General features: G+C 59.0%; 102 protein-coding genes and 2 pseudogenes (2 of these 104 only partly in view). 40 read left to right on the forward strand and 64 right to left on the reverse strand.

What is annotated here, in order from left to right; all coding sequences use genetic code 11:
• A protein-coding gene (locus KVG95_RS14925) for a His/Gly/Thr/Pro-type tRNA ligase C-terminal domain-containing protein (protein WP_217856969.1) crosses the window boundary here: on the forward strand, positions 1-749 show its 3' portion. It extends 154 nt beyond the left edge of the window; only the last 749 of its 903 coding nucleotides appear in the window; its start codon lies off the left edge, out of view; the stop codon is at positions 747-749.
• Positions 750-827: 78 nt separating this feature from the next.
• Here the strand turns inward: KVG95_RS14925 and KVG95_RS14930 are convergent, their stop codons facing one another.
• The gene (locus KVG95_RS14930; protein WP_030132514.1) at positions 828-1349 is read right to left on the reverse strand and encodes a DUF3617 domain-containing protein; all 522 of its coding nucleotides are present in this window, start codon (positions 1347-1349) and stop codon (positions 828-830) included.
• Positions 1350-1481: 132 nt separating this feature from the next.
• On the opposite strand from KVG95_RS14930, the gene cls reads away from it, so the two are divergent.
• A complete protein-coding gene (gene cls, locus KVG95_RS14940) occupies positions 1482-2921 on the forward strand; it encodes a cardiolipin synthase (protein WP_052966051.1) in 1440 nt (479 codons plus the stop codon).
• Here the strand turns inward: cls and cfaB are convergent.
• The 5 genes from cfaB to hflK (KVG95_RS14965) all read right to left on the reverse strand — a co-directional run bounded on the left by cfaB (position 2918) and on the right by hflK (KVG95_RS14965) (position 10277).
• Positions 2918-4105: a C17 cyclopropane fatty acid synthase CfaB gene (gene cfaB, locus KVG95_RS14945; protein WP_217856970.1), complete on the reverse strand. Its 1188-nt coding sequence runs from the start codon at positions 4103-4105 to the stop codon at positions 2918-2920. The two genes, cls and cfaB, sit on opposite strands and share 4 nt — an antisense overlap.
• 199 nt (positions 4106-4304) lie before the next feature.
• Entirely contained in the window at positions 4305-6215 is a 1911-nt protein-coding gene (locus KVG95_RS14950; RefSeq protein WP_217856971.1) for a cation-translocating P-type ATPase, read from the reverse strand.
• Positions 6212-7270 carry a protease modulator HflK gene (hflK, locus tag KVG95_RS14955; RefSeq protein ID WP_217856972.1) on the reverse strand — a complete coding sequence of 353 codons (1059 nt, stop codon included), beginning with the start codon at positions 7268-7270 and terminating at the stop codon, positions 6212-6214. Before hflK (KVG95_RS14955) ends, KVG95_RS14950 begins: the two co-directional genes overlap by 4 nt.
• Complete coding sequence (gene hflC / locus KVG95_RS14960) at positions 7267-8316, reverse strand: protease modulator HflC (RefSeq protein ID WP_217856973.1); 1050 nt, start codon at positions 8314-8316, stop codon at positions 7267-7269. Before hflC ends, hflK (KVG95_RS14955) begins: the two co-directional genes overlap by 4 nt.
• On the reverse strand, positions 8313-10277 hold the full coding sequence (gene hflK, locus KVG95_RS14965; RefSeq protein ID WP_217857064.1) for a protease modulator HflK: 1965 nt from the start codon (positions 10275-10277) through the stop codon (positions 8313-8315). The genes hflC and hflK (KVG95_RS14965) overlap by 4 nt, the downstream gene beginning before the upstream one ends.
• A gap of 208 nt (positions 10278-10485) precedes the next feature.
• On the opposite strand from hflK (KVG95_RS14965), the gene lpdA reads away from it, so the two are divergent.
• Positions 10486-11886 carry a dihydrolipoyl dehydrogenase gene (lpdA, locus tag KVG95_RS14970; protein WP_217856974.1) on the forward strand — a complete coding sequence of 467 codons (1401 nt, stop codon included), beginning with the start codon at positions 10486-10488 and terminating at the stop codon, positions 11884-11886.
• A 58-nt stretch (positions 11887-11944) separates the two neighbouring features.
• Here lpdA and KVG95_RS14975 read toward each other — a convergent pair whose 3' ends face one another.
• Entirely contained in the window at positions 11945-12418 is a 474-nt protein-coding gene (locus KVG95_RS14975; protein WP_052966045.1) for an Lrp/AsnC family transcriptional regulator, read from the reverse strand.
• A 145-nt stretch (positions 12419-12563) separates the two neighbouring features.
• Here KVG95_RS14975 and KVG95_RS14980 point away from each other — a divergent pair, with 145 nt between their 5' ends.
• Positions 12564-13193, forward strand: coding sequence for a LysE family translocator (locus KVG95_RS14980; protein WP_217856975.1), 630 nt, complete (start codon positions 12564-12566; stop codon positions 13191-13193).
• Here KVG95_RS14980 and KVG95_RS14985 read toward each other — a convergent pair whose 3' ends face one another.
• From KVG95_RS14985 to KVG95_RS15005, 6 genes and pseudogenes are all read right to left on the reverse strand, one after another.
• Positions 13194-15329: a hypothetical protein gene (locus KVG95_RS14985; protein WP_217856976.1), complete on the reverse strand. Its 2136-nt coding sequence runs from the start codon at positions 15327-15329 to the stop codon at positions 13194-13196. It lies immediately after the preceding gene.
• On the reverse strand, positions 15316-16509 hold the full coding sequence (locus KVG95_RS14990) for a DUF3142 domain-containing protein (protein ID WP_217856977.1): 1194 nt from the start codon (positions 16507-16509) through the stop codon (positions 15316-15318). Before KVG95_RS14990 ends, KVG95_RS14985 begins: the two co-directional genes overlap by 14 nt.
• Before the next feature lie 305 nt (positions 16510-16814).
• A pseudogene (locus tag KVG95_RS30405) lies at positions 16815-16913 on the reverse strand (DUF6124 family protein); the annotation flags it as partial.
• 450 nt (positions 16914-17363) lie between these two features.
• A complete protein-coding gene (locus KVG95_RS14995) occupies positions 17364-19394 on the reverse strand; it encodes a pyridoxamine 5'-phosphate oxidase family protein (RefSeq protein WP_217856978.1) in 2031 nt (676 codons plus the stop codon).
• Between the two features lie 63 nt (positions 19395-19457).
• Positions 19458-20084, reverse strand: a complete 627-nt coding sequence (locus KVG95_RS15000) for a glutathione S-transferase family protein (RefSeq protein ID WP_217856979.1) — start codon at positions 20082-20084, stop codon at positions 19458-19460.
• 130 nt (positions 20085-20214) lie between these two features.
• Positions 20215-21117, reverse strand: coding sequence for a LysR family transcriptional regulator (locus tag KVG95_RS15005; RefSeq protein ID WP_217856980.1), 903 nt, complete (start codon positions 21115-21117; stop codon positions 20215-20217).
• Between the two features lie 159 nt (positions 21118-21276).
• Between KVG95_RS15005 and KVG95_RS15010 the strand changes: the two genes are divergently transcribed.
• The 6 genes from KVG95_RS15010 to KVG95_RS15035 are packed head-to-tail and all read left to right on the forward strand — an operon-like array spanning position 21277 to position 27015.
• A complete protein-coding gene (locus KVG95_RS15010; protein WP_123720110.1) occupies positions 21277-21900 on the forward strand; it encodes a CDP-alcohol phosphatidyltransferase family protein in 624 nt (207 codons plus the stop codon).
• A 39-nt stretch (positions 21901-21939) separates the two neighbouring features.
• A complete protein-coding gene (locus KVG95_RS15015; RefSeq protein WP_217856981.1) occupies positions 21940-23697 on the forward strand; it encodes a bifunctional alpha/beta hydrolase/class I SAM-dependent methyltransferase in 1758 nt (585 codons plus the stop codon).
• Entirely contained in the window at positions 23694-25004 is a 1311-nt protein-coding gene (locus tag KVG95_RS15020) for a phosphatase PAP2/dual specificity phosphatase family protein (RefSeq protein WP_217856982.1), read from the forward strand. Before KVG95_RS15015 ends, KVG95_RS15020 begins: the two co-directional genes overlap by 4 nt.
• Entirely contained in the window at positions 24994-25449 is a 456-nt protein-coding gene (locus tag KVG95_RS15025; protein WP_217856983.1) for a hypothetical protein, read from the forward strand. Before KVG95_RS15020 ends, KVG95_RS15025 begins: the two co-directional genes overlap by 11 nt.
• Positions 25450-25460: 11 nt before the next feature.
• Positions 25461-26081, forward strand: a complete 621-nt coding sequence (locus tag KVG95_RS15030) for a lysophospholipid acyltransferase family protein (protein ID WP_217856984.1) — start codon at positions 25461-25463, stop codon at positions 26079-26081.
• 1 nt (position 26082) lies between these two features.
• Positions 26083-27015: a phosphatidate cytidylyltransferase gene (locus KVG95_RS15035; protein WP_201061092.1), complete on the forward strand. Its 933-nt coding sequence runs from the start codon at positions 26083-26085 to the stop codon at positions 27013-27015.
• Between the two features lie 80 nt (positions 27016-27095).
• Here the strand turns inward: KVG95_RS15035 and glmS are convergent, their stop codons facing one another.
• The 21 genes from glmS to rpmH all read right to left on the reverse strand — a co-directional run bounded on the left by glmS (position 27096) and on the right by rpmH (position 47390).
• Entirely contained in the window at positions 27096-28928 is a 1833-nt protein-coding gene (gene glmS, locus KVG95_RS15040; protein WP_217856985.1) for a glutamine--fructose-6-phosphate transaminase (isomerizing), read from the reverse strand.
• Between the two features lies 1 nt (position 28929).
• Complete coding sequence (locus KVG95_RS15045; RefSeq protein ID WP_217856986.1) at positions 28930-29706, reverse strand: DeoR/GlpR family DNA-binding transcription regulator; 777 nt, start codon at positions 29704-29706, stop codon at positions 28930-28932.
• 219 nt (positions 29707-29925) lie between these two features.
• The gene (glmU, locus tag KVG95_RS15050) at positions 29926-31293 is read right to left on the reverse strand and encodes a bifunctional UDP-N-acetylglucosamine diphosphorylase/glucosamine-1-phosphate N-acetyltransferase GlmU (protein WP_217856987.1); all 1368 of its coding nucleotides are present in this window, start codon (positions 31291-31293) and stop codon (positions 29926-29928) included.
• 118 nt (positions 31294-31411) lie between these two features.
• Positions 31412-31837, reverse strand: coding sequence for a F0F1 ATP synthase subunit epsilon (locus KVG95_RS15055; protein ID WP_010465460.1), 426 nt, complete (start codon positions 31835-31837; stop codon positions 31412-31414).
• 45 nt (positions 31838-31882) lie between these two features.
• Entirely contained in the window at positions 31883-33262 is a 1380-nt protein-coding gene (gene atpD / locus KVG95_RS15060; protein WP_038980433.1) for a F0F1 ATP synthase subunit beta, read from the reverse strand.
• 27 nt (positions 33263-33289) lie between these two features.
• A complete protein-coding gene (gene atpG / locus KVG95_RS15065) occupies positions 33290-34150 on the reverse strand; it encodes a F0F1 ATP synthase subunit gamma (protein ID WP_052966018.1) in 861 nt (286 codons plus the stop codon).
• A 50-nt stretch (positions 34151-34200) separates the two neighbouring features.
• The gene (gene atpA / locus KVG95_RS15070; protein ID WP_052966017.1) at positions 34201-35745 is read right to left on the reverse strand and encodes a F0F1 ATP synthase subunit alpha; all 1545 of its coding nucleotides are present in this window, start codon (positions 35743-35745) and stop codon (positions 34201-34203) included.
• Between the two features lie 21 nt (positions 35746-35766).
• Positions 35767-36303 (reverse strand): F0F1 ATP synthase subunit delta, encoded by a 537-nt coding sequence (locus KVG95_RS15075; RefSeq protein WP_027926211.1) that lies wholly within the window; start codon positions 36301-36303, stop codon positions 35767-35769.
• A gap of 12 nt (positions 36304-36315) precedes the next feature.
• Entirely contained in the window at positions 36316-36786 is a 471-nt protein-coding gene (locus tag KVG95_RS15080) for a F0F1 ATP synthase subunit B (RefSeq protein WP_052966016.1), read from the reverse strand.
• A 56-nt stretch (positions 36787-36842) separates the two neighbouring features.
• Positions 36843-37100: a F0F1 ATP synthase subunit C gene (gene atpE, locus KVG95_RS15085; RefSeq protein WP_002555987.1), complete on the reverse strand. Its 258-nt coding sequence runs from the start codon at positions 37098-37100 to the stop codon at positions 36843-36845.
• A gap of 133 nt (positions 37101-37233) precedes the next feature.
• Positions 37234-38103 (reverse strand): F0F1 ATP synthase subunit A, encoded by an 870-nt coding sequence (atpB, locus tag KVG95_RS15090; RefSeq protein ID WP_052966015.1) that lies wholly within the window; start codon positions 38101-38103, stop codon positions 37234-37236.
• A 16-nt stretch (positions 38104-38119) separates the two neighbouring features.
• Positions 38120-38527: a F0F1 ATP synthase subunit I gene (locus KVG95_RS15095; protein WP_007903021.1), complete on the reverse strand. Its 408-nt coding sequence runs from the start codon at positions 38525-38527 to the stop codon at positions 38120-38122.
• A 148-nt stretch (positions 38528-38675) separates the two neighbouring features.
• A complete protein-coding gene (locus KVG95_RS15100; protein WP_008007888.1) occupies positions 38676-39548 on the reverse strand; it encodes a ParB/RepB/Spo0J family partition protein in 873 nt (290 codons plus the stop codon).
• Between the two features lie 9 nt (positions 39549-39557).
• Positions 39558-40355, reverse strand: coding sequence for a ParA family protein (locus tag KVG95_RS15105; protein WP_007934331.1), 798 nt, complete (start codon positions 40353-40355; stop codon positions 39558-39560).
• Positions 40356-40373: 18 nt separating this feature from the next.
• Complete coding sequence (gene rsmG, locus KVG95_RS15110) at positions 40374-41018, reverse strand: 16S rRNA (guanine(527)-N(7))-methyltransferase RsmG (RefSeq protein ID WP_038980416.1); 645 nt, start codon at positions 41016-41018, stop codon at positions 40374-40376.
• Positions 41015-42907 carry a tRNA uridine-5-carboxymethylaminomethyl(34) synthesis enzyme MnmG gene (gene mnmG, locus KVG95_RS15115; RefSeq protein ID WP_008007892.1) on the reverse strand — a complete coding sequence of 631 codons (1893 nt, stop codon included), beginning with the start codon at positions 42905-42907 and terminating at the stop codon, positions 41015-41017. The genes rsmG and mnmG overlap by 4 nt, the downstream gene beginning before the upstream one ends.
• Positions 42908-43458: 551 nt before the next feature.
• Positions 43459-44829, reverse strand: coding sequence for a tRNA uridine-5-carboxymethylaminomethyl(34) synthesis GTPase MnmE (mnmE, locus tag KVG95_RS15120; protein WP_217856988.1), 1371 nt, complete (start codon positions 44827-44829; stop codon positions 43459-43461).
• A 79-nt stretch (positions 44830-44908) separates the two neighbouring features.
• A complete protein-coding gene (gene yidC, locus KVG95_RS15125) occupies positions 44909-46597 on the reverse strand; it encodes a membrane protein insertase YidC (RefSeq protein WP_052966012.1) in 1689 nt (562 codons plus the stop codon).
• Positions 46598-46599: 2 nt separating this feature from the next.
• The gene (yidD, locus tag KVG95_RS15130; protein ID WP_052966011.1) at positions 46600-46845 is read right to left on the reverse strand and encodes a membrane protein insertion efficiency factor YidD; all 246 of its coding nucleotides are present in this window, start codon (positions 46843-46845) and stop codon (positions 46600-46602) included.
• Positions 46838-47239, reverse strand: coding sequence for a ribonuclease P protein component (gene rnpA / locus KVG95_RS15135; protein ID WP_038983561.1), 402 nt, complete (start codon positions 47237-47239; stop codon positions 46838-46840). The genes yidD and rnpA overlap by 8 nt, the downstream gene beginning before the upstream one ends.
• Before the next feature lie 16 nt (positions 47240-47255).
• On the reverse strand, positions 47256-47390 hold the full coding sequence (rpmH, locus tag KVG95_RS15140; protein WP_003213577.1) for a 50S ribosomal protein L34: 135 nt from the start codon (positions 47388-47390) through the stop codon (positions 47256-47258).
• A gap of 567 nt (positions 47391-47957) precedes the next feature.
• Here rpmH and dnaA point away from each other — a divergent pair.
• Genes dnaA through gyrB form a run of 4 tightly spaced genes read left to right on the forward strand, consistent with a single transcriptional unit; the run spans position 47958 to position 54168 of the window.
• Complete coding sequence (dnaA, locus tag KVG95_RS15145; RefSeq protein WP_217856989.1) at positions 47958-49478, forward strand: chromosomal replication initiator protein DnaA; 1521 nt, start codon at positions 47958-47960, stop codon at positions 49476-49478.
• Positions 49479-49517: 39 nt separating this feature from the next.
• On the forward strand, positions 49518-50621 hold the full coding sequence (dnaN, locus tag KVG95_RS15150) for a DNA polymerase III subunit beta (RefSeq protein WP_007903001.1): 1104 nt from the start codon (positions 49518-49520) through the stop codon (positions 50619-50621).
• A 20-nt stretch (positions 50622-50641) separates the two neighbouring features.
• Positions 50642-51745 (forward strand): DNA replication/repair protein RecF, encoded by a 1104-nt coding sequence (recF, locus tag KVG95_RS15155; protein WP_008007898.1) that lies wholly within the window; start codon positions 50642-50644, stop codon positions 51743-51745.
• 5 nt (positions 51746-51750) lie between these two features.
• A complete protein-coding gene (gene gyrB / locus KVG95_RS15160) occupies positions 51751-54168 on the forward strand; it encodes a DNA topoisomerase (ATP-hydrolyzing) subunit B (protein WP_217856990.1) in 2418 nt (805 codons plus the stop codon).
• A 72-nt stretch (positions 54169-54240) separates the two neighbouring features.
• Here the strand turns inward: gyrB and KVG95_RS15165 are convergent, their stop codons facing one another.
• Positions 54241-54960: a response regulator transcription factor gene (locus tag KVG95_RS15165; protein ID WP_217856991.1), complete on the reverse strand. Its 720-nt coding sequence runs from the start codon at positions 54958-54960 to the stop codon at positions 54241-54243.
• Positions 54961-55445: 485 nt separating this feature from the next.
• On the opposite strand from KVG95_RS15165, the gene KVG95_RS15170 reads away from it, so the two are divergent.
• Entirely contained in the window at positions 55446-56432 is a 987-nt protein-coding gene (locus KVG95_RS15170) for a FecR family protein (protein WP_437180796.1), read from the forward strand.
• Between the two features lie 18 nt (positions 56433-56450).
• Positions 56451-58763 carry a CHASE2 domain-containing protein gene (locus KVG95_RS15175; protein WP_217856993.1) on the forward strand — a complete coding sequence of 771 codons (2313 nt, stop codon included), beginning with the start codon at positions 56451-56453 and terminating at the stop codon, positions 58761-58763.
• A 182-nt stretch (positions 58764-58945) separates the two neighbouring features.
• Here the strand turns inward: KVG95_RS15175 and KVG95_RS15180 are convergent, their stop codons facing one another.
• From KVG95_RS15180 to glyQ, 4 genes are all read right to left on the reverse strand, one after another.
• A complete protein-coding gene (locus KVG95_RS15180; protein ID WP_217856994.1) occupies positions 58946-59725 on the reverse strand; it encodes a lysophospholipid acyltransferase family protein in 780 nt (259 codons plus the stop codon).
• A gap of 82 nt (positions 59726-59807) precedes the next feature.
• Positions 59808-60347, reverse strand: a complete 540-nt coding sequence (gmhB, locus tag KVG95_RS15185; RefSeq protein WP_177409434.1) for a D-glycero-beta-D-manno-heptose 1,7-bisphosphate 7-phosphatase — start codon at positions 60345-60347, stop codon at positions 59808-59810.
• Between the two features lie 5 nt (positions 60348-60352).
• Positions 60353-62407, reverse strand: coding sequence for a glycine--tRNA ligase subunit beta (gene glyS / locus KVG95_RS15190; protein ID WP_217856995.1), 2055 nt, complete (start codon positions 62405-62407; stop codon positions 60353-60355).
• The gene (glyQ, locus tag KVG95_RS15195; protein WP_003213601.1) at positions 62404-63357 is read right to left on the reverse strand and encodes a glycine--tRNA ligase subunit alpha; all 954 of its coding nucleotides are present in this window, start codon (positions 63355-63357) and stop codon (positions 62404-62406) included. The genes glyS and glyQ overlap by 4 nt, the downstream gene beginning before the upstream one ends.
• Positions 63358-63438: 81 nt before the next feature.
• Here glyQ and tag point away from each other — a divergent pair, with 81 nt between their 5' ends.
• Positions 63439-63996 (forward strand): DNA-3-methyladenine glycosylase I, encoded by a 558-nt coding sequence (gene tag, locus KVG95_RS15200; RefSeq protein ID WP_052966004.1) that lies wholly within the window; start codon positions 63439-63441, stop codon positions 63994-63996.
• 40 nt (positions 63997-64036) lie between these two features.
• Complete coding sequence (locus tag KVG95_RS15205; protein ID WP_007902957.1) at positions 64037-64924, forward strand: lysophospholipid acyltransferase; 888 nt, start codon at positions 64037-64039, stop codon at positions 64922-64924.
• A 130-nt stretch (positions 64925-65054) separates the two neighbouring features.
• Here KVG95_RS15205 and KVG95_RS15210 read toward each other — a convergent pair whose 3' ends face one another.
• From KVG95_RS15210 to def, 5 genes are all read right to left on the reverse strand, one after another.
• Positions 65055-65369 (reverse strand): tetratricopeptide repeat protein, encoded by a 315-nt coding sequence (locus KVG95_RS15210; protein ID WP_008007911.1) that lies wholly within the window; start codon positions 65367-65369, stop codon positions 65055-65057.
• 131 nt (positions 65370-65500) lie between these two features.
• Positions 65501-66874: a Trk system potassium transporter TrkA gene (gene trkA, locus KVG95_RS15215; protein ID WP_217856996.1), complete on the reverse strand. Its 1374-nt coding sequence runs from the start codon at positions 66872-66874 to the stop codon at positions 65501-65503.
• Between the two features lie 22 nt (positions 66875-66896).
• Positions 66897-68207: a 16S rRNA (cytosine(967)-C(5))-methyltransferase RsmB gene (rsmB, locus tag KVG95_RS15220; RefSeq protein WP_217856997.1), complete on the reverse strand. Its 1311-nt coding sequence runs from the start codon at positions 68205-68207 to the stop codon at positions 66897-66899.
• A complete protein-coding gene (gene fmt / locus KVG95_RS15225; RefSeq protein ID WP_217856998.1) occupies positions 68204-69163 on the reverse strand; it encodes a methionyl-tRNA formyltransferase in 960 nt (319 codons plus the stop codon). Before fmt ends, rsmB begins: the two co-directional genes overlap by 4 nt.
• 70 nt (positions 69164-69233) lie before the next feature.
• Complete coding sequence (gene def, locus KVG95_RS15230; protein WP_008007919.1) at positions 69234-69740, reverse strand: peptide deformylase; 507 nt, start codon at positions 69738-69740, stop codon at positions 69234-69236.
• 169 nt (positions 69741-69909) lie between these two features.
• Here def and KVG95_RS15235 point away from each other — a divergent pair, with 169 nt between their 5' ends.
• From KVG95_RS15235 to tsaC, 3 genes are all read left to right on the forward strand, one after another.
• Entirely contained in the window at positions 69910-70935 is a 1026-nt protein-coding gene (locus KVG95_RS15235) for a LysM peptidoglycan-binding domain-containing protein (protein WP_217856999.1), read from the forward strand.
• 80 nt (positions 70936-71015) lie between these two features.
• Complete coding sequence (gene dprA, locus KVG95_RS15240; RefSeq protein WP_217857000.1) at positions 71016-72122, forward strand: DNA-processing protein DprA; 1107 nt, start codon at positions 71016-71018, stop codon at positions 72120-72122.
• Between the two features lie 54 nt (positions 72123-72176).
• Entirely contained in the window at positions 72177-72734 is a 558-nt protein-coding gene (gene tsaC / locus KVG95_RS15245) for an L-threonylcarbamoyladenylate synthase type 1 TsaC (RefSeq protein ID WP_052963530.1), read from the forward strand.
• Between the two features lie 134 nt (positions 72735-72868).
• On the opposite strand, the gene KVG95_RS15250 is transcribed toward tsaC, so the two are convergent.
• Entirely contained in the window at positions 72869-73846 is a 978-nt protein-coding gene (locus KVG95_RS15250; RefSeq protein ID WP_217857001.1) for an NADPH:quinone reductase, read from the reverse strand.
• A 174-nt stretch (positions 73847-74020) separates the two neighbouring features.
• Between KVG95_RS15250 and hemF the strand changes: the two genes are divergently transcribed.
• Both hemF and aroE read left to right on the forward strand, forming a co-directional pair.
• Positions 74021-74935: an oxygen-dependent coproporphyrinogen oxidase gene (gene hemF / locus KVG95_RS15255; RefSeq protein WP_007902928.1), complete on the forward strand. Its 915-nt coding sequence runs from the start codon at positions 74021-74023 to the stop codon at positions 74933-74935.
• Between the two features lie 13 nt (positions 74936-74948).
• Positions 74949-75770 carry a shikimate dehydrogenase gene (aroE, locus tag KVG95_RS15260; RefSeq protein WP_217857002.1) on the forward strand — a complete coding sequence of 274 codons (822 nt, stop codon included), beginning with the start codon at positions 74949-74951 and terminating at the stop codon, positions 75768-75770.
• A 129-nt stretch (positions 75771-75899) separates the two neighbouring features.
• Here the strand turns inward: aroE and KVG95_RS15265 are convergent, their stop codons facing one another.
• The 3 genes from KVG95_RS15265 to betC form a co-directional block, all read right to left on the reverse strand.
• A complete protein-coding gene (locus tag KVG95_RS15265) occupies positions 75900-77468 on the reverse strand; it encodes a SulP family inorganic anion transporter (protein WP_217857003.1) in 1569 nt (522 codons plus the stop codon).
• Between the two features lie 139 nt (positions 77469-77607).
• Positions 77608-78528, reverse strand: coding sequence for a choline ABC transporter substrate-binding protein (gene choX / locus KVG95_RS15270; protein WP_217857004.1), 921 nt, complete (start codon positions 78526-78528; stop codon positions 77608-77610).
• Positions 78529-78544: 16 nt separating this feature from the next.
• Positions 78545-80059, reverse strand: a complete 1515-nt coding sequence (gene betC / locus KVG95_RS15275) for a choline-sulfatase (protein ID WP_217857005.1) — start codon at positions 80057-80059, stop codon at positions 78545-78547.
• A 114-nt stretch (positions 80060-80173) separates the two neighbouring features.
• On the opposite strand from betC, the gene KVG95_RS15280 reads away from it, so the two are divergent.
• Positions 80174-81124: a choline sulfate utilization transcriptional regulator gene (locus KVG95_RS15280; RefSeq protein WP_217857006.1), complete on the forward strand. Its 951-nt coding sequence runs from the start codon at positions 80174-80176 to the stop codon at positions 81122-81124.
• 21 nt (positions 81125-81145) lie between these two features.
• Here KVG95_RS15280 and KVG95_RS15285 read toward each other — a convergent pair whose 3' ends face one another.
• A complete protein-coding gene (locus KVG95_RS15285) occupies positions 81146-81808 on the reverse strand; it encodes an NAD(P)-dependent oxidoreductase (protein WP_217857007.1) in 663 nt (220 codons plus the stop codon).
• 84 nt (positions 81809-81892) lie between these two features.
• Here KVG95_RS15285 and KVG95_RS15290 point away from each other — a divergent pair.
• Positions 81893-82217, forward strand: a pseudogene (locus tag KVG95_RS15290) (DOPA 4,5-dioxygenase family protein).
• On the opposite strand, the gene KVG95_RS15295 reads toward KVG95_RS15290, so the two are convergent.
• The gene (locus tag KVG95_RS15295) at positions 82218-82619 is read right to left on the reverse strand and encodes a GFA family protein (protein WP_217857008.1); all 402 of its coding nucleotides are present in this window, start codon (positions 82617-82619) and stop codon (positions 82218-82220) included.
• Positions 82620-82939: 320 nt separating this feature from the next.
• On the opposite strand from KVG95_RS15295, the gene KVG95_RS15300 reads away from it, so the two are divergent.
• The 9 genes from KVG95_RS15300 to KVG95_RS15340 all read left to right on the forward strand — a co-directional run bounded on the left by KVG95_RS15300 (position 82940) and on the right by KVG95_RS15340 (position 93223).
• Positions 82940-84247, forward strand: a complete 1308-nt coding sequence (locus KVG95_RS15300) for a CitMHS family transporter (RefSeq protein WP_052963541.1) — start codon at positions 82940-82942, stop codon at positions 84245-84247.
• Between the two features lie 85 nt (positions 84248-84332).
• Positions 84333-85100, forward strand: coding sequence for a TerC family protein (locus tag KVG95_RS15305; RefSeq protein WP_217857009.1), 768 nt, complete (start codon positions 84333-84335; stop codon positions 85098-85100).
• A gap of 211 nt (positions 85101-85311) precedes the next feature.
• The gene (locus KVG95_RS15310) at positions 85312-86970 is read left to right on the forward strand and encodes a Na/Pi cotransporter family protein (RefSeq protein ID WP_123720076.1); all 1659 of its coding nucleotides are present in this window, start codon (positions 85312-85314) and stop codon (positions 86968-86970) included.
• 56 nt (positions 86971-87026) lie between these two features.
• On the forward strand, positions 87027-88403 hold the full coding sequence (locus tag KVG95_RS15315; RefSeq protein WP_217857010.1) for a M16 family metallopeptidase: 1377 nt from the start codon (positions 87027-87029) through the stop codon (positions 88401-88403).
• Positions 88404-88628: 225 nt separating this feature from the next.
• Positions 88629-89657: a DUF5924 family protein gene (locus KVG95_RS15320; protein ID WP_217857011.1), complete on the forward strand. Its 1029-nt coding sequence runs from the start codon at positions 88629-88631 to the stop codon at positions 89655-89657.
• 54 nt (positions 89658-89711) lie between these two features.
• The gene (locus tag KVG95_RS15325; protein WP_217857012.1) at positions 89712-90860 is read left to right on the forward strand and encodes an ABC transporter permease; all 1149 of its coding nucleotides are present in this window, start codon (positions 89712-89714) and stop codon (positions 90858-90860) included.
• Positions 90857-91660 carry an ABC transporter ATP-binding protein gene (locus tag KVG95_RS15330; protein WP_217857013.1) on the forward strand — a complete coding sequence of 268 codons (804 nt, stop codon included), beginning with the start codon at positions 90857-90859 and terminating at the stop codon, positions 91658-91660. Before KVG95_RS15325 ends, KVG95_RS15330 begins: the two co-directional genes overlap by 4 nt.
• A 1-nt stretch (position 91661) precedes the next feature.
• On the forward strand, positions 91662-92600 hold the full coding sequence (locus KVG95_RS15335; RefSeq protein ID WP_217857014.1) for an MlaD family protein: 939 nt from the start codon (positions 91662-91664) through the stop codon (positions 92598-92600).
• Complete coding sequence (locus tag KVG95_RS15340; RefSeq protein WP_217857015.1) at positions 92597-93223, forward strand: ABC-type transport auxiliary lipoprotein family protein; 627 nt, start codon at positions 92597-92599, stop codon at positions 93221-93223. Before KVG95_RS15335 ends, KVG95_RS15340 begins: the two co-directional genes overlap by 4 nt.
• 135 nt (positions 93224-93358) lie before the next feature.
• Here the strand turns inward: KVG95_RS15340 and KVG95_RS15345 are convergent, their stop codons facing one another.
• The 5 genes from KVG95_RS15345 to KVG95_RS15365 form a co-directional block, all read right to left on the reverse strand.
• Complete coding sequence (locus KVG95_RS15345; RefSeq protein WP_217857016.1) at positions 93359-94588, reverse strand: nucleoside recognition domain-containing protein; 1230 nt, start codon at positions 94586-94588, stop codon at positions 93359-93361.
• Positions 94589-94702: 114 nt separating this feature from the next.
• Positions 94703-96034, reverse strand: coding sequence for a glutamate/aspartate:proton symporter GltP (gene gltP, locus KVG95_RS15350; protein WP_052963551.1), 1332 nt, complete (start codon positions 96032-96034; stop codon positions 94703-94705).
• 683 nt (positions 96035-96717) lie between these two features.
• The gene (locus tag KVG95_RS15355; protein ID WP_217857017.1) at positions 96718-97182 is read right to left on the reverse strand and encodes an inhibitor of vertebrate lysozyme family protein; all 465 of its coding nucleotides are present in this window, start codon (positions 97180-97182) and stop codon (positions 96718-96720) included.
• A 2-nt stretch (positions 97183-97184) separates the two neighbouring features.
• On the reverse strand, positions 97185-97349 hold the full coding sequence (locus KVG95_RS15360; RefSeq protein WP_003177151.1) for a DUF1328 domain-containing protein: 165 nt from the start codon (positions 97347-97349) through the stop codon (positions 97185-97187).
• Positions 97350-97431: 82 nt separating this feature from the next.
• Positions 97432-97716: a hypothetical protein gene (locus tag KVG95_RS15365; protein WP_052963553.1), complete on the reverse strand. Its 285-nt coding sequence runs from the start codon at positions 97714-97716 to the stop codon at positions 97432-97434.
• Between the two features lie 441 nt (positions 97717-98157).
• On the opposite strand from KVG95_RS15365, the gene algB reads away from it, so the two are divergent.
• Both algB and KVG95_RS15375 read left to right on the forward strand, forming a co-directional pair.
• Complete coding sequence (gene algB, locus KVG95_RS15370; protein ID WP_052963554.1) at positions 98158-99504, forward strand: sigma-54-dependent response regulator transcription factor AlgB; 1347 nt, start codon at positions 98158-98160, stop codon at positions 99502-99504.
• Between the two features lie 10 nt (positions 99505-99514).
• A complete protein-coding gene (locus tag KVG95_RS15375) occupies positions 99515-101305 on the forward strand; it encodes an ATP-binding protein (RefSeq protein ID WP_217857018.1) in 1791 nt (596 codons plus the stop codon).
• 12 nt (positions 101306-101317) lie between these two features.
• On the opposite strand, the gene KVG95_RS15380 is transcribed toward KVG95_RS15375, so the two are convergent.
• From KVG95_RS15380 to KVG95_RS15410, 7 genes are all read right to left on the reverse strand, one after another.
• Positions 101318-102934: an EAL domain-containing protein gene (locus KVG95_RS15380; protein WP_217857019.1), complete on the reverse strand. Its 1617-nt coding sequence runs from the start codon at positions 102932-102934 to the stop codon at positions 101318-101320.
• A 73-nt stretch (positions 102935-103007) separates the two neighbouring features.
• Entirely contained in the window at positions 103008-103787 is a 780-nt protein-coding gene (locus KVG95_RS15385) for an N-acetylmuramoyl-L-alanine amidase (protein WP_052963557.1), read from the reverse strand.
• A 104-nt stretch (positions 103788-103891) separates the two neighbouring features.
• Positions 103892-105922, reverse strand: a complete 2031-nt coding sequence (locus tag KVG95_RS15390) for a GGDEF domain-containing protein (RefSeq protein WP_217857020.1) — start codon at positions 105920-105922, stop codon at positions 103892-103894.
• Positions 105923-106783: an endonuclease/exonuclease/phosphatase family protein gene (locus KVG95_RS15395; RefSeq protein WP_217857021.1), complete on the reverse strand. Its 861-nt coding sequence runs from the start codon at positions 106781-106783 to the stop codon at positions 105923-105925.
• Positions 106784-106797: 14 nt separating this feature from the next.
• The gene (locus KVG95_RS15400) at positions 106798-107439 is read right to left on the reverse strand and encodes a thiol:disulfide interchange protein DsbA/DsbL (protein WP_217857022.1); all 642 of its coding nucleotides are present in this window, start codon (positions 107437-107439) and stop codon (positions 106798-106800) included.
• Positions 107440-107636: 197 nt separating this feature from the next.
• Positions 107637-108248, reverse strand: coding sequence for a c-type cytochrome (locus KVG95_RS15405; protein ID WP_007902879.1), 612 nt, complete (start codon positions 108246-108248; stop codon positions 107637-107639).
• A gap of 46 nt (positions 108249-108294) precedes the next feature.
• Positions 108295-108585, reverse strand: a complete 291-nt coding sequence (locus tag KVG95_RS15410) for a c-type cytochrome (protein ID WP_038980343.1) — start codon at positions 108583-108585, stop codon at positions 108295-108297.
• A gap of 191 nt (positions 108586-108776) precedes the next feature.
• On the opposite strand from KVG95_RS15410, the gene yihA reads away from it, so the two are divergent.
• Entirely contained in the window at positions 108777-109418 is a 642-nt protein-coding gene (gene yihA, locus KVG95_RS15415) for a ribosome biogenesis GTP-binding protein YihA/YsxC (RefSeq protein ID WP_217857023.1), read from the forward strand.
• A 299-nt stretch (positions 109419-109717) separates the two neighbouring features.
• Here yihA and polA read toward each other — a convergent pair whose 3' ends face one another.
• Positions 109718-112486, reverse strand: a complete 2769-nt coding sequence (gene polA / locus KVG95_RS15420) for a DNA polymerase I (protein ID WP_052963562.1) — start codon at positions 112484-112486, stop codon at positions 109718-109720.
• Positions 112487-112560: 74 nt separating this feature from the next.
• Here polA and KVG95_RS15425 point away from each other — a divergent pair, with 74 nt between their 5' ends.
• Both KVG95_RS15425 and KVG95_RS15430 read left to right on the forward strand, forming a co-directional pair.
• The gene (locus KVG95_RS15425; protein ID WP_008076254.1) at positions 112561-112848 is read left to right on the forward strand and encodes a DUF2782 domain-containing protein; all 288 of its coding nucleotides are present in this window, start codon (positions 112561-112563) and stop codon (positions 112846-112848) included.
• Between the two features lie 59 nt (positions 112849-112907).
• Positions 112908-113858, forward strand: a complete 951-nt coding sequence (locus KVG95_RS15430; RefSeq protein ID WP_217857024.1) for a homoserine kinase — start codon at positions 112908-112910, stop codon at positions 113856-113858.
• 120 nt (positions 113859-113978) lie between these two features.
• Here KVG95_RS15430 and znuA read toward each other — a convergent pair whose 3' ends face one another.
• The gene (gene znuA, locus KVG95_RS15435; RefSeq protein ID WP_217857025.1) at positions 113979-114899 is read right to left on the reverse strand and encodes a zinc ABC transporter substrate-binding protein ZnuA; all 921 of its coding nucleotides are present in this window, start codon (positions 114897-114899) and stop codon (positions 113979-113981) included.
• 65 nt (positions 114900-114964) lie between these two features.
• On the opposite strand from znuA, the gene zur reads away from it, so the two are divergent.
• A protein-coding gene (zur, locus tag KVG95_RS15440; protein ID WP_007902861.1) for a zinc uptake transcriptional repressor Zur crosses the window boundary here: on the forward strand, positions 114965-115343 show its 5' portion. Its footprint extends 104 nt past the window's final position; 379 of the gene's 483 nt are visible here — the first part of the coding sequence; the start codon lies at positions 114965-114967; the stop codon falls past the right edge of the window.

Below are 115343 nucleotides of genomic sequence, written 5' to 3' on the forward strand. Positions count from 1 at the left end.
AGGGCGATGCCCGGGTCAGTATCGTCACGCCCCAGGAACCCGATGGCCTGGAGATCCTTCGGCGTTCCTGCGCGCTGATGCTGGCCATGGCCGTCAAGCAGCTCCATCCGCGTGCACAGTTGCGAGCCGGATCGTCGCTGGGTGATGGTTTCTTTTATGAGTTTGCTTTCCAGCGCTCTTTAACTCTGGCCGAGCTGCCAGTTATCGAAGCGCGCATGCGTGCACTGGCGGCGACCAACCATTCGATCCGCCGGGAAACAGCTCCCCGGGCGACGCCAGTCGAACGGTTAACGCTGTATCGCTTGGGGGATTTTGAAAGTTTTGCCGCAGGCCCGCATGTTCCCACCACCAAGGTGTTGCAGGCCTTCGCCCTGGATCATATTGGCGGCACCTCTGAGCAACGGATCTACGGCACATGCTGGTCCAGCCAACAGCAGCTGGACACTTGGCGAGCGCCGCCGCAGGTGATGGTCATGAACATCGATGAACGTCATAGCGCTTATGCGCACTCAGTAACCGAGACGCTGCGCCGCCGCGGACTGCGGGCCAACTCGGACCTGCGTAACGAGAAAATCAGCCACAAGATTCGCCAGCACAGCCAGAAAGTGCCATATCTGTTGGTAGTGGGAGAGAAGGAAAAGGAAGGCGGATTTGTCAGCATGCGCAGCGGCAGCGGAGAGAACTTCGGGGAGAAAGGGATTGAGGCGGTGTGTGAATTGTTGAATTTGCCGAAGACTGGAGGTGCCTGAGCGAATGCCTTCGCGAGCAGGCTCGCTCCCACAGGGATCGCGTATGACCTTGTGGGAGCGAGCCTGCTCGCGATGCTTTTAGGCCCTTGGCTTCACTGTGCCGCAATCCTGTCCCAGCCACACAGCGCGAGTATCGAGGCTACCCTTCTGCTGAATGCCGGTGGCGTTGAAGGTGCCGTTAACCTTGGTGGTGAACTCACGATCGCTGAGGAATGTGGCGACACCCGCACCTTGCGCTTTCGGACAGCTGAAACGGAATTTCCACTGGTTGCCGGTACGCTCGGTGATTTCCTGCTTGCAGCCCGATTGTGGGTCCGTCAGTGGAATGTTGTCGGTCTTCACCTGCTCAGGCGTCAGGCACGCCCGAATCCCTTTGCCGCCCATGGTGATACCCTGCTTCTCCAGCTGCGCGCGCTGTTCAGGGGTCATCTGACTCTGTATCTGGCCGAGAATCAGTTGCAGATCGGGCAGGTTCTGGTCATCGACCTTCATGTTGCTTGAAGTCATTTCCCACAAACCCGGTTGCAACATCTGCGCCTGAGCAGCCACAGGAAGTGCCAAACCAAACGCAATGGCCAAACCCAGCAGACGAACGTTCATCGAGTAACTCCTGATCATTAGTGGCCGTTAGACGTCAGTCACGGGCTTCGGTTCATGGGCCAATTAAATAGCGACATTCTGCCCGGAACATGGTCTGTTAAGCATTGAATTCTTCAGGAGCAAGGCTGCCCCATGGATTATTTTGGACCGCATGTTTTCGGTTATCTGATCGCTCTGCTGCACACGCTGGGCTCGATTGCCGCCATCCATGCCGTATTGACCGTTCGGACCGCTCAAGGCTCGATCGCCTGGGCTCTGTCACTGCTGTTCATTCCCTACCTCACGCTTATCCCTTATCTGGTCTTCGGCCGCAGCACCTTCGATGGCTATATCAAGGCCCGGCGGCAAGCCAACGAGGAAATGCGCAAGGCAATCTCCGAGTTGAACTGGCGTCCCTGGGTAGAAGAGGCACTGGCTGCTCGTGCCTCCAGCGCCTACGCGTCCTTGAGGGCCATGCCGAAACTGGGACGCATGCCGTGCCTGGCAAATAACGAAGTGCGCTTGCTGATCGATGGCCAAGCCACCTTCGATGCGATTTTCGACGCCATCAGCAACGCCCGGCAAGCGGTGTTGATCCAGTTCTTCATCATCCACGATGACCGCCTCGGCCAACGCCTGCACGCCTTGCTGACGAAGAAAGCTGCCGAAGGCGTGGCGATTTACCTGCTCTACGACCGTATCGGCAGCCACTCCCTGCCCCATGGTTATGTGCAACCGTTGCGCGATGCCGGTATCGAGGTCAAAGTCTTCGCCACCCGCAGTGGCTGGCTCAACCGCTTTCAGGTCAACTTCCGCAACCACCGCAAGATCGTCGTGGTCGACGGGATTGTCGGTTTTGTCGGCGGGCTCAACGTCGGCGACGAATACATGGGCGAGAAACCACCCCTGGCACCCTGGCGCGACACCCACGTTAAAGTGCGCGGGCCGGTGGTGGCCTGCATGCAGGAATCCTTCGCCGAAGACTGGTTCTGGGCGGCCCGTTCGCTGCCGCCACTGATCCTGCCGGAGGTTTATCCGGATGATGGCGTGCTCTGCCAATTGCTAGCCACCGGCCCGGCGGATTCCTACGAAACCTGTTCGCTGTTCTTCGTCGAAGCCATCCATGCGGCGGCAGAGCGGGTGTGGATCACCACCCCTTACTTCATCCCCGACGAAGCGGTGTTCGCCGCGTTGCGATTGGCAGTGTTGCGTGGTGTGGATGTACGAATTTTGTTGCCGTCGCGGGCGGATCACCGGGTCGTCTACGCCGCTTCCAGCCTTTACGCCTTCGAAGCGGTACGTGCCGGTGTGCGCTTGTTCCGTTACCAGCCGGGGTTCATGCATCAGAAAGTGGTGCTGATCGACAGCGAAATCAGCGCCATTGGCAGCGCCAACCTGGACAACCGTTCGTTCCGGCTGAATTTCGAAGTGATGTTGCTGACGGTCGACAGTGCGTTTGCTGCCGAAGTGGAACAGATGCTCAACGATGACTTCGCCCAGGCTCACGAAATCGCCAAAGAAGAAAGCCGGGAGACCCACCGCCTGCAACAGATCGGCATGCGGATCGCCCGGCTTATTTCACCAATTCTTTAAGGGTTGTAAATGTCATCGCGGGTCCAGGGCAGTTCATGGCTGCCATCGGGATGGGCTTTCACCGCGAGGATTTGATGCAGGTTGATCCAGCCTCTGGCGAAGGCATAGGCGCACCCCGCCAGGTACAACCGCCAGATCCGTAAAGCCTGATCCGGCACCAGTTTGCCGGCAGCTTCCAGATTGTCTTCCAGGCGTTCGCTCCAGTGGTCCAGGGTTCGCGCGTAATGCAGGCGCAGACTTTCGACATCGACGATCTCCAGCCCCGCGTCGCTGATCTCGGCCGATATCATCGACAGATGCGGCAGCTCGCCGTTGGGGAACACATACTTCTCAATGAATTCACCAGCGCCGCGCCCAACCGGCCGGCCGTCGGTGTGCTTGGCGGTGATCCCGTGGTTCATCACCAGCCCGCCCTCTTTCACCGCACCGAACAGGATTTTGCAGTACTCGGCCAGATTGGCGTGGCCGACGTGTTCGAACATGCCGACACTGACCACCTTGTCGAAGCGCCCGTCCTGAGGCAGATCGCGGTAGTCGAGCAGTTGCAATTCGATCTGATCTTCCAGGCCTTCGGCTTTCACCCGTTCACGGGCCAGCGCCAATTGCTCTTTACTCAGCGTGATCCCGAATACCTTCGCACCGAACTCACGAGCCGCATACCGCGCCAACCCGCCCCAGCCGCAACCGACATCCAGCAGATATTCGCCTGGCTGCAACCGCAGCTTGCGGCACAGATGGCGAAACTTGGCTTGTTGGGCTTGCTCGAGGGTTTCACTGCCGGTCTCGAAGTAGGCGCAGGAATACGCCATGTCGCTGTCGAGCCACAGTTGGTAGAACGCGTTGGAAAGGTCGTAGTGGTAGGAGATGGCTTTGGCGTCGGTTTCCTTGTCATGAGCCGCGCGCACCGGTTGCGCATCTTCGTCTTCGTTGAGCAGCGCCTGACTCCATTCATCGCAGACACGAATCACATCGCTGATGGAGCCTTCCAGCTCCAGCTTGCCTTCGACAAACGCCGCCCCCAACGCGTCCAGACTGGGATGGGTGAACTGGGTGACCATGTGGGGGTCCTTGACCACAATGGTGACGCTGGGCGTCGGCCCCAGATTGAACTCATGGCCGTCCCAGAGTCGCAAGCGAAGCGGCAATTGCAAATTCTGTAAGGCCGGTGGAAGTTGCGCGAGCATGAAAAGTCCCCCTTGTTTCAGACGTCAAATCTGAGGGTAGACCATCCTTGAAAAATAGCAGGCTATCGAATTAATAGCCTTTTTCTATTCCCGGTGTTGCCTGCAACACTGAAACCATCCAACGGGCGATCGTTGAAAATGATCGCCTTACCCTAGATGACTACAAATCCGGCACACAGTTCTGAAAAGTTGTAGACGCTCACACCTCATCCTTAAGCTTGAGTAGGGGTTCCTGAAAGCGTAGCAAACGCCCGGCATTCCCGAGCACTAATAACGTGCTCAAGTTATGCAACAGCGCGGCAATCATCGCCCCTGCCGCGCCGAGCCAGCCGAATGCGGCGAACGCGACTATGGCCAGGGTCCAGCCCAACCCGATGATCACGTTGACCTGCAAGGTCTGCCGACATTGGCGACTCAAGCGTACACAGGTTCCGAGTCGGCGCAGGTCGCTGCCGATCAGGACGATATCGGCCGAGGCCAGCGCGATGTCCGCACCGCCTGCGCCCATCGCCACGCCGACCACACCGGCCTTGAGCGCCAGGGAATCGTTGATGCCGTCTCCCACCACCATTGGCCGAAATCCGCTGCCGATTTCTTTCAGCACACGATTGAGTTTGTCCTCGGGCAAGGCTTGGGCTTCGACATCGCTGATGCCCACATCCCGGGCCAGCGTGTGCGCAACGCTCTGCCGGTCCCCAGTGAGCAACAGCTGACGACCCAAGCCCAGTTCACGCAACTCGCTCAGGGCAAACCGCGCCTCGGGTTTGACGCTGTCGGCGAGCAACAACCAGGCGAGAAATTCACCGTTGAGTGCCAGCCCGGCAATCGGGCCGTCGTGGTCGGGCACAGCTGAAGTGTCGATACCCAATTGCGCGAACAGCTCCGGACGACCGAGGGCCGCTTCGCCCTGCTCGGTCATCGCCACTACACCCAGCCCCTGACGCTCGTGAATATCAGAGAGCAGCAGAAAGTGTTCCTGAGTGACCAACCCGGCCAAGGCGCGGCTGACCGGATGACTGCTGGCGGAACCGAGGCTGGCGGCGAGCTTCAGTACGTGACTGCGATCCTCCAGCGGACTGTCGATGGATTGCAGGCGCAAGGTGCCGAACGTCAGCGTCCCGGTTTTGTCGACCACCAACGACGTCAGGTCAGCCAACTCTTCAAGGAACGCCGAACTGCGAATCAGAATCCCGTGTCGAGCCGCCACCGCCACCCCGGCAATGGCCGTGGCCGGGGCCGACAACACCAGCGCGCAAGGGCAAGCCGCTACCAATACTGCGAGCATTGCTTGCGCATCATTGGTAACGAACCAGGTCACGGCGGCCAGCAGCAACACCAACACCATGTAGCTGCCGGCATAGCGTTCGAGCAATCGCGTGATTGGCGGCTTGGAACGTTCCGCGCTTTGCATCAACGCGATGACTTTGCCCAGGGTCGATTCGTTACCGGTGCGGGTCACTTCAATGCGCAGCAGGCCATCAAGATTGATCGCCCCTCCGAACACCGGCATGCCCACGCCGGCTTCTATCGGCACCGACTCACCGGTAATCGAGGCGGTGTCGAGGCTTGCCTGACCGGACAACACCCGGCCATCCGCCGGCACTCGATCACCGGCACGCACCTCCACGAGGTCACCGGCCTTGAGTGTGCCGTTGTCGACTTCAACAATAGAGCCGTCAGCCTGAATCTTGCGCGCATGGCTGCGAGTCAGTTTGCCGAGAGCACGAATCGCTTCCTGGGAACCGATTACGCTGCGCTCTTCCAGCACGTGACCGAAGATCATGATGATCGGCAGCAACGCCGCAGTGAGCAGATCACCTGTAGCCCAGGCGCCGAGCATGGCCAAGGCGATCAGCTGATCGGTGATCCCGTGCAGGCTCGGATACCGCAAGCTGTACCACGCCGAGCGCATGACCGGCACGGCCACCAGCAAGGAGGCAGAACCCAGCAGCAATTGGCTGACACCGGTCTGGTCCGGCGACAACCAGCGCCAGACCAGGCCCAGCACAAGCAACCCAAGCGCAAGCATGGCCAGGGTCAACTGGCGCGCGGCGCTACGTTGTTCAGCCGAGGACAACATGCTCGGCGCGGCGGCGGTTTGGGCAGTCATTGCGCAGCTCCCTGAATGATCAGGCGGGAATCGTCTTTCGGATCAACCGTGGTCACCGAGCCGGCCTGCCCGAGAATTTTCGGCATCCGTTCACGGTAAATACGCAGCAGCATTTGCGGGTCAGTGCCCTGCTGTTGCGCCTTGGCCAAACTCAGCACCGTGGCGGTGTCGGCAGAGGCTTTGGCCAGGCGTTCGCTGGCTTGGGCGTGAGCCACTTGCAGCGTGCGGTCGGCTTGTTCGTTGGCGGACTGAGTCAGCTTCTCGGCTTCAGTGCGCGCGTTGGCCACAGCTTTGTCGGCCTGTTGGCTGGCGGTTAATACTGCGTTGAACGCGTTCACCGCCGGGCCGGGCAGACTCGATTGCACATCGACCCGCGCCACTTCAATGCCCAACCCCTGCCCAGTCGCCGTCAGTTCGGCCAAGCGCTGATTGATGCCCCGCACCAGATCGCCGCGTAGACGTTCGCGGCGCTCAGCGGCCTGATTGTCGGCACCGATCAGTTCCGGTCGAGCCACCAGAATGGTGTCCAGATCTCGTGCGGCGGTGAGCGCCACGGCACTGCGCGTCACCAGCCGATCCAGCGCTGGCAGCACATGCTCACCCTGAAGAACGAAGGCATACGGTTCGGTGACTTTATAGAACACCCGCACATCCAGCTGCACGACGCCTGCATCACCGGTCAGCAGATAACCGGAGCCGGCGAGCGCATCGCTGATGGGCGTGGCGAAACTCGCGACTCGATCCGCCTGCAACGCGGCATCCGTGCGCAGCAGATTTTCCACCCGGCGCTCGATCACCCGATCCGCCGCAGGCAACAAGATTACCTGCTCAAACGGACGCGGCCATGCCAACAACAAACCGGCATTTTGAATACGATCCAGTGCGCCGAAGTGCAGCACCACGGCACGATTTTGCGGGTCGATTTGCCGCACATTGGAGAAGGCCCACGCCAACGCAGCCAGCACGGTCACGGCGTAAAGCGCCAAAAAAGCCAAGCGTCCGGCCTGAATCCAGGGGCTGCTCAACTCATGTGTTCCACGTGGAACTAAACTCATGGCTGCGACCCGGACTTGTTATCGAGCGTCGGTGGACCGTCAACCAACACCCGAAACGGTGCGGCATCAGTACGCAAAATCAGTTTGGTGCCCGGCGTGACGATGGTGCCCAAGGTGTCGAGAGAGCGCAGCAAGTTGTAGAGTTGCGGCGAACCGGCGTAGGCACGGCCGTAAATCTGCGCGGCTTCGACGCGGGATTGGGCTTCAATGTCCGCAGCTTTCACCGTCGCATCGGCTTGCACAATTCGCGCATCACGCTCGGCCGCAGAGCGAATTTGCGCGGCTTCGCGCTTGCCGATGGCGGTGCGTTCAGTGGCGATGGTTTCACGCTCGGCGCGCATACGATCGACAGTCGCGGTGAGCGTCACCGACGGCAGGGTTAAACGCTCGATGCCGACTTGCAGCACGCGCACGCCATAAGTGGTGAGCAACTGCTGATCGATCTGCTGACGCAGCTGCGCTTCAAAATCGGCGATGCGTACTTGGTTGGCATCGGTGTTCACCAGGTTGGCCAGATCGAAACTGCTGGCAGTGATTTCCAGCGCCGAGCCGACAAAGGTTCGGATCTGCCGCGCCGCTTCATCCGGCTGGTTCTGTACGGCGCGCATAAAACGTTGCACGTTGTCCGGATCACCCTGCACCTGCCAAGCCACGTAGGCTTGCACGATGATGCGCAGGCCATCGCGTGTGCCCACATCCTGTAAACCACTGGAGGTCGTACGCAGCCGCAGATCCACCGGGATCGCCGCCTCGAACGGTGCCGGCCAACGCCAGCCAAGACCCGGTTCCAGCAATACCCGCGATGGATTACCGAAGCGAGTGATGACCGTGGCTTCTCCCGAACGCACTTGCACCAGGCTCGCCGCTGCAATGGCAAACGCCACCAGCAACGCCGCCCAACCCATTCGCCGCCACGGGAAAGGGCCAGCTTCGTGTGGATCGCCGTGGTGATGATGGTGATGACCGTGGTGATGTCCGCCATGGCCGTGATCGTGGCCGGCGTGGTCATCGTGATCGCGATTGTGTGTAGGCGTCGGCTGGCTCAATGGACGGCTCCTGGCTGAACGGTATTACGCGACGACGCAGGATCAGCCGGCAGCGTGAATGTACGTAGATCGATGGTCGGCGCATTGCTACTGCCGCCCAGACGATGATCGAGAACCAGCAGCTTGGCGTTGGCCAAACCTTGGGTCAGTTGACTGAGGTATTGCTCCAACACAAAGGCCTGGCCGGCGCTGGAAAAAGCCTTTCGCTCGGCGGCAAATTTCAGGTCGGCGGCCTGGGCGGTGGAGTTGATTTCATGAGCACTGGCCGTGGCTTGATCGTGAGCGATGCTGGCTTGCAACTGTGCTTGGTTGGTCGCCTCCGCCGCTGCACCGCGCTCACGGGAAATCAATGCCTGAGCACCAATCTGCGCAGCTTGCACGCCGTGATAAGCATTGGCCGCCCCCGCTGGCGGGTGGATGGCCTCGACCACCGTGGCAAGAATTTCCACGCCGCTATCGAGTTTTTGCAAGTCAGCCTGCACGGCGCGACCGATCTCTTCGGCGAGCCCTACCCTGTCCTCGCCGAGCAAACCATCGAGGGTTCGCGAGGCGAAATCGTGAACCAGAATCCGGCTGGCGGTGCTGCGGATTAGCGTTGGCACATCGGCGCTGTTGTACGTTGCTGCCAGCGCCGCCTGATCGCTCAGGCCGATGCGATAGACGAAGCGCACGTCCATATTGACGATCTGGAAGCTCTGCTTGTCGGCGCGGCTGCTGGCGATGACTTGGGATTTGTCGTTCACATGGCTGGCGTCCCACAAGCGATTGGCAATCGCCGGTGCCGGGCCTTCGGCTGGTTCGGCCTCGACCGGTGCTGACGTTTCGCCCACGCTGGTGGCCAATTCGTGGACCACACCGTTTTCGACGCTCAGCACGCGGCCCAGCGGCCACGGCAAACCGGCGTGCAAACCAGGACCGAAAACTTCCACCGGTTTGCCGAAACGCTCATAGATACCGCGCCCTTGCAGCGCAATTTCGTGAATGCCGGTGAGCGACCAACCGACGATAGCCACCACCGCCAGCACCGGCAAAAACGCCCGACGCATGTAGGTGAAGGCCCAGATTTGCCGCAGATCGATACCGAAGCGGTTGTGCAGTTCGTGCTGCAATGCGAGCAGAGGTTGCGGCGGCCAGCGCAGCATGTCGGCAACGAAGCTTCGTGCCAGCAAGGCCGGTTCCAGCTGTTCACGACGGGGACTGAACAGCGACAACACGGCCCGCAGCAGCAACTCGACGGCGACCAGCCCCGGCAGCAAGCCGATCAGCACCACTAGACGCACCGGCCAGACCGATGTTTCGCTGCCGAACAACAAACACAGGGCGCTGAGCACCAGGCCAATAATCGCCACCCGCGTCAGCTGCGCCAACGGCCCCGCTTCGGGCCACTGGGCGACGTTTTCCTGCGCCAGTTGCCGCTCCAGCACCAGCAAACCGAAAGCCAGCAGCAACGACAGCGCGGCGCCGACACTGGCCGACAACCCCAGCGCAGCGGGCGGCAAGGTCAGATTCCAGACTTGCTCGATGCTGTACAACGTCAACAACGCCCAGCCGCCAAGCCAAAGCGTCGGTGCACCGATCTGCCCCAGCAAGCGCAACCAACGCTGACTGATCCGGTCCAGCAACCGCTCGTACCAGCCTTCACCGGCAACGACTTCCTCAGCGACAACCACCGGCACTAACACAGCCGGATTCATCGCTCTTGCGCGCCATTGCGTCACCCACCATGCCGATTGCAGGCCGGCGACCAGCACCAGCAAACTGGCGCTCTGATTGACCAGCAGCGCCGCCCACAACGACTGCGGCGTAAACAGACCGACAAAAAACGCCAGCATCAGCCCTGCTGCAGCCAAAGCACCCAAACCGATTGCGACCTGCCGCAATCGACGTCCTTGAACGACCGCCTGCTGAAAGCGCGGCAGTGCTGCTATTTGTGCCCCATCGCCATCGAGATCGACTTGCATACCACCCCAGCCATCGCTCACATCACAATTCGTTACGATATAACGAAAGTGGTGAAATATTCGTCGTAAATCGCTCTATCTAAAAGCGCTGACCCTGTCGCCAAGCTGAAGCCTTGACCGAAATGGCTCGAAACGCACATATTACGTTCGTAATTTTTATCGAAGGCTACTTTTATCGATCCTGCACCCTTTCATCAGGAGTACCACTATGAGCACCTATGACGTCGTGATTCTGGGCGCAGGCCCCGGCGGTTATAACGCAGCGATCCGCGCCGGCCAGCTGGGTCTGAAAGCGGCGTGCGTGGAAGGCCGCGCCACCCTGGGAGGGACCTGCCTGAATGTCGGCTGCATGCCGTCCAAAGCCCTGCTGCATGCCTCCGAACTCTACGACGCGGCCATGGGGGCGGAATTCGCCAACTTGGGGATTGAGGTCAAACCCGTCCTCAACCTTGCTCAAATGATGAAACAGAAAGATGAAAGCGTTACCGGGCTGACCAAAGGCATCGAGTTTCTGTTTCGCAAAAACAAAGTCGACTGGATCAAGGGCTGGGGCCACATCGACGGGCCGGGCAAAGTCACGGTGACCGACAGCCAGGGCGTCAAGACCGAGCTGAGCGCCAAGGACATCGTTATCGCCACCGGCTCCGAACCCACTCCCCTGCCCGGTGTGGACATCGATAACAAACGCATCCTCGACTCCACGGGCGCGCTGTCGCTGGGCGAAGTGCCCAAGCACCTGGTGGTGATCGGTGCCGGGGTGATCGGTCTGGAGCTGGGCTCGGTATGGCGGCGCCTGGGCGCTCAGGTGACGGTGGTCGAATTTCTCGACCGGATCTGCCCCGGTGTAGATGGCGAAGCGGGCAAGACCCTTCAGCGTTCATTGAGCAAGCAAGGCATCAGCTTCAAGTTGAGTTCGAAAGTCACCAGCGCCACGACGTCGGCGAGCGGTGTTCAGCTCAGCATCGAACCGGCCACGGGTGGCACCGCCGAGTTGCTTGAAGCCGATTACGTGTTGGTGGCCATTGGTCGACGCCCTTATACCCAAGGCCTGGGGTTGGAAAACGTCGGTCTCGCCACGGACAAACGCGGCATGCTCGCCAATAAGGGCCACCGCACCGAGGCTGCTGGCGTCTGGGTGATCGGTGATGTCACGTCGGGGCCGATGCTCGCCCACAAGGCCGAAGACGAAGCCATGGCCTGCATCGAGCAGATCGTCGGCAAGGCCGGCGAGGTCAATTACGACTTGATCCCCAGCGTGATCTACACCAAACCGGAGTTGGCCAGCGTCGGCAAGACCGAAGAACAGCTGAAGGCCGAAGGTCGTGCCTATAAGGTCGGCAAATTCCCCTTCACCGCCAACAGCCGAGCGAAGATCAACCATGAAACCGAAGGCTTCGCCAAAGTATTGGCCGATGAGCGCACCGACGAAGTCCTCGGCGTGCACCTTGTGGGCCCCAGCGTCAGTGAAATGATTGGCGAATATTGCGTGGCCATGGAATTCAGCTCCTCGGCCGAAGACATCGCCCTGACCTGTCATCCACACCCGACCCGCTCCGAAGCCTTGCGCCAGGCGGCAATGGATGTGGAGGGCATGGCGACGCAGATGTAGAAAGATCAAAAGATCGCAGCCTGCGGCAGCTCCTACGCAGGTTGCGATCTTTCACTTTTCAGCTGGGCAAATGCTCCAACGGCAGTGCCCCCGGCGTCTTCACCGTGTGAATCGCAAAGTTACTGCGGATGTCGCTCACACCCGGCAATTTCAGCAGTCGCCCGGTGAGAAAACGGTCATAGGCGCGTAAATCCGGCACCACCACTTGCAGCAGAAAATCTGATTCCCCTGACACCAGGAACGCCGAAATCACCTCAGGCAATGCCGTCACGGCCAGGCGAAAGGCTTCGGCCTGTTCATCGTTGTGTCGTTCGACCTTGACCCCGACAAACACTGTCAGCCCAAGGCCCACTTCATCTCGATCCAGATTGGCCTGATAGCCGCGAATCACTCCCGCTTCTTCCAGCATCCGTACCCGACGCAAACAGGGCGAGGCGGACAAACCGATTTCGTCAGCCAATTGCACGTTGCTCAGGCGACCGTCCCGTTGCAGCGCCGCGAGAATCTTGCGGTCGTAAGCGTCCAGTTTCATGGTTTGGCAGATCCCGATGGTTCGATCATCACAAAATGGCAGGTTATGCCAAATATCGAAGCTTTAGAAGCTGACTACGCAACCACCTGCCCTGCTCTTCAGCCATAGACTGATCCCACCAAATCGACAACGAATGGGGTGCAACATGGCAGGACTCTGGCTGTTTTTCATGGCACTGGCGGTGGTGTACCTGTTGCCCGGCCCGGACATGATTCTGCTGTTGCAGACCGGCGCGCGTCAGGGCAAAGGCGCGGCGTTGGCCACGGCGTTGGGGCTGGGCATAGCGCGTGGTTGTCATGTGGCCTTGGCCGCGTTGGGTTTGGCGGCGCTGTTCAAGACGGCGCCCTGGACTTTTGATGTGGTACGCCTGGTCGGGGCCGCGTACCTGCTGTGGATCGGCATTCAGTGCCTGCGCGCCACGATGCTGCCGAGCTTGAACGGTACAGACGCAACGACCGAAAAACCGCATTGGCGCGAGGCGATCCAACGCGGCTTGCTGACTAACCTGCTCAACCCCAAGGCGCTGCTGTTCTGCTCGGTGCTGTTGCCGCAGTTCATCGAACCTCACGCCGGGCCAGTGCTCGCGCAATTTGCAACGCTGGGCGTGATGCTGGTCGGTGTCGGGTTGTTGTTCGACAGCGCCTACGCGCTGGTCGGCGCAGCACTGGGCCGCTGGCTGCAACGCAGTCCATCGGCCCAGCGGGTGCAGCAGTGGTTGTTCGGCAGCCTGTTGATTGGCTTCGCGGTGCGGCTGACCTTTGTGCAGCAGGCGTGATTACTGTCGCACCTTGCGCTGGCGTCGGTTGATCAGCAATAGCGCCACCGCTGTAAACGCTACTACACCCCCCACTTGCAGCCATTTTTTGTAAGGCCGTAATACCAACCGGATGGGAGCCACGGCTTGGGTTACGTAACGTTTATCTGCATTCGGGAAATCCGGATAAGGACATCGTTCACCGAACAATATTGCCCAATCTACATAGGGGCCTTCTTTGATGTAGCGTTGATAGAAGGCGCTTGCTTCCTCAGGACTGGTATCCCAACTTGCCGCCTCACATAGCACTGCTGCAAAGGCGTGGCTGGTGTGGGGCAAGTTGTCGGCCGCGCGACTGGCTAAAGCTGTGGCGACATAACGGTAGTGGTAGCGCTGATCGGGCTTGGCTGCGCTGGATTGCTGGCGCTGGACTTCACCTTCAGCCACCAGCGGGCCGACCTTGAGTTCGCTGCTCTCGAGACTGTAATTGCCGCCGAAAGTCGCGTAATCCGGCGCCATTTCGTAGCCCAACAACTCCATTCCGTAAAAACGGGCCAGTGTCGCTGCATGGTAGTAAGCGAATGCCCGTTTGGTCGGCCACCACTTTGATTCGGCGTCGTTGCGCAACTCCCCGTACCACTTGGCCCTGGCCTGCAAGACAGCATTATCGAAATACCTTGGTGCTTCGTCATAACGCCCTTCACGCAGCAGGCGCCGCCCGAGCAAATTGCGCAGGTTCGCAGCTACCGACAACGGCACATAATTGTCGCGATCCTGCTGGGTGAGCGGCGGCGGTGCGGGCACCTGAGTGTCGACGTACTGCTTGAGTTCATCGAGGGTCAGCACCCGCTCGGCAACGGTGGCCGCGTCGTACCAGTAAATGTTTTGGCTGCGATAGAGCTGATCAAAGGCTTGCAGATAATCCCCGCGTTGCAGGGCCAGGATCGCGCTTTCGCCGTCGACCCGGCACTTGGGCTGCACCGTTTCGTAATCCCAGTCCGGGGTCCGTCGTTCGCCCCAGGACTCGTTCTGCGGGAAGGCCTGGGCTGCCTTGGCATACGCCGCGGCGGCAGCGCTTTTGTCGCCATCACGCAACGCGAGTTTCGCCCGCAGCCACCATGCGAGACCACCGTCACCGGCCTGTTCGAGGAAGGCTTTGGCACTGGCGTAATCGCCCTGTTGATAATTCATCGCCGCCAGGCGATCCGCGTTATCCAGGCTGCCGCGGGTGCTGTTTTGCAGCAACTTGATCAGTTTCTGTTCGCTTGGCGGCTGATCACCGAATGACCAGCCCAATCGACTGATCAACGACGCCGTCACCAGTTGCTGCACCGCTTTGCCCTTGAGCAACACGGCCAGTTGATCGTCGGGCATTGCCATCAGATCAGCCATCAACAACTTCAACGAGCTGTAGCCCACCGCCGAACCGTGGAGGTTCTGCGTGGCGTAGAGTTCGATGGCGCTGTCCCAATTGCCAGCGGTGCGGGCCACTCGCGCTTCTTCGCCGAGACTGGCAATACCCAGTTCCAGCGGGTCGCTGAAGCCGTCGATGCTCAATTGACGAGTCTGCTCGAAGGCCTTTCGAGATTGAGCCAACAGGTCGGGTCCCGCGCCCGCCTCTGAGCTCATGGCAAACAGTGCCCGCCCCAGTGAGTAAGCCGCCCAGGTACTGCGCAACGCACGTTGATCCGCCGGCAGCGCCAACACCTTCTGAAAGTATTCGGCGGCCAAACCATGGTCACCGGCATTGAACGCCACAGCGCCCGCCAGATAGAACATGTGCTCGGTCGGCAGGCTCGTGCCTTGCTCTTCAACCTGACGGGCATCTGTCAGGCTGCGCAGCTGTTTAACCAGCGCTTGCTGCTCAGGCGTCAGACCGGCCTGTTCGGCGGTGCTCCGCTGACCCGTGTAATCCGGCGCATCGCCGTAACCGTCCCCCGGAATGTTGGTGGCTGCGGTTGCATTTTTCAGTCCCGCGATGGCATGCCCGAGGCGGCTGATCTCAAAGTTGAAGTTGCCTTCCGGCAGTTCCGCCAGCGACTGGCCACGGTTGTCCAGCAGCCGCATGGGGAAGTCCGGCCCGCAGGCCAGCGCCGAACCCAATGGCAGGCTGAGGCTCAGGCAAAGCACATGGCGGGGCCAGTTACGGGTGAACATTCGAACCTCCTTGATCAATAGTTGCGCAGCGTGCCCAACCGATGGCGCGCTGCCCGCCGGCGGGGATTCGACCCTCGCGCAGGCGGGTGAAGGTAAGCAGATCCGGGCGTTGTTGCAACGCATAACCGGCCAATGCATCGGCGCCATCGCAGCCCTGCACCGCCAGTGTCAGGCGTTCGGGCCAGGCGCTGTCGAGGTTGCCTTGGTTGCTGACGCTGATGTCGTAGAGGCCGTCCTGCGCCGAGAGCTTCAGCCCCACGCGGCTGTCGAGCATATCGCCACGCGCCACAGCGATTAGCGTCGTCAGGCTCCAGGCCCTGCGATCATTGGCCAGCGGCAGGCGAAACCAGATCAGCCCGGCCAGATGAGCCGGTGGATCGGCGCGCAACTCGGCGCCGAGTTTGCTCAGTTGCAACGGGTCCGCCAGTAACTCCCGGCGTTTGCCGCCCCGCTCGATGGGCACTTCACTTTCCACGACCGGCGCACCACCGGCCCCCGGCAACAGCGCCACGCCATAAGCCGGCAGCGCCAGATAAAACGGTTTCGAGGTAATACGGCTCCAGGCCTTGGCCCACTTCCGGGCCTGATCCGGGTCGAACAACCCACGCCGTGGATCGCTCACTGCATGCACCTGCAAGACGCTGCTGTCGACTGTCGCCAGCAGCGCCGGCAATTCAGGGCTGTCGAGCCAGGCCGGCAACGCGGTGATGCTCAGTGGCAAGGAGGCCGGCAGAAGAGCGCGTAGATGCGTGAGGAATTCGCGGTAGGCCGGTAGCCGGGCATTACCTGCATCGTGGTCGATTTCTACGCCGGAGAGGATCAGCCCCTGCCCTTGCCAATCGCTGAGCACCTGCTGGATTTGCGCCGTGACCTCGTCCTGATCCAGCCCCTTGAGCTGGCCATCCAGACGAATCACTGCAATCAGCGGCCTGCCATCACGCTTGAGCAGCGCCGGATCAATCCGCGCCCGGCTCCAGCCAGCCTGCGGAAACGCCTGCAAGGCCAGCACGCGCAAGGTCGAGAAGTCCGCACGGCTGTCGCGCAGCGCGGCCTCATGGGCGGGCGTCCATTGCCGTTGCCACACATAGAGTTGCTGATCGAGCGGCGGCGCGTCCGGTCGCTCGCAACCGTTGAGCAACACCGCTGCCAACAAAACGATCAAGCGTGTGAAAAAAACCATGAAAAACCTTATCCCTGAAATACAAAAAGGGCCTCTCAAGGCCCTTTGTCGCTCTGCTCGTTACCCTACTCAGCCATTGGCTTGCGGGCAATGATCACCTGAATTTTCGCTACCACGCGCTACTGGAAGAGAAATCCCTGTCCTACACCTAAACCTGCGGCACCGGACTTTTGTGGCGAGCGAGCTTGCTCGCGCTGGGCTGCGTAGCGGCCCCAGGATTCTGGCAATCTATTGCAGAATTTGTGAGTGCTGCGCACTCAAGCGGGAGCAAGCTCCCTCGCCACAAAAGCCATTCCCACATTGGGTCAGCTGTGTGGCGCAGGTTTTGGTATGGCAACGTTATCCAGCATCCGGTTCACCGCCAGTTCAGCCAGCATGACGATCTGTTGAATCGCCATCGCCGTTGCTTTGAACATGGTGAAACTCCATTCGAGGATTGGAGTTCGCCAACACTGCGACCAAGCAGAAGGGTGGCGAACCGTACGCGGGTTGGTCAACCAGGGAATGGAACCCGGCAGGGCCTAAGCCCTCCCACGCACAGCTCGCCATGAAGCAAGCATAAAAGTGCGCCATTCTAAAGTTGGGCGACCAAACCCGATCACTGAATTTGCAGCGACCCCCAAAGCCTATCCCCCCGACTTCTGACACGACAACCGCTAGAACTTGTCGGAATCGTCCTTCAGAACAGCCAAATCTGTAGGATATTCGCAAATGTTTTCAGGCCAGCCGAGATCAAATGTGGGAGCGGGCTTGCTCGCGAAGGCTGTTTAACATTCAACATGGAAGTTGTCTGACACACCGCTTTCGCGAGCAAGCCCGCTCCCACAGGGGATTTTCTGTGTTGTCTGGTTCAGTTACAGATCCAACACCAAAGGCCGCGAACCCTGCGCCGGCACCGCACAACAAATCAGCACCTCTCCAGCGTCCGGAACCTCCGCAGGGGGCTGTGGATAATTCACCTCTCCGCTGATCAGGCGGGTCTTGCAGGTCCCGCACGAACCGCCGCGGCAACTGAATTCCGGGCGCAGGCCACGACTCTCCGCCAGCTCCAGCAAACTGCCGCCGTCCGGCTGCCAACGCGCCTCTTTGGCCGAGCGCTGGAACACGACTGGTACCGAAACGGTGGCGGCCGGTGGTTGCTCGATGACCACGGCGTCCGGATCAGGCTTGCGACGCAGCGTCGACGGCCCAAAGGTTTCGGCATGAATCCTTGAGTCGCGGATGTCCAGATCCCGCAGACGGTCGTACAGCCCCTGGGTAAAACTTCCCGGGCCACACAGGACAAAATCCACTTGGTCGTAGTCTTCCACCTCGAGAATCGTCTTGAGCAAATCGGCGTCTATGCGCCCTGTCAGGTCGTAATCTTCACCCTCGCGGGCGTCGGGTTCCGGCTGGCTGAGCAAACGCAGCACGCGCACCGCGTCACCGAGGCCGTCGAGCAAGCGATCCAGCTCAGGACGAAACGGCTGATCCGCCAAAGTCCGCGAACTCTGAAAGAACCACGTAGGACGGATGCGCCGCGTGCGCAGGCCTTGATAAACAACCTCACGCACCATCGACAGCAGCGGCGTGATGCCGACGCCGGCGGCCAATAGCACCAGCGGCCGACGCTCATTGGGGGCCACGGTGAAATGCCCCTGAGGCGCACGGGCTTCCAGCAGATCTCCCACCTGGATCTGTTCATGCAGATGCGATGACACCACCCCGTCACGCTTAACGCTAATGCGGAAAAAATCGTCGGACGGTGCACTCGACAGGCTGTAAGTCCGGATATGTATTTCGCCGCCAAGATTGAACCGCAAAGGCAAATGTTGCCCGGCCTGAAACACCGGTAACCCGGCGCCATCGGCAGGCTCCAGATAAATCGAACGAATGTTGTGGCTTTCCTGTTCGATGCGCGTCACGCGCAGCGGCCGCCAGCGATCCCCCAGGGCCTGGGCTTGCAGGCGTGCGTTCGCCTGCGCCCAGGTGCCGGTCAGCAAACTGGTGGGTGACACGCCGTCAAAGCGCCAGCGCAAGGCCAGTGCCGCGGGCCGCCGCACCACGCGCTCCACTTCGAATGTCCACAGCCGCTCGGCCCCTTGAAAGGCTTCGACCTGCGGGCCTTCGAGGATGATTTGCGTGCGACCGCTGAGCTGCAGCAGATCGCCCGAATCGAAATCGATGAACAGCAAACCGGCTCGAGGATTGATCAGCAGGTTGCCCAGGGTGTTGAAGAACAGATTGCCGGCGAAGTCCGGAATGGTCAGGCGATTGCCCTCTACATGGACGAAACCGGCCTGACCACCCCGGTGAGAAACGTCCACCGAGCGCTGGCCATCGACGTCCACATAACTGGCGACAAAGAAGGTATCGGCGCCGGTGATCATGGCTTTGGCCGCGTCATCCAGCCCATTGAGGTGCTGCGCAATACGGGTCGCCGGATCCGCCAATGGCACCGAGCGAAACTGGCGCAATTGAATGTATTGCGGGCAATTGCCGAAAGACTGCTCCACCTTCACCTCGAAGCCGCTCGCCGTCACAGCGCCGACTCGACCATTGAGGCGGTTGCGACGTCGGGTGTGCAGTTCGATACCGAGCAGACCGATCGCCGCTCCCTCTTGCAATTGCGCAGGGTCGTCGCTGCCAGGCAGGCTGCCGAACTGCAACAGCGTGGGCTCTGGAGAATGGGCAAAGCCCGGCGCTCCTTCAAGAATGCTGGCCCAAGGGTTGCCGTCAGCATCCACCGCGCCGTACAGCATGAACGGCAGTTGCTGATAGAACGCGCGGTGCTGATCCGGCATCTCGCTGCGAATCACCCTACGACCTAATGCGTCCATTCGCTCGACGACACCCACGTGAGCCTGCAACTGTTTCTCGCCTGCGTGCCAAGGTGAACGTTCCATAACGGCTTCTCCCCTGCGCTCCTCGCGCAATAAGAACGGCCCGACTGAATCGGGCCGTGAGCATCAGGCAGTTTTTTGCAAACCGGCGACGGTGCGCGGCATGCCGACAAATCCTGGCAAGGCTTCAATCCGCGCCAGCCAGGCACGGATGTTGGCGTAGTCGTCCAGCGACACATTGCCTTCGGGTGCATGGGCGATGTAGCTGTACGCGGCAATGTCGGCGATGGTCGGCTCGCTACCGACCAGATAGGGCGTTGCGCCCAATTCCTGATCAATCACTTTGAGCCAGGTGTGGGAGTAAGCGATCACCTCTTGCGCGTTGTAAGGCGCACCAAACACGGTAATTAGTCTTGCCCTGCCAGGGCCAAAGGCAATCGGCCCGGCGGCGACCGACAACCAACGCTGAACCTTGGCTGCCCCGACCGGATCGGTTGGCAGCCAGTGGCCGTTGCCGTATTTCAACGCCAGGTAGACCAGGATCGCGTTGGAGTCGGCCAGCACCACGCCTTGATCATCAATCACCGGAACCTGACCGAACGGGTTGAGCGCCAGAAAATCCGCTTGCTTGTGCGCGCCCTTGGCCAAATCGACGAAGATCAGCTCGGTCGGCAGTTGCAACAGCGACAGCATCAGCTCCACACGGTGAGCATGGCCAGAGCGGGGGAAATTGTAGAGTTTGATGGCTTGCATGGTCGACTCCGCTGGGTAGTGGCGCCATTCAGGAAAGATCAGCGCCGATAGGGGGCTATCTTCCATCCGCAACCAAAACAACAGAATAACCAGCAAACGCAATCAATTATTTCACCCAGTGCAATAACCCTCAGTCGTGCAGGGCTGGGTGTTCGCGCAGTACCTTCACCGCGAAGTCCACAAAACTACGGACCCGCACCGGGGCTTTGCGCCCACCCTGGTAGACCACATGAATGGGCAATGGCGGCAGTTCGAAGTCAGCCAGAACGATTTCCAGCTCACCGGCGGCGACTTTGCTCGCCACTTGATACGACAGCACTCGGGTCAGTCCCAGTCCCATGGCGGCGGCAGTAATAGCCGCCTGATTGGCGGTGACCACCAGACGCGGTTCCGGACGAACGCTGATCGGCTCTCCCCCGTCAAGGAACGGCCAGCTTCTGTGCTGACCGATGGACGAGGTGGCGATGATCGGGGCTGCGCTCAAATCTGCAGGATGCCTAGGCCGACCACGGTCAGTCAGGAAGCCAGGGGAAGCGCAGATCACCCGCCGCACTTCGCCCACACGAATTGCATGCTGATTGCTGTCCGGCAACTCACCGATGCGCACAGCCACATCGATGCCCTCCTCGACCATGCTCACCACCCGGTCGACCAGTAGAGCGTTGATGCTGACTTCAGGGAATTGAGTCAGGTAACCGACCATGACCGGCGTGACGAACAAATCGCCGAACAATACCGGCGCCGTGATCGTCAGTTGCCCACGAGGTTGGGCGTGGCTCCCGGCTGCCGAATCCTCGGCTTCCTGCACCTCGCTGAGAATTCTCCGACAGTCCTCCAGATAACGCTGACCCACCTCGCTCAAATGCACGCTGCGGGTGGTACGTGTCAGCAACTGAGTGCCAATGCGCCGTTCAAGCGCCGCCACTGCCCGGGTGACGCTAGCCGCCGACATCCCCAACCGCCGCGCCGCTGCCGAGAAGCCTTGCTCCTGGGCGACGGTGGCGAAGACCTGCATTTCCTGGAAGCGGTCCATGGGTTAACTCCTGAGCACTGAAAAACGCGAGGCCGACAGTTCCCGATTGGACCTGGATATCGCTGGAAGAGGATGAGCCGTGCAGTTTTACTGGCATTCTGATTATTGTGACGTATAACCCTGAACGTTCACGCTTTCAATTGCTGAGACCGTATCCAGATGCCCTCCATCTACCAACTTAAACCCGCCTTCCAGAATCTGTTGCGACCGCTGGTTCAGCGCCTGTTCGATAACGGCACCACCGCCAATCAAATCACCGTGCTGGCCGGCGTCATTTCGGTCGTGACGGGCGTCGGGATTGCCTGTTTCGCCAATCACCTGTGGGTATTTCTGCTGATTCCCGTGTGGATGATCCTGCGGATGGCGCTGAACGCTATCGACGGCATGCTGGCCCGGGAATTCGGCCAGCAATCGCGCCTCGGCGCCTACCTTAATGAACTGTGCGATATCGTTGCCGACAGCGCGCTGATCCTGCCTTTTGCCCTGATTCCCGACGTGAGTGTGTTGATTGTGCTGTTGGTCACGCTGCTGGCATTGTTCAGCGAGTACAGTGGCGTCCTCGGGCCGATGGTCGGCGCATCGCGGCGTTATGACGGCCCGATGGGCAAGAGCGATCGCGCGTTTGTACTCGGCGTCTTGGCCACCGGCATTGCCATCGGCTGGATCAGCGCGTTGTGGATTAACGTTGTGTTTGCGGTGGTCGCCGTCCTGCTGGCTTACACCTTGGTCAACCGGGTCCGTCTGGGCCTGAAAGAAGTGCAGGAAAACGCTCCCTCGGCATAAGGCCTCAGCGTAAGGCTCCCCAAGCATAAGGAAAGTGCAATGCGTGAAACTCAGAATCAGACCTTCACTACCCACGACGGCGTTGAATTGTTCTACCGCCATTGGCCGGCCACGGCGGGTAATCCGGGCGAACCGCGCAAGGCTGTACTGCTGTTTCATCGCGGCCATGAACACTCGGGGCGCATCGCCCATCTGGTGGATGAACTGGACCTGCCAGCGTTCGACTTCTTTGCCTGGGACGCGCGCGGCCATGGTCAGTCGCCGGGCGCTCGCGGCGACAGCCCGAGTTTCGCCACCAGCGTGCGTGACGTGCAGACGTTTTGCGATCATCTGAACGCGACCCACCAGATCGACGAAGAGAACATGGCCGTGATCGCCCAGAGTGTCGGCGCGGTGATTGCCTCGACCTGGGTCCACGACTATGCACCGCGTATCCGCTCGCTGGTGCTCGCGTCGCCCGCATTCAAGGTCAAGCTCTACGTACCTTTCGCCCGTCCGGGCCTGGCGCTGATGCGCACGTTTCGCGGCAACTTTTTCGTCAACAGCTACGTCAAGGCCAAGTTCCTCAGCCACGACCCGGAACGCGTCGCCTCCTACGACAGCGATCCGCTGATCACCAAGGCGATTTCGGTGAATGTGCTGCTCGGCTTGTATGAAGCCGCCGACCGTGTGGTGGCCAATGCGCAGGCGATTCAAGTGCCGACCCAGCTGCTGATTTCCGGCTCGGATTTTGTGGTCCACCGCAAACCCCAGGAACAGTTTTTCGAACGTCTGGGCAGCCTGAAAAAGGAAAAACACATTCTCCCGGGCTTCTTCCACGACACACTTGGGGAACGTGATCGCGCCGTGGCCGTAGCCAGCGCCAAACGCTTTATCCTGCAAAACTTTGAATACCCGCTGGACCGGGCCTCGTTGCTTGATGCCGACAAGATCGGCCTGACCTGCGCCGAATCCGAATCCCTCGCCGCCCCGCTGCCGCACAACTCGTTGCGCGACCTGTATTGGCGCATGACCCGCGCCAGCATGCGCCTGGGCAGCCGGCTGTCTGACGGGGTGAAGCTGGGCTTCGACACTGGTTTCGACTCCGGCAGCACCCTGGACTACGTGTACCGCAACCAGCCCACCGGCAAGGGCGGGCTCGGGCGGATGATTGATCAGAACTACCTGAACTCCATCGGCTGGCGCGGCATTCGCCAGCGCAAACTCAATGTCGAAGAGTTGCTGCGCCTGACCATGGCCAAGCTGCGCGAAGAAGGCCGACCGGTGCGCATCGTCGACATCGCCGCCGGTCACGGCCGCTATATTCTCGAAGCCTTGCAAGGCGTCAGCCCGCTACCGGAATCGATACTGTTGCGCGATTACAGCGACATCAATGTACGTGACGGTGGTGCGCTGATTCGCGATAAGGGCCTTGGAGACATCGCGCAGTTCGTGAAAGGCGACGCGTTCGACCGCGCCGACCTGGCGGCACTGGACCCAAAGCCGACGCTGGCGGTGGTATCCGGGTTGTATGAACTGTTTGCCGACAATGCACTGGTCGGCGGCTCTCTGGCGGGCCTGGCCGAGGCCGTGGAGCCCGGTGGCTATCTGGTCTACACCGGTCAGCCCTGGCACCCGCAACTGGAACTGATCGCCCGCGCCCTCACCAGTCACCGTCAAGGCCAGGCTTGGGTGATGCGTCGGCGCAGCCAGGCGGAAATGGATCAACTGGTGGAAGCAGCGGGTTTTCGTAAAATCACCCAGCGAGTGGATGAATGGGGGATCTTCACCGTGTCCCTCGCGCAACGGGTGCAATGATGGGGGCTGCCCCGAGAGAGCCGGGTTTGCTGAAACCCGCCGTGCTCTGGTTGCTGGTGCTGGCACCGCTGTTTTTTGCCAGCTACGGCTTTGCCACGTGGGTCACGGCCCAGCGCAGCGATGTCGACACCTTCGTTTTCGATTGGGAAACCGCCATGCCCTTCTGGGCCTGGACCATCGTCCCCTACTGGACGATTGATCTGCTGTACGGTTTTTCGCTGGTGCTGCCCGACAGTCGCCATGAACTCAAGCGCCACGCCTTGCGCCTGCTGAGTGCTCAAGTGATCTCAGTCAGTTGTTTCCTGTTATGGCCGCTGCGCTTCACCTTCGAACGGCCTGAACTGGACGGAGTGTTCGGCTGGCTGTTCGCGGTGCTGGCCGGGTTCGACAAGCCGTTCAATCAGGCACCGTCGCTGCACATCGCCCTGCTGGTGATTTTGTGGGTGATGTACCAACGGCACACGCAAGGCCTGTGGCGCTGGCTGGTGCACGGCTGGTTCGCATTGATCGGGATTTCGGTGCTGACCACTTATCAACATCACTTTATCGACTTACCCACAGGCGCCCTCGCCGGCTGGCTGTGCGTGTGGTTGTGGCCGCTGGACCGGCCCAGCCCCTTGAGTAGTCTGCGGTTGGCCAAGGACCCGAAACGCTGGCGCCTGGCCCTGCGTTATGGCATCGGTGCGGCGATATTCGCCATTCCAGCCTTTGGCCTGGGCGGCGGATGGCTGTGGCTGATCTGGCCCGCCGTGGCGTTGCTGTTGGTGGCGCTCAACTACACGCTGCTGGACGCCGCCGGTTTTCAGAAACGTGCCGACGGCCGCCTTAGCCCGGCCGCCCGTTGGTTATTTGCGCCTTACGTGGCAGCGGCGTGGATCAACTCACGGCTTTGGACTCGCAAGCATCCACAGCCCAATGAGGTTGTGGATAACGTTTGGCTCGGCAGGCTTCCCGACGCTGAGCAGTTGGCGCCGTTCAAAGCGGTGGTTGATCTATGCGCTGAGCTGCCGCTCAACCCGAGAGGCCGCGCCTATCAAAGCGTTCCGATACTCGACCTGACCGCGCCCAGCGCTGAGCAATGCCTCGCTGCCGCTCAGGCCATTGAACATCTGCGCCAGCAAGGTCCATTGCTGGTCTGCTGCGCTTTGGGCTATTCACGCAGCGCCACTGCTATCGCGGCCTGGTTGCTGCACAGCGGTCGAGCGACCACCGTCGATGCCGCCGTGGCGATGATCCAGGCCGCACGCCCGCAAGTGGTGCTGCATCCGGCCCATCGCCAAGCCCTGGAGAGTGCCTATGCCGGTTGATATGGAACTGCACGTGGTCGCCAGCCTGCTGCGCCGGGGCCGCACCCTCGATCAGTTATCCACAGGGCTGACCTTGCTGGGTGTGTTGTTCGGCCTGCTGCAACTGCTGCTGATCACCCCGACTGCGCCGTTCTTGATCCTCAGCGCCTGGCTGATCATCCTCGGGCTATGGCAAAAATACTGGGCGCTGCGGGTGGCCTTCGACGCTGACCTGTTTACCCTGATGGCCCGCGACGCTGACACTTTGTCAGACCGCACTCAAGCCCTCGATCAGGCCCTGCAAAACCTCGGCCTGCAACCGGCCAACCGTGCCGGCCGGCCCTGGATCGAACGTCAGCGTGGGGGGCTTAAACTGCTGCGTAAACAGGCTGTCCTGCTGGTCGCCCAAGTGCTGCCACCATTGGCTGTCATTCTGGCCAGCCCTTGGCTGCCCTTCGCTGGATAAGGAAATCGTTAATGTTCGAACCTGTGGTCGCCTTCCTCATCACCTCCATGGCCCGAACCGTTACTGGCGCCCGCAGCCTGTGGATGGGTTGCGCGCCGGAACCCGTGCAGCGCATTTATTTTGCCAACCACAGCAGCCACGGCGACTTCGTGCTGCTCTGGGCCTCGCTCCCTTCCACCCTGCGCAAACTTACGCGACCGGTGGCCGGCAGCGACTATTGGAACAAGAGCGCGTTACGCCGTTACATCATCAGCCGGGTGTTCAACGGCGTGCTGATCGACCGCGAGCGCAAGGACCCTGTGGATAACCCATTGCAGCCCATGCTCGACGCCCTGGAGAAGGGTGATTCATTAATCATCTTTCCCGAAGGCACGCGCAATCTGGAAGAGGGTTTGCTGCCGTTCAAAAGCGGCCTGTACCACTTGGCAAAAAGTTACCCACAGGTCCAGGTGATTCCGGTGTGGATCGCCAACCTCAACCGGGTCATGCCCAAGGGCCGAGTGCTGCCACTGCCGCTGTTGTGTACCACCAGTTTCGGCGCGCCCCTGCAACTGACTGAAGACGAGAGCAAGGAGCAGTTCCTTTCACGCAGCCGCGACGCACTGCTGGCCCTCGCCCCGGAGCATTCCTGACATGGATAGACAAACCCTGATGCTGTTCGGCGGGATCGGCATGATCCTGGTGCTGGCCTCACTGATTGGCCTGATCCTCAAACTGCGCACCCGGGGCACGCCCAATGCAGTCATCGAAAACCTCAACGCCCGCATCAATGCCTGGTGGGTAATGGTGGTGGTGATCGGCGTCGCCTTTTGGCTAGGCACCGGCGCGGTGATTCTGTTGTTCTACGCGGTATCGTTCTATGCGCTACGCGAATTCCTCACCCTCATGCCCACCCGACGCAGCGACTACCCGGCGCTGGTGGCAGCGTTTTACCTGGCATTGCCGCTGCAATATCTGCTGATCTATTCTGATTGGTACGGACTGTTCTCGATCTTTATTCCGGTGTACGTGTTTTTGCTGCTGCCGATCCTTGCGTCTCTCGGCGGCGACAGCACGCACTTCCTCGAGCGGGCGTCGAAAGTGCAATGGGGTTTGATGATCGCGGTGTTCTGCGTGTCGTTCGTGCCCGCCCTGCTGACCCTGGACATCGTCGGTTATGAAGGCCGCAACCTGCTGCTGATCGCGTATCTGGTGATCGTGGTGCAGCTGTCGGACGTGCTGCAGTACGTATGCGGCAAATTGTTCGGCAAACACAAAATCGCGCCCAGTCTGTCACCGTCGAAAACCGTTGAAGGCTTTGTCGGCGGCGTTTTGCTGTCCTCGCTGATTGGCGCGGCCTTGTGGTGGACCACCCCGTTCAGCCCGTGGCAGTCGTTCTTGATTGCGCTGCTGATCAACCTGCTGGGGTTTGCCGGCGGCATCGTGATGTCGGCAATCAAGCGTGATCGCGGCGTGAAGGATTGGGGGCACATGATCGAAGGCCACGGCGGGATGCTGGATCGACTGGATTCAGTGTGTTTTGCGGCACCGATCTTCTTTCATCTTGTGCGGTATTGGTGGACTTGAAATAGCTGGCCTTTTTCAAACAAAAAAAGACCGCAGCCAAAGCTGCGGTCTTTTCATTCATTTCATTGCTTGTGGATAACTTATTCCACAGTCACCGACTTCGCCAAGTTACGCGGCTGGTCAACGTCAGTGCCTTTCAGCACGGCGACGTAGTACGAGAGCAGCTGCAGCGGGATGGTGTAGAGGATCGGCGACAGGATGTCGTGGATGTGCGGCATCTGGACGACATGAGTGCCTTCGCCATTGGTCATGCCAGCCTGCTCGTCGGCGAAGACGATCAGCTCACCACCACGAGCGCGGACTTCCTGGAGGTTGGACTTCAGCTTCTCCAGCAACTCGTTGTTCGGCGCCACGGTGACCACCGGCATGTCGTTATCCACAAGCGCCAACGGGCCATGTTTCAGTTCGCCCGCCGGATAGGCTTCCGCGTGGATATAGGAGATTTCCTTGAGCTTGAGTGCTCCTTCCATTGCCACCGGGAATTGCGCGCCGCGACCGAGGAACAGCGTGTGGTTCTTCTCGGCGAACAGCTCGGCGATTTTCTCCACGGTGCTGTCCATGGCTAGGGCTTCGCCCAAACGGGTCGGCAGGCGACGCAGTTCTTCAACCAGTGTGGCTTCGACACCTTCAGCCAACGTACCGCGAACCTGACCCAGAGACAGGGTCAGCAACAGCAGGCCAACCAGTTGAGTGGTGAAGGCTTTGGTCGAGGCTACACCGATTTCGCGACCGGCCTGGGTCAGCAGCGTCAAGTCCGATTCACGTACCAGAGAGCTGATGCCGACGTTGCAGATCGCCAGGCTGGCGAGGAATCCCAGCTCCTTGGCATTGCGCAGCGCGGCCAGAGTGTCGGCGGTTTCACCTGACTGGGAGATGCTCACAAACAGGGTATTCGGCTGCACCACTACCTTGCGATAACGGAATTCGCTGGCGACTTCGACCTGACATGGGATGCCAGCCAGTTCTTCGAGCCAGTAACGGGCAACCATGCCGGCGTGATAGCTGGTGCCGCAGGCGACGATCTGTACATTGCGCACCTTGGCGAACAGCTCGGCAGCTCCTGGGCCGAACGCCTCGACCAGCACCTGGTTCTGGCTCAGGCGACCTTCAAGGGTGCGCTGCACCACGGCCGGTTGCTCGTGAATTTCCTTGAGCATGTAATGGCGGAATTCGCCCTTGTCAGCCGCTTCGGCCCCGTCACGGTACTGAACGCTTTCACGCTCGACGAGTGCGCCGTTGATGTCCCAGATCTGCACGCTGTCGCGGCGAATTTCGGCGATATCGCCTTCTTCCAGGTACATGAAGCGGTCAGTGACCTGGCGCAGAGCCAATTGATCGGAGGCCAGGAAGTTTTCACCCAGGCCCAAACCGATCACCAGTGGGCTGCCACTGCGGGCCGCCACCAGGCGATCCGGTTGCCGGGCACTGATCACCGCCAAGCCGTAAGCACCGTGCAGTTCTTTGACGGTCGCTTTCAGGGCCGCAGCCAGGTCAGGCTGCTCATTGAGTTTTTCGTGCAGCAAATGCGCGATGACTTCAGTGTCAGTGTCCGACGTGAACACGTGACCCAGAGCCTTGAGTTGCTCGCGCAGGGCTTCATGGTTCTCGATGATGCCGTTGTGCACCACCGCCAGATCGCCCGAAAAATGCGGGTGGGCGTTGCGTTCGCAGGGCGCGCCGTGAGTCGCCCAGCGGGTGTGGGCAATGCCCAGACGGCCGACCAGAGGCTCTTCGATCAGCGCCTGTTCCAGTTCGCTGACCTTGCCCGGACGACGCGTGCGCAAGAGTTTCTCGTCGTTGGTGTACACCGCCACACCGGCGCTGTCATAACCACGGTATTCCAGCCGCTTGAGGCCTTCGAGCAGGATGGCGGTAATGTTACGTTCTGCGACTGCACCGACAATTCCACACATGCTAGTTCTCCTGACTGACGGCGGCGCAAATCAAATTAATGCCGCGGGCCTGAATCTGATCGCGTGCCTCCAGTGGCAGGCGATCATCGGTGATGAGGGTATGGACGCTGCTCCACGGCAGCTCCAGATTGGGAATTTTGCGACCGATCTTGTCGGCCTCGACCATCACAATCACTTCGCGGGCAACCTCGGCCATGACACGGCTCAAGCCCAGCAATTCATTGAAGGTGGTGGTCCCGCGTACCAGATCAATGCCATCGGCACCGATAAATAGCTGATCAAAGTCATATGAGCGTAGTACTTGCTCGGCCACCTGACCCTGGAAGGACTCGGAATGCGGATCCCAGGTACCCCCGGTCATGAGCAGCACCGGCTCATGCTCGAGTTCGCTCAAAGCGTTGGCGACATACAGGGAGTTAGTCATCACCACCAGACCCGGTTGCTGACCGAGTTCCGGGATCATCGCGGCGGTGGTACTGCCGCTGTCGATGATGATTCGCGCATGCTCGCGGATTCGCGTGACGGCGGCGCGGGCAATGGCCTGCTTGTATTTGGAAACCGGTTGGCCGAGGTCGGCGACCAGCTCCTGAGGCATGGTGACCGCCCCCCCATAGCGACGCAGCAATAGGCCGTTGCTTTCAAGCGCCGCCAAGTCCTTGCGAATCGTAACTTCCGAGGTTTCGAAGCGCTTGGCCAGCTCATCCACACTGACTTCCCCCTGCTCATTGAGCAAGGCGAGGATGTTGTGGCGGCGTTGGGGCGTATTGCGCTTCGACATGGCTTGGTAAGTTTCGATTCGAAAGATAACGTAAGCAATCAAAACCTATTAACGAAACTTCGTCAAGCGGGACACAATAAAAATGATCTGTGGATAAAAAGCATCGCGGGCAAGCCTCGCTCCTACGGACGGTGATATTCCGTAGGAGCGAGAGGTGCGGCGATCCGACTTGCCCGCGAAAGCGATCTCATGAGCGCCACATCATGCGCTGTGGATAACTCAGCTCTTCTTGATCTTATCCGGCCGTTTCCAGCCATCGATGTTCTTCTGCCGAGCCCGACCCACAGCCAACTGAGCCTTATCCACATTCTGGGTAATGGTCGAACCGGCCGCTGTGGTCGCACCCGCTGAGATATCCACAGGCGCCACCAACGAGTTGTTGGAACCGATGAATACATCTTCGCCCAACACGGTTTTCCACTTGTTCGCGCCATCGTAGTTGCAGGTGATGGTGCCTGCGCCGATGTTGGTGCGCGCACCGATCTCGGCGTCGCCCAGATACGTCAGATGACCGGCCTTGGCGCCTTCGCCCAGATGAGCGTTCTTCAGTTCAACGAAGTTACCCACATGCGCGCGAGCTTCCAGCACCGTGCCGGGACGCAAACGAGCGAACGGGCCGGCATCGCTGCCTTCACCGAGTATTGCGCCTTCGATATGGCTGTTGGCTTTGATCACTACGCCTTTGCGCAGGGTGCTGTCCTTGATCACGCAGTTCGGACCGATCACCACGTCGTCCTCGATGACAACTTTGCCTTCAAGGATCACGTTGATGTCGATCAACACATCGCGACCAACGGTGACCTCACCCCGCACATCGAAACGCGCCGGGTCACGCAGGGTCACGCCTTGAGCCATCAAATGACGAGCCGTGCGCAACTGATAGTGACGCTCAAGCTCAGCCAGTTGTTTGCGATCGTTGGCGCCCTGCACTTCCATGGTGTCATGGGGGTGTTCGGTAGCCACCACCAGACCATCACTGACCGCCATGGCGATCACGTCGGTCAGGTAGTACTCGCCTTGGGAATTGTTATTGGAGAGACGACTCACCCAATCGCCCAGACGTTCGAAAGGTAGCGCCAGAATGCCGGTATTGCCCTCAGTGATCGCACGCTCGACGTCGTTGGTGTCTTTATGCTCGACGATGGCGGTAACTTTGCCGGCGGCATCGCGGACGATGCGGCCATAACCAGTCGGGTCATCCAGCTCAACGGTCAACAGGCCCAGTTGCTGCGGTGCAGCCAGCTTGAGCAAGCGTTGCAGGGTTTCGACTTCGATCAACGGTACGTCGCCGTACAGAATCAGCACGGTGTCGGACTTAATGAACGGCACAGCCTGGGCCACCGCATGTCCGGTACCCAGCTGTTGATCCTGCAGGACGAAATTCAGGTCATCGGCCGCCAGACGCTCGCGCACCGCTTCGGCACCATGGCCGATCACCACATGGATACGTTGCGGATCAAGTTGCCGCGCCGTGTGGATAACATGGCCAAGCATTGAATTACCGGCAACCGGGTGCAGAACTTTCGGCAAAGCCGAACGCATGCGCGTGCCTTGGCCGGCAGCGAGGATAACGATTTCAAGAGACATGACAGGCTACTAATCCTGGGAGGTCAGCGGCTGCGACCGGGTGATGAAAGTCAGAAAAGAAAAAAGGGTAGCCGAGGCTACCCTTTTTAATCAATCACACAATAAGTCGACGGCCGAATTAATGGCCGAACTTCTTGCGGATCTGCTGGACGGTGCGCAGCTGAGCTGCAGCCTCGGCCAGACGTGCGGCAGCAGAACCGTAATCGAATTCCGCGCCTCGCTCATGCAAGGCCTTCTCGGCAGCCTTAACGGCTTCCTGAGCGGAGGCTTCGTCCAGGTCGGCAGCACGTTGCACAGTGTCGGCAAGAACCTTGACCATGTTCGGCTGAACCTCGAGGAAACCGCCGGAGATGTAATACACCTCCTCTTCCCCGCCCTGCTTGATCAAGCGGATAGGACCCGGCTTGAGATTAGTGATCAGCGGCGCGTGACCCAAGGCGATACCAAGATCACCCAGTGCACCGTGCGCAACCACCATCTCGACCAGGCCGGAAAAGATTTCCCCTTCCGCGCTGACGATATCGCAATGGACTGTCATAGCCATCTGATTGCCTCAACCTAAATTAGCGCCCGTTGCCGGGCGCCGGGATTACAGTTTCTTGGCTTTCTCGATCGCTTCTTCGATGCCGCCGACCATGTAGAACGCTTGTTCTGGCAGGTGGTCGTAGTCACCGTTGAGGATGCCTTTGAAGCCAGCAATGGTGTCTTTCAGGGAAACGTATTTACCCGAAGCACCGGTGAAGACTTCAGCCACGAAGAACGGCTGCGACAAGAAACGCTGGATCTTACGAGCACGGTTTACCAACTGCTTGTCGGCTTCCGACAGCTCGTCCATACCCAGGATCGCAATGATGTCCTTCAGTTCTTTGTAACGCTGCAGAACATACTGTACGCCGCGAGCGGTGTCGTAGTGGTCCTGGCCGATTACGTTCGGGTCCAGCTGGCGCGAAGTCGAGTCGAGTGGATCGACCGCCGGGTAGATACCCAGGGAAGCGATGTCACGGGACAGAACGACGGTGGCGTCCAAGTGGGCGAAGGTGGTCGCTGGCGACGGGTCAGTCAAGTCATCCGCAGGTACGTATACCGCTTGGATCGAAGTGATCGAACCTTCCTTGGTCGAAGTGATACGTTCTTGCAGAACGCCCATCTCTTCAGCCAGGGTCGGCTGGTAACCTACTGCCGAAGGCATACGGCCCAGCAGTGCGGATACTTCAGTACCGGCCAGGGTGTAACGATAGATGTTGTCGACGAACAGCAGAACGTCGTTACCTTCGTCACGGAACTTCTCGGCCATGGTCAGACCGGTCAGTGCTACGCGCAGACGGTTACCCGGCGGCTCGTTCATCTGACCGTAAACCAGTGCCACTTTGTCCAGAACGTTGGAATCCTTCATCTCGTGGTAGAAGTCGTTACCCTCACGAGTACGCTCACCCACACCGGCGAACACGGAATAACCGCTGTGCTCGATGGCGATGTTACGGATCAGTTCCATCATGTTTACGGTTTTGCCTACACCGGCACCACCGAACAGACCGACTTTACCACCCTTGGCGAACGGGCAAACCAGGTCGATAACCTTGATGCCGGTTTCCAGCAGGTCGTTGCCGCCCGCTTGTTCAGCGAAGGATGGCGCAGGACGGTGAATGCCCCAGCGCTCTTCGGTGTCGATCGGGCCAGCTTCGTCAATCGGGTTACCCAGAACGTCCATGATCCGGCCCAAGGTCGCTTTACCGACTGGTACGGAGATGGCTGCGCCGGAGTCGATGACGTCCAGACCGCGCTTCAAGCCTTCGGTGGAACCCATCGCAATGGTACGAACCACGCCGTCGCCCAGCTGCTGCTGAACTTCCAGGGTGGTCCCGGCCGCGCTTTGAACTGTCAGCGCGTTGTAGATGCTCGGTACGCTGTCGCGTGGAAATTCCACGTCGATAACGGCGCCGATGATTTGAACGATACGTCCGCTACTCATAGCTGGATCCTCTGAATATTTGAACCGTTAAACCGCGGCAGCGCCGCCGACGATTTCCGAGATCTCTTGGGTGATCGCAGCCTGACGCGCCTTGTTGTAGACCAGCTGCAAATCGCTGATCAAATCACCGGCGTTGTCGGTAGCGTTCTTCATCGCGATCATCCGCGCAGCTTGTTCAGCCGCGTTGTTCTCGACCACCGCCTGGTAGACCTGCGACTCCACGTAGCGGACCATCAAGCCGTCAAGCAGCTCTTTGGCGTCCGGTTCGTACAGATAATCCCAGTGGTGCTTGAGTTCTTGATCTGCGGTTGCCACCAGTGGAATCAACTGCTCCACGGTAGGCTGTTGCGTCATGGTGTTGATGAACTTGTTGGACACCACGGACAAGCGGTCAATACGGCCGTCCAGGTAGGCATCCAGCATCACCTTGACGCTGCCGATCAAATCATTGATCGACGGCTCTTCACCCAGGTGGCTGATAGCTGCAACGACGTTACCGCCGAAGTTGCGGAAGAAAGCCGCACCCTTGCTACCCACTACACACAGATCAATCTCGACGCCGTTTTCGCGGTTTACCGCCATGTCCTTGACCAGGGCCTTGAACAGGTTGGTGTTCAAGCCACCACACAGACCACGGTCACTGCTCACCACAACGTAACCGACGCGCTTTACTTCACGGTCGATCATGAATGGGTGGCGATATTCCGGGTTGGCGTTGGCCAGATGGCCAATAACCTGGCGGATGCGCTCCGCGTAAGGACGGCTAGCAGCCATGCGCATTTGTGCCTTGCGCATTTTGCTGACCGCCACTTTTTCCATGGCGCTGGTAATCTTTTGCGTGCTTTTGATGCTCGCAATCTTACTGCGAATCTCTTTTGCGCCTGCCATGTAACACCTATCAGGTTAGCAAGCGGGAGCCTTGCGGCTCCCGCTGCGGCTTACCAGGTTTGGGTGGCCTTGAACTTCTCGATACCGGCTTTCATGCCAGCGTCGATTTCGTCATTGAAGTCACCCTTCACGTTGATCTTCGCCATCAAATCGGCGTGATCGCGGTTGAAGAAAGCAATCAGCGCTTGTTCAAAGCTACCGATCTTGGCGATTTCGACGTCAGTCAGGAACCCACGCTCAGCGGCATACAGCGACAGCGCCATGTCAGCGATCGACATTGGTGCGTATTGCTTCTGCTTCATCAGCTCGGTAACGCGCTGACCATGCTCAAGTTGCTTACGGGTCGCTTCGTCCAGGTCAGAAGCGAACTGGGCGAATGCCGCCAGTTCACGGTACTGAGCCAGAGCGGTACGGATACCACCGGAGAGCTTCTTGATGATCTTGGTCTGAGCGGCACCACCCACACGGGATACCGAAACACCGGCGTTCACAGCAGGACGGATCCCGGAGTTGAACATGGCCGATTCCAGGAAGATCTGACCGTCGGTGATGGAAATCACGTTGGTCGGAACGAACGCGGAAACGTCGCCAGCCTGGGTTTCGATGATCGGCAGTGCGGTCAGGGAACCGGTTTTGCCGGTTACTGCGCCGTTGGTGAACTTCTCTACGTATTCTTCCGAAACGCGGGATGCGCGCTCCAGCAGACGGGAGTGGAGATAGAACACGTCGCCTGGGTAAGCTTCACGGCCTGGTGGACGGCGCAGCAGCAGGGAAATCTGGCGGTAAGCCACTGCTTGCTTGGACAGATCGTCATAAACGATCAGCGCGTCTTCACCGCGGTCGCGGAAGAATTCACCCATGGTGCAACCGGAGTACGGTGCCAGGAATTGCAGCGCAGGAGATTCCGAAGCACTGGCAGCCACGATGATCGTGTTGGCCAGAGCGCCGTTTTCTTCCAGCTTGCGAACCACGTTGGCGATGGTCGATTGCTTCTGACCGATCGCTACGTAGACGCAGAAAATACCGCTGTCTTTCTGGTTGATGATCGCGTCGATCGCCAGAGCGGTTTTACCGATCTGACGGTCACCGATGATCAGCTCACGCTGGCCACGGCCGACCGGGATCATGGCATCGACAGCCTTGTAGCCAGTCTGTACAGGCTGGTCTACCGACTTACGCCAGATCACGCCTGGAGCAACTTTCTCGACCGCGTCGGTCTGTGTGTTGCCCAGTGGACCTTTGCCGTCAACAGGGTTACCCAGTGCGTCGACTACGCGACCCAGCAGTTCCTTACCAACCGGAACTTCGAGGATGCGGCCAGTGCACTTGGCGCTCATGCCTTCAGCCAGAGACTGGTAAGCGCCCAATACAACGGCACCTACAGAGTCTTGCTCCAGGTTGAGAGCCATACCGAAGACGCCGCCCGGAAACTCGATCATCTCGCCGTACATTACGTCGGCCAGACCGTGAATCCGCACGATACCGTCAGATACGCTGACGACAGTGCCTTCGTTACGGGCTTGGGAGGTCACATCGAGCTTGTCGATGCGGCCCTTGATAATTTCACTTATTTCGGAAGGATTGAGTTGCTGCATTGCTCTGCTGCCCCTTCAAACTCAAGATTTCAATGCTTCGGCAAGATTCGCGAGTTTGCCGCGAATCGAGCCATCGATTACCAGGTCGCCGGCGCGAATGATGACACCACCAATCAGGGCGGCATCCTCCGCAACTTGCAGGCGCACTTCCCGGTTGAGTCGTGCACTGAGAACCTTGGCGAGTTTGTCTTGCTGTTCTTGGTTCAATGCAAAAGCACTGGTCACTTCAACGTCTACCGACTTCTCTTGTTCAGCCTTGTACAGGTCGAACAGAGCGGCGATCTCCGGCAACAGCGGGAGACGGTCGTTTTCGGCAACGACGTTAATGAAGTTCTGTGCCTTGGCATCAAACTTGTCGCCGCACACGTCAATAAACGTGGCGGCCTTGTTTGCGCTCGTCAGTCGCGGGGCCTTGAGCACGCGCTGCATGGTGTCGTCTTGCGACACTGCTGCAGCCAGGCCGAGCATGGCTGACCAAGAGGCCAGTTGCTGGTGGGCCTGGGCGTGCTCGAAGGCTGCCTTAGCGTAAGGTCGGGCCAACGTGGTCAATTCTGCCATGATCGCCCTCGCTTAAATTTCAGCAGCCAGTTTGTTTACCAGCTCCGCGTGCGCGTTTTGATCGATTGTGGCACCCAGGATCTTCTCGGCGCCGCCGACAGCCAGTGCACCCAGTTGGGCACGCAGCACGTCTTTGACACTGTTCAGTTCCTGCTCGATCTCGGCCTGAGCCTGAACCTTCACACGGTCAGCGTCGATACGGGCTTTTTCAACAGCCTCTTCAACGATCTGGTTACCGCGTTTCTTGGCTTGCTCAATGATTTCGGCTGCCTGAGCTTTCGCTTCGCGCAGTTGCTGACCCACTTTCTCATGGGCCAACTCCAGGTCGCGAGCTGCTCGGCTGGCAGCGTCCAGTCCATCCGCGATCTTCTTCTGACGTTCATGCAAAGCCGCGATGACCGGAGGCCATACGAACTTCATGCAAAAAAGTACAAAAATTAAGAACGCAACGGACTGGCCAATCAGGGTTGCATTAATGTTCACGCCAACACCTCGCTCGTTCGTTGCACAACACACTAATCACTCGACGATTCGAGTGATTAGCCAGCGAGTTGACCAACAAATGGGTTCGCGAAGGTGAAGAACAGAGCGATACCAACACCGATCATGGTTACGGCGTCGAGCAGACCGGCAACGATGAACATTTTAACTTGCAGCATTGGAACCATTTCTGGCTGACGCGCGGCGCCTTCCAGGAACTTGCCGCCCAACAGGCCGAAACCAATTGCGGTACCCAGTGCGCCCAGGCCGATCAACAGTGCAACAGCGATAGCGGTTAGACCAACTACAGTTTCCATCTTTCCTCCCGACTTTTACGTCGTATGGTTTAGGTTTTTTAGATTTTAAAGCGGTAAAACAAATCGTTTCATAGCCCTGTTCGGGCCCCCACCCGTGTTACCGGGTGGGACATCAGACTAGTCGAGACTGGTCTTAATGGTTCTCTTCGTGCGCCATCGACAGGTAAACGATGGTCAGCATCATGAAGATAAACGCCTGCAGGGTGATGATCAGGATGTGGAACACAGCCCACGCCCACTGCAGAACTACGCCCAGGCCGCTAAGCCAGAGCAGACCGCTGCCGAACATCACAGCAATCAGAATGAAGACCAGTTCGCCGGCATACATGTTGCCGAACAGACGCAGTGCCAACGAGATTGGCTTGGCAATCAGTGTCACGAACTCAAGCAGGAAGTTCACCGGAATCAGCAGGGCTTGAACGAAGATGTTCTTGCTGCCGAACGGGTGCAGGGTCAGTTCGCCGATGAAGCCGCCGATGCCCTTGACCTTGATGCTGTAGAAAATGATCAACGCGAATACCGACAGGGCCATGCCCAGGGTAGCGTTCGGGTCAGTAGTCGATACGGCGCGGAACGGAATGTGCGCGTCGCCGGAGATCAACATGGCCACTTGAGGAATCCAGTCAACCGGAATCAGGTCGACGGCGTTCATCAGGAAGACCCAGACGAAGATGGTCAGCGCCAGCGGTGCAATCACCGGGCTACGGCCATGGAAGCTGTCTTTCACGCTGCCATCGACGAATTCGACCAATACTTCAACGAAGTTCTGCAAAGCACCAGGCTGACCGGAAGTCGCCTTCTTTGCCGCCATGCGGAAAAGAAGAACGAAAATCAGACCCAACGCGACCGACCAGCCGAGAGTATCGACGTGGAAAGCCCAGAAGCCCATTTCTTTGGCTTCTGCTGCGGTGTGGGCAAAACCCCACCCGCCAGTTGGGTGCTGACCGAAGGTCAGGTTCTGCAAGTGGTGCTGGATATAGCCCGAAGCGGTTGTCTCTGCCATGGTTGCCTCAAACGCCCTAAGGTCTCGAAAGTCTTGTTCTCATTAGCAGGGGAGCGAACCAGCTAACCAGTTGGGTCAGCACGAAGACGCCGAATACTGCTAACGGCGCCAATGGCTTCACACCTGCAAACGTCAATGCAAACAGCACTGCCGTCAAAATCAGTTTGCCCGCCTCGCCGGCATAAAAAGACCGGACGATGGCTTGAGCTGCTCGAGCGCCGGAAAACCGAAATGCCCTGTGAGCGAAATAAATATTGGGAAGCAAGGCTATCAGGCCTCCGCAGAGTCCTGAGTACCCGGCAACGACTCCATGCCATTGCCAGAGCGCCAAAGCGGCAATCAGCAAAACGACAAATTGAGCCATTAACACCGGAAAAACTGCCAGGCGATGGAACGGCAAGCGGTCTGGCGTGCGGTTTTCCATCTCTTTTGCTCCCCAATGGTCGGCTGCCAGAATTCAATAACTTGGCATAATTTGTGCCGACAAAATGCGCGCAGAGTATAGGGGCGGTTCTGCCCCTATTCAACTGTCAGGTAGTGATTTCCGACTTCACGCTACATGAGGAATTGTTTCAGCGGATGTGTGCAAGCACACCTTGAAGCTCATCAAGAGAGTTGTAGCCGATCACCAGCTGCCCCTTACCCTTCTTTCCGTGGCGGATCTGCACCGCAGAGCCTAGGCGCTCGGCCAGGCGCTGCTCGAGTCGGGCGATATCCGGGTCCGGTTTTGCAGGCTCCACAGGTTCCGGTTTGCCACTCAACCACTGGCGAACCAGTGCTTCAGTCTGGCGCACAGTCAGCCCCCGTGCGACAACGTGTCGCGCCCCTTCAACTTGTTGATTTTCCGGCAAACCGAGCAACGCACGGGCATGACCCATTTCCAGGTCGCCGTGAGACAGCATGGTTTTGATGACTTCCGGCAGCGCAATCAGACGCAACAGGTTAGCCACGGTGACGCGGGACTTACCCACAGCCTCGGCCACTTGTTGCTGAGTCAGCTGGAATTCCTGCTGCAAACGCTGCAAGGCCACCGCTTCTTCGATCGGATTGAGGTCTTCGCGCTGGATGTTCTCGATCAGCGCCATGGCGATGGCGGTTTCATCCGGCACATCGCGAACCATCGCCGGGATGGTTTCCTGGCCAGCCTGCTGGCTCGCACGCCAGCGACGTTCGCCGGCGATGATTTCGAAGCGCCCGCTGCCGATCGGGCGAACCACGATCGGCTGCATCACGCCCTGGGCCTTGATCGACTGCGCCAGCTCCTCCAGCGCTTGAGGATCCATGTCCCGACGCGGCTGGTACTTGCCACGCTGGATCAGGTCCAGGGGCAGGTGCTGCAGCTCACGCTGATCGGCTTGTACCGCTTGCTCTTCCAGCGAGCTGACAGTCGGACCACTCAGCAGTGCATCCAGTCCACGTCCGAGACCTCGTTTCTTGACGGCCATGGGGATTCCTTAAGTTGCCTGAGCAGCGGCGGTGCGTGAGTTTTTGCGCTGACGGCGAACCATCTCGCCAGCCAATGCCAGATAGGCAATCGCGCCCCGCGATGATTTGTCGTACGCCAGCGCCGGCATGCCATAGCTTGGCGCTTCGGCCAGGCGGATGTTGCGTGGAATCACAGTGTCGTAGAGCTGATCGCCGAAGTGTTCCTTGAGCTGCGCCGATACGTCGTTCATCAGGCTCAGGCGCGGGTCGTACATGGTCCGCAACAGGCCTTCGACTTTCAGGTTCGGGTTCAGCAATTCAGCGATGCGCTTGATGTTATCCACAAGGTCGCTCAGCCCTTCGAGCGCGAAGTACTCGCACTGCATGGGGATAATCACCCCGTCGGCGGCAACCAGCGCGTTGAGCGTCAACATCGACAGCGACGGCGGGCAGTCGATCAAAATGTAATCGTAGTTTTCACGGATCGGCGCCAACGCGCTGCGCAGACGACTTTCCTTCATCTGCATTTCCAGCAGAACGACTTCGGCCGCGGTCAGGTCGCGGTTGGCCGGCAGCAATTGATAACCGCCGTGCTCGGAATAGTGCATGGCTTGGGCCAGATCGCATTCACCGATCAGCAGGTCGTAGACCGAGTTTTCCAGGCCGTGTTTATCCACACCGCTACCCATGGTGGCGTTGCCCTGTGGATCGAGATCGATCAACAGCACCCGACGCTTGGTAGCGACCAGGGAAGCTGCGAGGTTGATGCAGGTGGTGGTCTTGCCCACACCACCCTTTTGGTTCGCTATCGCGAATACCTTAGCCATTCTTGCTTGTGTTCCCAATCATGCCGTGCGGCGCAGTATCAGCAGATGGCGTTGGCCTTGGCAACCGGGTACGGCCAGGGCGTGTTCGCTATCGAGGTGGAAGTCTGCCGGCAATGCTACCAGCTCATCGGCGGGATGAACGCCCTTCATTGCCAGCCAACGTGTTTCGGCGTCGCCCAAATGGCGAGTCCAGTTGCTGAAGTTCTCCATGCTGCTGAACGCACGGGAAATGATCCCGTTGAATGGCAGCTCAGGCTGGAAGGCTTCGACGCGACTGTGGATAACTTGCAGGTTATCCAGTTTGAGTTCGAGTTTGACCTGGGTCAGGAAGCGGGTTTTCTTGCCGTTGCTGTCCAGGCAGGTCACTTGCGACTCGGGAAACAGGATCGCCAGCGGAATCCCTGGCATGCCGCCGCCACTGCCTACATCCAACCAACGGCCGTTTTCGATGAAGGACATAACACTCAGGCTGTCGAGCAAATGCCGTGAAACCATTTCGTCCGGATCACGCACTGCCGTGAGGTTGTAGGCCTTGTTCCATTTTATCAACAGGGCCAGATAACCCAGCAGCTGTGCATGCTGGGCTTCCGTCAGGTTGACACCGAGCTGGCGAGCACCTGTGGATAACTCTTCGGCGTGTTGCGAGGTGACCAACGAACTCAAGCGCTTTGCTCCAACTGACGGCCCGCGCCGCGTTTTTTCAAATGAATCATCAACAGCGAAATCGCTGCCGGGGTCACGCCCGGAATACGCGACGCCTGGCCCAGGGTCTCTGGACGGGTCGCGCCGAGCTTGCTCTGGATCTCTTTCGAGAGACCGGAGATGTTCGTGTAATCGATATCCACAGGCAGTTTGGTGTCTTCGCTGGCCCGCAGGCGTGCGATTTCATCTTGCTGACGATCGATGTAACCGGCGTATTTGGTCTTGATTTCGACCTGTTCGGCGACCTGTGGATCTTCTGCGCCCCCGCCGGTCACGGCGATCAGACCAGCGTAGTCGATTTCCGGACGGCTCAGCAGGTTGAGCAAATTGTATTCGTGGGTCAGCGGCGTACCGAATTTCTCGGAAATCGCATCGCCCTGCTCGGTGCCTGGGCGAACCCAAGTACTTTTCAGGCGTTGCTCTTCCAGGTCGATGCTCTCGCGTTTCTTGCAGAACGCTGCCCAACGCACGTCATCCACCAGACCCAATTCGCGACCTTTTTCGGTCAAGCGCAGGTCGGCGTTGTCTTCGCGCAGGATTAAACGGTATTCGGCGCGGGACGTGAACATCCGATACGGTTCCTGAGTACCCAGGGTAATCAGGTCGTCGACCAAAACGCCGATGTACGCCTCGTCGCGACGCGGGCACCAGGCATCTTTGCCCTGAGCACGCAGTGCGGCGTTGGCTCCGGCCAGCAAACCCTGGGCGCCGGCTTCTTCGTAACCGGTGGTGCCGTTGATTTGCCCGGCGAAGAACAAACCGCCGATCACTTTGGTTTCCAGGCTGTACTTCAGGTCACGCGGGTCGAAGTAGTCGTACTCGATGGCGTAGCCAGGCCGAACAATGTGCGCGTTTTCCATGCCGCGGATCGATTGCACGATCTGCAGCTGCACGTCGAACGGCAAGGATGTGGATATCCCGTTCGGGTACAGCTCGTGGGTGGTCAGACCTTCCGGCTCGATGAACACCTGGTGGCTTTCCTTGTCGGCAAAGCGGTGGATCTTGTCTTCGATCGATGGGCAATAACGCGGGCCGATACCTTCGATCACACCGGAATACATCGGCGAACGATCAAGGTTCGAAGCAATGATTTCGTGGGTACGGGCGTTGGTGTGGGTAATCCAGCAGCTGACCTGTTTCGGATGCTGCTCTTTGGAGCCCATGAACGACATCACCGGAATCGGCGTATCCCCTGCCTGCTCGGTCATCACCGAAAAATCCACAGTGCGACCGTCGATACGCGGCGGTGTACCGGTTTTCAGGCGACCGACACGCAATGGCAGTTCGCGCAGGCGATGAGCCAGCGCAATCGACGGCGGATCACCGGCGCGACCGCCGGAATAATTCTGCATGCCGATGTGGATAAGTCCACCGAGGAAGGTGCCAGTGGTCAACACCACGGAATCTGCGAAGAAACGCAGGCCCATTTGGGTGACAACACCGCGCACTTGTTCCTGCTCGACGATCAGGTCGTCAGCAGCCTGTTGAAATATCCACAGGTTCGGCTGGTTTTCCAAAGCTTCGCGGACAGCGGCCTTGTACAGAACCCGATCTGCCTGAGCGCGGGTTGCGCGCACGGCTGGGCCTTTGCGGCTGTTCAATACGCGAAACTGAATACCGCCTTTATCGGTAGCCATGGCCATCGCGCCGCCCAGGGCATCGATTTCTTTAACCAAATGGCTTTTGCCGATCCCGCCAATGGCTGGGTTGCAACTCATGGCACCGAGGGTTTCCACGTTATGCGTCAGCAATAGGGTTTTTGCCCCCATACGTGCTGACGCCAGTGCTGCCTCGGTACCGGCATGACCGCCGCCGATGACGATCACTTCAAAACGGGAAGGGAAATCCACCACGCACCTCGTGCCTGCTTCAGTCAGGTAATCCGGAAATAGTTTGAGCTCAGGTTTTTGGACCTGGTCGGCAAGTATAGGGACTTCGCCCTTCCTAAAGAACCCTTTGCACAAAATTTAACCAGCTGTGGAGAAGTCGAGGTTATAGAAATTAAAAAGAGAGAAATTTATTAAATCTTTGTTTTTATGTTTATTTCTACTGAGCCACCTTTCTGTGGATAGATTGATACAGCCCTTTATTTTCAATATGTACAGAGATTCAAAACCCTGTGGTCATGTACCAAGGAGGCCCTTGGATAACCGGTGTAAGCCTGTGGATGAAAGGGGTGGTTATCCACAGAGGTGGTTATCTTCAGTTTTGAGGCCTTGTTATCAACTGCCCTTAGCGGCACTTATTCACAGGGCTTAATCCACAGAAAAGCCGCCGAATGAGCAAATCCCGGGCAAGGGAAATCCGCTCAAGCGAAGAATCTGCTCGGCACTGGGGAAAAAAATCAGAAAAGGAGAGAACAGACAGGCCTGAATGGCCTGTCTGTGAACTGCAGAAGGGACTATTTACCGATACAGAAGCTGGAAAAGATCCTTCCCAGTAGATCATCGGAGCTGAATGCGCCGGTGATTTCGCCCAAAGACTGCTGCGCCTGCCGCAAATCTTCGGCCAATAGTTCACCAGCACCCGCTAACGTCAGCTGCGCACGGCCATGCTCAAGGGACGCACTCGCATGACGCAATGCTTCCAGGTGACGCCTGCGAGCACTGAAGCTGCTTTCGGAGGTCTGCTCGTAACCCATGCAGGCCTTGAGATGTTCGCGCAACAGTTCCAGTCCCATGTCGGCGGATTTGGCACTGAGGCTGATTGTGACATGGCCATCGTCACTGACCTCCAGGGCAATCGCTTCGCCCGTCAGGTCAGCTTTGTTACGGATCAGCGTAACTTTTGCCGGATCAGGGCGGATTTCGAGGAATTCAGGCCACAAGGCAAATGGATCAAGGGCCTCGGGAGCCGTGGCATCAACCACCAGCAGTACCCGATCAGCCTCGCCGATGGCTTTCAATGCCCGTTCGACGCCAATTTTTTCCACCTGATCATCGGTATCCCGCAAGCCGGCAGTATCGACCACGTGTAACGGCATGCCATCGATGTGGATATGTTCGCGAAGAATGTCTCGGGTAGTGCCGGCAATCTCGGTCACGATCGCAGCTTCACGTCCAGCCAAGGCATTCAGAAGGCTGGACTTGCCGGCATTCGGCCGGCCGGCGATGACCACGGTCATGCCGTCGCGTAGCAAGGCTCCTTGCCCGGCTTCACGCATCACTGTGGATAATTCGTCGCGCACTTTGTCGAGCATGCTCAGGACGTGGCCGTCGGCGAGGAAGTCGATTTCTTCTTCGGGAAAGTCGATGGCTGCCTCGACGTAAATGCGCAGGTCTATCAGTTGCTCGGTGAGGTTATGCACACGCTGGGAAAACGCACCCTGCAACGAACGCAGGGCATTTCGTGCCGCCTGTGCAGAACTTGCCTCGATCAAGTCGGCAATGGCTTCGGCCTGAGCAAGATCGAGTTTGTCGTTGAGGAAGGCGCGCTCGCTGAATTCACCCGGCCGGGCCAGACGACAGCCCAGTTCAAGGCAACGCTTGAGCAGCATATCCAGAACGATCGGCCCGCCGTGGCCCTGCAGCTCAAGCACATCTTCGCCGGTGAACGAGTTCGGTCCCGGGAAATATAGGGCGATGCCCTCGTCCAGCACCTCTTCGTTTGCACTGAGGAACGGGCCGTAATGGGCAAACCGCGGTTTCAGTTCGCGACCGCTGATGGCTTTGGCCGCCAGACTCGCCAGCGGCCCGGAAATACGGACAATGCCCACACCGCCGCGACCTTGAGCGGTGGCGACGGCAGCGATGGTTTCACGAGGAACGCTCATAAACCGGTATCCAGACAAAAGTGACAGATAGCAAAACGCCCCACTAGGGGGCGTTTTGAGTGGTTATCCACAGAGTAAGTTACGCCTCGGCTTTTTTGGTAGCCGCTTCGATCTTACGCGTGATGTACCACTGTTGGGCGATGGACAACACGTTGTTCACAACCCAGTACAGAACCAGACCTGCAGGGAACCACAAGAAGAAGAAGGTGAAGATGATTGGCATCATTTTCATGACCTTCGCCTGCATCGGATCCGGAGGAGTCGGGTTCAACTGCTGCTGGATGAACATGGTTACGCCCATGATGATCGGCAGAATGAAGAACGGATCCTTGATCGACAGGTCAGTAATCCACAGCATGAACGGCGCCTGGCGCATTTCCACGCTTTCCAGCAGAACCCAATACAGCGAAAGGAAAACCGGCATCTGCACCAGGATTGGCAAGCAGCCACCCAGTGGATTGATCTTCTCTTTCTTGTACAACTCCATCATGGCTTGCGACATTTTCTGCCGGTCGTCGCCATGTTGCTCTTTCAGCGCGGCCAGTTTCGGTGCCACTGCACGCATGCGCGCCATGGATTTGTAGCTGGCAGCCGACAGCGGGAAGAAAATCCCCTTGATCAGCATGGTCAGGAAGATGATCGACCAGCCCCAGTTACCGACCAGCGCGTGGATATGTTGCAGCAACCAGAAGATTGGCTGGGCGATGAACCACAGAATGCCGTAGTCGACGGTCAATTCCAGTCCTGGGGACAACTCTTTCAGCACAGCCTGGCTTTTCGGGCCTGCGTACAGAACGGCGCTTGTTTCAGCTTTCGCACCTGGCGCAACAGTCATTGCCGGGGCGGTGTAGCCGATGATGTAGTTGCCTTTGCTGTCTTTACGGGTCTGGACGGTGTTGTTTTCGCCCTTGACCGGAATCCACGCAGTCACGAAGTAGTGTTGCAACCAGGCAACCCAACCACCGGTGACGGTTTCTTTCAGCTGAGCCTTGTCCATGTCGCTCATCGACACTTTCTTGTACGGCTCGTTACTTGTCCACAGGGCGGCGCCGAGGTAAGTCGCGGTACCGGTGGCGGTGCTGGAAGAAGGATCGGAGCTGGCATCACGCTTCAGTTGCGCGAACATTGCACCGGACCAGGGCTGAGCGCTCTGGTTGTCGATCAGGTAGGAAACGGTTACGTCATACAGGCCACGTTTCAGTGTGAAACGCTTGATGTAGTTGACGCCGTCCTTGCTGAACTTCAGGTCCGCGACCAATTGGTCTTGACCGTCGGCCAGTTGATAAATCTTCTTCTCGGAGGAGTAAACCGGACGACCGGCAGGACTTGCGTCCGGACCGTTGGTGCCGATCAGGCCGCTCTGAGCCAGATAAGTCCGCTCGTTGCCGTTATCGAACAGCTGGAATGGAATTTCCGGATGGTCCTGGCGACGCGGATATAGCGGCAACGTCAACTGGGCAACATCGCCACCTTGTGGATCGATGGCCAGGTTGAGCACATCCGTTTTGATCTGGATGAGGTCTTTGCTTGCAGCTACTGGTGTTTCAGCAGGTGCAGTTGCACTGGTATCGCTTGCGGCGCGTGGAATGTCGTCACTGACAGAAGCATTATTGCCAGTCGCCGTATCCGGTAGGCCCGGTGCGGTAGTACTGGAAGCAACATTCTGAGTCGGCAGGGCAGCCTGGCCATAGTCCTGGTTCCATTTAAGGACCATAACGTAGGACACGATTGCCAGGGCGACGATCAGGATCGTGCGTTTGATATCCATGATTACTCGGCCATCGAAGAAGAACGGGAGGTAGGGATAGATGGAACCGGGTCATAACCACCGGGATTCCACGGATGACAGCGACCTAAACGACGAAAGGTCAGCCAGCCACCGCGCAGAAGGCCATGATTTTCTATGGCTTCATACGCGTAGCAGGAACAACTGGGGTAGAAACGACAGTGACTGGCCATCAGGGGACTGATGGCATAGCGATAAAACTGGATCGGAACGAGTGCCAGTTTACGCATCGGGACTGTCTACCCCTACAGTTTCGGTTTTGACTGCTGGTACCGGCTTGCTGCGTGCCAGACGTTTCCAGAGTTTGTCGAAATGCTGAATCAATTCGGGGCTTTCTACGTCACCCAAACCTTTGCGCGCGACGATAACAATGTCCCAACCGACCAGTAAATCCTGGTTCAGGCGAAACGATTCGCGCATCAGACGTTTGAGGCGATTGCGCTCGACGGAGAGCTTTACGCTCTTTTTCCCGATAACCAGCCCGAGACGGGGGTGATCAAGATCGTTATTGCGCGCAAGGAGCAGGAGATTTTTCCCCGGAACCTTGCCGGTAGGGGAGTCAAAGACTGCCTTGAAATGCCGGGGAGTAAGCAGACGCTTTTCCCGACTGAAGTCCTGACTCACCTCCAGTGCCGGATTATCAAACTGCCAGACGCGCACGACCTTTGGCGCGACGACGCGACAGGACGGCACGACCGTTTTTGGTAGCCATGCGAGCACGGAAACCGTGGGTACGAGCGCGTTTGATAGTGCTTGGTTGGAAAGTACGTTTCATTGTCGTGTTACCTGGTTCGTCCACAACGGGCCGGAATGGCCCCCGTTTTAAGAGACCGGGGATTCTAGAGAAAGCAAGCCTCTAGGTCAATTTCCAACCAGCGTTTCCTTATAAATAGATCTCCAGACGATTTGCTCGCCGAAGGTCGTTAGCTAGATATAAAAATAAAGAAGGGAATTATTTAAAGCTTTTCTGTAAAGCTTATAAAAGCTAGGGCCACGTTCATCTGTGGATAACTACCTTTAGCCCTTCTAAACCGTGATGTACAGAGAATGACAACTACGGTGGAAAACGGTGGTCAGCCTGTGCTGCGCTGTCGGATAAGCTGTGTGTGGAAAGGCTAGTTATCCACAGGCAGGTTATCCACCGAGTTTCGCCCCCACTTGTCCAGTGCCCTCATGGGCGGTTATCCACAGAGCTTATGCACATACCGTTGGTCTTCTTTTCAAGGGTTAACGCATTGATAAATCATGCCCTGTGCGCAACCTGCATGTGGATAAGTGGACGTCTGGTCGCTACAATGACCGCTTGTTTTTGCCTCACCGGCTTTCAACTTAGGGGATATCCGTGTCAGTGGAACTTTGGCAGCAGTGCGTAGAGCTTTTGCGCGATGAGCTGCCTGCCCAACAATTCAACACTTGGATCCGTCCACTACAGGTCGAAGCCGAAGGCGACGAGTTGCGTGTCTACGCACCGAATCGTTTTGTTCTCGACTGGGTCAACGAAAAGTACCTGGGCCGCGTCCTTGAACTGCTGGATGAGCATGGCAATGGGCTGGCGCCTGCGCTTTCCTTATTAATAGGCAGCAAACGCAGTTCGGCGCCGCGTGCGGCACCCAATGCCCCGTTGGCCGCTGCGGCGTCCCAGGCTCAGGCTGCTCAAGCGCCTGTCAGCGTTCCGGCGCCAGCCCCGGTAGCTGCCTCGACCAAACGTGCGACCCAAAAAATAGCTGAGATCAGTGAAGAGCCGTCCCGCGACAGCTTCGATCCAATGGCCGGCGCCAGTTCGCAACAGGCCCCGGTTCGCGCCGAACAGCGTACGGTGCAGGTCGAAGGCGCGCTCAAGCACACCAGCTACCTGAACCGCACCTTTACCTTCGAAAACTTCGTAGAAGGCAAGTCCAACCAACTGGCCCGGGCTGCGGCCTGGCAGGTGGCGGACAACCCCAAGCATGGCTACAACCCGCTCTTCCTTTATGGCGGTGTCGGCTTGGGTAAAACCCACTTGATGCACGCTGTGGGTAACCACCTATTAAAGAAGAATCCGAATGCCAAGGTTGTGTACCTGCATTCCGAGCGTTTCGTTGCGGACATGGTCAAGGCCTTGCAGCTGAATGCGATCAACGAGTTCAAGCGTTTCTACCGCTCGGTGGATGCGTTGCTGATCGATGACATTCAGTTCTTCGCCCGCAAGGAACGCTCTCAGGAAGAGTTTTTCCACACCTTCAACGCCCTGCTTGAAGGTGGCCAGCAGGTCATTCTTACCAGTGACCGCTATCCGAAAGAAATCGAAGGCCTTGAAGAACGCCTGAAGTCACGTTTCGGCTGGGGCCTGACGGTTGCCGTCGAGCCGCCGGAGCTGGAAACCCGCGTGGCGATCCTGATGAAAAAGGCCGACCAGGCCAAAGTCGATCTGCCACACGACGCAGCGTTCTTCATTGCCCAGCGTATTCGCTCCAACGTCCGTGAGCTGGAAGGCGCGCTCAAACGCGTGATCGCCCACTCGCACTTCATGGGCCGCGATATCACCATCGAGCTGATTCGCGAATCCCTGAAAGACTTGTTGGCGCTGCAAGACAAACTGGTGTCTGTGGATAACATTCAGCGCACCGTCGCCGAGTATTACAAGATCAAGATCTCCGACTTGCTGTCCAAGCGTCGTTCACGCTCGGTAGCACGTCCGCGTCAGGTCGCCATGGCGTTGTCCAAAGAACTGACCAACCACAGCCTGCCGGAAATCGGCGATGTGTTTGGCGGCCGCGACCACACGACTGTTTTGCACGCCTGCCGCAAGATCAACGAGCTTAAGGAATCCGACGCGGACATCCGCGAGGACTATAAGAACCTGCTGCGTACACTGACTACTTGATGAACACCAGCGCAGCTTATTAAGGCAAGGGACTAGACCATGCATTTCACCATTCAACGCGAAGCCCTGTTGAAACCCCTGCAACTGGTCGCAGGCGTCGTCGAGCGCCGACAGACCTTGCCGGTGCTCTCCAACGTGCTGCTGGTTGTCGAAGGCCAGCAATTGTCGCTGACCGGTACCGACCTGGAAGTCGAGCTGGTCGGTCGTGTGCAACTCGAAGAACCTGCGGACCCGGGCTCCATCACTGTGCCTGCGCGCAAGCTGATGGACATCTGCAAGAGCTTGCCGAACGATGCGCTGATCGACATCAAGGTCGATGAGCAGAAACTCGTGGTGAAGGCCGGCCGTAGCCGCTTCACCCTGTCGACCCTGCCGGCTAATGACTTCCCGACAGTGGAAGAAGGCCCTGGCTCGCTGACCTGCAGCCTTGAGCAAAGCAAACTGCGTCGTTTGATCGAGCGCACCAGCTTCGCTATGGCGCAGCAGGACGTACGCTACTACCTCAATGGCATGCTGCTGGAAGTCTCGGCCGGGATCATCCGCGCCGTGGCGACTGACGGTCACCGTCTGGCCATGTGTTCGATGCAGGCCGATATCGGTCAGCCGGATCGTCATCAGGTGATCGTACCGCGCAAAGGTATTCTGGAACTGGCGCGTCTGCTGACTGAACCGGACGGCAACGTCAGCATCGTGCTGGGCCAGCACCACATTCGCGCCACCACCGGCGAGTTCACTTTCACCTCAAAACTGGTCGACGGCAAATTCCCTGACTACGAGCGTGTTCTGCCTAAAGGCGGCGACAAGCTAGTACTCGGCGATCGCCAGGCGTTGCGTGAAGCGTTCAGCCGTACCGCGATTCTGTCCAACGAGAAATACCGTGGCATCCGTCTGCAACTGGCCAATGGTCAGCTGAAGATTCAGGCGAATAATCCGGAGCAGGAAGAAGCGGAAGAAGAAGTGGGCGTTGAGTACAACGGCGGCTCTCTGGAAATCGGCTTCAACGTGAGCTATCTGCTCGACGTACTGGGCGTGATGACCACCGAGCAGGTTCGCTTGATCCTGTCCGACTCCAACAGCAGTGCGCTGGTGCAAGAGTCCGACAACGACGACTCGGCCTACGTTGTCATGCCGATGCGTCTGTAATCATGTTCAGCAGAACCTAGATGTCCTTAAGTCGCGTCTCGGTCACCGCGGTGCGCAATCTGCACCCGGTGACCTTCTCCCCCTCCCCCCGCATAAACATTCTTTACGGCGCCAACGGCAGCGGCAAAACCAGTGTTCTGGAAGCCATTCATCTGCTGGGGCTTGCCCGTTCGTTTCGTAGCAGCCGTCTGTTACCCGTCATTCAATACGAGCAATTGGCGTGTACGGTTTTTGGCCAGGTCGAACTGGCCGAAGGTGGACACAGCGCGTTGGGGATATCTCGCGACCGCCAAGGTGAGTTCCAGATCCGCATCGACGGGCAGAACGCCCGAAGTGCTGCGCAACTTGCAGAGATCCTGCCGTTGCAGTTGATCAACCCGGACAGCTTCCGCCTGCTGGAAGGTGCGCCGAAGATTCGCCGACAGTTTCTCGACTGGGGTGTGTTCCACGTGGAACCCCGATTCATGTCCACGTGGCAGCGCTTGCAGAAGGCCTTGCGCCAGAGAAACTCTTGGCTGCGACATGGTACACTTGACGCCGTTTCGCAAGCGGTTTGGGACAGGGAACTGTGCCAGGCCAGCGCTGAAATAGATGAATACCGCCGCGCTTACATCAAAGCCTTGAAACCAGTCTTTGAACAGACCTTGAGCGAACTGGTTGAGCTTGAGGGCTTAACGCTCAGCTATTACCGAGGTTGGGACAAAGACCGTGAGTTGAGTGCAGTGCTCGCCGGGTCCCTTCAGCGGGATCAGCAAATGGGTCATACCCAAGCCGGACCACAACGCGCTGATTTGCGTCTTAGATTGGGCGCACACAATGCCGCGGACATCTTGTCTCGTGGCCAGCAGAAGTTGGTGGTCTGTGCATTGCGGATCGCCCAAGGGCACTTGGTTAGCCAAGCGCGTCGCGGCCAGTGTATTTATCTGGTGGATGACCTGCCGTCCGAACTGGACGAGCACCACCGTCGCGCGCTTTGCCGCTTGCTGGAAGACTTACGCTGCCAGGTCTTTATCACCTGTGTAGATCACGAATTATTGAGGGAAGGCTGGCAGACGGAAACGCCAGTCGCTCTGTTCCACGTGGAACAGGGCCGTATCACCCAGACCCACGACCATCGGGAGTGAAGGCATTGAGCGAAGAAAATACGTACGACTCAACGAGCATTAAAGTGCTGAAAGGCCTGGATGCCGTACGCAAACGTCCCGGTATGTACATTGGTGACACTGACGATGGCAGTGGTCTGCACCACATGGTGTTCGAGGTGGTCGATAACTCGATCGACGAAGCTTTGGCCGGCCATTGCGACGACATCAGCATTATCATCCACCCGGACGAATCCATCACCGTTCGCGACAACGGTCGTGGCATCCCGGTAGACGTGCACAAAGAAGAAGGCGTCTCGGCGGCCGAGGTCATCATGACCGTGCTGCACGCCGGCGGTAAGTTCGACGACAACTCCTACAAAGTATCCGGCGGTCTGCACGGTGTAGGCGTTTCGGTTGTGAACGCGCTGTCCAAAGAACTGGTCCTGACCGTTCGCCGCAGCGGCAAGATCTGGGAACAAACTTACGTCCACGGTGTTCCGCAAGAGCCGATGAAGATCGTTGGCGAGAGCGAAACCACCGGCACGCAGATTCATTTCAAGCCATCGGCTGAGACCTTCAAGAACATCCACTTCAGCTGGGACATCCTGGCCAAGCGGATTCGTGAACTATCCTTCCTCAACTCCGGTGTCGGCATCGTCCTCAAGGATGAGCGCAGCGGCAAGGAAGAGTTGTTCAAGTACGAAGGTGGTCTGCGTGCGTTCGTTGAATACCTGAACACCAACAAGACTGCGGTCAACCAGGTGTTCCACTTCAACATCCAGCGTGAAGACGGCATCGGCGTTGAAATCGCCCTGCAATGGAACGACAGCTTCAACGAGAACCTGTTGTGCTTCACCAACAACATTCCTCAGCGCGATGGCGGTACTCACCTGGTGGGTTTCCGTTCCGCATTGACGCGTAACCTGAACACCTACATCGAAGCTGAAGGTCTGGCGAAGAAGCACAAAGTTGCCACCACCGGTGACGATGCCCGCGAAGGCCTGACAGCGATCATTTCGGTGAAGGTTCCGGATCCGAAGTTCAGCTCCCAGACCAAAGACAAGCTGGTGTCTTCCGAAGTGAAGACCGCGGTTGAACAGGAAATGGGCAAGTACTTCTCTGACTTCCTGCTAGAGAACCCGAACGAAGCCAAACTGGTCGTCGGCAAGATGATTGACGCGGCGCGTGCGCGTGAAGCGGCACGTAAGGCTCGTGAGATGACCCGCCGTAAAGGCGCGCTGGACATCGCCGGCCTGCCGGGCAAACTGGCTGACTGCCAGGAAAAAGACCCTGCCCTCTCCGAACTGTACCTCGTGGAAGGTGACTCTGCTGGCGGCTCCGCCAAGCAGGGACGCAACCGTCGCACCCAGGCCATCCTGCCGCTCAAGGGCAAGATCCTGAACGTCGAGAAAGCACGTTTCGACAAGATGATCTCTTCGCAAGAAGTGGGCACTTTGATCACCGCGCTGGGCTGCGGCATTGGCCGCGACGAGTACAACATCGACAAGCTGCGTTATCACAACATCATCATCATGACCGATGCTGACGTCGACGGTTCGCACATCCGTACCCTGTTGCTGACCTTTTTCTTCCGTCAGTTGCCGGAGTTGATTGAGCGCGGTTACATCTACATCGCTCAGCCGCCGCTGTACAAGGTCAAGAAAGGCAAGCAAGAGCAATACATCAAAGACGACGACGCCATGGAAGAGTACATGACGCAGTCGGCCCTGGAGGATGCGAGCCTGCACCTGAACGAGGAAGCCCCGGGTATTTCCGGCGAAGCCCTCGAGCGTCTGGTGAATGATTTCCGTCTGGTGATGAAGACCCTCAAGCGCCTGTCGCGCCTGTACCCGCAGGAACTGACCGAGCACTTCATCTACCTGCCAGCGGTGAGCATGGAGCAACTGTCCGATCACGCAGCGATGCAGGATTGGATGGCTCAGTTCGAAGTTCGCTTGCGTACCGTCGAGAAATCCGGCCTGGTTTACAAAGCCAGCCTGCGTGAAGACCGTGAACGTAACGTCTGGCTGCCAGAGGTCGAGCTGATCTCTCACGGCCTGTCGAACTACATCACCTTTAACCGTGATTTCTTCGGCAGTAACGATTACAAGACTGTTGTGTCGTTGGGCGCTCAATTGAGCACCTTGCTGGACGACGGCGCGTACATCCAGCGCGGCGAGCGCAAGAAGCCGGTCACCGAATTCAAGGAAGCACTTGAATGGCTGATGGCTGAAAGCACCAAGCGTCACACCATCCAGCGATACAAGGGGCTGGGCGAAATGAACCCGGATCAGCTGTGGGAAACCACCATGGACCCAAGCCAGCGTCGGATGCTCAAAGTGACCATCGAAGACGCCATTGGCGCAGACCAGATCTTCAACACCCTGATGGGTGATGCGGTCGAACCTCGTCGTGACTTCATCGAAAGCAACGCCTTGGCGGTTTCCAACCTGGACTTCTGATCCGGCAGGACCGCTAAAACGAAAAAGGCCAACGCTTAGCGTTGGCCTTTTTTATTGATCGTCAAAACGTCGTCATTCGCTAGCAGTGGCCACGCTCTCGAGCCGATACCCATACCCGTAAATCGTCAGCAGTTGCCAACCGCGATCGGCCGTCAGGCCCAGCTTGTTGCGCAGGCGATAAATATGAGTGTCCAGCGGGCGGGAGGAGACTACTTCTTCATGGGTCCAAAAGCGTTCATACAAGTATTCACGGGACAAAGGTCGGCCCAGATTGGCGAACAGGCAACGGGCGAGACGGTATTCCCGTTCGGTCAGGCTGATGGGGGTGGCGGCGCGGGTGACGGTGAGTTCGGCGTCGTCGAATTCGAGGTCATTGAAGGTCAGTATTTCGGTGGCTGCCGCGCGTTGCAGCCCATGCCGACGAAGCACTGCGCTGACCCGAGCCATCAGCTCGTTGGGACGAAACGGTTTGCTCACGTAATCGTCGGCCCCCGCGTTCAATGCCTGGACGATATCGCTTTCGGTATCGCGACTGGTGAGCATGATCGCGGCCGGTGGCACGTCCATGTGTTCACGGGTCCAGCGCAACAATGCCAGGCCGCTGATATCGGGCAGTTGCCAATCGAGGATCAGCAGATCGAAGGTCTCCCGCCGGAGTTGCCGTAGCAGGTCCTCTCCCCGCTCGAAGCAATGCAGCGTCCACGCCTGTTCTCCCGTGACGTGGATCTGTCGCAGTGTCTGTTCCACCCGGCGGAGTTCGGCGGGCTCGTCATCCAGTATTGCGACACGCATGCCGAGTGTTTCCTTCATCTCGTAAGTGCAAAGTGAAAATTCCTGCGGAAGTTTAGGCTGATTGATTGAATCTGAACAATTGTGGCGAATTGCTGCGATGTTCCCAAGTATGGCTACGCTGATGGCACTTCGCCGATAGGCTATTTTAGCCTTCGACCAATTCTGAACAAATATTGAGAATCGGCTCGCAAGGTCACTTATGCCGGTAGATTCGTTGTCGCTGAGCGGCACAGGGGCATTGGGATGTGCTCCGACGCAGGGAGCGTCAAGCCAACCTGGCAAGACCGTCGATTGCCGGTTTTCGGCGGTCTCCAGTTCAGGGGAAACACACGGAGTGCCTGCTCGGCTCCGACACAGGGATGTGTCATCTCATGTCCTTTGCTCCCATGGCTATCTGCCAGAGCGTCCGGTCAGGTATCGTGCGTCAGCGCGTGCGTTTCCTCGGCATGATTTCTACAAGAGCATAAAAGCAATCCATGAACCCCATGACCTTATTGCTCCCACGCCGTTCTGGCGTCTGTCTTTTACTGATTGCTGGCCTGATGGGATTGTTCACCCAGAGTGCATCAGCGGCTGTCGCCTCGGCAAAACGCCTGTCTTATATCGATGAAAACCAACAATGCCGTGGTCAACCGCTGCCGGCGACTGTCGAGCATCTGACCGGCGAAGCCTGGAAGCTGGACGCCAAAGGCAAGCAGACGCCACTGCAGGAAGGTATGTCGATTGACGAACAGGAAGGCGTCAAGACCTCGCCCTCGGCGTTTGTCAGCCTGTCCCTGGGTGATGGCTCGCGGGTGGTGTTGCCCTCCAGTTCCCATATCACCTTGCACCTCAATGAAGAACATTCGATCCCTCAGGTCATTCTTGAGCAGGGGCAAGTTGAGTCGTATGTGATCAAACGTGCCAGCGACCATGATCGCTTTCAGATCGTCACGCCGGTCGGTGTACTGGGCGTACGGGGCACGCACTTTCGGGTGCGCAACGATGACGGTGGCGAGGCGCTGCTGGAAGTGTTGAACGGGCAAGTAACGGTCGATCGTGACGAGCAAACGTCGGGCTCCCGCCCTGCCCGGTCGGCTGCCAAACGGACTCAGAGCTCTGAAGCTGACGAGGTCCAGGTTATGGCCCGTCAAGGTTTGCGTATTCAGAAACAAGGCACGTTGACGCCAATCGACTTGTTACCTGCCCCACGTTTGTTGGGGCAAGCCGGTCAGACGGGTAATGTGCCTGTCTGGCAATTGATCATGAAACCCATCGAAGGGGCCACGCGTTATCGGGCGCAAGTGGCTACCGACGCAGCCTTTCTGGACATCAAGCAAGAGCAGTTTTCTAGCACGCCAGAGGTCAACTTCAGCGGGCTGAAAGCGTTTTTCTACCATGTTCGCCTATCGGCCTATGATGCTCAGGGGCTAGAGGGAGAGACCGGGGTGTATGACATTTTCTATTACCCCAGGACTACCCGTGTCCAATAGCGCCCTGGCCAACGACCGATGAAGAGACGGCCAAGGAAGGATGACCGCGAGCCGACCCAGGCCCAGCGGTTGTTTCAGCGGATGGTCCGCGAGTGGCTGTGGGTTTGTCTGATCCTGTTGCCGCTGACGGCGATGCTGTCCATGACTCAGGGTCTGGCCCTGAGCAATCTGCTGTATGACAACCTGCGCCGGCTGAGCCCTCTGCCGGTGGACCCACGAATACTCATCGTCACGATCGATGACTACAGCTTGCAGCAGCTTGGCCAATGGCCGTGGTCGCGGGCCATGCACGCGCAACTGCTTGATCGGCTCAGCGCCGCGAACGTTAAAGGCGTTCTGTTCGACGTTATTTTCAGCGAGCCCGATAGCCATCCCGGCGACGATCGGCTTTTGGCCCAGGCAGTCTGTCGAGCCGGGAATGTTTTCGTGCCGCTGCTGCGCGAAGGCGTCGCGCGTTATGGGCAGCCCTTGGGGGAAATTGAACCGGTGGCCCAGCTGAGCCATTGCGCCAAAGGCATCGGGCACATCAATGCCGAAGCGGATGCCGACGGAATTGTGCGCAGCGTGTATTTAAGCGAAGGACCGGCGCAAAACCCCCGCCCGCAACTGGCCTGGCTGCTGTACGAAGAAACCCTTGCCGATAAGGGAAATGTACCGATGCCCGGTACCCCGGCCCTGACATCGGCGCAAGGCTGGCAGCGAGCCCACGAAATACGGATTCCTTTCATCCATTCCGACGCGGGCTTTCCCACTGTGCCCTACGTCAGCGTATTGCGCGGCGAAGTTCCGCCCGAGTTACTGCGCGATCGCTTGATCCTGATCGGTTCGACTGCTCCAGGCCTGGGCGACCGCTACGTGACACCGCAATCGGCCAGCGTCGGCACCACACCGGGTATCGAGATCCAGGCGAATATCCTCAACGGGCTGCTGCAACAGCGCAACATCGTGGTTCTCGATCAGCGCTTGGCGGCGTTGTTATCGGTGATGATTGTCGGTGAGTTGCTGGGCCTGCTGTTGGTACGTCCGCGTCGCGCCCTATGGCTGACTCTGGGCGCAATGGCGGCCGCTCTGCTGGGTTCTGGTGTACTGATGCGGCTTGGCTGGTGGTGGTCACCGGCCGCGAGCCTGCTGGGTATGATGCTGGGCTATCTGATCTGGAATTGGCGAAGGCTGAACGCGGTGCTCGCCTATTTCGGCTGGGAACTGGCGCGCCTGGACAGCGAGCCAAAAGTCTTTCCCGAACGTCGTCGCACCCAAGCCCCGGCCGGTGATGTGCTGCAAGGGCAAATCGTCGCGCTGGAGCAGGCCATGAGCCGGACCCGCGACACCCGACGTTTCATTGCCGATGGGCTTGAATACCTGCCGGTGGCGACGCTGATCAGCGATCCGCAAGGGCGCATTCTGCTGGCCAACCGCAAGGCTCGAGAGGTGTTTGGTCGTGGCTTGGTGGGCGAGGACATGCTCGAGCAACTGAGCGATCTGGGTTACCCGGTGCCGTCCAACGGAATGCCGTCTGCGTTGTCGACCCTGGAGCCGCTGGAGTTTCGTGACACCCAGGCACGCAGCCTGCGTCTGGACCTGGCACCGTTGTTACCAGCCGAGGGCGACTCCGTGATTGGCTGGCTACTGAGCCTCACCGACTTGAGCGTCGAGCGGGACGCTGAAGAACAGCGAGCCGTGTTGCTGCGCTTTTTGTCTCATGACCTCAGAGCTCCCCACTCGGCGATACTCGCCTTGCTCGACGTTCAGCGGCATCAGGTGTCCGGCGACACTCAAGTGTTCAGCCAGATCGAGTTACAAGTGCGCAAAGCGCTGAACCTGACCGAGGCTTTTGTGCAGTTGGCAAAAGCCGAGTCCGAGGCCTATCAGTTTCAGCCGAGTATGTTCGCGATGTTGTTACTCGATACCTTCGACCAGGCCTCGAGCATCGCTCATCTGAAGAACATTCAGTTGCTGCATGACCTCGACGAAGACGCTGAAGTGTTGGTCCTGGCCGATCAATCGCTACTGACACGGGCACTGTTCAACCTGCTGGAAAACGCCATCAAGTACAGTCCGGCGGGGTCGCGGATCTCAGTGCGGGTGAGTTGTGCCGAGGGCTGGCTGCTGTGCGAAATCGCCGATCAAGGCCGAGGGATTGCTGTCGATGAACTTCCCGAGTTGTTCAGTCAGTATCGGCGTTTTACCTCGGCTCATGGCAGCGACGGCTTGGGACTGGGTTTGTCCATGGTCAAGGCCGTGGTGGATCGTCATGGTGGGAGGATTTCCTGTCATAGCGTGGTGGGGCAAGGCACGACGTTCAGTGTCCAGTTACCGCTATTGAGCGAGTGAGCCAGACGCTTTCAACGGGCATAAAAAAAACCGGCTATATCAGCCGGTTTTTTACGTCCGAAATAAACTTATGCACCTTTTCCGACGTTTTATTTGCTTAAGAAATATGTATGTAAATCATAAACTTAAAAACTAAAAACGACGTTTTTCAACAAAACGGTACACAGGTTATCCACAGAATCTCAGACAGTCATTTGATCAGTAGCGTTGGGTGCCGCCGGGGCTGCTGGCAGCGAACCCATCTGGCGTTGCATCTGTTCGTTCCAGGCCTGCACTCGGTCATTCAAGTCGGCAATGGCTCGCGGCCCGCTACCCTCGGCGTACATCGGTGCGCCAATGATCACGGTGATCACGCCCTGCTTCTTTGCCCAACCGGTTTTTGGCCAAAACTTGCCGGCATTGTGCGCAATCGGCAGTACCGGTAATAACGCATTGACGGCCAACGCGGTGCCACCGCGGGAGAACTTGCCGATGGTGCCGTAAGGAACGCGAGTCCCTTCAGGGAAGATCAGTACCCAGACATTGTCCTTGAGCAGCTCATCGCCCTTCTTTGCCACATGCTTGAGCGCAGCTTTCGGGTTGCCACGGTCGATGGCGATCGGTCGCAGCATGGCCATGGCCCAGCCGAAGAACGGAACGTAGAGCAGTTCGCGCTTGAGCACCTGGCTTAGAGGCTCGAAATACGCCGAGAGAAAGAATGTTTCCCAAGTGCTCTGGTGGTTCGACTGAATCACGCAGGGCTGGTCAGGCACGTTCTCGGCACCCTTCACTTCGTAACGGATACCCAGAAAGACTTTGCTCAGCCATAAAGCGCAGCGGCACCAGTACACGTTGATAAAGCGATAGCGCGCCTTGAATGGCAGAAACGGCGCGATAAAAAAGCTCAGGGTGCACCAGAGCAAAGAGCTGGTGCCCAGCAGCAGGTAAAAGAGAAAAGTTCTGATGGCCTGCAGTATCGACATGGCGACATTTACCGTTGCGGGCATTGCCCGCCTATTCAAGCGCACTCCCGATCAGTCCTTGGCCAGGATGTTCAGAAGAGCCTTAGTTGTGGATAAGTTCCGCGGCAATCGCCGCCAGATCGTCAAAAATCAAGGTGCCCGCCGGTAGGGTCAAGCCCTGCGTCTTTTCGCCTTTCCCGGTCTTTACCAAAACTGGCTGAGAGTCGACGGCTCTGGCGGCTTCCAGGTCACCGAGAGTATCGCCGACGAACCATAGATTCGTCAGCGAAACGTTGTAATGCGCGGCGATGGTTTTCAACATCCCGGGTTTTGGCTTGCGGCAATCGCAACCATCGTCTGGCCCGTGCGGGCAATAGACGATCAGCCCGACTTCGCCGCCCTGCTCCGCCACCAGCTCGCGCAAGCGAGCGTGCATGGCATCCAGGGTGGCGATGTCGTAATAGCCGCGAGCGATACCCGACTGGTTGGTAGCGACCGCCACCGTCCAGCCGGCCTTGCTCAACTGCGCGATCGCTTCGATCGAACCGGGGAGCGGAATCCACTCCTCCACCGACTTGATATACGCATCGGAGTCGTAATTGATCACTCCGTCCCGATCGAGAATCAGCAGTTTCAACAGCAAACCCCTTAGCCCAGCAGCGAAATGTCGGCGACGCCGAGGAACAAACCACGCAGACGCGCCAGCAGCGCATAGCGGTTGGCTCGCACCTTGGCATCTTCGGCGTTGACCATCACCGCTTCGAAGAACGCATCCACCGGCTCGCGCAAGGCGGCCAGACGCGCCAGCGATTCGCTGTACTGACGAGCAGCGGCCATTGGCTGAACAGCCTGGTCAGCCTGCTGGATCGCCGAATACAGGGAGAACTCGTTGGCGTTGTCGAAGTACTTGGCTTCAACGACCGAAGGAACGGTGCCTTCGACCTTGCTGAGCAAGTTCGAAACACGCTTGTTCACGGCGGCCAGGGCAGCGGCTTCCGGCAATTTGCGGAACGCTTCTACCGCTTGTACACGCTGATCGAAGTCCAGCGCCGAACCCGGCTTCAGGGCACGGACCGACAGGTAAGTCCCGACATCAACCCCTTCGTCTTCATAACGGGCACGCAGACGATCGAAGATGAATTCCAGCACCGAGTCATTCAGGCCGGCAGCCTTGACCTTGGTACCGAACGCATTCACGGCAAACGCCACGGCGTCGTTGAGGTCGAGGTCGAGCTTCTTGTCGATCAGGATGCGCAATACACCCAGCGCTGCACGGCGCAGGGCATATGGGTCTTTGCTACCGGTTGGCAGCATGCCGATACCGAAAATACCCACCAGTGTGTCGAGCTTGTCGGCGATGGCCACGGCCGCACCGGTGAGGGTCGTAGGCAGTTCAGCACCCGCACCGCGCGGCATGTACTGCTCGTTCAGCGCCAGTGCAACTTCTTCCGGCTCGCCGTCGTTGAGGGCGTAGTAGTAACCGGCGACACCTTGCATCTCCGGGAACTCACCGACCATCTCGGTCGCCAGGTCGCACTTGGACAACAGGCCGGCACGGGAAGCCCAGGCAGCGTTGCCGCCAATGCGTTGAGCGATGAATGCAGCGAGCTTGGAAACACGTTCGGCCTTGTCGTAGACGCTGCCGAGTTTTTCCTGGAACACCACGTTCTGCAGACGCAGATTGAAGTCTTCGAGTTTTTGCTTCTTGTCTTGCTTGAAGAAGAACTCGGCGTCGGTCAAGCGTGGGCGAACCACTTTCTCGTTACCGGCGATGATCTGCTGCGGGTCTTTGCTTTCGATATTGGCCACGGTAATGAAACGAGGCAGCAACTTGCCGTCGGCATCCAGCAGGCAGAAATACTTCTGGTTGTCCTGCATGGTAGTGATCAGCGCTTCTTGGGGCACGTCGAGGAAACGTTCTTCGAACGAGCACACCAGCGGCACCGGCCATTCAACCAGCGCAGTCACTTCGTCGAGCAGGCTCGGCGGCACGATGGCCGTACCTTCCTGCTGTGTCGCCAGTTCTTCGGTGCGCTTGCTGATCAGTTCGCGACGCTCGTTGGCATCGGCCAGCACATAGGCAGCACGCAGATCGCTCAGGTAGTTCGCCGGCGAGGTGATGCGCACGCTTTCAGGATGGTGGAAGCGGTGACCACGGGAATCGCGGCCGGACTTTTGCGCGAGGATGGTGCAGTCGATGACATGGTCACCGAGCAGCATCACCAGCCACTGGGTCGGGCGAACGAATTCTTCCTTACGAGCACCCCAGCGCATGCGCTTGGGGATAGGCAGGTCGTTCAGGGAATCTTCGACGATGGTTGGCATCAGGCTCGCGGTCGGCTTGCCGGTGATGCTTTGGCTGTAGCGCAGTTTCGGACCGCTCTGATCGATTTCGCTCAGGTCGACGCCGCACTTCTTGGCGAAGCCCAGGGCTGCTTGAGTCGGGTTGCCTTCGGCATCGAACGCGGCCTGACGCGGCGGGCCGTCAAGGTTGATGCTGCGATCCGGCTGCTGGGTTGCCAGCGCGGTGATCAGCACGGCCAGACGACGTGGCGCGGCATAGACGGTTTTGGTTTCGTAGTTCAGGCCAGCGGCTTGCAGGCCTTTGTCGATACCGGCCAGAAACGCATCGGCCAGGGTGTTCAGGGCTTTGGGTGGCAGTTCTTCGGTGCCCAGTTCAACCAGAAAATCTTGAGCACTCATTGTGCAGCCTCCAGCTTGGCCAGTACTTCATCACGCAGGTCCGGGGTCGCCATCGGGAAGCCCAGCTTGGCGCGAGCCAGCAGGTAGGCTTGCGCAACGGAACGCGCCAGGGTGCGTACACGCAGAATGTATTGCTGACGCGCGGTCACCGAGATCGCCCGGCGCGCATCCAGCAGGTTGAAGGTGTGGGACGCCTTCAACACCATTTCGTAGCTCGGCAACGGCAATGGCTGATCGAGTTCGATCAGGCGCTTGGCTTCGCTTTCGTAGAAGTCGAACAACTCGAACAGCTTCTCGACGTTGGCGTGTTCGAAGTTGTAGGTCGACTGCTCCACTTCGTTCTGGTGGAACACGTCGCCGTAGGTCACCTTGCCGAACGGACCGTCAGCCCAGACCAGGTCGTAGACTGAGTCCACGCCTTGCAGGTACATGGCCAGACGTTCCAGACCGTAAGTGATCTCGCCGGTCACCGGGTAGCACTCGATGCCGCCCGCTTGCTGGAAGTAAGTGAACTGCGTCACTTCCATGCCGTTGAGCCAGACTTCCCAGCCCAGACCCCAGGCGCCCAGCGTTGGCGACTCCCAGTTGTCTTCGACGAAACGGATGTCGTGCACCAGCGGGTCCAGGCCCACGTGCTTGAGGGAGCCCAGGTACAGTTCCTGGAAGTTGTCCGGGTTCGGCTTCAGGACTACCTGGAATTGGTAGTAGTGCTGCAGACGGTTCGGGTTTTCGCCGTAGCGGCCGTCAGTCGGGCGACGACTGGGCTGCACATAAGCGGCGTTCCAGGTTTCCGGGCCAATGGCGCGCAGGAACGTGGCAGTGTGGAAAGTGCCGGCGCCTACTTCCATATCGTAGGGCTGAAGTACCACACAACCTTGCTCGGCCCAGTATTGCTGGAGGGCGAGGATCAAGTCTTGGAAGGTACGCACGGCTGGCGTAGGCTGGCTCACGAAATTCACCTGTTTCTTGGGCTGCGATTTAAAGAGCGGGAGTATACCCGATTCGGTCCTGCGCACGCCCCCTGGAGCCTTATGCCACGCTGCTTTTGGTGTACCGAAGATCCGCTGTACATGGCTTATCACGATCAGGAGTGGGGCACGCCGCTACGCGATGCGCAGGGTTTGTTCGAGTTGCTTTTGCTCGAAGGGTTCCAGGCCGGGCTTTCCTGGATCACTGTGTTGCGCAAACGAGAGCGCTATCGCGAGGTGCTGTTTGGCTTCGATGTACAGCGCGTGGCACAGATGAGCGATGCGGAAATCGATGAATTGATGCTCGATCCGGGGATCATCCGCAATCGCCTCAAACTCAATGCCGCCCGGCGCAATGCCCAGGCCTGGCTGGCGCTGGAGGACCCGGTGGCGTTTCTCTGGTCGTTCGTCGGCGGAACGCCTGTGATCAATCATTTCAAGGATCGCAGTGAAGTGCCGGCCGTGACACCGGTCGCCGTCGAGATGAGCAAAGGCCTGAAAAAAGCCGGATTCACGTTCGTCGGCCCGACCATTTGTTACGCGTTGATGCAGGCTTCGGGCATGGTCATGGACCACACTCGGGATTGCGATCGCTACGCCCCCTTGGCGAACGGCGGTTAGAATAGCCGCCTCGCGCACAGCACAAGATCAGGAGTGACCTGTGGATAAGTTGAAAGGCGCCTTGCTGGTAGGCGCTCTGCGTCTGTTTGCCCTGCTTCCCTGGCGGGCAGTGCAGGCGGTGGGTTCGGCGATTGGCTGGATCATGTGGAAAACCCCCAACCGTTCCCGCGACGTGGTACGGATCAACCTCGCCAAGTGCTTTCCGCAGATGGACCCGGCCGAACGTGAGCGTCTGGTAGGCCAGAGCCTGAAAGACATTGGCAAGTCCCTGACCGAGAGCGCTTGCGCGTGGATCTGGCCGGCTCAGCGTTCCATTGATTTGGTGCGTGAAGTCGAAGGTCTCGATGTGCTCAAAGACGCCCTCGCCTCCGGCAAAGGCGTGGTCGGCATCACCAGCCACTTGGGCAACTGGGAAGTGTTGAACCACTTCTATTGCAACCAGTGCAAACCGATCATTTTCTACCGTCCGCCCAAGCTCAAGGCGGTGGATGACTTGCTGCGCAAGCAGCGGGTGCAATTGGGTAACCGAGTGGCCGCTTCCACCAAGGAAGGCATCCTCAGTGTGATCAAGGAAGTGCGCAAAGGTGGTGCAGTGGGTATTCCGGCAGACCCGGAACCGGCCGAATCCGCCGGGATCTTCGTGCCGTTCTTCGCCACTCAGGCCCTGACCAGTAAATTCGTCCCGAACATGCTGGCCGGCGGCAAAGCGGTCGGCGTGTTCCTGCATGCCCTGCGGCTGCCGGACGGTTCGGGTTACAAAGTGATCCTCGAAGCCGCGCCAGAGGCCATGTACAGCACCGATACCGAAACCTCCTGCGCGGCGATGAGCCAGGTGGTCGAGCGCTATGTGCGGGCTTATCCGAGCCAGTACATGTGGAGCATGAAACGCTTCAAGAAGCGTCCGCCGGGCGAAGAACGCTGGTATTGATGCTGCTGTGGATAGCCCCGTAGGAGCTGCCGAAGGCTGCGATCTTTTGATTTTTTATCAAAGCAAGATCAAAAGATCGCGGCCTTCGGCAGCTCCTACAAAGGCTTCCCACAGGCTGCGTTACTTCTGATCAGTGCGCCTGACGCTCAAGCTTTTTCAGAAACACCGTCATCTCCTTCTCGGCCTGCTTGTCGCCATGGTTGCGGGCGGCTTCCAGGCCCTGTTCCCATGCCTGACGCGCCGCAGCGTAATCCGCCAACGCCAGATGCGCCTTGCCCAATAACTTCCAGGCCGCCGAATACTTCGGATCGAACTCGACGCAGCGCTGAAAATGCTCGGCGGCTTTGGCATTTTCACCCAGATCCAGATAACCCTTGCCCAGGCCGAAGCGCAGCAGCGAGTTATCCACACCCTTGGCGAGCATTTTTTCCAGGGATTCGATCATCGGTGCTTCCTCAGTCAGTGATCGTTCCCACGCTCCGCGTGGGAATGCAGCCCGGGACGCTCTGCGTCCCATTCAAAGCCGAACGCGGAGCGTCCGTTGAGGCATTCCCACGCAGAGCGTGGGAACGATCATCAGAAAAAGCTCAACCCCACATGGAACAGCTTTTCCACATCCCGAATGTGCTTTTTATCCACAAGGAACAGAATCACATGGTCGCCGGCTTCGATCACTGTGTTGTCGTGGGCGATGATCACTTCTTCATCGCGGATGATCGCGCCGATGGTAGTCCCCGGCGGCAGGCCGATGTTTTCGATGGCCTTGCCGATCACCTTGCTCGACTTCTCATCACCGTGGGCGATGGCCTCGATGGCTTCCGCCGCACCTCGACGCAATGAGTGCACGCTGACGATATCGCCGCGCCGCACGTGGGCCAGCAAGGTGCCGATCGTCGCCAATTGCGGGCTGATGGCGATGTCGATGTCGCCGCCCTGGATCAGGTCGACGTAGGCCGGGTTGTTGATGATCGTCATCACCTTCTTCGCGCCCAGACGCTTGGCGAGCAGCGACGACATGATGTTGGCTTCGTCGTCGTTGGTCAGCGCCAGGAAGATGTCGGCGTCGGCGATGTTCTCTTCCATCAGCAAGTCGCGGTCGGAGGCACTGCCCTGCAACACCACGGTGCTGTCGAGGGTGTCCGAGAGATGGCGGCAGCGGGCCGGGTTCATCTCGATGATCTTCACCTGATAGCGGCTTTCGATGGCCTCGGCCAAACGCTCACCAATCTGCCCTCCGCCAGCGATGACGATGCGTTTGTAGCTCTCGTCGAGGCGGCGCATTTCACTCATCACCGCGCGAATATTCGCTTTGGCGGCGATGAAAAACACTTCGTCGTCGGCCTCGATCACGGTATCGCCCTGGGGCAGGATCGGCCGGTCACGACGGAAAATCGCCGCAACGCGGGTTTCGACGTTCGGCATGTGTTCGCGCAGCTGCCGCAGTTGCTGACCCACCAGCGGACCGCCGTAATAGGCTTTCACAGCCACCAGCTGTGCTTTGCCTTCGGCGAAGTCGATTACCTGCAACGCACCCGGATGCTGGATCAGGCGCTTGATGTAGTTGGTAACGACTTGCTCCGGACTGATCAGCACGTCGACCGGAATCGCTTCGTTATCGAACAGTTCGGCGCGGGTCAGGTACGTGGCTTCGCGGACCCGGGCGATCTTGGTTGGCGTGTGGAACAAGGTGTGAGCGACCTGACAGGCCACCATGTTGGTTTCGTCACTGTTGGTCACTGCAACCAACATGTCGGCGTCGTCGGCACCGGCCTGACGCAGTACCGTTGGCAGCGAACCGCGACCCTGTACGGTGCGGATGTCCAGCCGATCGCCGAGGTCGCGCAGGCGTTCGCCATCGGTGTCGACCACGGTGATGTCGTTGGCTTCGCTGGCCAGGTGTTCCGCCAGCGAACCGCCGACCTGCCCTGCGCCGAGGATGATGATTTTCATCCAGTCACTCCTTTAAAACCGGTTAACCGCGCGTGGCGGCAATCTTGATCAGCTTGGCGTAGTAGAACCCGTCATGGCCGCCTTCCTGGGCCAGCAATTGGCGACCATGGGGCTGCTTGATGCCGGCCTGACTAGCGATGTCGAGTTCACGGGCACCCGGTGTGCGAGCGAGGAACGCTTCGATGACTTCGGTGTTCTCGGTCGGCAGCGTGGAGCAGGTGGCGTAAAGCAGAATGCCGCCCACTTCCAGCGTTATCCACATGGCATCAAGCAGCTCGCCCTGAAGCACCGCCAGCGCGGCGATGTCATCGGGTTGGCGGGTCAGTTTGATGTCCGGGTGACGACGGATCACCCCGGTGGCCGAGCACGGCGCGTCCAGCAAAATGCGCTGGAACGGTTTGCCGTCCCACCAGGTCGCGGTGTCGCGGCCGTCGGCGGCGATCAGTTCGGCGCTCAGGCCCAGGCGTGCAAGGTTTTCCCGTACTCGCACCAGACGTTTGGCTTCCAGATCCACAGCCACCACGCCGGCCAGTTTGGGCTCGGCCTCAAGGATGTGGCAGGTTTTGCCGCCCGGTGCGCAGCAGGCGTCCAGCACCCGTTGGCCTGGCGCGAGGTCCAGCAGATCGGCGGCCAGTTGCGCGGCTTCGTCCTGCACGCTGATCCAGCCTTCGGCGAAACCCGGGAGGCTGCGCACGTCGGCCGCTGCGTCGAGGATGATGCCGTCCTGACTGTAAACGCAGGGCTTGGCAGCGATGCCCGCTTCAGTCAGCAAGCCGAGGTAGGCATCGCGGGTGTGATGGCGACGGTTGACCCGCAGAATCATCGGCGGGTGAGCGTTGTTCGCCGCGCAAATGGCTTCCCACTGCTCAGGCCAGAAGGCCTTGAGGGATTTTTGCAGCCAGCGTGGGTGAGCGGTGCGCACCACCGGGTCGTGCTCCAGCTCGGCCAGCAGCGCTTCGCTTTCCCGCTGGGCGCGGCGCAGCACGGCATTGAGCAAGGCTTTGGCCCACGGCTTTTTCAGTTTGTCGGCGCAACCAACGGTTTCGCCGATGGCCGCGTGGGCCGGAACCCGGGTGTAGAGCAGTTGGTAGAGGCCGACCAGCAACAGCGCCTCGACATCGGCATCGGCTGCTTTGAACGGCTTTTGCAGCAACTTGGCCGCCAGCGCCGATAAACGCGGCTGCCAGCGAGCCGTGCCGAACGCCAGGTCCTGGGTAAAGCCGCGATCGCGGTCTTCGACCTTGTCCATTTGCGTCGGCAGAGAACTGTTGAGTGAGGCTTTTCCGTTAAGAACAGCAGCAAGTGCCTTGGCGGCAGCCAGACGTGGATTCATTGAGCGTCCGCCGCTTGACCGAGAACGGTGCCGACGGCGAATTTCTCACGACGGCTGTTGAACAAGTCGCTGAAGTTCAGCGCCTTGCCGCCGGGCAATTGCAGGCGAGTCAGGCACAGTGCCTGTTCACCGCAGGCGACAACCAAACCGTCTTTGCTGGCACTGAGAATTTCACCCGGCGCGCCCTGCCCTTCGGCCAGGCTCGCAGCCAGCACTTTCAGTGCTTCACCGTTTAGCGTGCTGTGGGTGATCGGCCAAGGATTGAAGGCGCGAACCAGACGCTCCAGCTCAACTGCCGGACGGCTCCAGTCGATGCGCGCTTCGTCCTTGTTCAATTTGTGTGCGTAGGTGGCGAGGCTGTCGTCCTGCACTTCGCCTTCCAGAGTGCCTGCGGCCAGGCCGGCAATCGCCTGAACCACGGCCGGTGGGCCCATCTCTGCGAGGCGATCATGGAGGCTGCCGCCGGTGTCTTCGGCGCTGATCGGCGTGGTGACCTTGAGCAGCATCGGCCCGGTGTCGAGGCCCAGTTCCATGCGCATCACGGTCACGCCACTTTCGCTGTCACCCGCTTCAACAGCGCGCTGGATCGGCGCCGCACCGCGCCAGCGTGGCAGCAAGGATGCGTGACTGTTGATGCAGCCCAGACGCGGAATATCCAGCACCACTTGCGGCAGGATCAGCCCGTAAGCGACCACCACCAGCAAATCCGGTTGCAGTGCGGCCAGTTCAGCCTGAGCGTCTTCGTTGCGCAGGGTTGGTGGCTGCAACACCGGGATACTGTTTTCCAACGCCAACTGCTTGACCGGGCTCGGCATCAGCTTCTGCCCACGGCCCGCCGGACGGTCCGGTTGGGTGTAGACCGCAACGATCTCGTAAGGACTGTCGAGCAGGGCCTTGAGGTGTTCGGCGGCGAATTCCGGGGTACCGGCAAAGACAATGCGCAGTGGCTCAGTCATGAAAGCTCTCAATTACAAAGCGTCTTGAAAAGAAAAAGGCTTGCCGCAGCAAGCCTTTGAAAGAAGGGCATCAAGCGTTCTGGCGATGGAGCTTTTCCAGTTTCTTCTTGATCCGGTCGCGTTTGAGCGTAGACAGGTAATCAACGAACAATTTGCCATTGAGGTGGTCGCATTCATGCTGGATGCATACCGCGAGCAGGCCTTCGGCAATCAGTTCGTACGGTTGGCCGTCGCGGTCCAGGGCCTTGATCTTGACCTTTTGCGGGCGGTCGACGTTTTCGTAGAAACCCGGCACCGAAAGGCAGCCTTCCTGGTACTGGTCCACCTCGTCGGTCAGGACTTCGAACTCGGGGTTGATGAACACCCGTGGCTCGCTGCGGTCTTCGGAGAGGTCCATCACGACGATACGTTTGTGCACGTTGACCTGGGTCGCGGCGAGGCCGATGCCTGGCGCTTCATACATTGTTTCAAACATGTCATCGACCAACTGACGCACTTCGTCGTCCACTACAGCCACTGGTTTGGCGATAGTACGCAGGCGCGAGTCGGGGAATTCGAGGATGTCTAAAATGGCCATAAGCTCAATTGCTGCACGTGTGAGGTAAAGTCGGGTCGATGGCCTGGCGAGTCCGAGGATGCAGGCTACCGTTGTGAACGTAGCTTCCGGCTTTTCAATAATGAGCAGGAAGCGAGCCACGAGGGCTCTGGCGTTTCACGCGAACGTACATAATAAAGGGATTCACCGCATGAGGAAATCACTACTCGCCTTGCTCCTTCTGGCCTCGGCCGGTTTTGCGCATGGGCAAGTGCAACTCAGGGAAGGTTTTCCACAGCAATACACCGTGGTGGCAGGGGACACACTCTGGGACATTTCCGCCAAATACCTGCGTGAACCGTGGGAGTGGCCGCAGCTTTGGCAGGCCAATCCACAGATCGAAAACCCCAATCTCATCTATCCGGGCGATACGCTGTCGCTGGTCTACGTCAACGGTCAGCCACGCCTGACCCTCAATCGCGGCGCTTCCCGGGGCACCATCAAGCTTTCGCCACGAATCCGTAGCTCGCCGGTGGCCGATGCCATTCCGAGTATTCCGCTGAAATCGATCAACAGCTTTCTGCTGAGCAATCGCATCGTCGACAAGGCAGAGGATTTCGACAAGGCGCCCTACATCGTCGCCGGCGATGCCGAACGGGTGCTCAGCGGCACGGGTGATCGAATATTCGCGCGTGGCCATTTCGACCCGGCACAACCGGTGTACGGCATCTTCCGTCAGGGCAAGGTCTACACCGATCCGCAGAGCAAGGAGTTTCTGGGGATCAACGCCGACGACATCGGTGGCGGCGAGATCATTGCCACTGAAGGCGACGTCGCCACCCTGGCCTTGCAACGCACCACACAGGAAGTGCGACTCGGCGACCGGCTGTTCGGCGGTGAAGAGCGCTCGATCAATTCGACCTTCATGCCCAGTGCGCCAACTGCCGAAATCGACGGCTTGATTATCGATGTCCCGCGTGGGGTCACCCAGATCGGCGCGCTGGATGTCGTCACGTTGAACAAGGGGCAGCGCGATGGCCTGGCCGAAGGCAATGTGCTGGCGGTGATGAAAACCGGTGAAACCGTGCGTGACCGGATCACCGGCCAGCCATTGAAAATTCCCGACGAGCGGGCCGGTTTGCTGATGGTCTTCCGCACTTACGACAAGCTCAGCTACGGGCTTGTCCTTAACGCATCGCGCTCTTTGGCGGTGATGGACAAGGTGCGAAATCCTTAAGCCTGCTCACAAGTTACCAACAGAGTTATCCACAGCTTATTCCCGATTCGATGGGATTCTATAACGATCAAGGATGATCCATGTCGCTGTCTGCCTGCACGTCCGTTTCCCCTGCGGAACTGGAAGCCCGTTTACGCCTGCACCGTTTGCCGGAACTCGGCCCTGCGCGTTTCAAGAAATTGCTTGAGGCCTTCGGCTCTGCCTCCAAAGCCATCAGCGCACCGGCCAACGCCTGGCGTGCGTTGGGCCTGCCACTCGCCTGCGTGGAGGGCCGGCGCTCTATTGAAGTCCGTGACGGCGCCAGTCACGCATTGGCCTGGTTAGAGCGCCCGGGCCAGCATTTACTGATGTGGGACCAACCTGACTACCCCGCCTTGCTGGCGCAAATCAGTGATGCGCCGCCGCTGTTATTCGTCGCGGGCGATCCGGGAATTCTGGAAAAACCACAGCTGGCGATGGTCGGCAGCCGTCGTGCTTCGCGACCGGGAATGGACACTGCCACCGCGTTTTCCCGCAGTCTGGCCGGCGCCGGTTTTGTCATCACCAGCGGTCTGGCCCTGGGCATCGATGCCGCCGCGCATCAGGCGGCTCTGGATGTTGGCGGGCAAACGGTCGGCGTACTTGGCACGGGGCTGGAAAATTTTTATCCACAGCGCAATCGAAGGCTGGCGGACGCCATGATCGCTTCGGGAAGCGCGGTACTTTCGGAGTTCCCGCTGGAGGCCGGCCCTTCCCCCGGCAACTTCCCCCGGCGCAATCGAATCATCAGCGGTTTGTCCCTCGGCGTGCTCGTGGTCGAGGCGAGTGTTGCCAGTGGTTCGTTGATCACCGCGAGGCTGGCGGCGGAACAGGGGCGTGAGGTGTATGCGATTCCAGGATCGATCCATCACCCTGGGGCAAAGGGGTGTCATCAGCTGATCCGCGACGGTGCGGTGCTGGTGGAAACCATCGAGCACATCCTCGAAGCCTTGCGCGGCTGGCAACGGCTGCCGTTATCCACAGAAACGCCGCAAACGACAGAGACTCATCCACTGCTCATATTGCTCCACGCGGCGCCCCATACCAGCGAAGCGCTGGCGATCACCAGTGGCTGGGCGTTGTCGAAAGTATTGGCAGCGCTGACGGAGCTGGAAATGGACGGCCGTGCGGTCTGTGAAAGCGGCCGCTGGCTTGCGCGGGGACGCTAGGTTTTACAGGGAAGATCGGTAAACTGCGCAGAGCCTTATTCCGGAGAGTCTTTCATGGTTAACAGTTGGCGTGTGCAACAAGCCGCACGAGAAATTCGCGCTGGGGCGGTCATTGCCTATCCAACCGAAGCTGTCTGGGGCTTGGGTTGCGACCCGTGGGACGAAGAGGCGGTGGATCGTCTGTTGCTGATCAAGGGACGGTCTGTGGATAAAGGCCTGATTCTGGTGGCCGACAATATTCGCCAGTTTGACTTCCTCTTCGAAGACTTCCCTGAACTGTGGATGGACCGCATGGCCAGCACCTGGCCTGGCCCCAACACCTGGCTGGTGCCGCATCAAAATATGTTGCCCCAGTGGATTACCGGTGTGCATGAAACGGTGGCGTTGCGGGTTAGCGATCATCCACTGGTGCGGGATTTGTGTGCGTTGGTCGGGCCGTTGGTGTCGACCTCGGCCAACCCTCAGGGGCGGCCGGCGGCGCGGACGCGGATTCGCGTGGAGCAGTATTTCCGCGGGCAGGTTGATTGGGTGCTGGGTGGCAATCTGGGTGGGCGCAAGAATCCGAGCGTGATTCGCGATCTGGCCACCGGCCACGTTGTGCGCCCGGATTGAGACTGAGGTGGCCCCATTCGCGAGCAAGCCCGCTCCCACAGTAGATCTTCAGTGAACACAAATTTTGTGTTCACCAATAATCGAGTGTGGGAGCGGGCTTGCTCGCGAAGAGGCCCTCACAGACACAAAAAATCTTAAGGCAACAAAACGGTCGAGCCCGTCGTGCGCCGCGCCGACAATTCGGTCTGCGCTTTGGCCGCATCAGCCAATGGATACCGCTGACTGATGTCCACCTTCAACTTGCCGCTGATGATCATCTCGAACAGTTCATCGGCCATGCTTTGCAGGTTTTCAGCGTTGTTGGCGTAGGTCGCCAGGGTCGGTCGGGTCACGTACAGCGAACCCTTCCCCGCGAGAATCCCCAGATTCACTCCGTCCACTGCGCCCGAAGCATTACCGAAACTCACCACCAGCCCTCGAGGTGCGACGCTGTCGAGTGACGTCAGCCAGGTATCTTTGCCTACACCGTCGTACACCACCGGCACTTTTTTACCGTCAGTCAATTCCAGCACGCGTTGCGCGACGTTTTCATGGCTGTAGTCGACGGTCGCCCAGGCGCCATTGGCTTTCGCCAGTGCGGCTTTTTCTGGTGAGCTGACCGTGCCGATCAGTTTCACGTCCAAGGCCTTGGCCCATTGGCAGGCCAGTGAGCCGACGCCACCGGCTGCTGCGTGGAACAGAATGGTTTCGCCACCCTTGAGCTCATATGTCTGGCGCAGCAAGTACTGCACGGTCAGGCCTTTGAGCATCACGCCGGCGGCCTGTTCGAAGCTGATGGCGTCCGGCAGATGCACCAGATTGGCTTCCGGCAATACATGAACGTCGCTATAAGCGCCCAATGGGCCGCTGCCGTACGCCACGCGATCGCCGATATTGAAGCGGGTGACTTCGCTTCCGACTGCTTCGACCACACCCGCGCCTTCAGCGCCCAGGCCCGACGGCAAGGCGGGTGGCGCATAAAGGCCACCGCGGTAATAGGTGTCAATGAAGTTCAGGCCGATGGCCTTGTTGGTCACGCGCACCTGCAGCGGGCCGGGTTCGGCGGGTTGGTAATCGACATGCTCGAGCACTTCGGGACCGCCATGGGCGCGGAACTGGATACGCTTTGCCATCTGCACTTTCCTTAAGTATTAGCTTCTAGAGTTGTAGCGCCAAGCGCCCTATCGGACTCTTAAAGCTTGACCTTCGTCAACTGCGACGGCACAAGGTGCAGTGTTATCCTACGCAGCAATTTGCCGCCGGCCTGTATGAGCGCCGCGTAGCTTTGCCCGATTCAAGGTGATGCCATGACTACCCGCACCGAGGCCGTAAAAGCCTACCTGCTCGACCTGCAAGACCGCATTTGCGCTGCCCTGGAAGCTGAAGACGGCGGCGCGCGTTTCGTCGAAGATGCCTGGACCCGGCCTGCCGGCGGTGGCGGTCGCACCCGGGTGATCGAAAACGGCGCGGTCATTGAAAAGGGCGGCGTTAACTTTTCCCACGTCTTTGGCAGCGGTCTCCCACCCTCCGCCAGCGCTCATCGGCCAGAACTGGCCGGCCGAGGCTTCGAAGCCTTGGGCGTGTCTTTGGTGATTCACCCGCACAACCCCCATGTACCGACGTCCCACGCCAATGTGCGCTTTTTCATCGCTGAAAAAGAAGGTGAAGAGCCGGTCTGGTGGTTCGGTGGCGGCTTCGACCTGACCCCTTATTACGGTAATGAAGAAGACTGCGTGCATTGGCACCGCGTCGCCGAACAGGCCTGTGCGCCGTTCGGGCCAGACGTCTACCCGCGCTACAAAGCCTGGTGCGACAGTTACTTCCACATCAAGCATCGCCACGAGCCGCGTGGCATTGGCGGCCTGTTTTTCGATGACTTGAATGAGTGGGACTTCGATACGAGCTTCGCCTTCATGCGCGCCATCGGCGATGCGTTTATCGACGCTTACCTGCCAATCGTGCAGCGCCGCAAGAATGATGCGTTCACGGCCAAACAGCGTGAATTCCAGGAGTTTCGGCGTGGTCGTTACGTCGAGTTCAACCTGGTCTATGACCGCGGCACGCTGTTCGGCCTGCAATCGGGCGGGCGTACCGAGTCGATCCTGATGTCGCTGCCACCGCAAGTGCGCTGGGCCTACGACTGGAAGGCCGAGCCGGGCAGTGAAGAAGCGCGCCTGACCGAGTACTTCCTGCAAGACCGCGATTGGTTGGCCAAGGCCTGAACGAGGAATTCTGATGGATCGTTACGTCGTATTCGGTAATCCGATTGGCCACAGTAAGTCGCCGTTGATCCATCGTCTGTTCGCCGAGCAGACAGGGCAAAAACTGGACTACAGCACTTTGCTGGCGCCCCTCGATGATTTTTCCGGCTGTGCCCAGGCATTTTTCCGCGAAGGGCGCGGGGCGAATGTGACGGTGCCGTTCAAGGAAGATGCCTATCGTTTGGCGAACAGTTTGACCAAGCGAGCGCAGCGGGCCGGCGCGGTGAATACCCTGAGCAAACTGGCCGATGGCAGTCTGCTGGGTGACAACACCGATGGCGCCGGGCTGGTGCGGGACCTGACGGTCAACGCCGGATTCAGCCTTGCGGGCAAACGCATCCTGCTGCTCGGGGCCGGCGGTGCGGTGCGCGGGGCGCTGGAGCCATTGCTGGCGGAGCAACCGGCGTCGGTGATCATCGCCAACCGCACAGTGGAAAAAGCCGAATTGCTAGCGGAATTGTTCGCGGATCTGGGGCCGGTATCGGCCAGCGGTTTCGATTGGTTGCGGGAGCCGGTGGACCTGATCATCAATGCTACGTCCGCCAGTCTGTCAGGCGATATACCGCCGATTGCCAGCAGTTTGATCGAGCCGGGCAAGACGGTTTGCTACGACATGATGTACGGCAAAGAACCGACCTCGTTCTGCCGCTGGGCCAGCGAGCACGGTGCGGCGGTGACGATGGATGGTCTGGGAATGTTGGCCGAGCAGGCGGCGGAAGCTTTCTATCTGTGGCGCGGCGTGCGCCCGGATACAGCGCCGGTGTTGGCCGAACTCCGCCGCCAGCTCGCGCTCTAGGCTTTTGTGGCGAGGGGGCTTGCTCCCGTTGGACGGCGAAGCCGTCCCAAAACTGCCACGACCGCTGCGCGGCCGAACGGGGGCAAGCCCCCTCGCCACAGGCCGGTGTTTATTCCAAGGTGGGATGTTTCAATCTTCGAAGCGAATCGGGCATTTCTCCGCGCCCTCGAGCTTTCTCAATTCCTCCACCACCTGTGGCCGTGCCCGCCGCAGGGTCAGGCTGCGATCCTGGCGCAGCAGCCGTCGCGCTTCCTGGTGCAGCATTTCCACGCCCGAATAGTCGATGAAGTTGATCTGCTGCGCCTCGATCACCACCCGCGCGCCGTGCATCCGTTGCAGGCGCACTTGCAGGTAATGGCTGGCGCCGAAAAAAATTGAACCGCCAACTCTCAGAATGTCTTCGTCGCCCTCACGCCAATGCTGCACCCGAGGCTGCGAAGTGCGTTTGAGGTAGAAGAACAGCGAGGCCAGCACACCGGCGTAGATCGCCGTTTGCAACTCCAGCAACAGCGTCGCGACACAGGTCAGCGCCATGACCAGAAACTCGGCACGGCTGACCCGCAACAAGGCGCGAATGCCGCGATGGTCGACCAATCCCCAGGCGATCAACAAAATGCTGCCGGCCATGGCCGGGATCGGAATGTGCGCGATCAATACCGCACCGAAGATAGCGAACAACGCCACCCACACCGCTGAAAAAAAACCCGCCAACGGTGAGCAGGCACCGGCGTCATAGCTCAGGGCCGAGCGGGTGAAGGAACCGGCTGACAGCGAGCCGGAAAAAAACGCACCGACCATGTTCGAGAAACCCTGGGCGCGGACTTCTTGATTGGCGTCGAGCAACTGCTGCGAGCGCGCCGACAAGGAGCGGGCAATCGACAGGCTCGTCACCAGTCCGAGCATGCCGACCGCCACAGCACTAGGCAGCAGACGCAACACCAAGTCCAGATCCAGCGGCAACGGGCTAAAGGGCGGCAGTCGTCCGACAAAGGCGCTGACCAACTGCACATGACCGAACATCGCTGGCCACAGCCACACCAGCAACCCGCTCAGGGCCAGAGCGATCAACAGCGTCGGCCAGCGCGGCAACAGCAATTTCAGCACGATGCCCACTGCGACCGTGGCCAGGCCCAGTACCAGCGAGGGTTTGTCCACCTCACTGAGATGACTGAACAGCAGCACCAGGCTGTTCAGCGCCGTGGCCTGGTTGGGCACATCCAGCCCCAGCAAGTTAGGCAGTTGCCCAATGGCAATCACCACCGCTGCTCCAAGGGTGAAGCCCAGCACCACCGAGTGAGAGACGAAATTCACCAGGGCACCGAAACGCAGCAAACCCAGCAGCCACTGGAAAATGCCCGCAAGGAGTGTCAGAAGCAGGATCAGCGTGACGTAGTCTTGCGACGCAGGGACGGCCAGAGGACTGACGCTGGCGTATAGGACGATGGAAATGGCCGCCGTAGGACCGCAGATCAAATGCCACGACGAACCCCAGAGGCAGGCGATCAGCACTGGGATGATCGCGGCGTACAAGCCATATTCCGGTGGGAGACCGGCGATCAGGGCGTAGGCAATGGATTGCGGCAACGCGAGAATCGCGCCACTCAGGCCGACAATCAGATCACGGCCGACGCTGGCGCGGGTTTGCCGGGGCAACCAGGTCAGGAAGGGAAAGAGTGAATGGCGGCTGGGGAAGGCCATGGGTCCTCTCGGGCGGGGTTTTACGAAAGAGTATCAGGACCGGCGCCTGTGGGAGCGAGCCTGCTCGCGATAGCGGCGTGTCATTCAACATTAATGTGACTGACAGGGCCTCATCGCGAGCAGGCTCGCTCCCACAGGTTTAGAGCTTGGCTTTGACCGCCGGCAACGCATCCTTCCCGTCCACGGTCTTCACACCGTCCAGCCACTTATCCAACACCGCCGGGTTGGCTTTGATCCAGGCCTTGGCCGCCTCGGCATTGCTAACCTTTTTGTTCACCACCTCGGCCATGATGCTGTTCTCCATTTCCTGGGTAAAAGTCAGGTTGGTGAGCAGCTTGCCGACATTCGGGCAGGCCTGTGCATAACCTTTGCGGGTCAGTGTATAAACGCTGCCGGTGTCACCGAAATACTTCTCGCCGCCCTTCAGGTAATGCATTTTCAGCTGCACGTTCATCGGGTGGGGCGTCCAGCCGAGGAAGGTCACGAACTTCTGTTTCTTCACCGCGCGAGACACTTCGGCCAGCATCGCCTGCTCACTGGACTCAATCAGCTTCCACTGACCCAGATCGAAGTCGTTCTTCTTGATGATCTCTTGCAGCGAAATGTTCGCCGGGGCTCCGGAGCCGATGCCATAGATCTTCTTGTCGAACTTGTCGGCGAATTTATTCAAGTCGTTAAAGTTATGCACACCCGCGTCCCAAACGTAATCCGGGACCGCCAGCGTGAACTCGGTGCCGTCGAGGTTCTTCGCCAGTTGCGTAACGTCGCCGTTGGCCACGAACTTGTCGTAGAAGCCTTGCTGCGCCGGCATCCAGTTACCGAGGAATACATCCACCTGGCCATCCTTCAGACCGCCAAAGGTGATCGGCACCGCCAGCGTGTCGACCTTGGCCTTGTAGCCCATGCCATCCAGCAGAAACCCGGTGATGGCGTTGGTTGCAGCGATGTCGCTCCAGCCAGGGTCGGCCATTTTCACCGTCTCGCAGCTTTGCTCGGCATAGGCCGAGGCACTGCCCAGAGCCAGAAGCCCGACCGTCAGTACTGTGGATAACCTTTGCATGGACTTCCCCTTAACATTATTGGTTTTGGCAGGGTTGTGGATAACGTGCTTTACGTTCCAGATCGTCGAGGTCGATGTGGTTGCGCATGTACTGCTGACTGGCGTCCACCAGCGGCTGGTGATCCCAGCTCTTCAGCTTGCCGATGGTCAGGGCGTCGGCGATGAAACGCCGGCGTCGCTGACTGGCGAGCACCTGTTGGTGGATCGCCGGGATATCCCATTTGGCCCGCGCTTCGGCGAGAAACTCCTCGAAAAGCTGCCGATGTTGCGGCGATTGGCTGAGTTCTTCTTGTTCCTTCGGATCGTTATGTACGTCGAAGAGTAGACAAGGGTCGTCTTCGCTGTAGATGAATTTGTAGGCACCACGGCGAATCATCATCAACGGGCTGATGGTGCCTTCGGCCATGTACTCGCCGAACACCTCGTCGTGACCGCCCTGCCCTTGCAGGTGCGAAACCAGCGAGCGGCCGTCCAGCGGCAGACCCGGTTCCAGAGAGCCGCCGGCCAGTTCGACAAAGGTCGGCAACAGATCGGCAGTGGACACCGCAGTGCTGACCCGCCCGGCCCCGAATTGCCCTGGTGCACTGATCAACAGCGGTACACGGGCAGCCATTTCGTACCAGTGCATTTTGTACCAAAGGCCGCGCTCGCCGAGCATGTCGCCATGGTCACCGGAGAATACGATGATGGTGTCATCGATTAGTCCGGTTTCCTCGAGTGTTTGCAGAAGTTTGCCGACGTTGCTGTCGATATAGCTGCACGCACCGAAGTAGGCACGGCGCGCGTCGCGAATCTTATCCACAGGCAGCGGCTTGTCCCAAAGGTCATAGACCTTGAGCAAACGCTGGGAGTGAGGGTCGAGTTCATCCTGTGCGGGTGTTTCGGGCAAAGGGATGTCGGCATCGTCGTACATCTCCCAGAAAGCTTTGGGAATTGTGTACGGATCGTGTGGGTGAGTCATCGACACGGTCAGGCAGAACGGCTGATCGCCATCCTCGCGGATGTGGTCGAACAGGTATTGCTGGGCCTTGAATACCACCTCCTCGTCGAAATCCAGTTGATTGGTTCGCACGCAGGGCCCGGCTTGCAGGACCGATGACATGTTGTGATACCAGGTTGGGCGTACGTCCGGCTCATCCCAGTTCACCGACCAACCGTAATCGGCCGGATAGATGTCGCTGGTCAGGCGTTCTTCATAGCCGTGCAACTGGTCCGGGCCGCAGAAATGCATTTTGCCCGACAGAGCGGTGCGATAACCGAGGCGCCGCAGGTAATGGGCATAGGTTGGAACGTCGGCGGGGAAATCGGCCGCGTTGTCGTAGGCGCCGATCTTGCTCGGCAACTGACCGCTAACCAGGGTGAAACGCGACGGCGCGCAAAGGGGGCTATTGCAATAAGCGGCGTCGAACACCACGCCTTCGGCGGCGAGGCGGCTGAGATTCGGCAGTTTGATGGGCGAAGGGCCGTAGAACGGCAACATTGGCGCGGCCATTTGATCGGCCATGATGAAAAGAATATTTTTGCGCTTCATGTGATCGCGGCATTCCATAGTGGATATTTATGCGAGAGTGCTGTGATCGAGCATGGAGTCCATAATCTTTGTGGTAAAGCCCATGCCAGGCAATGACTAGGATAAGCACAGCTTATGTATGACGCCCTCGGTGATTTGTCCCTGGACCTGCTGCGTGCTTTTGATGCCGCGGCCCGGCAACGCAGTTTCACCGCCGCTGCGGTGGAGCTCGGCACCACGCAACCGGCCATCAGTCAGCAGATCAAACGATTGGAAGAACAGCTCGCTACCCGGTTGTTCGATCGTATTTATCGCGGTATCGAGCTGACTGAGGCCGGGACTATTCTGTTTGAGCAAGTTCAGCTCGGTTTGCAGAACATCGATGCAGGATTGAGCGCGATCAGCGCACAACAACAGCACGAAGTATTGCAGGTGGCTACCGACTTTGCCTTCGCTGCGTACTGGCTTATGCCGCGCCTGCACCGCTTCCATACCGCCAACCCTCAAGTGGACGTCAGCCTGGTCACCAGCGAACGCAGCCACAACATGCTGCGAACCGATATCGATGTGGCGGTGCTGTTCGGCGATGGCCGGTTCAAGCAAGGCGAGAGCCATTGGCTGTTCAGCGAAGAGGTGTTTCCGGTGTGCAGTCCGCTGCTATTGAAGGACCGTCCCCTGCCCTTGCCGGCACAGGCATTGCTGGAGTTTCCGCTGCTGCACCTGCGAGGCGAAAACAGCAGCAACTGGTTCGACTGGAGCGGCGTGTTTCGCGAGTTGGGAATCACCTCGGCCCCAGCGCCGGGGCAACTGCGCTTCGACAATTACACCCTGCTGATTCAGGCGGCGATTGGCGGCCAAGGCGTCGCAATCGGATGGCGACACCTTGTGGATAACTTGTTGGCGCAAGGTCTGTTGTGTCGCCCGATTGCCGACACGGTGATTTCCCGGCTGGGCTATTACGTGGTTCTGCCCCAGCGCAAACGGCGTGGGGCGCTGATTCAACTGTTTGTGGATTGGTTGATGGCGGAACAGGCCAGCAGTGCGCAATCGCTCAATGGCCTCCCTTTACCTTCGATTGCGGTGTAGACGGGGGTTGGACGATTTTTACTATTCCGACGTCGCAATAAAACTCACGTGCTCACCAACATGCAGGTTCAGGTGCAGCTCATCGGCAATTCCTACAGCTACCCTGTTCAGCCGTTCCAGTGCTGCGGCCAGGCCAGGTTCCAGGCTACTGCTGACGTGACTGAAATGCTCGATGGTCAACCCGGGCACGCGGCGTGGTGCATTTACCAAGGTCCAGTGCAACGAGCTGCTTTGCAGAGCTTCGCGGATTTCTTCGGCGGCGTGGCGTTGTAACGGGTCTTCGATTTCCGGGTCGTCCAGCACCTCGAAATCGCCCACCACAAACAGCCGGGAAATGCCTGCGGCCTGCATGCCGTCGATCAGTGCATCCACCGCTAGCACCTCTTCGACCGGGCCGGGCACGATGGATTTTTCGATGTGTTCACTGTTCATCGGCAACCCTGGCGCATCGAGCAGGCAGATCACCGCCGAACAGCCGGCCACGCTCTGCTTGACCCGCTTGGCATCGAACAGATCACCAGCCTTGGTGCGTAAACCCGGGCGCGGCGCGAGCGCGTTCAGGTCATCGAGAATCGCGATCACTTCATGCTGGCGCCGCAGCATTTCAGCCATCAGCGCACTGCCCAGGCTACTCATGGCACCATAAAGCACTACCTTCACCACCGGGGTTTCGGCATTTTTCATGGCCGTGCTCCCTACTATTCGGCGTATATGGTGTGTGACCTGCGGGAAGCGGCGAGGGTTCGACAAGGTTTCAGAGGGAGTCAGATGCAAACGATCAAGGGTTACCACGCCCATGTCTATTTCGATGCCAGCACCCTGCCGCAGGCACGGGCCTTGTGAGCAGGCAGCGCAATTGTTTCCGCTGAAGATGGGTCGCCTGCACGAACGCCCGGTCGGCCCGCATCCAGACTGGAGCTGCCAATTGGCGTTCGAGCCGCAACACCTCGGCGCGGTGTTGCCGTGGCTGGCACTCAACCGCAAGGGATTAGTGATATTCCTGCACCCGGACACGGGCGACGATCTGCTCGACCACACCGAGCACGCGATCTGGATGGGCGCAATCCGGCCGCTGAACCTGTCTGTTTTCTGATCAGAGTTGTTCTTGGACCTCACCAGGCAAGTGCTCGTCCAGATGCAGCCACGGCAAACGACTGTCGGTCCAGATATGCCGCTCGGCCGGCGCCTGCTCGGGATGGTCGAGAGTGGCGATGGTCACGTCGATGCTCTCGGGGCTGAGCTGCGTCACCAGCGCCAATTGCGCCCCACAGTTTGGGCAGAAATATCGCACGCAGGTGGACGAAGACTCGTAACGGGACGGCGTACCCGCCACCCATGCAAATGCTGAGGCGGGCACGGTGATCCAGGTGGTCACGATCCCGCCGCTGACCCGTCGGCAAATCGAGCAATGGCAGTGAGCGATGTCGTGCAATGGCCCGCTGAATTGATAGCGGATTTGTCCGCAGTGGCAGCCGCCGGTGTGAAGTTTGCCCATGTCTTTTGCTCCTGACCCCGTGTTTACGGCCTTTCAACCGGGCCGACGACCGGTTGTACATTCGGTCAATGCTTTCACTCGCGAAAGCTGGCTGAAAGCTTCCCCGATTAGGATCGCCCTCACTGCCGGCAACAGACCGGTTGGCCAATGCGAGTGTTTTATCGCCCGCCCGGTCCATTAAACAACAACAATGGTGATTCTGATGTCCGCTACTACCCGCCTCTTCGCTGTCACTCCGCCCGTACGTCTCGTGCTTCCCGTTCTGCGCTGAGCCCATCCGGTTCGCCATTCCCTAGCCGCGCTACGCCTGGAGTATTCCTATGCTGACTTTCCTTGGCTTCGCCATGGTCATCACGTTCATGTTCCTGATCATGACCAAGCGCCTGTCCGCGCTGATCGCTCTGATCATCATCCCGATCATCTTCGCCCTGTTCGGCGGCTTCTCGCCGAAGATCGGCCCGATGATGCTCGAAGGCATTACCAAGCTCGCGCCGACCGGCGTGATGCTGATGTTCGCCATTCTCTACTTCGCCCTGATGATCGACTCCGGCCTGTTCGACCCGGCTGTGCGCAAGATCCTCAAACTGGTCAAGGGCGACCCGTTGAAAGTTTCGGTCGGAACCGCCGTACTGGCGCTCGTCGTTTCCCTTGATGGTGACGGCGCGACCACTTATATGATCTGCGTGGCCGCCATGCTGCCGCTCTACAGCCGTATCGGCATGAGCCCGCGGATCATGGCCGGTCTGATCATCCTCGCCGGTGGCGTGATGAACATGACCCCTTGGGGTGGCCCGACGGCTCGTGCGGCCAGTGCGCTGCATGTCGACCCGTCCGACATCTTTGTGCCAATGATTCCGGCGATGCTGGCCGGCGTGGTGGCGATCCTGGCGATTGCCTACTTCTACGGTAAACGCGAGCGTGCACGTCTGGGTGAACTGCACCTGGTCGGTGATGAAGTCGATCACAGCGAAATCAGCGTTTCGCAGTTCCCGGATGCCCGTCGTCCAAAGCTGATCTGGTTCAACGGCGCCTTGACCCTGGGACTGATGTGCACGCTGGTCGCCGGCCTGTTGCCGCTGCCGGTGCTGTTCATGGTGGCGTTCAGTATCGCGATGATCGTCAATTATCCTTGCCTGCAAATGCAGAAGGATCGCATTGCGGCCCACGCCGGTAGCGTGCTGGCGGTGGTCGGGTTGATCTTTGCCGCGGGTATCTTCACCGGTATCCTGTCGGGCACCGGCATGGTCGATGCCATGTCGAAAAGCCTGCTGGCGGTCATCCCCGATTTCCTCGGCCCGTACCTGGCCGTGATCACCGCGCTGGTGAGCATGCCGTTCACGTTCTTCATGTCGAACGATGCTTTTTATTACGGCGTGTTACCGGTACTTGCCGAAGCCGCCAGTCATTACGGTATAACCGCGGTGGAAATGGCACGTGCCTCGATCGTCGGTCAGCCCGTCCACTTGCTGAGCCCGCTGGTACCATCGACTTACCTGTTGGTGGCCCTGGCCGGTATCGAATTCGGTGACCATCAGCGGTTCACCTTGAAGTGGGCAGTGCTGGTTTGCCTGTGCATACTGGTCGCTGCATTGCTGATGGGGATTTTTCCGCTGTTCAGCACTCTATAAGCTCAAGACTCACCATGACGGGTCCAGGCTTTGTTGTTTGAAGCCTGGGCCCTTCGTGGTTTAACACATCCTCAAAGGAATACACATGGAATGGCTGACCAACCCTGAAATCTGGGTTGCCTTCTTCACCCTGACTGCCCTGGAGATCGTCCTGGGCATCGACAACATCATCATGATCTCGATCCTGGTCAGCCGCATGCCCAAGCACATGCAGGCGCGCACCCGGATTTTCGGCCTGGCGCTGGCCATGATCACGAGGATCCTGTTGCTGCTGTCGATCACCTGGGTCATGCGCCTCACCGCAGACCTGTTCGAAGTCTTCGGCCAAGGGATTTCCGGGCGTGACCTGATCCTGTTCTTCGGCGGCCTGTTCCTGCTGTGGAAGAGCTCGCAAGAGATGTACCACGCGCTGGAAGGTGAAGATGAAGCCAACGACGAGCCGAGCGGCAAAGGTGGCAACTTCCTCTACACCATTATTCAGATTGCGATCATCGACATCGTGTTCTCGCTGGACTCGGTGATCACTGCCGTTGGCATGGTGTCCCACGTACCGGTCATGGTCGCGGCGATTGTCGTTGCGGTACTAGTGATGATGTGGGCCTCTGGCACCATCAGCGAGTTCATCGACAAGCACCCGTCGCTGAAGATGCTGGCGCTGTCGTTCCTGTTGCTGGTGGGTACCGTGTTGATTGCCGAGTCCTTCGAAGTGCACTTGCCAAAAGGCTACGTCTACTTCGCGATGGCGTTTTCGTTGGCGGTGGAAGCGATCAACATCAAGTTGCGCACCGCCATGGCGAGAAAGCGCAAACAGCAGGATCCGGTAAAACTGCGCAAGGATGTTCCGGGGCAGTAACCCGAACACCCTGCGATGACAAAGGGGCCTTCGGGCCCCTTTGTCATCTCTGCAGCAAACTGTTTTCATGACAGTTTTGTTTCAATCGCTTCTTTAGCTATGCGATGCTGGCGTCCAGACCATTAGCCAACTACAGCTTAAGTACAACGTAGAAAAACGCGCGGCACCGTTGACTTGCCCCACTGGGGCGCTACCACCACAGGGGGTCTGCATGCTCACCCTGCTCAATTTGTTATCGGCCGTGACCCTTTTGATCTGGGGCACGCACATCGTCCGAACCGGCATCCTGCGGGTTTATGGCTCCAACTTGCGCCACGTGATCGCCCATAACATGTCCAGGCGCTGGCTGGCGTTTGTCGCCGGGATCATGGTGACCGCCATGGTTCAGAGCAGCAATGCCACCGCCATGCTCGTGACCTCGTTTGTCGGTCAGGGCCTGATGGCGCTGACGCCGGCCCTGGCGACCATGCTCGGCGCCGATGTCGGTACCGCGCTGATGGCGCGGGTACTGACCCTCGACCTGTCGTGGCTGTCGCCGCTGCTGATTTTCCTCGGGGTGATTTTCTTCCTGTCACGCAAGCAGACCCGGGTCGGACAGATGGGCCGGGTCAGCATCGGTCTGGGGCTGATCATTCTCGCGCTGCAGCTGATCGTCGAGGCCGCCGCGCCGATCACTCAGGCGCAAGGGGTGAAGGTCATCTTCGCCTCCCTGACCGGCGACATCCTCCTCGATGCCTTGGTCGGCGCGCTGTTCGCGATGGTTTCCTATTCTAGCCTGGCTGCCGTCCTGCTGACCGCGACCCTTGCCGGTGCCAGCGTGATCAGCCTGCCAGTGGCCATCGGCCTGGTGATCGGCGCCAACATCGGCAGCGGTATTCTTGCTTTCCTCAGCACCAGCATGCAGAACGCGGCCGGTCGTCAGGTGGCGCTCGGCAGCCTGTTGTACAAACTGATCGGCCTTCTGCTGATCATTCCGGTGCTCGACCCGTTGGTGCACTGGATCGACAGCCTCGACTTCAGCCCTCAGGAAATGGTCATCGGTTTCCACCTGCTCTACAACACCGTGCGTTGCCTGATCCTGTTGCCCAGCGTCGGGCCGATGGCCAAGCTCTGTGCGTGGTTGCTGCCAGAGCGGCCGGACATCAATGGCACAGCCAAACCGCGGCATCTCGACCCGACCGCCTTGGTTACCCCGAGTCTGGCGCTGGCCAACGCTGCCCGGGAAACCCTGCGCATCGGCGATCTGGTCGACAGCATGCTCGAAGCCATGCTCGACGTGCTGCGCGGCAAACAGACCGCCGTCACCCAGGAAATTCGTCGCCTGACCGATGATGTTGAAGCGCTCTACAGCGCCATCAAGCTCTATCTGGCACAAATGCCCCGCGAAGACCTCAGCGAGCAGGACAGTCGGCGCTGGGCGGAAACCATCGAGCTGGCGATCAACCTGAAACTCTCCAGCGACCTGATCGAACGCATGCTGCGCAAGGTTCAGCAGCAGAAAACCTCGCAACGCCGGTCTTTTTCCGAGGTCGGCCTGGAGGAGTTGGCGGGGCTGCACAGTCAGCTGATTGCCAACCTGCGTCTGGGGTTGTCAGTGTTCCTTAGTGCCGACCCGGAAAGTGCCCGCCAGTTACTGCGTGAGAAACGTCGCTTTCGCGCACAGGAGCGCCGCCTGGCCCACGCTCATGTCAGCCGTTTAAACCGTAAGATCGTGCAAAGTATCGAGACCAGTTCGCTGCATCTGGAACTGATTGCTGACATGAGACGCTTGAATTCGCTGTTCTGCAGCAGTGCCTATGCGGTGTTGGGCACTTCGGACACCGGCGCTCTGGCGGTCGACGATTTGACTGACATCACTCATTCACCCTGAACGTCCACAGTTACCTGAAGTCTGTTGAACTTACGCTGGTCGTACGGAAACTCGTTATGCGTTGTCTGCTGTTCGCTTGTCTGCTGCTTGGCTCACTGCCTTCATTTGCCCTGGATCGCTTTCAGGTCGAGGGCTACACCTTGCGCAACGGCCTGCAATTGGTCCTCAAACCGGGCACCGAGCGCGGGCATGTGGCGATCCGGTTGGTGGTTGGCGTGGGCCTGGATGATTTCAGCTGTGCCGACAAAGAGCTGCCGCATCTGCTCGAACACTTGTTGTTCAGCGGCATCGACGCCACCGGCGAAGGCGGTCTGGAAGAGCGCATGCAGGCCTTGGGCGGTGAGTGGAATGCCTACACCAGCAATGCCGACACGACTTTCGTCATCGAAGCCCCGGCGAAAAACCAGCGCAAGGTCCTCGACCTGTTATTGGCGCTGCTGACCCAGACCCGGATCGATGACAATGCGATCAACGTCGCCAAGCAAGTGGTCGAGCGCGAAGACGGTGGTCATTACTCGCACCTGCAACGCTGGCTGGATCGCCAGGACCTGGGCCACACCGCGAGTAATCAGTTGGCGGTGGAGCTGGGCCTCAAATGCCCCGAGCGCGCGCAAGTCGATCACCTGACCCGCGAGCAATTGGAGAAGGTGCGCAAGGACTGGTACGCGCCCAACAACATGACCCTGATCGTGGTCGGTGACCTCGACCGCTTGCTGCCGGCCTATCTGGAACGGGCCTATGGTGCGCTCGAAGCGGTTGAGCCTAGCGCTCACCTGCCGCTGCCAGACATTCAGGCCAGCGCGGCCCACGAGCGCAATTTGAGTAACGGTTTCGTCGGCGGCGGAGCCAAGTTGCACTGGCTGGTGCCGGAACCGGTGCTGGAAGACCAGCATGACGAAACCTTCGATCTGCTCAAGGACTATCTGGATTGGGCGCTCTATCGCCAATTGCGCCTGGCCCATGGGCTGTCCTACGGTCCCTCGGCCGAGCGCGAGGTATTTGGCGGGGTGGGCTTCATGAGCCTGAACGCCGACCTTGATCGCGACGACGTGCTGGCAGCGGAACAGGTGCTGGATGAGCTTAAAGCCGATCTACTCAAGAACGGCCTCGACGCCGCCACCTTCGCCCGTCTCAAGCAAGCCGCCATCGCTCGCCAGGCTTGGGCCGTGCAAGGCAACAGCGCCCTGGCGGACTATTACTGGAGCGCCCTTGGCGACTACGAGGACGGCCATTTCGTCAACCCGGCCAAGGCACTGCAAGACGTGACACTGGCCGAGGCAAACAAGGCAATGCGCGAGTTGCTGCTGCAACCGGGGTATCTGCGGATCGAGAAGCCGCTGGTGAGTTATGACCAGGTGATGTGGGCGATGGTCGGGGGCTTTGGACTGATGGTGCTTGGAGTATTGGCTTGGCGCGTTCACCGCAGACGATAGCCAATCCTGTTTGGACCGGGGCATGGTTTCCACCTGTGGCGAGGGGGCTTGTCCCCGTTCGGCTGCGCAGCAGTCGCAATATCAATGTATGCGGTATGTCAGATAAACCGGGTTGCCGTTTTTCAGGGCCGCTTCGCAGCCCAACGGGGGCAAGCCCCCTCGCCACAGGGCCTCCCGGGCGGTACCCTGTCGAGGATTTTTCCCACGACTATTGTGAATCGCCGAATGCCGAATCTGACCCTGTACGTACAGCGCATCCTCGAATTGATGAAGCGCTATCCCGGGGTCATTGCGCTTGGCGGTTTCATTTCAGGGGTTGGCAGCTTCATGCTGGTGGATCGCCAACAAGGGCTGGCGACCTGGATCACCACCATCATGCTGGTCAGCTGGGTCTGGCTGATGCTGGAAAACAGCCTCACCAAGCTGTTCGCCAGGGTCTTCAAGCGCGAAATACCCCAGCCACTGCTGCGTTACGCAACGCAGATGATCCATCAGGAAAGCCTGTTCTTCGTCCTGCCGTTCTTTTTAATCACCACCACCTGGAACAGCGGCCAGTTGTTCTTCACGGGATTACTGAGCATGGCGGCACTGATTTCGATCATCGACCCGCTCTACTACAAATGGCTGGCACCGCGCCGCTGGGCGTTCCTGGCGCTGCACACCCTGACCCTGTTCGCGGCCCTGCTGACCGCCCTGCCCGTCATCCTGCACCTGACCACCGCCCAGAGCTTCAAACTGGCGCTGGGCATTGCCATGTTGCTGTCGTTCCCGAGCCTGGCCTCGATCTTCCCGATTCGCACCGTGCGCAATGCGTTGGCGATCCTCAGCATCACCGTCGGCATCGGCGCCGCCGGTTGGGTACTGCGCTCCTGGGTTCCGCCGGCGACCCTGTGGATGACCGATGTGGCGATCAGCACTCAAATGCAGGATCGAACCCCCGGCAAGAGCCTGGAAGAAGTCAGCGCCGAGCAGATTCGCGGCGGTGGGCTGTACGCGTACACCGCGATCAATGCCCCGCGGGGTCTGGCCGAGCGGATTTATCACGTCTGGATGTTCAACGGTAAAGAAGTCGACCGTATCCCGCTGGACATCAACGGGGGGCGCAAGGAAGGCTACCGCGCCTGGACCCACAAGCAGAACTTCCCCGGCAACCCCGCAGGCAAATGGCAGGTCCGGGTGCTGACTGAGGACGGTCAGCTGATTGGCGTGCTGCGCTTCAAGGTCCTGGACAGCACACCCATCAAAGAAAAGTAACGCGGTTCGTGCTATTAGTCAGATCTGCGTAATAGCCGAACAAGCACGGAGCTTATGACTAGCAGCACAATGCCCGGCAGTGCCCAACTGGACACCTCGCACAGCCCTGCCCTGTTGCGGGTCACGGGTGACTGGACGCTCGCCCATTACGCCGATCTCAGCCGCCTGAGCGAAAAGCTCCGTGGCCAATACGACAGCAACACCCACATCGATCTCAATGGCCTCGGCGCGCTCGATACGGCGGGTGCGTCATTGCTGGTGGAGCTGCTGGGGGCCGAGCGGCTGGGCAAATCTGCCGAACACCCCGATTGCACCCTTTCTTCCGCTGATCGCGCCTTGTTGCAGACGGTGTACTGCTCACTCACCGATTTCTGTGTGCCGATCAAAGAGCCGGAAGTCAGCGTCGGCATTCAACTGCTGACCCGCATTGGTCGTGCGGTCGACACAGTCTGGCGGGACACGCTGCAACTGTTGGGTTTCGTCGGCCTGATCCTGGAAACCATCGCTCGCGGGTTGTTTCGGCCCAAACGCTGGCGCCTCACGCCGATGGTCGCTCACATCGAGCAGACCGGCCTCGATGCCGCCCCCATCGTCGCCCTGCTGACGTTTTTGGTGGGCGCTGTGGTGGCGTTTCTCGGGGCGACGGTGCTGGCGAGTTTTGGCGCGAGTATTTTCACCGTGGACCTGGTGGCGTTCTCTTTTCTGCGGGAGTTCGGCGTGTTGCTCACGGCGATCCTGATGGCGGGCCGCACCGCCAGTGCGTTCACCGCGCAGATCGGTTCGATGAAGGCCAACGAAGAAATCGACGCGATCCGCACCCTCGGCCTCGACCCGATGGAGTTGCTGGTAGTGCCCCGCGTCCTGGCGTTGCTGGTGGCGCTGCCGATGTTGACCTTTCTGGCGATGGTGTCAGGGATTGTCGGAGGTGGCGTGGTCTGCGCGCTGTCGCTGGATATTTCGCCGGCGATGTTCCTGTCACTGCTGCAATCGGATATCGGCGTTCAGCACTTTCTGGTGGGGATCGTCAAAGCACCGATTTTTGCGTTCCTGATTGCCGCCATCGGCTGCCTCGAGGGCTTCAAGGTCAGCGGCAGCGCCGAGTCCGTCGGCGCGCACACCACGTCCAGTGTGGTGCAGTCGATTTTCGTGGTGATCGTGCTCGACGCCGTGGCTGCGTTGTTTTTCATGGAGATGGACTGGTGAGTCGTTTACCCCGAGCGCCTTCAGAGGCGGTGATTGAAGTCCGTGGGCTGTGCAATCGCTTCGGCCGGCAGAGCGTGCACGAGAACCTCGACCTGGACTTGTACAAGGGCGAGATTCTGGCGGTGGTCGGCGGTTCCGGCAGCGGCAAATCGGTGCTGCTGCGCAGCATTGTCGGCCTGCGTCAGCCCAGCGAAGGGCTGGTGAAGGTCTTCGGCAAGAACTTGCCGAGCCTGTCGGAACACGAGCGCTCGCTGGTGGAACGGCGGTTCGGTGTGTTGTTCCAGAAAGGCGCTTTGTTCTCTTCGCTCACCGTGACCGAGAACGTCGCCCTGCCGCTGATTGAACACGCCGGCCTGAGCCGTGCCGACGCCGAGCACCTGGCTGCGGTGAAACTGGCGTTGGCCGGGTTGCCGTTGTCGGCGGCCGACAAATACCCTGCTTCGCTGTCCGGTGGCATGATCAAGCGCGCGGCTTTGGCCCGAGCGTTGGCGCTGGACCCGGACATCCTGTTTCTCGACGAGCCCACCGCCGGTCTAGACCCGATTGGCGCCGCCGGTTTCGATCAACTGATCCTGACCCTGCGCGATGCCTTGGGCTTGAGTGTGTTTCTGGTGACCCACGACCTCGACACGCTCTACACCATCACCGACCGGGTGGCGGTGCTGGCGCAGAAGAAAGTGCTGGTGGCGGACGCCATCGACAAGGTGTCGGAAACCGATGATGCGTGGGTTCACGAATACTTCCATGGCCCTCGCGGCCGCGCGGCGCTGACGGCCGCTAACCAGCTCAACGAGGTCTGACATGGAAACCCGAGCTCATCACGTATTGATCGGCCTGTTCACCGTCATAGTGGTGGCAGGCGCCCTGCTCTTCGGTCTGTGGCTGGCCAAGTCCAGTGTCGATACCGAATTCAAGGATTACGAAATCGTCTTCAACGAGGCGGTCAGCGGCCTGTCCAACGGTAGCGCCGTGCAGTACAGCGGGATCAAGGTCGGCGACGTGGTGATGCTGCGCCTGGACCCGAACGATCCGCGCCGGGTGTTGGCGCGGATTCGCCTGGGCGGAGACACTCCGATCAAAGAAGACACCCAGGCCAAGCTGGCGCTGACCGGGATCACCGGGACTTCGATCATCCAGCTCAGCGGCGGCACGCCACAAAGTCCGACGCTCAAGGGCAAGGACGGTGATTTGCCGACAATCGTTGCATCGCCCTCGCCCATTGCCCGGTTGATGAATGACAGTAGCGATCTGATGGCGGGCGTGAACGTGTTGATGCACAACGCCAATCAGTTGTTTTCCTCGGAGAACGTCGCGCGTATCAGCAGCACCCTGGAGAACCTGGAGCAAACCACAGGCACCATTGCCGATCAGCGCGGCGATATTCGTCAGGCGATGCAGCAACTGGCTTCGGTTGGCAAGCAGGCCAGCGCCACCCTGGAACAGACCACCGCGTTGATGCGCAATGCCAATGGCCTGCTCAACGATCAGGGCAAGCAGATGTTCGGCAGTGCCGAGCAAGCGATGAAGTCCCTGGAGCAAAGCAGCGCGACCATCAACACATTGCTTTCCGCCAATCAGGATTCCCTCAACAGCGGCATGCAGGGCTTCAATGGCCTGGCGCCGGCGGTGCGCGAGCTGCGCGATACCTTGAGTTCGTTGCGGACCATTTCCCAGCGGCTTGAGGCCAACCCCAGCGGTTACCTGCTGGGCAATGACAAGAACAAGGAGTTCACGCCATGAAGCAGGCTCATCTCGCCCTCCTCGCCGGTTTTGCGTTGGTCGCTTCCTGTTCGATTTTCCCCAAGGCCGAGCCGTCCGATGTCTATCGACTGCCGTCGGCACAGCGCGACGCATCGGCCCAACACGGCACGCCGCAGCGCTGGTCGTTGCGGCTGGCCAAGCCTCAGACTAGCGAAGCCTTGAACAACCCGAAAATCGCAGTGATACCTCAAGGTGACCTGATCAGCAGCTACAAGGCTTCACGCTGGAGCGATCCGGCACCGGTGCTGTTGCGTAATCGTCTGCTTGATGGTTTCCAGCGTGACGGTCGCGTGCCGTTGCTCAGCACCGATGACAGCAATTTCCAGGCAGACCTGGAGCTGGGCGGCAACCTGCAAGCATTCCAGACCGAGTATCAGGGCACGGCAGCGAGTGTGGTCGTGCGCCTGGATGCGTTGCTGGTGCGTGGGTATGACCAGCGAATCCTCGCCAGCCGGCACTTTGAAGTGCGTCAGCCGTTGAGTGATGTGAAGGTGCCGGCAGTGGTGACCGGTTTTGGCTTGGCCAGCGACCAATTGACGGCGCAGGTGGTGGCTTGGACGGTGGAGCAAGGTCAGAAGGTTGCGCCGCCGCTGAGGCCATAAAGGTCGGATGCCTATTTAATGTGGGAGCGGCGGTGCGACGATTCGACTTGCTCGCGAAGGCGGTGTGTCAGTCAACAGAGATGTTGAATGTACCGGCCTCTTCGCGAGCAAGCCCGCTCCCACAGGGTTCTTGGTTTAGCCGAAGAACCAGTAGCAAACCCCGATCGCGCCAAGAACACCCGCCAATTCCGCCAGCAATGCACACCCCACCGCATGCCGCGCGCGCTGGATGCCCACCGCGCCGAAGTACACCGCCAGCACATAGAAGGTTGTTTCGGTACTGCCCTGAATCGTCGCCGCCACCAGCGCCGGGAAGCTGTCGACTCCAGAGGTTTTCATGGTTTCGATCAGCATTGCCCGTGCGGCGCTGCCGGAGAAGGGTTTGACCATGGCCGTCGGTAGCGCGTCGACGAAGCGCGTGTCCCAACCGGCCCATTCCACCAGATGACGAATCCCGTCCAGACCGAAATCCAGCGCTCCGGATGCTCGCAGCACGCCCACAGCGCAGAGCATCGCCACCAGATACGGCAGCAAATTCTTGGCCACGTCGAAGCCTTCTTTGGCGCCTTCGATGAACGCTTCGTAGACCTTCACTTTGCGCAATGCGCCGATCACCAGAAACAGCATGATCAGCCCGAACAGCGTCAGGTTGCCGAGGATCGATGACAGGCCCGCCAGAGCCGTCGCCGAGAGCGTCGCCAGCAGCGCCATGAACGCACCGAGTGCCAAGGCACCGGGAATCAGGTAGGCGAGCACCACCGGGTCCCACAGGCGCAGACGCTGCATGAACGCCACCGACAACAGGCCGACCAGGGTCGAGCAACTGGTCGCGAGCAGAATCGGCAGGAACACCAGGGTCGGATCGGGCGCGCCTTGCTGGGCGCGGTACATGAAGATCGTCACCGGCAGCAAAGTCAGGGAGGAGGCGTTGAGCACCAGAAACAGGATTTGCGCGTTGCTGGCAATGGTGTCGCTGGGGTTGAGCTCTTGCAGCGCCTTCATGGCTTTGAGGCCGATCGGCGTGGCGGCGTTATCCAGGCCCAGGCCATTGGCGGCGAAGTTGAGCGTGATCAGACCGATGGCTGGATGCCCGGGCGGCACTTCCGGCATCAGGCGCAGGAACAGCGGGCCCAACGCCTTAGCCAGCCATTCGACGATCCCTGCCTTTTCGGCAATCCGCAGAAACCCCAGCCAGAGGGTGAGGGTGCCGAACAGCAGGATCATGACCTCGACCGACAATTTGGCCATGGCGAAAATGCTCTCCACCATCGCCGCAAAGATCCCGGCGTTGCCGCCGATCAGCCACTGCGCGAGCGCCGATACGGCCGCCACGATGAAGAAGCCAAGCCACAAGCCATTAAGCATCAGTCGAATCCCCCGGAAGATGCGGCGAATGATAGCGGGGTAGTCAGAAACGACAAACCCCGGATTTCTCCGGGGTTTGTTTAGTACTGCTGGCAAAAGACCAATGTGGGAGCGTCAGTTGCTGGAAATTTCGCCAACCGGCAATTTTTCCTTGCTGCGCCAGTGCGGCAGAGAGTTCCAGTAGCGCTCGCCCTTGGCGTCGTCGTACATACCTTCCCAGCGTGCGATGACCAGCACGGCCAAGGCGTTGCCGATCACGTTTAGCGCGGTACGGGCCATGTCCATGATGCGGTCGACACCGGCGATGAACGCCAGGCCTTCCAGCGGAATACCAACGCTGCCCAAAGTGGCCAGCAGCACCACGAAGGACACACCCGGTACGCCGGCGATGCCTTTGGAGGTGACCATCAGTGTCAGCACCAGCAGCAATTGTTGGCTGATCGACAGGTCGATGCCGTAGAGCTGGGCAATGAAGATTGCCGCGATACTTTGGTACAGGGTCGAACCGTCGAGGTTGAACGAGTAGCCGGTCGGTACCACGAAACTGCAGATGGCTTTCGGCGCGCCGTAGGCTTCCATCTTCTCGATCACGCGCGGCAGCACGGTTTCGGAACTGGCGGTGGAGTAGGCCAGGACTAGCTCATCCTTGAAGATGCGCATCAGCTTGATCACCGAGAAGCCGAACAGGCGAGCGATCAGGCCCAGCACCACAAAGGCGAAGAAGGCGATGGCGAAGTAAACCAGAACGACCAATTTGGCCAGCGGCAGCAGAGAGGCGAAGCCGAAGTTGGCCACGGTCACCGCGATCAATGCGAACACGCCGATCGGGGCGTAGTTCATGATCATGTGGGTGACCTTGAACATGCTTTCCGATACGCCCTGGAACATCTTCACCAGCGGCTCGCGCAGGTCCGATTGCAGGCTCGACAGACCGAGACCGAACAACACGGAGAAGAAGATGATCGGCAGCATTTCGCCGCGGGCCATGGCCGCGAAGATGTTCGACGGGATCAGGTTGAGGATGGTCTGGATGAACGCATGTTCATGCTGAACCTCGGCGGCAGTGGCCTGGTACTTGGAAATATCCACCGTACCCAGGGTGCTCATGTCGATGCCGGTGCCCGGATGGACCACGTTGGCCAACACCAGACCGACCAGAATGGCGATGGTGGTGACGATTTCGAAGTAAATGATGGTCTTCAGACCGATGCGACCGAGTTTCTTCGCGTCGCCCACGCCAGCAATGCCGACAACTAGCGAGGAAATCACGATCGGGATCACGATCATCTTGATCAGACGGATAAAGATATCGCCTGCCGGTTGCAGGACATTGCTGATCCACCAAGCCTTTTCGGCACTGAAATGGTTGAGCAGTGCACCAATTGCTATCCCCAGAACCAGACCGATGAGGATCTGCCAGGCGAGGCTAAGCTTTGCCTTCTTCATATCTTTACCCTTACTTGCGTTTGACTCAGGCTGATGCATGAACTGAAACGCTCAATGGCGAACAAGTCTTGCATCGGCCCCCGTATAAGGTCCCCGCGAGCGAGCATTTACAGCTCTCAGGCAGCGAAAAAGGCGCAACTATTCCGATGCCGGGAAGCGCCGTCTAATGCCGTAAACGCCTACCCTATGCCGAATCGGCATGAGATTTTTTAACTGAAACCCGCGTCCCACCCGGTTTGAATACGACATTCAGGCGGGCATAAGTGCCGTGAGCCGGCCATTTCAGCGCAGGTCGATGTTTTTTAAATAGGCGGAAATTTAGGAAAAGGCCTACGTTTGGCTGTGAATTATCGTCTCGAGAAAGTCGGAGCTTTCTCGATATACGGTCACGAAGAAACACCGCGAAACGGTTTTGCGGGGAATATGCAGCAATAGCAGATGAACTGAGTGCTCTAGATCAACGTTTTGCACGTTGAAGCCCTCCGCAAGTCCGTCGAGCCCTCTGGCCCCGGCGAACTTGCGTCGCAGCTTTACCTGACCCGGCCCTTGCGCGGGTACTCCCTGTACCCCTAGGTCACTCCGACCCTGAACAGTCAGAACGTCCCGACCCCTTGGTCATGCGTCTACCGTCCTCGGGTAGCGCAGTGGAAAGAAGCGCTGGGGCCTCTTTCGTGTTTCGAAACTCAGTACCAGTTCGGATCTTTCTTCAGTTGCTCCATCAACAACTTCTGCATGCCTTCGTCCGGTTTTCCCAGGAAGCGGTAGTCGGCATGTCGTGTGGGCGACTTGTCGGCCGGCAGGCCTGCTGGCACTTCGACCAGCATGGCGTAGGCATCCTTCTTGTCGAAGCTGAATGCCACGATCAAGCGGTTGTTCAGACACGTCTGCCGGGTTTCGCAGAGCGGCCCGACCAGATACTGGTCGCCATCCTCTTCAACAGCATTCATTTGCTCGGCATCGCCGGACAGGTTCATCACCCATTCCGGCAGGCGTTCTTCTTTCTTCACAACGCCTTGCCAGGTTTCACGGTACTGCGGGTCTGCAGTGAGCAATTCATTGACCCGCATCTGGCCATCGTTGGCCGCCATTGCCATGGCACTGCCGCCCAGAAGCAGGGCGGCTGCCACTGTCTTTAACGAAATGCTCATGGTCAGCCTCGACCGCGGCGGCCAAAGAAGAAGGAAGCAATGAACATCACCAGGAATACGACAAAGAGAATCTTGGCGATACCCGTGGCGGTGCCCGCGATACCACCGAAGCCCAGTACTGCAGCGATGATGGCAATGATCAAGAATGTGATTGCCCAACTCAACATGGTGATTCTCCTTACGCGTTCTGTTGAAAGGTGGTGCTTGTGGTGCTTTTCCCGGCGCGTCGAGCGCGCCAAGTTCGTTTACCTAAAACACCCAACGTTCCTGAGGCGTCTCATCCACAGGCTGGGCCTGGTCGACGTCCATCATTCGCATCGAGTCGCTGTCAGCCAGGCTGCTGCTGACGGCGCTGAAATGGGTTTGGGGAGTGTGTGGAATCGACAGGTGCGGCGTCTCTGGCTGCTGGCTCTGTTCCCAACGCAAGTACTGCTGGCCGCCAATCAAGGTGATCAATAGCGCCAGCAGGACAAACAAGCCTTGCTGGACAAGCAATGGCGAGATACGCAATTGGGCGGCACCTTGGCGATTCATCCTGAAGTTCCTCCCACGCTGGGGTAGTGATCTTTGGCGGGCGCTGGTTCATTAAATGCCCTTGTTACCCAGACTCCTGCAGCCTGCATGCCACCTTTTTGTAAGTGTTAATTCGTTCTAAATCAATGAGTTAAATGATTTGTCCAAATCGTTCTGAACGCATCCTGCACGATGGCCCTTCTGAGGTCGTGCGTAATGCACGATGGACTCGCGAATACTTTCAATATTTTTGGAATTGAGGGAAGGGCGCAGATGTCAGAAAGGGACGCAGGCCATCGCCGAAGAACGGTTCATTAATAAAAAATCAAATAAATCAGCTGGTTATCTTGTTGATAAGTAGATAGCTCCGCTGATTTGGCTGAAATCGGCCACAATCAATCATGCAACTTGCCCGATTTTTCTGGGCCTAACCAAAATCAACAATTAAAGGAGCGCAGGAACATGGAATCAGCCACTGAGCATCAAGGCCGCATTCTGCTGGTGGATGATGAATCCGCCATCCTCCGAACCTTTCGCTATTGCCTCGAAGATGAAGGCTACAGCGTGGCCACCGCGACCAGCGCTGCTCAGGCCGAGGCCTTATTGCAGCGCCAGGTTTTCGATCTGTGCTTCCTCGATTTGCGCCTGGGTGAAGACAATGGGCTCGATGTGCTGGCCCAAATGCGCATCCAGGCGCCGTGGATGCGGGTGGTGATCGTGACTGCTCACTCGGCGGTGGACACTGCCGTGGATGCGATTCAGGCTGGTGCCGCCGACTATCTGGTCAAACCTTGCAGCCCCGACCAGTTGCGTCTGGCCACTGCCAAACAGCTGGAAGTACGACAACTCTCGGCGCGTTTGGAAGCCCTCGAAGGTGAAGTGCGCAAACCCAAAGAGGGCCTGGATTCCCACAGTCCGGCCATGAAAGTAGTACTCGAAACCGCACGCCAGGTTGCCAGTACCGACGCTAATATTCTGCTTCTCGGCGAGTCAGGCACCGGTAAAGGTGAACTGTCACGGGCGATTCACGGCTGGAGCAAACGCCAGAAGAAATCCTGCGTGACCATCAATTGTCCATCCCTGACTGCAGAGTTGATGGACAGCGAGCTTTTCGGCCACAGCCGGGGCGCCTTCACCGGTGCCAGTGAAAGTACCTTGGGTCGTGTCAATCAGGCCGACGGCGGAACGCTGTTTCTCGACGAGATCGGCGATTTTCCCCTGACCTTGCAGCCAAAATTGCTGCGTTTCATTCAGGATAAGGAATACGAACGCGTGGGCGATCCGGTGACGCGTCGCGCTGACGTGCGAATCCTCGCAGCGACTAACCTCAATCTGGAAGACATGGTTCGCGATGGTCGTTTTCGTGAAGACTTGCTCTATCGCCTGAACGTCATCACCTTGCACTTGCCGCCGCTTCGCGAGCGCAGGGAAGACATTCTTAACCTGGCAGACCGCTTCCTGGCGCGCTTCGTCAAGGAATACTCGCGTCCGGCCCGGTGTTTCAGCGACGAGGCCCGCGAAGCGCTGCTCAGCTACCGCTGGCCGGGCAACATTCGCGAGCTGCGCAACGTGGTGGAGCGCGCGAGCATTATTTGCCCGCAGGAGCGGGTCGAGCTCAGCCACTTGGGCATGGCCGAGGCCCCGGCTAACCACACGCCGCGCATTGGTGCTGCGTTGAGCCTGGATGAGTTGGAGAAAGCTCACATTGGCGCGGTCCTCGCCACGGCCGACACGCTGGATCAGGCGGCCAAGACCCTGGGTATCGATGCCTCGACCCTGTACCGCAAACGCAAGCAGTACAACCTGTGAGTCGTAATCGATGAAACTGGCGATGACGTTGCGCACCCGGCTGTTTCTGAGTATTTCCGCGCTGATTACGGTGGCGCTGCTTGGGCTCTTGCTCGGGCTGGTCAGCGTGATGCAGATGGCAGGTACTCAGGAAGCCCTGATCCGTGACAACTTCGTCACGCTGGACCTGGGATTGAAGCTGCGTCAGACCCTGGGTGATCAACTGATCATCATGCTCGACGAGCAACCTGATGCTGCGGCGTTCGAGGCATCCAAGCAGCATTCCCTTGAGTTGCTTGACGAAGGCATTGCTCGCGAGCCGTCCAGCGAAGGCACCCAGTATGGTTTCAAAAAGGCCAAGGCCGATTATCAGAGCTTACTGCAGGCCTTTGATCTTTCCCGTGCTCCGGTACAGGTAGTCAGTGGTGACGGGGATCTCAAAGAGAAATTCAACGCGTTGCGTAATGGCTTGATTTATGAACAGAAGCGCGCACTGGACAATATCAACGAGATCGAACGCAAGGCCCGGGAGCGGGCACTATTGATTGCCGGCCTGCTTGGGTTGGTCGGGGTGGCAGTGCTGTTCATCGGGTTCATTACTGCCCATGCGATCGCCCGGCGATTCGGGGCTCCGATCGAGGCCTTGGCCGCGGCGGCTGACAACATCGGCCAAGGTAATTTCGAAGTGACCCTGCCGATTTCTTCCGCGGTGGAAATGAATCAGTTGACCCGGCGTTTCGGAATCATGGCCGAGGCCCTGCGTGAGCACCAGGCTACCAATATCGACGAGCTGCTCGCCGGTCAGCAACGTTTGCAAGCGGTGCTCGACAGCATCGACGACGGTTTGCTGATTATCGATCGTCAAGGTCATCTCGAGCACCTCAACCCGGTGGCTCAGCGCCAATTAGGCTGGGACACCGATCGTCTCGGTCAAGGGCTGGGCACGGCGCTTGAGCGTCCCGAACTGGATGAACAACTGCAGCTGGTATTGCGCGGCGGCACACTGGAGCGCGCGCCGGAGGACCTGAATATCGAGGTGGATGGCGAGTCGCGATTGCTGACGTATAGCCTGACCCCGGTCAGCCATACCCAGGGTCATATTCTCGGTGCGGTGATGGTGTTGCATGACGTCACCGAACAGCGTGCCTTCGAACGGGTACGTAGCGAGTTCGTCCTGCGCGCTTCCCATGAGTTGCGCACACCGGTTACCGGGATGCACATGGCATTCGGCCTGTTCCGCGAGCGGACGCATTTTGCCGCAGACTCTCGCGAAGCCGACCTGCTGGACACCGTCAACGAAGAAATGCAGCGCCTCATGCAGTTGATCAACGACCTGCTGAATTTCTCTCGCTATCAGAACGGCCTGCAAAAACTCACGCTGGCACCGTGCTCCATCGAAGACTTGCTGGATCAGGCCCAGACACGTTTTGCCGTCTCGGCGCAGGAGAAGGGCATTGAGCTGCTGGTGGAAGTGCAGGGGCCGTTGCCGCGGCTGCAAGCCGATCAGGCACAACTGGAGCGGGTGCTCGACAACCTGATCGACAACGCCTTGCGCCATACCTCCCACGACGGACTGATCCGTTTGCAGGCCCGGCGCCATGGAGAGCGGATGATTATCAGTGTCGAGGACAACGGCGAGGGCATTGCCTACGGCCAGCAGGGACGGATCTTCGAGCCCTTTGTCCAGGTCGGCCGCAAAAAGGGCGGTGCCGGGCTTGGTCTGGCGCTGTGCAAGGAAATCGTGCAACTGCATGGCGGGCGGATGGGTGTCTATTCACGGCCGGGGCAGGGGACACAGTTCTATATGGCACTGGCGATATAAACCGTAGCCATCTCAGGCTTCGTCATCCAGACGTCGCATCCTCAATCGGCGGCCACGGGTAATTAGTTCGATGAACTGCACGGCGCTCAGTGCGTGGGCGAACAGCCAGCCCTGACCGAACTTAACCCCTTCGCTGCTCAGAAACACCGCTTGGGCTTCATGTTCGATGCCTTCTGCAATCACCTTGAGTTGCAGGGCCTGAGCCATGCGAATGATGTGCGGTGCCACGCCGCTGCTGGCGGCGTCGTGGCCCAGCGCGTCGATAAACGCCTTGTCGATTTTCAGGCAGTCCACCGGTAGGGTTTGCAGGTAGGCGAGGCTGCAATAGCCGGTGCCAAAGTCGTCGATCAGCACCTGATGCCCGACATCCCGCAGGGCTTGCAGGTTTTCTCGGGCCACCACCACATCGACCAATCCGCGTTCGGTCACCTCAAAGGCAATCTGCCTGGCCGCTACCCGGTGCACACTTAGCAGGCGCGCTATCACCTGACCGATACGCGGCACCATGACATCGCAGGCCGCCAGGTTAACCGAGATGTACAGCTGCGGATTGGACCGCAACAGTTGCCCGAGCTGTTCCAGCAGGCGCTGCAATACAAAGTCGGTCATCTGGCGAATCTGGCCGGTATTCTCCGCCATCGGAATGAACAGGTCGGGACTGGTCAGCGTGCCGTCCGGCCTTCGCCAGCGCAACAGGGCTTCGGCACCGACGCAGTTGCGGCTGTCGAGGTCGAAGATCGGTTGATACAACACCTGCAACTCGCCTCGCCGCATGGCGCCTTGCAGTTCGGCATCCAGCGACTGACGCTGGCGTACCAGCAAAAACACCAGAATGCCTACACAGGCACTCAACGCCAGGCTGGCCGGCAGTAACCACCACCATACTGCCGGTACATGCATTCCTGTGCGTGGGGTGATCAGTACCAGTTGGTATTCGGGGGTGTTAGTGGGCATTCGGTAAATCAGGCGGGTATGGGTGACTTGCAGCGCATTGGGACTTTTCGGGGGCCAGGGCTCCGCGGGGGGCCAGGCCTGCGCGACACCGAGCACCGGAATCGCCCGGGTGCCGTGGTCGAGCACCACCAACAGGCTGCTCCCTGGAGACAGATCGACCATGTCGGTCAAATGCCCGCGGGACGTCGCCACCCGGAAATTGCCACGCCCTAGCATCAGGGCGGCGCGGTTCTCATCGGGTTCGGTGGTGGTGTTCAGCCAATAGCTGTAGGTGGGGCCTTTGATGTCCGGCGGTCGGATCAGCGACACCCCTTCCTGGCGAGGGCGGTTGGAGCAGGTTCGCGAAGTGTCCATATAAGCGGCTTCATAAACGAAGCGGTAGTTGAAGCTGACCTGCTGCAGGGTGGCGATCATTTCGTCATCGCAGCCTCGCAACGGTTGGGCTTCCAGGTCATCGAGGCTTTCGCGCAACTGCCCGAACAGCTGCTCCAGACGAACCAGAAAGCGTTCTCCCTGGGCATTCATTTCCAGGCTTTCGTTGTGCTCGACTTGATGCATCGCCACGAACAAACTGCCGACCGTCAGAAGCGTTGCGCTCAAGGCAGTAGCCAGCATCGCCAAAAACCAAGGGCGATAGAACCAGCTATGCAGTCTCTCCCGAGCAGCAGGCATCATGGAATATCCGAAGAATTACCAATGAGTTATAGCTGCTGATTTGGAAAAAGCGCTGACCGTCGGGCGGGCGTCATTATTTTGTCTGATTCAACACCTGAAGAATCGCCGCGGTTTGTGCGTCCGGTGTACCGTCGAAACGGGAAGGGCGAAAATGCAGCTGAAAGGCTGCCAGCACATTACGTGTCTCTACATCCAGTTCGCCGGTTTGCGGCGTGGCATAGCCCACGCGGGCAAGCTGTCCCTGAAACCAACTGATGCTGGGTAATTGCACGGCGAACTGCGCTTGTTGCCGTGCCACAGCCTGCTCGTTCGGCCAGATCCCCAGGCCTTCGGCAGCCAGGCGCTTCCAGGGGAACAGCGGGCCGGGGTCGAGTTTGCGCATCGGTGCGATGTCGCTATGACCAATGATATGGCGGGGGCTGATCCCTTGGCGCTTACTGATGTCCTTGAGCAGGAAGATCATCGACTGAATCTGGGCTTCGCTGTAGGGATACCAAAGACGCCCGTTCGGGGTGTCCTCAAAGCCCTGATTAACGATCTCGATACCAATGGAACTGGAGTTCAGCCAGGTCCGACCTTGCCATTCGCTTTCGCCAGCGTGCCAGGCCCGGAAATTTTCATCCATTAGCTTATAAATAGTGGCGCGCTTGTCGTCGCTAATCAGATAGTGGCTGCTGACCTCGCCATGGGTTAGCAATTTCAGCGACTCCTCCAGGGAAGCGGAGGTGTAGTGCATCACCACAAACTGAATACGATTATCGTAATTGGCTGAAGGGTGGCTGGTGTCGACCCGGGGGCCGCTGGCACACCCGGCTAATAAAAGCAGCGACGCAATAAGAGCAAGAAATTTCATGGCAGAAGACAGTACGCGCAGGACAATAATGCAACAGTGTAACGGCATTGCTTTGGGCGCAGACGGCAAAAGTGCTGTTTTAAACAAAATGGCACAATTAGCTATCAACCCAGTTCTATTCGATTCCGGCCATTATTTTTCGCCCGATATAGCGCCTGATCAGCTCTTTTAATCACAAGATCGCTATGTTCGCCGGGTCTGAATGCAGTCAGTCCCATGGAAATGGTGATGGTGACTCGCTCGCCCTTGAAGTGGAACGGGCAGGCTTCGATCGATGCGCGCAAGGTTTCCAGCAGTTTCGCGCCAGCCATAGGTAGTGTGGCTGGCATCAACAACACAAACTCCTCACCGCCGAACCTGGCAATAAAATCCGTCCCGCGCAGACGCTTGCGTAGCACGCTGGCGATGATTTTCAGCACCTTGTCGCCCGCCAGATGACCATAGTTGTCATTGATGCGTTTGAAATGGTCGAGGTCGAGCATTGCCAGTAACAAAGTATTCCCATGTTGCTGCCATTGATCGATTTCATGCTCCAGGCGTTCGCTCCAGGCTGCTCGATTCGGCAGGCCGGTCAATGGATCGATCAACGCCTTCTGGCGCTGCTCTTCGAGATGCTCGCGGTAGCCCAAGGCTTCCTGCTCCATGTGGGCAACTCTTTCGGCCAGGCTTTGCAGGCGGGCTGCTACTTCCTGTTCACGCTCGTCGCGCTGCTTCTGGTGTTGGTCCATGGTGCCGAGCAGGCCTTCGAGATGGTTTTCCAGCACATGCTTGAGATCATCAAGGTCTGCCGCTTCCTGCATGCTGCTTTGCAAGCCGTCGACTTTCTCGCGAATCTGCGTGTCCATCTCCCGCGCGGCCGAGCGGTTGTCGGCGTGGCCGTCGCTCGCCGCTTGCAGGTTGCTCTGAAATGACTCGAGGCGTTCGTTGAGTTGCTGTAGATATGCTTCGAATTCGTGCTGGCCGCTGTCGGTGATTGCCAGCATCAATGTTGCCAGGTCATCGAGAATCGGTAGCAATTCGTACCAGTTCAAGCCATTTTGAAGACGATCGCGCATCGCCTCGGCTTGCGGGCGATGGCGCTCGGGCAATGCCAGGTCATCGAGAAGGCCCACCAGCGTGTCTTCGATGTGCTTGGCGACAGAACTGTAGGACGGCTCCGGCGAGTCCGGCAGGGCATACAGAATATCGTGCTCGGACGGCTCTGGATCGATGGTCACCGGAGTCAGTTCATCGGGATTGATTGCCGACGGAGCCTGAGTGGCCGGTAGGCTGATCGCTGGAGCCGGGTCTTGTGGCTGCTCGACATTCGGTCGGGTTTGTAACGCCAGGACTTGGCTGCTCGTAGCTTCTGGCTCAAGGACGGGCGGGTCAAACGCCACGACTTCAGCCGCAGGTGCCATTGCTGTTGGCGCCTTAATTTGCGCTGGCTCAGGGCGCGCAGCAGCTGGCAGGGCGGCTTCTACGGTTGGCAACACCACTTGCGGCTTATCGGCGACTGGCGTGAGATTGGCCATCGCTTGTGGGGGCTCGGCCGATGCTGTAATCGGTTCGACAGGTTGCGGGGCAGGCATTTGCGATTCGGGGGCGGCGAACTGTGGCGCGGTCTCTTCCGTTTCCCTACCGAACAACCGCTGCAGGAAACCCGGGCGACCAGGTTCGGCAGGGTTCTCCAACAGGTTCAAGGCTTTGCCTTGCAAGCCGCTCAACTCGCTGAGCAGCAATGGGATTTCGCGAGCCTGGCCTACGCGTCCGTCCAGCTGTTTGGCGAAATTTTTCAGCGGCCGGCTCACTTCCCGGGGCAAAGGCAACGCTTGCAGCTGAGAGACTAGCGCTGTCAGGGCGGCACTGACTTGATCGACCCGGGTTTCCCGGCGCTGCTCGGAGTCGAGCACGGCTTTTTCCAGACGCGGCAGCAAGGCAGCCAGGCCGGCATCCATGTCATCGGTGCGTACGACTTCGCGCATTTCCTTCATGCATTGGTCAACGGCGCGATCGGTGCCTTCTGCGGCCAGGGTACTGCGCACCAGCCCGCGACGCAGCAAGTCGAGTCGGGCGTCCCATCGACGTTCCAGTTTTTCTTGTTGTTCGATGCTTTTGAGGTACTTCTCTTTCCAGCGCTGTGCTTCGTCGCTCATTCAGGCAGGACTCAACGCGGGCAATGCATCGGCCGTGAGCGAACCCGGCAGACGAATCTCTACCGCGACCGGCAGGTGATCGGAAATGGGATGTGCCAGCACTTCGACCTTTTCAAGGGTCAGGGTAGGGCTGAGCAGAATATGGTCCAGGCAACGCTGTGGGCGCCAACTGGGGAAGGTCGCTTCCAGTTGCGGCGCGAGCAGGCCTAAATCACGCAACGGGGAGTTTTGCAGCAAGTCACTGGCATGGGTGTTCATGTCGCCCATCAGCACCTGGTGTTTATAACCGCCGATCAACTCGCGGATGTAGGCCAGTTGCAAGCTGCGGGCCCGAGCGCCCAGCGCCAGGTGCATCATCACTACCACGAGCGCCTCTGGACCTTCGCCGAAGCGGACCAGAATGGCCCCGCGACCCTTGGGCCCCGGCAGCGGATGATCTTCAATCGCCCACGGGCGCAGTCGACTGAGCACGCCATTGCTGTGCTGACCGAGATGACCGAGGTTGCGATTGAGTTGTTGATACCAGTAGGGGAAGGCGCCGAGCTGCGCCAGGTGTTCGACCTGATTGACGTAGCCTGATCGCAGACTCCCGCCATCGGCTTCCTGCAAGGCGACCAGATCGAAGTCGCCCAGCAGATTGCCGATTTTTTGCAGGTTGTCGGCACGCCCGTTGTGCGGCAGCAGATGCTGCCAGCCGCGGGTCAGATAGTGCCGATAGCGCTCGGTACTGATGCCGACCTGGATATTGAAACTGAGCAAACGCAGACGGCTGTCCACGGGCAACCCCGTTGCTTCCAGGTGATGTTCGTTGACCCGCGGATGATGCAGGCCAACGATGCGTTCAGTTCCCCAGCGGCGCATGGCAGGTGCCGCGCTTAGTTGGCGACGGCCTTGGTTGCCGCTCGCTCTTTGGCAACCAGTTGGTCGGCCAGTTTCAGCGCTTGTTCGGCACCGCCGGCAGAGCCGATGTCAAAGCGATACTTGCCGTTGACGACCATGGTAGGCACGCCGGAGATTTCATATTTCTTTGCCAGTTCTTTGGCTTTGTTGATCTGGCCCTTGATGGCGAAGGAGTCGAAGGTGGCCAGGAACTTGTCCTTGTCTACACCTTGGGTCGCCAGGAAGTCGGCCATGTCTTCTTTGTCGGTCAGTTTCTTGTGTTCTTTCTGAATCGCTTCAAAAACTGCCGCATGCACCTTGCTCTCGACACCCATGGATTCAAGGGTCAGGAACATTTGGCCATGGGCGTCCCAAGGGCCGCCAAACATGGCCGGAATGCGCACGAAATTCACGTCGGAAGGCAGTTTCTCAACCCAGGGATTGATCACCGGTTCGAAGGCATAGCAATGCGGGCAGCCGTACCAGAACAGCTCCACGACTTCGATCTTGCCAGGCACGGCCACCGGGACCGGATTGCTCAGCTCGACATAGGGCGCTTCAGGTTTTTCGGCGGCTTGGGCAGTCATGCCGAACAGGCTGGCAGCGACGAGCGCGGCGCTGATGATCAGATTACGCATGCTTTACTCCTGGACAATTGGGTCGCCTCGCGCGACCTGTTTTCAGACAGATCCTGGCGGACTTGAGTTTGTAGTGTAACGGCAGCGGCCACAAAAAAGGGCAGCCAAAGCCACCCTTTTTATGTTTGCATCGACGGATTAATCGAGTGTTAACGTTGCAAGAGATGTACACCCCTCACAACGCTCGATCGCAGACCTTAGTGCAAGCCTTGAATATAGCTGGAGACTGCGGCGATATCTTCGTCGCTCAGCTTTTTAGCGATGCTCTGCATCGGTTTGGTATCGCCGTCGTTGGTCCGGCCGCCTTCTTCTTTTCTGAAGTCGGTCAGTTGCTTGCCGACGTACTGAGCATGCTGGCCGCCCAGATGCGGGAAGCCGGCAGCTGCGTTGCCCTTGCCATCTGGAGAGTGGCAGCCGGTGCAGGCTGGCAGGCCCTTGGCCAGGTCGCCACCACGGAACAGTGCTTCACCGCGAGCCACGACTTTCGGGTCGGCGGCGCCGACGCTGCCTTTTTGGCTGGCGAAGTAGGCGGAGATATCAGCCAGATCCTGATCGCTCAGGTTGGTCAGCAGGCCAGTCATTTCCAGTACCGTGCGCTTGCCGGACTTGATGTCGTGCAGCTGTTTGTTCAGATAACGCTCGCCCTGGCCTGCCAGTTTCGGAAAGTTAGGCGCCATGCTATTGCCATCCGGGCCATGACAGGCGCCACATACTGCGGCTTTCGCCTGACCAGCAGTCGCATCACCTGCAGCATGGGCAATGCCGGAGATCCCCACGGTCAACAGCAGACTCACGATCAATTTGTTCATCAGCTAATCCAACTACGGCTAAGGGTTAAAGAGTTATGGGCCGGGTTTACTCGCTCATCCAGTGGATGATGGCTCGGTAATCCTCGGCACTGCAGTCCATGCACAAACCACGCGGCGGCATCGCCTTGAAACCCTGGGTCACGTGTTGCACCAGCGTCTCCATACCTTTCGCCAACCTCGGCGTCCAAGCTTCCTGATCGCCTTTGCGGGGCGCCATGGGTAGTTGGCCGGAATGACAGGCACCACAAACACGGTTGTACACAGCTTCCGGATCCTGTGTAGCCTGAGCGCTGTAAAGCGGCATCAAGACACCGGCAGCTAGCAGCCATTTCGTCATAAAACGACCTTTTCAGGGTTGAGAGCGTGCTGCGTTCTAATGCGCAATCAAGGTTAATCGCTCTCGTGAACTTCATCCTACGCTGGGACAAAGCGCACACAAAATCTGCGGCATTATATACTGGCGTCACTGAAACGGAAACGACACTGCTTGCCGCGTCCATTCCCGGCGCCGCCCACATCGGAAATCCCATGCAACTCAAGAACCCCATCCTCGGTCTGTGCCAACAGTCCACCTTTATGCTCAGCGCCGCCAAAGTCGACCAATGCCCCGACGACGAAGGCTTTGAAGTGGCCTTCGCCGGGCGTTCCAACGCCGGCAAATCCAGCGCGTTGAACACCCTGACACACGCCAGCCTGGCGCGGACCTCGAAAACACCGGGTCGCACGCAGCTGTTGAACTTCTTCAAGCTAGACGATGAACGCCGTCTGGTCGACCTGCCGGGTTACGGTTACGCGAAAGTGCCAATCCCGTTGAAGCTGCACTGGCAGCGTCACCTGGAAGCCTATCTGGGTGGTCGCGAGAGTTTGAAAGGTTTGATTCTGATGATGGACATCCGTCATCCAATGACCGATTTCGACCTGCTGATGCTCGACTGGGCCATCGCCAGTGGCATGCCGATGCATATTTTGCTGACCAAGGCCGACAAGCTGACCTACGGCGCGGCGAAAAACGCGCTGCTCAAGGTTCAGGCGGAAATCCGCAAGGGCTGGGGCGACTCGATCACTATCCAGCTGTTTTCGGCACCCAAACGCATGGGCCTCGAAGACGCCTACACTGTACTGGCGGGCTGGATGGAGCTGGCGGACAAAGGCGCTGAGATTGCCGAGTAACCCTCTCCAGACAAATCTGCAGGCAAAAAAAACCCCGGACTTCATATGGGGAGGGAGAAGTTCCGGGGTTCAAGCTCCGGACCGCTAGGGCGGGGTCCAGATATCTGCCAACACTTAACACAACATAGGAGCATCGAAGGGCTTCACCAGCCATTCAGTATCTCTGAGTGGCGGTTCACGGATTTAGTTCAGACTATTTTCAAAAACCATTGGAAATAATCGATGTCATTTTCCGCACTATAGCCCTTCGTTATTTTGTGCTGCGGCATAAGGCCGCAGCACAGGCGTCTTTCAGCCGATCAGTGCGCCTCATCCCAGTTGTTGCCTACGCCTACCTCGACCAGAAGCGGTACATCCAGCTGTGCGGCGCTGCTCATGTGTACGCGAATCTCCTCACGCACCTGGTCGATCAGGTCCTCACGCACCTCAAGCACCAATTCATCGTGTACCTGCAGGATGACTTTGGCGTCCAGGCCTGACGATGTCAGCCAGTTATCCACCGTTACCATGGCTTTCTTGATGATGTCCGCCGCGGTGCCTTGCATTGGGGCATTGATTGCCGTGCGCTCCGCAGCTTTGCGCAGGGCCTGGTTTTTCGCGTTTATTTCCGGCAGGTACAAGCGACGACCAAAGATGGTTTCGACGAAACCTTGCTCGGCGGCCTGGGCGCGCGTGCGCTCCATGTATTCCAGTACGCCGGGATAACGGGCGAAATAACGGTCGATGTAGGCCTGGGACTGTTTACGGTCAACGCCGATCTGCTTGGCCAGGCCAAACGCGCTCATGCCGTAGATCAAACCGAAGTTGATGGCTTTTGCGCTACGACGCTGATCGTTAGTGACAGCGTCCAGCTCGACGCCAAACACCTCTGCGGCCGTTGCCCGGTGTACATCGAGGTTGTTGCGGAAGGCGTGCAGCAAGCCTTCGTCCTTGGCCAGATGCGCCATGATCCGCAGTTCGATTTGCGAGTAGTCCGCGGCCAGCAGCTTGTAGCCTTTCGGTGCGACGAACGCCTGACGAATCCGGCGACCTTCAGCAGTGCGAATTGGAATGTTCTGCAGGTTCGGGTCGATGGACGACAACCGTCCGGTGGCGGCAACGGCTTGCTGGTAAGACGTATGAATGCGCCCGGTACGAGCATTGATCTGCTCTGGCAAACGGTCGGTGTAGGTGCTTTTGAGCTTGCTCAGCGAGCGGTATTGCATCAGCACCTTGGGCAGCGGGTAGTCCTGTTCGGCCAACTCGGCCAACACCGCTTCGGCAGTCGAGGCCTGACCCTTGGCGGTTTTGCTGAGTACGGGCAAACCGAGCTTTTCGTAGAGGATCACGCCCAGTTGCTTCGGCGAACCGAGGTTGAATTCTTCACCGGCAATGGCGAACGCCTCACGCTCAAGGGCGACCAGTTTCTCGCCCAGTTCGACGCTCTGGATGCCCAGCAGGTTGGCATCCACGAGCGCGCCCTGACGCTCGATACGGGCCAGAACCGGCATCAGCGGCATTTCAATCTCGTTGAGCACTTTGCCCAGGCTTGGCGTTGCTGCCAGTTTTTCCTGCAAAGCCAGGTGCAACTGGAAGGTGACATCGGCATCTTCGGCAGCATAGGGGCCGGCCAGCTCAAGAGAGATCTGGTCGAAAGTCAGCTGTTTGACGCCTTTGCCCGCGATCCCTTGAATGTCGGTTTTGCTTTGGCCCAGGTATTTGAGCGCCAGGCTGTCCATGTCGTGGCGGGTGGCCGTCGAGTCCAGGACGTAAGACTCAAGCATGGTGTCGTAGGCAATACCCTGAACAATAATCCCGTTGCTCTGATCGCCACCGATGGCGCAGTTGGCGAGGATATTGGTTTCGAACTTGGCGTGTTGGCCGACTTTCAGTTTGTTCGGGTTTTCCAGCAGCGGTTTCAACGCCAGCAGCACGGTGTCGCGATCCAGTTGCTCCGGTACGCCCATGTAGGAATGGGTCAGCGGAATATAGGCCGCTTCGTTGGCCGCGACGGAAAACGACAGACCCACCAGTTGTGCATGTTGAGCATCGGTGCCATTGGTTTCGGTGACGAAGGCGATCAGTGGTGCCTTGTCGAGCTTGTCCAGCCAGGCCTCGAAGTGCTTCTGGTCGAGGATGGTTTCGTACTTCGCTTCGGCGGCGCCCGGCTGTTCCTGGACGACCTCGACAATTTCCTGACCCGAGCGCTTGGCGTCGCGCTGGTTCTCTTCGAACCAGCTTTTGAATTCCAGCAAGGTGTAAAGCTCGGCGAGCTTGTCGTGATCCGGCGGACCCATTTGCAGATCGTCGAGCCCGATGTCCAGCGGTACGTCGATCTTGATGGTTGCCAGTTGATAGGAGAGGAACGCCATCTCCTTGTGCTCTTCGAGCTTGGCCGGCAGGGTTTTGGCGCCGCGAATCGGCAGGGTCGGGACGATGTCGAGCTGCGCATAGAGCTCGGTCAGGCCGCCGTTCACGCCGACCAGCAGGCCGGAAGCAGTCTTGGGGCCGATACCCGGAACGCCCGGGATGTTGTCGGACGAATCGCCCATCAGTGCCAGATAATCGATGATCTGCTCGGGAGCGACGCCGAATTTCTCCTTCACGCCTTCCACGTCCAGCGCGCTACCGGTCATCGTATTGACCAAGGTAATGTGCCCGTCGACCAGTTGCGCCATGTCCTTGTCGCCGGTGGAGATCACCACCGGACGGTCGGCGGCCGCGCTACTGCGGGCCAGGGTGCCGATCACGTCGTCGGCTTCAACGTTGTCCACGCACAGCAATGGAAAGCCCAAGGCCTTGACGCTGGCGTGCAGCGGCTCGATCTGGACCCGCATATCGTCGGGCATGCTTGGGCGATTGGCCTTGTATTCGGCGAACATCGCGTCGCGGAACGTCCCGCCCTTGGCGTCGAATACCACGGCGAACGGGCTGTCCGGGTACTGCTTGCGCAGACTCTTGAGCATGTTCAATACGCCCTTGACCGCTCCGGTCGGCAGGCCTTTGGACGTGGTCAGCGGTGGCAGCGCGTGAAAGGCGCGGTACAGATAAGAAGAACCGTCCACCAGGACGAGGGGGGCTTGGCTCATGAGCAGGATCAACCTTTTCGGCGGGTCCGGCGCTAGAATAGCGGGACCGTTGACGACAAAGGGACAAGGTTATCATGCGCACACTAAATCGCTTGTTGCTGGCTGGCTTGTTTGCAATCACTCCATTGGCTGTCATGGCGGCGGACGACGCGCCCTCGGCGGACCCAGATGTAACAATCCGCACTGAAGGTGACAAAACCATTCAGGAATATCGGCAAAATGGCTTTTTGTACGCCATCAAGGTGACCCCGAAAGTCGGTAAACCGTATTTCCTGGTGCGTGCTGATGGCTCGGACGGTAACTTCATCCGCTCGGACCAGCCGGATATGCTGATTCCGTCGTGGAAAATATTCGAGTGGTAAACCGCTCCTAACTTAAATCGGCGCTGGCAGTCGCGGCGCCCGTACTGGCAGTTTTAACCATGTCTGTGTTCACCCCCCTGGCTCGGCCCGAGCTGGAAACCTTTCTCGCCCCTTACGGGCTTGGCCGCCTGCTTGATTTCCAGGGGATCGCCGCCGGTAGCGAAAACACCAATTTCTTTATCAGCCTGGAGCAGGGCGAATTTGTCCTGACCCTGGTCGAGCGTGGTCCGGTGCAGGAGATGCCGTTCTTCATCGAGCTGCTCGACGTGCTGCACGACGCCAACCTGCCGGTGCCTTATGCCCTGCGCACCACCGACGGCGTCGCCTTGCGCGAACTGGCCGGCAAACCTGCGCTGCTGCAGCCACGTCTGGCGGGCAAGCACATCAAAGACGCTAACGCGCAGCATTGCGCTCAGGTCGGCGAGCTGCTGGCTCATCTGCACTTGGCGACCCAGGCCAACATGATCAAACGCAAAACCGATCGCGGCCTGGACTGGATGCTGGAAGAGGGCACGCAGTTGCTTTCGCATCTGAATGCCGAGCAAAGCGATTTGCTGCAACGGGCGCTGGATGAAATCACACAACAGAAGACGAAAATTCTGGCGTTGCCGCGAGCCAACATCCACGCGGATCTGTTCCGCGATAACGCGATGTTCGAAGGCACACACCTGACCGGGTTGATCGACTTCTACAACGCCTGCTCGGGGCCGATGCTCTATGACGTGGCGATTGCCTTGAACGATTGGTGTTCGGACGAGCAAGGGCAGATCGATGGCGCTCGGGCGCGGGCATTGCTGGGGGCTTATGCCACGTTGCGACCATTTACCGCTGCCGAAGCCGAGCTATGGCCGACTATGCTGCGCGTGGCGTGCGTACGGTTCTGGTTGTCGCGCTTGATCGCCGCGGAGTCTTTCGCCGGGCAGGACGTGTTGATTCACGATCCGATGGAGTTTCAGCTGCGCTTGGCGCAGCGGCAGAAGGTCAGTACGCCGTTGCCTTTCGCGCTTTAAATTGTGGCGAGGGGGCTTGCCCCCATTGGAGCGCGAAGCGCTCCCCTGCAAACTCATTGAGCGGGGGCTGCTTCGCAGCCCGACGGAGGCAAGCCCCCTCGCCACAGTTCTGCGGGACGGTTACAACGACTCCAGACACCCCGCCAAATCATTCCCCAGCTTTTCCAGCAACTGCTCATACCCCTGAGCGGTTGCTGGCGTGTAGCCGCCCAGTGCATCCAGTTCCGCCAGTTTCACCGGCAGCCCTGCCACCAGGGTTTCTGCCAGGCGCGGGCGCAGCGGTGGTTCGCTGAACACGCAGGTCTTGCCGACTTCTTGCAACCGCGTGCGCATCGCTGCCACGTGTTGGGCACCGGGCTGCACTTCGGCTGCGACACTGAACACGCCGGTGTGCTTGAGGCCGTAAGCGTCTTCGAAGTAATCGAAGGCTTCGTGGAACACGAAGTAAGGTTTGCCCGCGATGCCCGCCAGGCGAGCCTTCAGGCGCAAGTCCAAAGCATCGAGACGCTCATCGAACGCCTTGAGGTTGCTCTGGTAGCGCGCCGCGTTGGCCGGATCGACAGCACTCAGATCGGTGGCTATTTTGGTGGCGATCACGCGGGCGTTGATCGGTGACAACCACAAATGCGCATCCAGGTTGCCGGGGCGGTGATCGTGATCATGCTCGTCGGCTTCTTCGGCGTGGGAGTGGGTATCTTCGGCGAAATGTCGCAGTTTCAGGCCGGGCAAATCCTGCACCGCGATGCTGGGCAGCGTACGACCTGTCAGCACGCGAGGCAGGAAACCTTCCATGTCCGGGCCGATCCAGTACACCAGCTCCACCGATTGCACTTTCCGTACGTCGGATGGGCGCAAGGCATAGTTATGCGGCGAAGCGCCGGGCGGCAGCAAGACTTCCGGAACCGCTATACCGTCCTGTACCGCAGCGGCGATCAGCTGCAGGGGCTTGATGCTGGTGAGGACTTTGACTTCGGCTTGCGCTGAGCCAATCAGCAGAAAACTTGCGACAAATGCGACAAAGATAGAAAAAAGTCGGGACACGATGACCACTCGAAGAGGCGAGAACGGGTAACATAATAACGTCTCTCACAAAACTCGTCGCGCTCATGCCTAAAACACCGATTGCCAGCCGTCCCCACGACCACTCTCATTGCGTTCATAGCGCACTGTCTGAGGCCGATGCCTTGTGCGCACGTCAGGGGCTGCGCCTGACCGCTTTGCGTCGGCGGGTGCTGGAACTGGTATGGCAAAGCCACAAACCGTTGGGTGCCTATGACATTCTGGCGGTGCTCAGTGAGCAGGACGGCCGCCGGGCCGCGCCGCCGACCGTGTACCGCGCGCTGGATTTCCTGCTGGAAAACGGCCTGGTACACCGCATCTCTTCGCTGAACGCCTTCGTCGGCTGCAATCACCCGGAACACGCTCACCAGGGCCAGTTCCTGATCTGCCGTGAATGCCACGCCGCGATCGAGCTCGAACAGAAAT

Source organism: Pseudomonas farris (genome assembly GCF_019145235.1).
Lineage (GTDB): Bacteria > Pseudomonadota > Gammaproteobacteria > Pseudomonadales > Pseudomonadaceae > Aquipseudomonas > Aquipseudomonas farris.

Bases quoted from the DNA above. Each gene is read 5' to 3' on its own strand.
- KVG95_RS14930 (WP_030132514.1), bottom strand. From the start codon at position 1,349: ATGAACGTTCGTCTGCTGGGTTTGGCCATTGCGTTTGGTTTGGCACTT.
- cls (WP_052966051.1), top strand. From the start codon at position 1,482: ATGGATTATTTTGGACCGCATGTTTTCGGTTATCTGATCGCTCTGCTG.
- cfaB (WP_217856970.1), bottom strand. From the start codon at position 4,105: ATGCTCGCGCAACTTCCACCGGCCTTACAGAATTTGCAATTGCCGCTT.
- KVG95_RS14950 (WP_217856971.1), bottom strand. From the start codon at position 6,215: ATGACTGCCCAAACCGCCGCCGCGCCGAGCATGTTGTCCTCGGCTGAA.
- hflK (WP_217856972.1), bottom strand. From the start codon at position 7,270: ATGAGTTTAGTTCCACGTGGAACACATGAGTTGAGCAGCCCCTGGATT.
- hflK (WP_217857064.1), bottom strand. From the start codon at position 10,277: ATGCAAGTCGATCTCGATGGCGATGGGGCACAAATAGCAGCACTGCCG.
- lpdA (WP_217856974.1), top strand. From the start codon at position 10,486: ATGAGCACCTATGACGTCGTGATTCTGGGCGCAGGCCCCGGCGGTTAT.
- KVG95_RS14975 (WP_052966045.1), bottom strand. From the start codon at position 12,418: ATGAAACTGGACGCTTACGACCGCAAGATTCTCGCGGCGCTGCAACGG.
- KVG95_RS14980 (WP_217856975.1), top strand. From the start codon at position 12,564: ATGGCAGGACTCTGGCTGTTTTTCATGGCACTGGCGGTGGTGTACCTG.
- KVG95_RS14985 (WP_217856976.1), bottom strand. From the start codon at position 15,329: ATGTTCACCCGTAACTGGCCCCGCCATGTGCTTTGCCTGAGCCTCAGC.
- KVG95_RS14990 (WP_217856977.1), bottom strand. From the start codon at position 16,509: ATGGTTTTTTTCACACGCTTGATCGTTTTGTTGGCAGCGGTGTTGCTC.
- KVG95_RS14995 (WP_217856978.1), bottom strand. From the start codon at position 19,394: ATGGAACGTTCACCTTGGCACGCAGGCGAGAAACAGTTGCAGGCTCAC.
- KVG95_RS15000 (WP_217856979.1), bottom strand. From the start codon at position 20,084: ATGCAAGCCATCAAACTCTACAATTTCCCCCGCTCTGGCCATGCTCAC.
- KVG95_RS15005 (WP_217856980.1), bottom strand. From the start codon at position 21,117: ATGGACCGCTTCCAGGAAATGCAGGTCTTCGCCACCGTCGCCCAGGAG.
- KVG95_RS15010 (WP_123720110.1), top strand. From the start codon at position 21,277: ATGCCCTCCATCTACCAACTTAAACCCGCCTTCCAGAATCTGTTGCGA.
- KVG95_RS15015 (WP_217856981.1), top strand. From the start codon at position 21,940: ATGCGTGAAACTCAGAATCAGACCTTCACTACCCACGACGGCGTTGAA.
- KVG95_RS15020 (WP_217856982.1), top strand. From the start codon at position 23,694: ATGATGGGGGCTGCCCCGAGAGAGCCGGGTTTGCTGAAACCCGCCGTG.
- KVG95_RS15025 (WP_217856983.1), top strand. From the start codon at position 24,994: ATGCCGGTTGATATGGAACTGCACGTGGTCGCCAGCCTGCTGCGCCGG.
- KVG95_RS15030 (WP_217856984.1), top strand. From the start codon at position 25,461: ATGTTCGAACCTGTGGTCGCCTTCCTCATCACCTCCATGGCCCGAACC.
- KVG95_RS15035 (WP_201061092.1), top strand. From the start codon at position 26,083: ATGGATAGACAAACCCTGATGCTGTTCGGCGGGATCGGCATGATCCTG.
- glmS (WP_217856985.1), bottom strand. From the start codon at position 28,928: ATGTGTGGAATTGTCGGTGCAGTCGCAGAACGTAACATTACCGCCATC.
- KVG95_RS15045 (WP_217856986.1), bottom strand. From the start codon at position 29,706: ATGTCGAAGCGCAATACGCCCCAACGCCGCCACAACATCCTCGCCTTG.
- glmU (WP_217856987.1), bottom strand. From the start codon at position 31,293: ATGTCTCTTGAAATCGTTATCCTCGCTGCCGGCCAAGGCACGCGCATG.
- KVG95_RS15055 (WP_010465460.1), bottom strand. From the start codon at position 31,837: ATGGCTATGACAGTCCATTGCGATATCGTCAGCGCGGAAGGGGAAATC.
- atpD (WP_038980433.1), bottom strand. From the start codon at position 33,262: ATGAGTAGCGGACGTATCGTTCAAATCATCGGCGCCGTTATCGACGTG.
- atpG (WP_052966018.1), bottom strand. From the start codon at position 34,150: ATGGCAGGCGCAAAAGAGATTCGCAGTAAGATTGCGAGCATCAAAAGC.
- atpA (WP_052966017.1), bottom strand. From the start codon at position 35,745: ATGCAGCAACTCAATCCTTCCGAAATAAGTGAAATTATCAAGGGCCGC.
- KVG95_RS15075 (WP_027926211.1), bottom strand. From the start codon at position 36,303: ATGGCAGAATTGACCACGTTGGCCCGACCTTACGCTAAGGCAGCCTTC.
- atpE (WP_002555987.1), bottom strand. From the start codon at position 37,100: ATGGAAACTGTAGTTGGTCTAACCGCTATCGCTGTTGCACTGTTGATC.
- atpB (WP_052966015.1), bottom strand. From the start codon at position 38,103: ATGGCAGAGACAACCGCTTCGGGCTATATCCAGCACCACTTGCAGAAC.
- KVG95_RS15095 (WP_007903021.1), bottom strand. From the start codon at position 38,527: ATGGAAAACCGCACGCCAGACCGCTTGCCGTTCCATCGCCTGGCAGTT.
- KVG95_RS15100 (WP_008007888.1), bottom strand. From the start codon at position 39,548: ATGGCCGTCAAGAAACGAGGTCTCGGACGTGGACTGGATGCACTGCTG.
- KVG95_RS15105 (WP_007934331.1), bottom strand. From the start codon at position 40,355: ATGGCTAAGGTATTCGCGATAGCGAACCAAAAGGGTGGTGTGGGCAAG.
- mnmE (WP_217856988.1), bottom strand. From the start codon at position 44,829: ATGAGCGTTCCTCGTGAAACCATCGCTGCCGTCGCCACCGCTCAAGGT.
- yidC (WP_052966012.1), bottom strand. From the start codon at position 46,597: ATGGATATCAAACGCACGATCCTGATCGTCGCCCTGGCAATCGTGTCC.
- yidD (WP_052966011.1), bottom strand. From the start codon at position 46,845: ATGCGTAAACTGGCACTCGTTCCGATCCAGTTTTATCGCTATGCCATC.
- rpmH (WP_003213577.1), bottom strand. From the start codon at position 47,390: ATGAAACGTACTTTCCAACCAAGCACTATCAAACGCGCTCGTACCCAC.
- dnaN (WP_007903001.1), top strand. From the start codon at position 49,518: ATGCATTTCACCATTCAACGCGAAGCCCTGTTGAAACCCCTGCAACTG.
- recF (WP_008007898.1), top strand. From the start codon at position 50,642: ATGTCCTTAAGTCGCGTCTCGGTCACCGCGGTGCGCAATCTGCACCCG.
- KVG95_RS15165 (WP_217856991.1), bottom strand. From the start codon at position 54,960: ATGCGTGTCGCAATACTGGATGACGAGCCCGCCGAACTCCGCCGGGTG.
- KVG95_RS15170 (WP_437180796.1), top strand. From the start codon at position 55,446: ATGACCTTATTGCTCCCACGCCGTTCTGGCGTCTGTCTTTTACTGATT.
- KVG95_RS15175 (WP_217856993.1), top strand. From the start codon at position 56,451: ATGAAGAGACGGCCAAGGAAGGATGACCGCGAGCCGACCCAGGCCCAG.
- KVG95_RS15180 (WP_217856994.1), bottom strand. From the start codon at position 59,725: ATGTCGATACTGCAGGCCATCAGAACTTTTCTCTTTTACCTGCTGCTG.
- glyS (WP_217856995.1), bottom strand. From the start codon at position 62,407: ATGAGTGCTCAAGATTTTCTGGTTGAACTGGGCACCGAAGAACTGCCA.
- tag (WP_052966004.1), top strand. From the start codon at position 63,439: ATGCCACGCTGCTTTTGGTGTACCGAAGATCCGCTGTACATGGCTTAT.
- KVG95_RS15210 (WP_008007911.1), bottom strand. From the start codon at position 65,369: ATGATCGAATCCCTGGAAAAAATGCTCGCCAAGGGTGTGGATAACTCG.
- trkA (WP_217856996.1), bottom strand. From the start codon at position 66,874: ATGAAAATCATCATCCTCGGCGCAGGGCAGGTCGGCGGTTCGCTGGCG.
- rsmB (WP_217856997.1), bottom strand. From the start codon at position 68,207: ATGAATCCACGTCTGGCTGCCGCCAAGGCACTTGCTGCTGTTCTTAAC.
- fmt (WP_217856998.1), bottom strand. From the start codon at position 69,163: ATGACTGAGCCACTGCGCATTGTCTTTGCCGGTACCCCGGAATTCGCC.
- def (WP_008007919.1), bottom strand. From the start codon at position 69,740: ATGGCCATTTTAGACATCCTCGAATTCCCCGACTCGCGCCTGCGTACT.
- KVG95_RS15235 (WP_217856999.1), top strand. From the start codon at position 69,910: ATGAGGAAATCACTACTCGCCTTGCTCCTTCTGGCCTCGGCCGGTTTT.
- dprA (WP_217857000.1), top strand. From the start codon at position 71,016: ATGTCGCTGTCTGCCTGCACGTCCGTTTCCCCTGCGGAACTGGAAGCC.
- tsaC (WP_052963530.1), top strand. From the start codon at position 72,177: ATGGTTAACAGTTGGCGTGTGCAACAAGCCGCACGAGAAATTCGCGCT.
- KVG95_RS15250 (WP_217857001.1), bottom strand. From the start codon at position 73,846: ATGGCAAAGCGTATCCAGTTCCGCGCCCATGGCGGTCCCGAAGTGCTC.
- hemF (WP_007902928.1), top strand. From the start codon at position 74,021: ATGACTACCCGCACCGAGGCCGTAAAAGCCTACCTGCTCGACCTGCAA.
- aroE (WP_217857002.1), top strand. From the start codon at position 74,949: ATGGATCGTTACGTCGTATTCGGTAATCCGATTGGCCACAGTAAGTCG.
- KVG95_RS15265 (WP_217857003.1), bottom strand. From the start codon at position 77,468: ATGGCCTTCCCCAGCCGCCATTCACTCTTTCCCTTCCTGACCTGGTTG.
- choX (WP_217857004.1), bottom strand. From the start codon at position 78,528: ATGCAAAGGTTATCCACAGTACTGACGGTCGGGCTTCTGGCTCTGGGC.
- betC (WP_217857005.1), bottom strand. From the start codon at position 80,059: ATGAAGCGCAAAAATATTCTTTTCATCATGGCCGATCAAATGGCCGCG.
- KVG95_RS15280 (WP_217857006.1), top strand. From the start codon at position 80,174: ATGTATGACGCCCTCGGTGATTTGTCCCTGGACCTGCTGCGTGCTTTT.
- KVG95_RS15285 (WP_217857007.1), bottom strand. From the start codon at position 81,808: ATGAAAAATGCCGAAACCCCGGTGGTGAAGGTAGTGCTTTATGGTGCC.
- KVG95_RS15295 (WP_217857008.1), bottom strand. From the start codon at position 82,619: ATGGGCAAACTTCACACCGGCGGCTGCCACTGCGGACAAATCCGCTAT.
- KVG95_RS15300 (WP_052963541.1), top strand. From the start codon at position 82,940: ATGCTGACTTTCCTTGGCTTCGCCATGGTCATCACGTTCATGTTCCTG.
- KVG95_RS15305 (WP_217857009.1), top strand. From the start codon at position 84,333: ATGGAATGGCTGACCAACCCTGAAATCTGGGTTGCCTTCTTCACCCTG.
- KVG95_RS15310 (WP_123720076.1), top strand. From the start codon at position 85,312: ATGCTCACCCTGCTCAATTTGTTATCGGCCGTGACCCTTTTGATCTGG.
- KVG95_RS15315 (WP_217857010.1), top strand. From the start codon at position 87,027: ATGCGTTGTCTGCTGTTCGCTTGTCTGCTGCTTGGCTCACTGCCTTCA.
- KVG95_RS15320 (WP_217857011.1), top strand. From the start codon at position 88,629: ATGCCGAATCTGACCCTGTACGTACAGCGCATCCTCGAATTGATGAAG.
- KVG95_RS15325 (WP_217857012.1), top strand. From the start codon at position 89,712: ATGACTAGCAGCACAATGCCCGGCAGTGCCCAACTGGACACCTCGCAC.
- KVG95_RS15335 (WP_217857014.1), top strand. From the start codon at position 91,662: ATGGAAACCCGAGCTCATCACGTATTGATCGGCCTGTTCACCGTCATA.
- KVG95_RS15340 (WP_217857015.1), top strand. From the start codon at position 92,597: ATGAAGCAGGCTCATCTCGCCCTCCTCGCCGGTTTTGCGTTGGTCGCT.
- KVG95_RS15345 (WP_217857016.1), bottom strand. From the start codon at position 94,588: ATGCTTAATGGCTTGTGGCTTGGCTTCTTCATCGTGGCGGCCGTATCG.
- gltP (WP_052963551.1), bottom strand. From the start codon at position 96,034: ATGAAGAAGGCAAAGCTTAGCCTCGCCTGGCAGATCCTCATCGGTCTG.
- KVG95_RS15355 (WP_217857017.1), bottom strand. From the start codon at position 97,182: ATGAGCATTTCGTTAAAGACAGTGGCAGCCGCCCTGCTTCTGGGCGGC.
- KVG95_RS15360 (WP_003177151.1), bottom strand. From the start codon at position 97,349: ATGTTGAGTTGGGCAATCACATTCTTGATCATTGCCATCATCGCTGCA.
- KVG95_RS15365 (WP_052963553.1), bottom strand. From the start codon at position 97,716: ATGAATCGCCAAGGTGCCGCCCAATTGCGTATCTCGCCATTGCTTGTC.
- algB (WP_052963554.1), top strand. From the start codon at position 98,158: ATGGAATCAGCCACTGAGCATCAAGGCCGCATTCTGCTGGTGGATGAT.
- KVG95_RS15375 (WP_217857018.1), top strand. From the start codon at position 99,515: ATGAAACTGGCGATGACGTTGCGCACCCGGCTGTTTCTGAGTATTTCC.
- KVG95_RS15380 (WP_217857019.1), bottom strand. From the start codon at position 102,934: ATGATGCCTGCTGCTCGGGAGAGACTGCATAGCTGGTTCTATCGCCCT.
- KVG95_RS15385 (WP_052963557.1), bottom strand. From the start codon at position 103,787: ATGAAATTTCTTGCTCTTATTGCGTCGCTGCTTTTATTAGCCGGGTGT.
- KVG95_RS15390 (WP_217857020.1), bottom strand. From the start codon at position 105,922: ATGAGCGACGAAGCACAGCGCTGGAAAGAGAAGTACCTCAAAAGCATC.
- KVG95_RS15395 (WP_217857021.1), bottom strand. From the start codon at position 106,783: ATGCGCCGCTGGGGAACTGAACGCATCGTTGGCCTGCATCATCCGCGG.
- KVG95_RS15400 (WP_217857022.1), bottom strand. From the start codon at position 107,439: ATGCGTAATCTGATCATCAGCGCCGCGCTCGTCGCTGCCAGCCTGTTC.
- KVG95_RS15405 (WP_007902879.1), bottom strand. From the start codon at position 108,248: ATGAACAAATTGATCGTGAGTCTGCTGTTGACCGTGGGGATCTCCGGC.
- KVG95_RS15410 (WP_038980343.1), bottom strand. From the start codon at position 108,585: ATGACGAAATGGCTGCTAGCTGCCGGTGTCTTGATGCCGCTTTACAGC.
- yihA (WP_217857023.1), top strand. From the start codon at position 108,777: ATGCAACTCAAGAACCCCATCCTCGGTCTGTGCCAACAGTCCACCTTT.
- polA (WP_052963562.1), bottom strand. From the start codon at position 112,486: ATGAGCCAAGCCCCCCTCGTCCTGGTGGACGGTTCTTCTTATCTGTAC.
- KVG95_RS15425 (WP_008076254.1), top strand. From the start codon at position 112,561: ATGCGCACACTAAATCGCTTGTTGCTGGCTGGCTTGTTTGCAATCACT.
- KVG95_RS15430 (WP_217857024.1), top strand. From the start codon at position 112,908: ATGTCTGTGTTCACCCCCCTGGCTCGGCCCGAGCTGGAAACCTTTCTC.